The sequence below is a fragment of the Amorphoplanes friuliensis DSM 7358 genome, assembly GCF_000494755.1.
GTDB lineage: Bacteria > Actinomycetota > Actinomycetes > Mycobacteriales > Micromonosporaceae > Actinoplanes > Actinoplanes friuliensis.
Genome location: NC_022657.1, coordinates 5,338,755 through 5,454,097, shown reverse-complemented (window position 1 = coordinate 5,454,097; position 115,343 = coordinate 5,338,755). Strand labels below are relative to the sequence as shown.

Below are 115,343 nucleotides of genomic sequence, written 5' to 3'. Positions count from 1 at the left end.
CGGCATGCGCCGCGACCAGGTACGACGGGGTGCCACGGGTGCCGGCGACGAGCACGTCACGCCCGTCGCCGGGCGCAGCGCCCTTGCGGTGCAGGTACGCGCCGTCGCGGACCTCGACGAGATTGTGGCACTCGTCGACGATCGGGGCGGCGGGCTCGGCGCCCAGCGCGAGGGCGACCCGGGCGGCCATCAGCCGCCGGTTGAGCGAACCCCAGCGCACCGCCTCGTCGTGCGCGGCGAGATAGGCGCCCGGGTCGGCGGCGGGCCCCGCACCGTGCACCTCGGTGTGTGCGCGCAGGATCCGCTCGCCGAGCCCGCGTGATCCGCTGTGGACGACGAGCACCACGTCACCGGCGGCGACCCCGAGCCGGGCCGCGTGGTCCGGCTCGAGAACGGTCCCGATCCGGGCCAGCTCGACGAAGTGGTTGCCCCGCCCGACCGTGCCCAGCCCTTCGAGATGACCGGCCGGCACGTCGCCGTCCAGCACGTCCCAGGCCGGGTCGCCGGCGTCGGGCTCGACGTCGAGATCGGGGAAGCGGCCGGCCAGCTTCTCCGGGACGGCACGCTTGAGGCCGATCGGGAAGACGGCGATCCCGCACCCGATGTCGGAGCCGACCAGGAACGGGTACAGCACGGTCGACATCATCGCGGCGCCGATCGGGGCGCCCTTGCCGGGGTGCAGATCGGGCATCCCGGCGACGTGGCTCACGCCCTCGAGCGCGGCAACCTGATGGCACTGATCGACGGCGTCGGACTCGATCCAGCTGCCGTCGGACGCAAAAACAGTAACGGTGGACAAGACGCTCTCTTCCGAACGAAGCGAAGGACAGGAAGTTCTCGCGCGAAGCGCAGGGAGGTGAACCCGTCAGAACGTCATGCCCGTCAGCTTCGCGGAGAGGCGCCGCCCCGGCAACCGAGTTTTCGCCGGTGAACCCCTCAGGCGAGCACCCGGTACGTCACGTGGGTGGCCTGAGGTGTGTCCAGCGTGTCCAGGCGTTCGAGCCCGGGGCCGGGCAAGCCGTCGAAGAGGGCGGTGCCCGAGCCCAGCAGCAGCGGCGCGATGTGCAGCCGCAGCCGGTGGACCAGTCCGGCCCGCAGCGCCTGCTGGACGATCGACGCGCCGCCCATGATGTGCACCCGTTTGCCGCCGGCCGCTGTCTTCGCTGCCTCGATCGCCGCCTTGATGCCGCCGGTCTCGAAGGTGAACGTCGTCTCGCCCTTGTGCACCGGCTCGTGCTCCCGGTGGGTCACGACGATCACCGGCATCCGGAAGAAGCCGTTCTCGGCCTGCCAGCCGTCCGTCGCGTCGTACACGTTTCTGCTGGTCACGACGGCGCCCGACGCGCCGAAGATCGTGTCGAGCAGCGCCTGGCCCTCCGGGTGGCCGGTCCAGGCGTGCAGGGCCTCGCCGCCGCGGCCCAGCCCGGGAAAGTCCTCCAGCTCGGGCCCGGTCACGAACCCGTCCACCGACATCGAGATATCCGCTTCCACAACAGTCATGACCAGGCAGACGTGGTGCAGACGGAAACTCATCGGTGATCCGGGCTCAGACCTCGATGTGCGACCCCATGATGACGGTCCGGTCGCGCGGCAGGCCGAAGTACTCGGCGGCGTCGGCGGTCACGTACGAGGTGGCCACGAACAGCCGTTTGCGCCAGGCGGCCATCGTCGGCTCCCGGCCGGACCGCAGCTCGATCTTGGAGAGGAAGTACGACGCCTGCTCGATCTGCAGGGGCCCCTCGGTCACCTCGGTGCCGAGAGTCCGCAGCGTGGCCGGCACGTCCGGGGTCTCCATGTACCCGAACCGGGCGATGACGTGCACGATCCCGTCGTGGTCGTACCCGAGGTCGTCGATGATGACGCGGTCGTCCGGCGCCACCCGGGGTACCGGCTCGGTCTGCAGCGACATGATCACGACGTGGTCGTGGCGGACGTGGTTGTGCTCGACGTTGGCCCGCATGGCCAGGGGCGCGGTCAGCTTGCCGCGGTTGAGGAAAACCGCGGTGCCGGGCACCCGCGTGATCGACTCCTCGTTGTCCCGGATGTCGGCGATGAACTCCCGCAACGACCCTTCCCGCCGCTCCCGCTCGGCCGTGACGATCCGGCGGCCGCGCTGCCAGGTCGTCATCAGCGTGAACGCGGTGAGGGCGATCAGGAGCGGCAGCCAGGCGCCGTGGGCGAGCTTGGTCAGATTGGCCGCCACGAACAGCAGGTCGACCAGCAGCAGGACGGTCGCGCCGGCGGCGATCAGCCACACCGGTGCGTTCCACTTCCAGCGCGCGACGTAGAAGAACAGCAGCGTGGTGATGGTGATCGTCCCGGTCACCGCCATGCCGAACGCGTACGCCAGCGCCGCCGAACTGCGGAACGCGAAGACGAGGGTCAGCACCGAGGCCAGGAGCAGCCAGTTGATCCACGGGACGTAGATCTGCCCGATCGACGACTCCGAGGTGTGCGCGATGCGCAGCCGCGGCAGATAGCCCAACTGGGCGGCCTGCGAGGCGACCGAGAAGGCGCCCGTGATCACCGCCTGCGACGCGATGACCGTCGCCGCCGTGGCCAGCAGCACCATCGGCAGGCGGCCCCACTCCGGGACCAGCAGGAAGAACGGGCTGCTGATGTTGGCGGGGTTCTCCAGGATCAGCGCGCCCTGTCCGAGATAACTCAGCGCGCACGCCGGGAACACCAGGAGCAGCCAGCCCCGGCTGATGGCCCGCCGGCCGAAGTGACCCATGTCCGCGTAGATCGCCTCGGCGCCGGTCACCGCCAGCACGATCGCGGCCAGGGCGAAGAACGCGATGCCGAAGTGGCCGGTCAGGAAGCCGATCGCGTACGTCGGCGACAGCGCCTTGAGGATCGCGGGGTTACCGGCGATGCCGCCGATCCCGCAGGCGCCGATGACCACGAACCACAGGATCGTGACCGGGCCGAAGATCCGGCCGACCGACGCCGTCCCCTTCCGCTGCACCGAGAACAACACCACGATGATCACGGCCGTGATCGGTACGACCAGCGCGCCCAGTGACGGCTCGACGACCTTGAGACCCTCGACCGCCGACAGCACCGAGATCGCCGGAGTGATCATGCTGTCGCCGAAGAACAGCGAGGCGCCGAAGATCCCCACGGCGGCCAGCACGACCGCGGCCCGCTTGCCCTGCTGGGCGCCCCACCGGCGGAGCAGCGCGATGAGGGCCATGATGCCGCCCTCACCGTCGTTGCTGATCCGCATCGCCAGCAGCACGTACGTCACCGTCACGATGATCATCACGGACCAGAAGATCAGCGAGACCACGCCGTACACGTTCCCGGCGCTGACGGGTACGGGATGCGGGTCCTCGGGGTTGAACACCGTCTGCAGGGTGTAGATGGGGCTGGTCCCGATGTCGCCGAACACGACACCGAGCGCCCCCACCACAACCGCAAGCCTCACGGAATCGCGCGCTTGCAAGCTACCGGTGATCTTGTTCGGCTCCACGCGACCAGCATGAGGTCGCAGGGGTGGATCCGTCTGTTTCTTGACGTGTTCTTAACGCCGACGGGGAAGCCGTCCCCGCTGTCAGGTCTCGTAGTACCGGCCGCTCTGCCGGCGGTACGGGCGCCGGGAGGTCTGCATGAAGCGGCGGCAGACGAGGGCGGTCGCCGCCACGCTGGCCAGGGCGACCACGATGATCGTGAGCAGGGAGGTGCCGCCCAGCGCCAGCGGCGTACCGGAGGACTGCAGCTTCGTGGCTGTCGCCGGACCGCTCGTGGCGGCTGCCGGCGGTGGCGCGGTCGGCAATGCGGCGAAGTCGACGATGCCGCTGCTCTCCAGCAGGGTCATGTGGGTCATGACGAACTGGTTGGTGCGCTGGGCCAGCTTGCGGACGGTGTCGTTGCGGGTGGAGGCCCGGATCGTGGCGATCGCCGGGAAGATCTTGCCGTGGGCCGCCCGCAGGCGGTCGATGTAGACCCGGTCGAAGTCCTCGCCCTCGGCGTCCCGCATCTCGGCGAGCCAGGTCTGCTGGTCGGCGTTCGGCTTGCTGGGCAGCGTAATGTCGAGCTTCTTGGCGGCGTCACGGACGAGTTTGTCCAGCGTTTCGTGCTGGGCGGCGATGTCACGCCCGATCTCCTGGATCCGCGGGTCGTCCGACTTCTTCTGTGCCATCTCGCCGGCCGGGATCTCCCACAGCCCGGCCAGACGGACCTTGATCGCGAAGTCCTTGTCCGCGTCCGAGATGTTGCCCTTGCCCCGGTCGGTCAGCAACCCGTTCGGTGGCACCGGCACACCCGGCTCCGCGTGAGCGACCTGCGGGTCGAGCAGAACCAGAGCCACGGCAACCAGCACCGCACCGGACAGGCGGCGGCGGGACCGCACCAATCGATCGACGGCGAGCACGTCAACCTCCAGTCATCACCCGGGAAGGTCCCCTGGTGCCCGGCAGTACGGACCGCGGCCCGGAACGGATCAAAGATCAGCCGGTTCCGTCGAGGAACTTGACCAGCGCATTGACCGCCTCACGTCCCGCACGGTTCGCGCCGACGGTCGACTGGGACGGCCCGAAGCCGACCAGGTGCACCCGCGGCTCCCCGGCGACCTGCGTCCCGGTCATCCGGATGCCACCGTTCTCGCCCCGCAGCCCCAGCGGCTCCAGATGGCCGAGCGCGGCCCGGAACCCGGTGGCCCAGACGATGGCGTCCACCGCCGTGAACGACCCGTCCGCCTCCCGGACACCCCCGGGCTCGACAGAAACGAACATCGCCCGGCGGACGAGCGCACCCCGTTCCTTCGCGGCCAGGGCGTACGGCGTCCAGATCAGGCCGGTGTAGGAGACGACACTCCGGGCCGGCCGCCCCGCCTCGACGTCCGCGACCACCTTCGCGATGATCTCCCGCCCGGCGACCTCGGGCTCGAACTCCCCGTCCCGGAACACGGGCTCCCGCCGCGTGTACCAGAAGGTGGTCGCCACCCGCGAGATCTCCTCCAGAAGCTGCACGGCGGAGATCCCGCCACCGACGACGGCCACCCGCAGCCCGGCGAGGCGTTCGGCCGACACGTAGTCCTGCGTGTGCAACTGCAGCCCGGCGAACGTCTCCAGCCCCGGGTAGTGCGGGCGTACCGGATTGGTCCAGGTCCCGGACGCGTTGATGATCGCCCGGGTGACCCACGACCCCTGATCGGACTCGACGCTCAGACTGCCGTCCGGCTGCGACCGGACCGCGGAAACCCGCACCGGACGCAGGATCGGCAGCCCGGCCTCCCGCTCGAACGCCGCAAAATAGCGCGGCACGGCGGTCCGGCTGGGCTCTCCAGGATCGAGCGGCGGCTTCGGGAACCGCGGCAGGTCGAAGATCCCGTTGACGGTCGCCATCCGCAGCGACTCCCACCGCTCCTGCCACGCCCCACCCGCGGCGGGCGCGGCATCGAGCACAACAAAGGTCCGCTCACCGTCAGGGTCGTCCAGCGCACTGGTGAACCCGCGCCGCTTCAGGTGGTACCCGGCCGACAACCCGGACTGCCCACCCCCGACAACCACCACAGTCGCCCGCCGCACGCTCATACGAACCCCTGAACGCCGGCCACCGGCCCAACTTACCTGCCGGCCGTACCGGACTCGCCCGGTACGGCCGGCACCTGATGCCTAGCGGACACCCGCCGAACTCGTCGCCGTTCTGGTCCGGTCGAGGGACTTCTTCTGCGAGCCGGCGGCGACCGCGGCCGGCGGTCCCGGGGGCGCGGCATCGCCGCTGAGGAAGAAGGCCAGGTTCTGCGCCAGCTGGTTGGCGGTGACGGGATCCATCTCGGCGGGCTGGTTCCAGTTGATGTCCATCAGCAGCGTCAGGCGTCCGCCGCCGGAGACCTCGTCCGGGCCCCAGGCAGCAGCGATCGGCACCGCCGGAGCCTCACCGTTGTCCACCTCCGCGATCACGTTCCTGGCCGGCACCCCGGCCAGGCCGCCCGGCGCGTCGACGGTCCAGGTGTCGACGGCGAACGGCTTGCGGGTGACGCCGCCGGGCGCGTCCGCCTTCAGCGGCACCGGACCGAGCTGGGGGAACGGGTCGCCGAGGCCACCGATCTGCAGGGAATCCAGACCGGTGACCAGCTGCTTGACGATCGTGGTGTCGGCGGCGTTGATGCTCTCGCAGCAGGGACGCTCACCGGTCAGGAAGAGACCCCGGCCGCTCTTGACGAAGGCGACGAGCCGGTCGAGGTCGTCGTCCGGGAACGGGCTGGTGCTCACGGCCCAGATCTGGTCGTACCCGGAGAGGTTGTCCGGCAGGTCGTCGTCGGCGTCGATCTCGACCGTGTAGCCGGCCGCCTCCAGACGCTCCTTCAGCCAGGAGGCGCCCGTGGTGCTGCCGTAGTCCCCGGATCCGGCGATCAGGACGTCGGCCCGGCCCGGTTCCGGTTCCTCGGCGGTGACCTCCACCTCGCCGGTCGCCCTGGTCTCGGGTTTGAGGCCGTTCGCGGGGCTGGTCGCCGTGATCTCGTAGCGGCCGGCCTTGTCCGGAGCGGTGTAGACACCGTCCTGGGTGATGGTTCCCTCGCCGTCCTTGACTGACCACACCACGGTCTGGACCGGTGAGCGGGCGACCGTCGCGGTGAACGGCACCGTCCCACCGGCCGGCACGACAGCCTCCGCCGGGGTGACCGTGACACCCATGAACGGGCCGGACTGGTAGAGCGGCACCTCGAAGGAGACGAGCGGATCCCGCTCCCAGTCCGCGATCTTCTTCCCCAGCAGCGACAGCTGGAACCCGGCGCCGATCGAGCCGGAGAGTTTCAGCGTCACGAAACTGTCCGCGCTGGTGTCCGCCTTCAGGTCGATGACCCGGACGGTGATCTGGACGTACGGGCCGACCACGCCGTAGAGCATCAGGCTCATCCGGATGCGCGGCCCGGCGGTGAACTCGGCCGCAGCGAAGACAGTCGGCTGCTGGTACGCCGTACTCCGGGTGTTGATCTCACGAGCGGTGACCCGGGAGTCGCGGGTGCGGATGTCGACGCCCGACGTTGTCGTCTCGCTCACCGAGGTGACGATCCCCGCGCTGATCTTCCCCGAGGTCTCCAGCGTGAGTTCCATCCGGGGGACGATCACGACGGGCACGAAGCCGATCGAGAACCGGATCGGGGTGAAGTCGATCCGGCCCAGCGGGATGCTGCGTTTGATCTCCTTGCTGATCTCCGCCTTGGCCTCGAGCTTGCGTTCCACCGCCACGGAGGCGGTGAAGTGCGACTCGGTGTGCGTGCAGCACCGGACCGAGGCGTCGAACGACACGCTCGGCGTGATCTTCTGCGAGCCGCTCAGGGTGACCTTGCGGTTGCCCTCCTTGACCAGGTCGACGTCCAGCGAGATGGTCAAGGACGGCTGATCGAGCTTGGCCACGCCCTTCGGCGCGACCAGCCGCACACCGTCCCGGGCCGGCGCGAACTGCTCGATGTCCTCCGCGCCCAGTTCGGTGTCGACCGCGACGGCGCCGTTGCTGAGGGCCTCGTCGAGTGACGCCTCGGCGGTGACGACGCTGGTAGTGGCACCGTCCGTTGTCACGCTGACGACCTTGCGCAGCAGACCCAGCGGTGTCTCCTCACTGACGTCGGCGACCAGAACGTTGCCCGGCTTCAGACCTGTGACCTGCGTAGGAGCGTCGGTGAAGGTAAGCGTCTGCCCGTCCGACACGTCGGTCAGGGCCGCCAGGGAGTCCTTGGACAGCACGACGGTGCCCGCCAGCACCGTGACGTCGGGCCGGGTGGGTGCGGTGGTCGCGGGAGCACCGCGTCCCTTCACGTTCCGGGCGCGTACTCCGAACGTGTAAGCCGTCCCGGATCGCAATCCCTTGATGGTGGCCGAGCGGTCGTCCTTCCCCGCGCGGGCGGTGGCGCCGCCGGGCGAGGCGACGATCTCGTACCCGGTGATCGGAGAGCCGCCGTCGTCTCCCGGCTCCCAGGTGACGGTCACACCGCCCCGGCCGGCCGCGGCGGCTCCGACCGACGACGGTGCCGCCGGAGGCCCGACGGCCGGTGTCACCACACGGCTGCGGTCCGAGGAGGGACCAGCGCCGACGGCGTTGACCGCCACGACCGTGAACCGGTAACGAGTGCCGTTCGTGAGCCCGCTGACGGTGGTACTGCGGACGTCGCCGGTCACGGTGGTCTCGGTGTCGCCCGGTACGGCACGGACCCGGTAGCCGGTGATCGGGCTACCTCCGTCGCCGGCCGGGGGCTTCCAGGTGACTGTCGCGCTCTGATTGCCGGCCACCGCGGACACCGAGCGCGCCCGGCCCGGCCTGGTGGCGGCCTGCGGGACCACCGGTGCGGACGGCCTGCTCCGGGCGCCGGTGCCTGCCACGTTCACCGCGGCGACGGTGAACGTGTAGCGCCGGCCGTTGACCAGGCCGCCCACCTGCACGCTGGTCACAGCCGTCGTGGTGATCGTCGCCCCACCGGGCTGGGCGGTGACGACGTACCCACTGACGGGCGACCCACCGGTGCTTTCCGGCGGTTTCCATCTGACCAGCGCGGACCGGTCCTGAGCTGTCGCGGCCACCCTCGTGGGTGGTCCGGGTGCGCGTGCGACCGCCGCGTCGGCGCTGACGGTGACATAGGCGAACGCCGCGATCAGCACCGCGATCATCATCGCGGCGAGCGATGTCTTCTTCATGGACCAGGACCGCATCGGAGACCTTCCGGGAAAGTGATCGGGGTACATCTCCAAACCCCGGCGCCGTCCCCGTGGATACGGTCTGTATGGATGGAAGCGTCGACCGATCATCGAGCTTTCCTCGTCCCGTTCGGCCGCCGCCGACGACCCCAGGTCGGGTATGAACGACGGTGTGGAAGCCGAGGTGTTCGACGAGTTGAGCCGGCGGTATCGGTGGGAGTTGCATGTGCACTGCTATCGGATGCTCGGGTCGTTCGAGGCTGCTGAGGACCATGTGCAGGAGGTGCTGCTGCGGGCCTGGCGGGGAAGGGAGTCCTTCGAGGGGCGGTCGAGTGCGCGGACCTGGCTCTATCGGATCGCGACCAACGCCTGCCTGGACACGCTGAGGAGGACCACGCCGCCGCTGCAGCCGTACCCGGATCAGGTGCTGGACGAGCGGCCCGGGCCGGAGGCTGCGGTGGTGGAGCGGGAGACGATCTCGCTGGCTTTTCTGGCCGCGATCCAGTTGTTGCCGGCGCGGCAGCGGGCCGCGTTGATTCTGCGGGATGTGCTGGCCTGGAGTGCGCGTGAGGTGGCGGAGTTGCTCGATGCGTCCGTGCCGGCGGTCAACAGTGCCGTGCAGCGGGCGAGGGTGACGCTGCGGGAGCGGTGGCCGGGAGGGCGGGAGGAGTGGGCGCCCGCCGGGGAGCCCGGGGCGGAGCAGCGGGAGTTGTTGGAGCGGTACATCGCCGCGCACGAGCAGGCCGACCCCGAGGCGCTGGTCGGGCTGCTGCGGGAGGACGTGGTGCTGAGCATCGAGCCCGGCGTCGGGGAGTGGCACGGCGCGGCCCAGGTTGCTCCGGCCCTGCGTGAGGGCATGATGTCGCGGGGCCGGTGGCGGATGCTGCCGTGGGCGGCGAACCGTCAGCCCGCGGTCGCCGGCTACGTGCTGGCCGAGGGGGACACGGCCTACCGCCCGTTTGTGCTGGGCGTTCTGCAAGCCGAGGGTGGGCGGATCTCGGTGATGAAGGCGTTCGAGGCGCCCGAGCTCTTCGTGACGTTCGGGCTGCCGGTGGAGCTCGGGATCTAGCCGAGGATGTCGTCGAGCCAGGCGTTGCGGAAGGTGCCCGCCGGGTCGTACTCGGCGGCCAGGGCCTGGAAGTCGGCGAAGCGCTCGTAGCGGGAGCGGATCGTCGCCGGGTCCTGGGTGAAGACCTTGCCCCAGTGCGGGCGGGCCTCCAGCGGAGCGAGCTGCTCCTCCAGGGCCGCCACGACCGGCAGGACCCGGTCCGTGTCGGCGATCCAGGTGAAGTGCAGGCCCAGGCTGTCGCGGTGGTAGTTCATGCTCAGCCACAGGTCGTCGGCGGCCACCGTGCGGATCTCGTTGACCTGGAGGACAGGGGCGAGCTGCTCGCGGATGGCGGCCACGGCGTCGATGGCCTCGAGCGCGCGGTCGAGCGGCACCATCCACTCCGACTGCAGCTCGGCGCCGGTGCTCGGGCTGAACTCCATGCGGAAGTGCGGCAGGCGGGCGTGCCACGGGCCGGGGACGCCGAACTGCTCGGTGGAGTTGGTGGCGTCGACACCCGGCACCGGGTGGCGCGGGCCGTCGGCGGGCCGGGCGCCGAAGAACGGGCCGTCGGGCATCGGCTCGGTGCGCTTGAGCCAGGCGTGGTTGATGTCGGTGCTCTGCCAGTTGGTGAAGAGGCTGACGCTGTACCCCGAGGCGAGGATCTCCGGCAGGTTGTCGTCGAGCACGGACCGGGGGAGGTCGTCGTAGACGTACTGCCGGATCTCGAACGCCGGGACGACGTCCAGGGTCAGGGCGGTGACGATGCCCAGGGCGCCCAGACCGACCACGGCGCCGTCGAAGCCCTCGTCGCCGCGGCGCAGCGTGACCAGCTTGCCGTCACCGCGGATCAGCTCGAGGCCGGCGACCGACGTCGCGAGGTTGCGGTTGCGCACGCCGGAGCCGTGGGTGGCCGTGGTGACGGCACCGGCGACCGAGATGTGCGGCAGCGACGCCATGTTGTGCACGGCCAGGCCTTCGGCGTGCAGACGGTCGGCCAGTTCGCCGTACCGGATGCCGCCGTCGACGCGGACCGTGCGGCGGTCCGCGGAGATCTCCACGACGCGGGGGAGGCCGATGAGGTCGACCAGGTCCCCGGTCGTGTCGGCCATCCGGTTGAAGGAGTGGCCGCTGCCGAGGACCCGGACCTTCCCGCCGCCGGCGACAAGGTCCTGCAGCTCAGGAACCGTCAGCATCCGGTGGATCCGGCTCGCGTTGAAGGTGATGTTGCCGGCCCAGTTCTTCACCACGTCACTCACCGGTCCAGCGTAGGCGAACTTCGTTCAGGAGTTGACGGCTACGGGGGTCGGCTCTTCGGCCGGGCGCTGCCACCGGTAGGCCTTGGCCCGCTTGACCTGCTTGGGCCGGGGTGCGTCCGCCGCCAGCTTGGCCTCGCCGCGGTTGGGCAGCGAGAGCCGGAAGACCTTCGCCCAGGCCGAGCCGACCTGCCGGGGCAGGGAGCCGCTGACGTAGGTCAGCTGGTAGCGGTCGAAGATCTCGCGGATCCGGGGCGCGATCTCCTGGTAGCGGTTGCTGGGCAGGTCGGGGAAGAGGTGGTGCTCGATCTGGTACGACAAGTTGCCGGTCATGATGTGCATGACACGGTTGCCGTCGATGTTCGCCGAGCCGAGCATCTGCCGGACGTACCACTCGCCGCGGGTCTCGCCCTCGATCGACGTGCGCTCGAAGGTCTCGACGCCCTGCGGGAAGTGACCGCACATGATCACCGAGTGCGTCCAGAGGTTGCGGACCAGGTTGGCGACGGCGTTGGCCGCCAGGGTGTGCAGGAACGAGCCGGTGACGATCGACAGCGCCGGGTGGACGACGTAGTCCTTCAGCATCTGCTTGCCGATCTTGCGGCGGACCTGCTTGAGGCGCTCCTTGAACTCCGGGTTCGTGCGCCGCTTCTTCGTCTTCAGGTTCTTGCCGAGCTCGAGGTCGTACGCGGCGATGCCGTACTCGAAGAAGCACGCGTTGACGAAGTTCCAGAGCGGCTGGCCCAGGTAGATGGGGTGCCAGCGCTGCCCCTCGTCGACGCGCATGATGCCGTAGCCGAGGTCGTTGTCCTTGCCGACGACGTTCGTGTAAGTGTGGTGCAGCTCGTTGTGCGAGTGCTTCCACTGCTCCGACGGCGACGCGTTGTCCCACTCCCAGGCGGTCGAGTGGATCTTCGGGTCGCGCATCCAGTCCCACTGGCCGTGCATGATGTTGTGGCCGATCTCCATGTTCTCGAGGATCTTGGCCACCGACAGGCCCGCCGTGCCGACCAGCCAGGCCGGCGGGAAGAGCGAGAAGAGCAGGATCGCGCGGCTGCTGAGCTCCAGCTTGCGCTGCACGCTGATGACGCGGCGGATGTACTTCGCGTCGTTCTCACCCCGGCCGGCCACGATCTCGTCCCGGATCGCGTCGAGCTCGCGGCCGAGCGTCTCGATGTCCTCGGCGGTCAGGTGGTCGATCGGGCTGACGCGCTTGCGCTGGATCGTGGTCACGAAGTTCCTTCCGGAGCGGGAGCAGGAGAAGAGGTTCAGGCGTCCAGCTGGCACGGGCCGGCGGCGGCCGAGATGCACGTCTGGACGGGGATGCGGTCACCCTCGACCGCGGTGGTGATCGAGCCGTCGCGCAGGTCGCGGACCGAGCCCTCGGTCATCGGCAGCACGCAGCTGAAGCAGATGCCCATCCGGCAGCCGGACGGCATCAGCACACCGGCGTTCTCACCGGCCTCCAGGATCGGTACGCCGCCCTCGGCGTCGACCACGGTCCCGGACCTGCCGAAGGTGACCTTGCCACCCTCGCCGGCCGCGATGATCGTCGGACGGAACCGCTCGACGTGCAGCCGCTCGGCCGCACCGGCCAGGGCCCAGTGCGCGCCCAGGTCGTCGAGCATCTCGTTGGGCCCGCAGGCCCAGGTGTGCCGCTCGAACAGGTCGGGGACCAGCTCGGCCAGCTCGGTGGTGGAGATCCGTCCATCGGTACGGGTGTGCCGCTCGATCAGGCGGATCCGCCCGTCGGCGGCCAGGGTGCGCAGCTCCTCGCCGAACACGACGGCCTCGCGTTCCGGCGCCGAGTGCAGCACGACGACGTCACTCAGCTCGTGCAGGGCGCTGCGCAGCATGCCCATCACGGGTGTGATGCCGCTGCCGGCCGTCACGAAGAGCACCTTCTCCGGCCGGGGTGTCGGGAGCGTGAACTCGCCGGCCGGGTTGTCCAGGTGCACGATCATGCCGCGCTTGGCGTTGCGGATCAGGTAGTTGCTGACCACACCGTCCCGGACGGCGTTGACCGTCACCGACAGCCGGCCGGGCGCGCAGGTCACGGAGTACGCACGCCAGAGCCGGACACCGTCGACGTCGACGCCGATGCGGATGTACTGCCCGGGCTCGTGCGGCTGCCAGCCGCGGCCGGGCCGCAGCACCAGCGTCACGCTGTTGCGCGTCTCGGGCCGGACCGATTCGATCTTGGCGCGCAGGACACTGGCGTTGCGCAGGGGCGCGACCACGTCGAGGTAGTCCGCCGGCACCAGGGGTGTCGTGATCAGCTCGACGACGCGCCACGCGCCGGACCGCAGGGTCTGTGTTACCGCCATGACACAAGCCTGCGTCGTTTCCCGGGATATCGCCTGACCGGATCAACGTGAATCCGGCCGGGGTTATTGTTCGCAGGGAACAAAAGGAGGCCATCATGAGCGACGTTCAAGACTTCCAGCTGACCGCAGGGGCGGTAGCACCCCTAAAGCAGGCGTTGCCAGCGGTGGCCGCGCAGACCGTCGAGGCGATCACCGACGGGGTGCCCGCGTACGCGAAGGCGTTCTCCGGCCCGCTCGGCCCGCAGATCGAGAAGGCCGTCCGGGCGGCGCTGGGCACGTTCCTCAACCTCGTGTCCCGGCCGGCGGGCCGCGGGCAGGGTTCCCCGCTGGCGCCGGCGCTCGAGGCCGCGTACGCGCTCGGCCGGGGTGAGGCGCGCAACGGCCGCAGCCTGGACGCGCTGCTCGCGGCGTACCGGCTCGGGGCCCGGGTGGCCTGGCGGGAGCTGGCCGCGATCAGCGTGCGGGGCGGGCAGGACTCGGGGACGATCGCGCACTTCGCCGAGCAGGTGTTCGCCTACATCGACGAGTTGTCGGCGGCCAGTGTCGCCGGGCACGCCGACGAGCTGGCCACGTCCAACCGTGCCCGCCGCCGCCACCTCGAACACCTGGCCCAGGTCCTGCTGGCCGGTGAACCGGAGCACGTGGTGCTGGCGGCGGCCGAGCGTGCGGAATGGGCGTCCCCGCAGACCCTGACCGCTCTGCTGGTGCCGGAGCCCGCCACCCGCGCGGTGCTGGAGCTCCTGGACGCCCGGACGCTCCAGGCGGCCGAGGCCGGGCCCGACGAGACCTCGGTGCTGCTGGTGCCCGACGCGCAGGGTGTGTCCCGGGCGCACCTGATGCGCCTGCTGGCCGGTCGCGGCGCGATCGTCGGCCCGTCGCGGCCCTGGCTGCAGGTCCGGGAGTCGCTGGCCCGCGCGGTGCGGACCGCCCGGTTTGCGCCCAGCGCCGGGGGAGCGGTCGTGGACACCGAGGAACACCTGGTCAGCCTCGTGGTCAACGCCGACCCGCAGGCCCTCGCCGACCTGCGCGAGAAGGCGCTCGCACCGCTGGCGGGCGAACGCAGCGCGACGGCCGAGAAGCTCGCCGAGACACTGCGCGGCTGGCTGCTGCACCACGGCCGCCGGGACGAGGTCGCGGCGGCGCTCTTCGTGCACCCGCAGACCGTGCGCTACCGGATGACCCGGGTCCGGGAGCTCTACGGTGACCGCCTCCGCGACCCCCAGTGGTTGCTGCTGCTCACCGTCGCGCTGGCCTGAAGCTGTCGATTTTCATCGATCACCTTGACTCGATGGGACCGGGACGGCACCGTGCCGGGATGACGCTGACTCGCCGAACCCTGCTCGGTGCCACGGTCGCCGGCGGAGGCACCCTCGTGGCCGGTGCCACGGCCGCACCCGCCCAGGCCGCGCCGCGCCGGGCCGTGAAACCGCCGATGCTGCGGCCGGGCGACCGCGTCCGGGTGATCGCCACGGCCTACCAGCCGGACTCACGGCTCGACCGCGGCATCGAGATCCTGGAGAGCTTCGGCCTCGAGGTCGAGGTCGGCGACCACGTCGACGACGTGTACGGCTATCTCGCGGGCACCGACGACGATCGGCTGGCCGACCTCAACGCCGCGTTCTCGGACCCCGGCATCCGCGGCGTCTTCGCGGCCCGCGGCGGCTACGGCACCCAGCGGATCGTCGACCGGCTGGACCTCGAGGCGGTCCGCCGCGACCCCAGGGTCTTCGTCGGCTTCAGCGACCTCACCTCGCTCATGGGCCGCCTGTGGCAGAGCGCCCGGCTCGTGACCTTCTACGGACCGATGGTCAACTGGACCGACTCGCGGACCGGCCCGGTCGAGATCGAGTCCCTGCGCAAGGCCATCATGACCACCGAGCCGGCGGTCCTGACCCGCGACCCGGCCGAGCCCAGCTCCGCCGTGGTGGTGCCCGGCACGGCCACCGGGCGGCTGCTCGGCGGCAACCTGACCATGATCCAGACCGCCATCGGTACGCGCGACCTGCCCGACCTCGCCGGTGCGATCCTGCTGTTCGAGGACGTCGACGAGGCGGCGTACAGCTACGACCGGATGCTCACCCAGCTGCTGCGCACGGGCGCCCTCGACCGGATCGCCGGCGTGGCGATCGGGCAGTTCACGAACGCCGCGAACAACGCCACGTGGAACGCGGCGACTGCGGTGCTGGACCGGATCGGCGGTCTGGGCGTACCCGTGCTGGGCGGCCTGCGGATCGGCCACGGCAACGGCCAGCTGACCGTGCCGCTGGGCGCCAAGGCCACGATCGACACCGCCGCGGGCACCCTGACCGTCGAGTCGGGAGTCACCGCCTGACCTGAGTCGCGCCACCCGCACCCCAGGGTGGTCCGGTGGTCATTCCCAGGGTGCTGCCCGGATCCCCGGGGGTTCTGGAATCCCTAGCGTCAGGGAGTCCGCTCAGGACCCGCACGGGGAGGCGTGATCATGTCGATCGATCAGTACGGCAGCACCCGGGAGCTCGTCCGGGACGCGCAGGCGGGCGGGCCCGGCGCCGCCGACCGGCTCGTTCGTGAGTTCGACCGGCTCGTCTGGTGGACCGTGCGCTCGTTCCGGTTGCCGGCGGCCGACGCCGAGGACGCCGTGCAGAACACGTGGCTGCGGGCGTTCGAGCATCTGGGGGAGCTCCGTGACCCGGACCGGACCGCGTCCTGGCTGGCCACCATCGCCCGGCGGGAATGTCTCAAGCTGATGCGGGCGGGACGGCGGGAGGTGCCCGTCGTGGAGCTGCGGCCCGACGAGCGGGACGATCCGCAGCCGGAGCGGGCGGCCGTCGACGGGCGCATGCACGACTTGCTGTGGCAGCACGTGAACTCGTTGCCGGACCCGGCGCGCGACCTTGTCGTGACGCTCAGCGGCACCGACGCGCCCGCGTACGCCGATTTTGCCCGCCGGAAGGGTATGCCGATCGGGAGCATCGGGCCGACCCGGATGCGGTTGCTGCGCAAGCTGCGGAGCTCATTGGAGCGCAACGGCCTCGGTGTGCACGCGTGGCACTGACCGGAGAGCTAGGCGACGATGCCGGCGAGGTCGGTACGGGACCGGATGTTGGTCTTCCGGTAGATGTTGCTGAGGTGATATTCGATGGTCTTGCGGCTGAGGAACAGTGTGGCCGCCGCCTCGTGGTTGGTGGCGCCCCGGCCCACCACGAGCGCCACCTGAAGCTCCTGCGGGGTGAGGCGGGGCAGGGCGTCCGCCGACCGGCCGATCGTCGAGCCGGTGGCCCGCAACTCGCTGCGGGCGCGGTCGGCCCACGGCTCCGCGCCGAGGCGGGTGAACGTCTCCAGGGCGTCGTGCAGATGTTTACGGGCCTGGGCCCGCTGCCGGTGCCGCCGCAGCCGCTCGCCGAGACAGAGCTGGGTGCGGGCACGTTCGAAGGGCATCAGGGCGCAGCCGGGCGACTCCAGGGCGATCCGGAAGGCGTCGTCCAGCTCTTCCGGTCCCGCCAGCAGCGCGCGGCAGCGGGCCGCGGCCGCGGCGGCCCAGAGACCGCCCGTGCGGTCCTCGAGCTCGTCGAGCAACTCGCGCGCGGCGTCCGTCCGGCCGTCCCTGATGTACGCCTCCACGAGGTCGAAGACCCACGGCACCACAGCGGGGTCGTGGATGTGCGCGACGACGGGCAGCGCCCGCACCTCCTCGAGTCGCGCGATCGCCGTGCTGGTGTCACCCTCGCTCAGCGCCAGCAGGCCGAGCTCGTGACCGGTGTAGAGCGCCATGCAGTCCACACCGAGGCGACCGGCGACGCTCATGGTGCGCTCGACCCGGCGGCGGCAGTCGTCGGGGCGACCCTGGACGGCGTCGAGGCGCCCGGCGAAGAACAGGCCGTACAGGTCGGCCTGGCGGGTCTCGCTGGCCAGGCGCAGGCTCTCCGCGGCGCTCACCCTCGCGTCGTGCCAGCGGCCGGTGCGGAAGTGCAACTCGGACTCGATGCCGAGGGCCTGGGGCAGCACCCCGAGGGCCCCGGCGGCGCGGGCGGCGGTCACGACCCGGTCCAGCAACTCTCCGGCGCGGTCGTAGTCCTCCAGCCAGATCCAGGTCAGGGCGGCGTGGCAGAGGTCCTGCGCGCGTACCAGGGGATCGGCGAGGCGCAGCTCGGCGTGACCGGCGAGCAGGAGCTCGGCCGCCGCCTGCCGCTCGCCCGCCAGGGTGAGGCCGCCCGCGAGGGCGACCGCGGCGACGAGCTGCGGCGCTCCGCCCGTGCGGGAGGCCAGCTCGTGGCCGCGGCGGACCACGGCCTGGAGCTGCTCGATGTCACCGACCATGAAGTACGGGATGCACGCGTCGGAATACATCAGCGCGGCCCGGCCCGGATCGGCTTCCTCCACGGCTTCGGCGGCGGCGACGAGATACTCCAGGACGGCGTCGGGCCGCTCGCGCCACATCCGCACGTACGCGCTCATGTGCTGGACCAGGGCCCGCCGGCTCGGGTCGGTGGTGAGTGGCAGCGCCTCGTCGAGCAGCGGAAGCACCTGGTCGTTGCGCCCGGCGAGCTGCCAGCAGCGGGCCGCGCGCAGCAGCCGCCGGGCGCGGTCCGGGCCGAGGCTGAGCCGGGCGGCCTGCCCGAACGCGCGCGCCGCCGCGACGTAACCGGCGCGGCTGCTCGCCCGCAGCGCGGTCTCCTGCAGCGTGGTCGCGACGGTCTCGTCGGGGGAGAGCGTGGCGGTGGCGAGGTGCCAGGCGCGGGCGTCGGCGGCCGCGTCACCGGGGACGTTCGCGAGGGCGGTCGCGAGGGCCAGGTGCGCCGCGCAGCGCTCGTCCATCGTGGCGGCGTGATAGACGACCGAGCGCAGCAGCGGGTGCCGGAACTCGGTGCGGCGGTCGTCGATGGTGATCAGGTCCTGGGTCTCCGCCGGGGCGAAGTCGCGCAGCCCGAGACCCGTGGCCTGCGCCGCGAGCAGCAGGATCCCGGTGTCACCGCCGACCGCGGCCGCCGCCAGCACGAGCGCCCGGCGGGTGGCATCGGGCAACTCCGCCAGCCGCGCCTGCAGGGCCCGTTCGATGCGGGAGCCCGGCGGCACGTACGGCGCGGTGACGCCGTCGTCGTCGGCCGTGCCGGGGTGTTCACGGCTCAGCTCGATGACACCGAGCGGGTTGCCGGCCGTCGCGGCGTGCAGCCGGGCGGCGGCACCGGGCGGGCCGGCGGGCAGCGTGGCCCGGCACAGCTCGTCCACGTCCTCGATGGAGAGGCCGGAGAGCGGCACGTGCTGCGCGCGCAGGTCGGCGGCGTCGGCCGGGTTGCGCGTCGCGACCAGCAGCGCGATGCCGTCGGCGTGCAACCGCCGGCCGGCGAAGAGCACCGCCTCCCGGGAGGAGGCGTCCAGCCATTGCAGATCGTCCACGACGATCAGCAGGGGCGAGGTCTCGGCGGCCGCGGCCAGGATGCCGACGGTCGCGGCGCACACCGTGAAACGGTCACCGGCCACCGGCGGGCCCAGCGCGAGGGCACTGCGCAGGGCGGCGGCCTGCGGTGCGGGCAGGCCCGGCAGGCCGTCGAGCACCGGGCGCAACAGGTCGGCCAGGCCCGCGAACGGGATCTCCGACTCGTCCTCCCACCCGCGGGCGGTGAGCACCCGCAGCCCGGTGGCATTCTCGATCGCGTAGCCGATCAAGGTGGTCTTGCCGATCCCGGGCTCACCGGTGATCACCAGAGCGTCACTGCGACCGTCGCGCGCACCTGTCAGAAGACCGTCGATCAATGCACGTTCGGCGGTCCGTCCGAGCATCATCGGCCGAGTGTATTCCCGCGCGAGCAGCGCGACGGAGGGACCGCCAGCATGACCGAGACAACCCGGACACCCCCGGACCGCGACACCTATCTGTCGCGGGTGGAGGGGCGCAGCACACCGCTGACCGTGCTCACGCCGATGCCACGCCGGTGGACGCCGCTGCTGCGCGGCTTCCTCTTCCTGCGGCATCTGATGGGCGCACCGGCCGATCTGAAGAAGATGTCCTTCATCCACTTCGCCCACTGGTCGGTCATCTCCCGCTTCCCGGGTCAGAAGAGCCGTTCCCGGTACGCGTACCTGTTGTTCCGCAGCGACTTCAACGGTGCGTGGGGCAAGTACATCGACGCTTTCTCGATCGAGATCCCGCTGCGGATGGCGCTGATCTGGGGCTGGTCGTTCGGGTTCCCCGGCGCGCTGCCGCCCGGGCCGTTCCGCCACTACATCGCGGGCAACAATCTGCCGGTCCAGCACTACTTCTCCGCGTACCCGGAGTCGGGGGTGACCGAGATCGCGGCGGCACTGCGGGTGCGGGACGCGTACGAGAGGCATCTGGGGGAGACCGCGCCGGAGGAGTTCCCGGAGGCGTGGCGGCGCTTCCTCGCCGAGGTTCAGCAGGACCTCTACAGCTGGGAGAACGGATCGTGAGCGTCGGTACCCGGTCGGTGACGGTGTTCGCCCGCATCGCCGACGGTCGTGCGGAGGCGGTGCGGGAGCGGCTGCGGGCGTACGAGAAGGACAGTCCGTTCGCGCGGGTGGCCGGGACGCACTTCGCCCGGCTGGTGGTGATGGAGCATGCCGTCCCGCAGGAGCGGCCGACGGTGTGGCGCCGGCCGGCACGGCTGCTCGACCTGCTCGCGCACTTCGGGCGCGGGCCGCGGCCGGACGACCTGCCGCATCCCTACCTGATGATGACCGCGACCGTCGACGGTGAACCGGCCGACTTCTTCCGGCGGCTGCGGCACCTGGGCCCGGACGCGGACACGATCTGGGGCGACTGCACGGACTACCCGCGGCACTACGAGGAGGCGTCGTTCGTCGCCTTCTTCACCGAACGCAGCGTCCGCGCCAATTACACGTTCGCCGGGGCGCCCGACGGGTCGGTCACCGAGATCCGGGATGCGTTGCTGCTCCGCAAACAGCTGGCCGCCTTTGCCGCGACGGCCTCGGACGTCTCCGACGACGCACTGCTGCGCCGCTTCCGCACGGCGACCGAGCCGGTCGTCTCACCGGTTGCTGCACCGGGGCCGGAGATCGAGGCCAAGGACGTCCAGGGCCTGGTGCTGCGCGGGTTCGGGCACCACGGTGTGTCGGCGCACCTGTTCCTGCGGGTCACCTCGGGCGAGGACGCCCGGCGCTGGCTGAGCACGGTCGTGCCCGAGGTGACCACGGCCGCCGAGATCCCCGACCGGCCGGACCGGGCCCTGCACCTGGGCCTCAGCCACTCCGGACTGGCCCGCCTCGGTGTCGCGGACTCCTCGTTGAACGCCTTTCCCGAGGAGTTCCGCGAGGGCATGTACGCCCGTGAGGACGTCCTCTCCCCGGGCCGCGGCACCGGACCGTGGCAGGCGCCCTTCGACGGCCCCGGCGCCGTGGACGTGGTGCTGCTGCTCTCGGCGACCGACAGCACCACGCTCGACCCGTGGCTGGACCGTCTCCGCCAGGACCTCGACGGCCTGGTGCCGGCAGGCGAGCAGCGGGGTGCCCGCCTGCCGGACTTCGTCGAGCACTTCGGGTTCGCCGACGGGCTGTCACAGCCGCGCGTCGCCGGGTACGGGAAGGACGGGCACGGTGAGGTGCTCCCGGCCGGCGAGTTCGTGCTCGGTCTGCCCGATGTGGACGGTGACACGGCCGGGCGCGGACTGCCTTCCGGGCTGACCCGCAACGGCAGCTTCCTCGTCTACCGCAAGCTCGAACAGGACGTGCCCGCGTTCCGGCAGCTGACCGAGGCCGCCGCCGGACCGTTCGCCGACGGCGCCGAGGACGTCGCGGCCGGGCTGGTCGGCCGTCGCCGCGACGGTGCGATGCTCTCGCCGTGCCCCGCCGGGGCGCACGTGCGTCGCGCCAACCCGCGCGACTCGCTGCCCGGTGGCACCAAGCTCACCCGGCGGCACCTGATGCTCCGGCGGGGGATTCCGTACGGGCCGTACCTGCCGCCGGGTGCGGACGACGACGGCGCCGACCGCGGTCTGCTCTTCCTGGCGCTGGTCGGTGACCTGGGCCGGCAGTTCGAGTTCGTGCAGACCGAATGGCTGGCCGACGGCAACGTCTTCGGCCGCGGCGCCGAGGAGGACATCTTCACCACGGCCGGCGGCCCGCGGGCGCGGATCCTGCTGGAGGGCTCACCGCCGGCCTACGTCAGCGTGCCGCGGCCGCTGGTGACCTGCCGGGGTGGTGAGTACTTCCTGCTGCCGGGTCTCGACGCGCTGCGCTCACTGGCCACGACCGCTTGACTCAGGCGGCGCGGGGCCCGCTGCTCTCGCGGACGACCAGGGTGGTGGCGAGCTCGATGCGGTGGCTGTCGAGCCGCTCACCGTTGATGACCCGCAGCAGCATGCGGGCGGCGGACACGCCCATCTCGCGCAGCGGCTGGCGCACCGTCGTCAGGGCCGGCGCCATCCAGGGCGTGAAACTGAGGTCGTCGAAGCCGACGACGCTGCACTGCTCGGGGATGCGCAGGCCGCGCTCGCGGGCGGCCGAGTAGACGCCGGTCGCCTGCTGGTCGCTGCCCGCGAAGATCGCCGTCGGCGGATCCGGCAGGGCGAACATCCGCCGGGCCGCCTCGAGACCACCGTCGTGGTGGAACGGTGCGTACCGGACCAGGTCGCGGTGGGCGCCCAGACCCGCGGCCTCCAGCGCCGACCTGTACCCGGCGACACGCGCGCGGGTGCACAGCAGCGACTCCGGGCCGCCGATCGCCGCGATGCGGGTGTGGCCGAGACTGATCAGATGTTCGGTGGCGGCGTACCCGCCGGCAAAATTGGTCGTGCCGACCGACGGCACCTCGGGCGGCGGGGCGGACACACCATCGACAACAACGAAGGGAAGGGTGCGCCGGGCGAGCTCGGCACGCTGGTCCTCGTCCAGATCGGACAGGACCAGGATCGCGCCCTGCGAGGCCCTGGACAGCAAGGACTGCATCCAGCGCCGCGTCAGGCTGGCCCGGTTGTGGACCGCCGACACCGCGAGAGTGAGCCCGGCCTCCTCGGCCACCTGCTCGACGCCGGTCAGGATGGCCAGACCCCAGTTGCTGTCCAGATCGTTGATGACCAGGTCGATGAACTCACCGCGCCGGTTGCTCCGCCGGGGCGACCGCGGCCGCTGATAACCGTGCTCGGTCAGCAGCCGTTCGATGGCCGCACGCGTGTGAGCAGCAACATCACTGTGTCCGTTGAGGACCTTGGACACAGTGGGCACCGAGACGTTGGCCTCTCGGGCAATTGTCGCCAGCGTGCAGCGTGCCACCGTGGCCACCTCCTCGGCTCGCCGGAAGCCACAGTCTGATCACCCGCGCCGCCGTTTCCAAGAAGTTTCGAAACTTCTCTGCGGTTATTTCGGTGACGACGGCGGTCAGGCGGCCGACAGATACTCGAAGCGGCGCAATTCGCGCGCCTCCTTGGCGTACCGGGCGAGCAGATGGACGGTCCGCGGGCCGGCCACACCGTCCTGCCGGAGCCCGACGCGGGTCTGGAAGCGACGGACCGCCGAGTCCAGCTCGTCCTCGGTCCCGCCGACGACCAGACCCAGGTCGGCGAAGAGCTGACGCACCGAGGCGGGGTCCGCCGCCGGTGCCTGACCGTCGGTCCAGCCGATCAGGCCACCGACGGCGGTACCGACGACACCGAGCACTCCACGAGCTGACATCTTGACCTCCAGGGATGGTGGCGGGGGTACTCACCAGCATCCGGAGATCGCCTGTGAACGGCATCTGACCAGGGGCTCGACCTGCTGTGGACCGGCTGCGACTTTCGGCCGATGCCTGTCTGCAACCTGGGAGCCGGGCCGGTCAGAACTCGCCGAGACGCCTGTCCTGATCGGGGCAGACGGTGGTGATCGCCAGCTTGATCAGCCGGTGGGCGTCGGCCTCGCCGGTGCCGAACCGCTCGGTCCCGGCCACGACCGCACCGGCGTCCTTGCCCGCGACGAGGGCGCTGCAGGCCTGCTGGGCGAGGCCGGCGAGCTCCTCGTCCCGGTGGTCGACGGCGACCTCGGGCAGCTCGTCCTGCACGACGGCCACGAAGCCGGAGACCCCGCCGCTCTTCTCCGAGGCTTTCCGGGCCGCGGTGGTCCGGGGGGCCGCCGGTGCCGTTGAGGTCGCCGGTGCTGCCTGTGCGGTCGCTGTGCGGCCGGCGGCCACCGGCTCGGTCGTGGTGGTGGCAGGCACCGGCACGGTTGCCGGTTCGGCCTTCTCGTCCTCACCGCAGCCGCTCAGAACCAGCAGCAGTGCCGTCGCGATCAACCAGCGTTTCGCCATTTTCCACCCCACTCGTCCGATTTGCGCCGGGCAGACCCTAGCGGGAGTGCGCGGGTGGAGTGGCGGCGCGCCCACGGACGGCGGACGGCAATTCCCCGGGCGGGTGAAACACCGAGAGTTCCGGATCTTTACCGGTACCCGGCCAGCATTCGCGGTTCGGCGTGCTGGCCGCTTTCGATCAGATTGGTGGTCCTTTCCGCGGGCGTCCGGGTGTCCAGGCCTCGCCGGCGGGCCAGCCGGAGCACCAATGCCGCGTACGCCAGCAGCACCGGCACGTCGACCGCCACGAACTGCCACGGCATGTCCGCAGCGGTCTCGTCGACGGTGAGGTCGCCGAAAGCCGCACCGAGCAGGCCACTGAGCAGGTTGTTGAGCACGTGCAGGGCGATGGCCGCCTCCAGGCCGCCGGTGCGGACGGTCAGCCAGCCGATGACCACACCGAAGACGACCAGGTCGGCGAAGCCCCACGGCGTACCCCAGCCGTGCAGCGCCGCGAAGACGAGGGCCTGGACGGCGATCGGGATCCACGGACTGCGGCACACCGTTCCGACGGCCTGGAGCAGCCAGCCGCGGGTCAGGTACTCCTCGGCCGCGGCCTGCACCGGCACGACCAGGAGCAGCACGGCGGTCGCCACCACGAACGGCCCCCAGCCGGCGAGCGCCGTGTCGAGCCCGACGTCCTCACCGGTCGCCGCGGCGAGCGTGATCCCACCGCCGAGCAACGCCACCACAGCAACGGCCGCCACCGGCAGACAGGTGAGCAGCCACCGCAGTCGCAACCGGCCGGTCACTGACGACAGCGAACCGGCCGGACGCCGCTGCACCCACCGCGCGGCGAGCAGCGTGACCGGCAGGAACACCGCGATCATCAGGAACGCGCCAGCCAGATCGGTCAGCGGCCCGAAGGAGGACAGTCCGTCCGCGTTCCGGGGCCGCCCCGCGACGAGACCGGCGATCTCGAGCACTCCGATGAGGAGCAGCATGAGCGCGCCGCCGCCGACAACAACCAGCACGGTGCCGACCAGCGGACGCCACCAGCGGTGCGCGGCCGTCCGGGCCAGCCGATGGTACGGAGTGAGCGGAGGAGCGGGGATCAGCATGCGAGAAGTCTCGTGCCGGACACCCCTCCCGCGGATCGGGCCACAGCCGGATTCCGGCCCCCAACCTCCGATATAGAAGCGTCCCGGGATGGGAGGATCGCGGCATGCGCGAAGTGGTCGACGGAGTCTTCGAACTGGGCATCGGATACGTCAACATGCACCTGGTGGTGACCGACGACGGGGTGGTGCTGGTCGACACCGGACTCCCCGGCAAATCGGCGAAGATCGACCAGGCTCTGCACGACCTCAGCCGCAAGATCGGCGACGTGCGTACCGTCCTGCTCACCCACCACCACCCCGACCACACCGGCAACGTCGCCGACCTGCGCCGCCGCTCCGGCGCCCGGGTCATCGCCCACCAGGCCGACGTGCCGTACGTCACCGGTGACAAGCGGGCGGTCATCAAACACCCCGTGCTCAAGGTCGTCAGCCTTCTCATGGGCAAACCCGAACTGTCCCCGGTCGACGACGTCATCACCACCGACGGGTCGTCGCCGCTGCCCGGCTTCACCGCACTGCACACACCCGGCCACACCGCGGGGCACGTGTCGTACCTGCTCGATCGTGACGGGGGTGTGCTCTTCACCGGCGACGCCGCGGCCGGCAAACGCGGCGGGCAGGTCGGCAGCACCCCGAAGATGGTCTCGGACGACCTCGCCCAGCAGGCCCGCAGCGTCGCCCGCCTCGCCGACCTCGACTTCGAACACGCCGTCTTCGGCCACGGCAACGCCGTCTCGGGGCGTGCGGTCGACCGCTTCCGCGAGTACGTCGTACAGCGAACACACAGAGGGCTCACCGGTAGCTGACAACGTGCCGGGCAACAGTGGTTCCATGACCGATCTGCTCGCCCGGCCCCCGTACAGCCAGGACGCCCCGCCGCCGTTCCCGCCGCTGCCCCCGAACGCCGTCAGCCGCCGCCGCTGGCCCCGCCGCTTCGCCGGCGGCGCCGTCATCCTGGCCCTGATCGCCGGCGGCGGCACCGCGGGCGGTCTGATCGCGGACCACTACGCCGGCACCACCCCGGCCGCGTCCACCGTTGTGCAGGCAACCGGCACCCCGGTGGTGGCCCAGAACAACAGCCTCGCCGCCGTGGCCGCCAAGGTCTCACCCAGCATCGTCACCGTCGTCCTCGACAGCGCCGCCGAGTCGTCCCTCGGCTCAGGTGTCATCCTCTCCGCCGACGGCCTGATCCTCACCAACAACCACGTCGTCGCCTCCGGCGGCACCGCCAGCGTCCGCCTCTCCGACGGCCGCACGGTCCCGGCCCGCGTCGTCGCCACCGACACCACCCACGACCTCGCCCTGGTCCAGGCCACCGGCCTGTCCGGCCTCATCCCCGCCACCTTCGGTACGAACGACAGCGTCGCAGTGGGCGACACCGTCCTGGCCTTAGGCGCTCCCCTCGGCCTCGAGGGCACGGTCACGTCCGGCATCGTCTCGGCCCTCGACCGCGAAGTCAGCACCGGCCCCGAAAAGCTGACAGGCCTCCTCCAGACCGACGCCGCCATCAACGAAGGCAACTCGGGCGGCGCCCTGGTCGACACCTCCGGCAACGTCATCGGCATCAACGTCGCAATCGCCACCGCCGGCGACGACAGCACGGGGAACGTGGGGGTCGGCTTCGCCATCCCGGCCGACACCGTCACCACGGTCATCAACCAACTCGAAGCCCAAGCGTCCCGCTGACCCCTCCCGCCGGCCCGGGTGCCCACCTTTCTCTGACCGCCCCTGACCGAGCTGACCCGAACACGCCCTGCGCTGCGATTGTCGCCAGGCCGCAGTTTCCGTTGAGCCCTCGTGCAAGGAACGGGCTTGGGGTGCGGCGCGGCTGCTTGGATCCTGCGAGGGGCGACCCCGGTGAGCAAGTTCCCGCGAGGGACGAGCTTGCGGTTGGGGGCCGCGCGGCTGCTCGGGTCCTGCGAGGGACGAGCTTGCGGTTGAGGTGCGGCGGGGCTGCTTGGATTCTGTGACGGGCGATCCTGGTGGGCAGGTTCTGCGAGGGACGAGCTTGCGGTTGAGGTGCGGCGGGGCTGCTTGGATTCTGTGACGGGCGATCCTGGTGGGCAGGGTCCTGCGAGGGGCGAGCTTGCGGTTGAGGTGTTGGCCGGGTCGGTTGGTTTCGGCGAGGGACGAGCTTGCCTTTGGGCGAAGGTTTCGTCTGTCCCCGCGAGGGACGAGCCGCACCGCTCTGTGCGGCTCAGGTTCGCAGCCGCCGCATGCTGATCTCGGTCTGGCGCCTGTGCGGGAAGGCGCGGCTCGCCGCGGCTGGATAGGCGGCCCGTGCTCGTCCTGACGTAAGCCCGACTTCGTTGTAGTTGGGCCTTCACGAGTCCAGGTTTCACCCAACATCGCTGATGTTGTGTTGACCTTGGGGCGCCCGCACGATCGGCTTCACCGCGGCGGACGTCCGCTGGCGGCCACCGCTCGCGGTGGCGGCGGCTGGCCTGGGCGTTGGGTTCGGCGGGGGACGAGCTTGCTGTTTGGGTGAAGGTTCTGTCTGTCCACGCGAGGGACGCGCCGCACTGCTCTGCGGCTCAGGTTCGCAGGCTCCCCATGCTGATCTCGGCCTGATGCCTCCGTGCGAAGGCTCGGCCCGCTGCGCTTGGGTAGGCGGCCGTGCTCGTCCTGACTTAGGCCCGACTTCGTTGTAGTTGGGCCTTCGCGAGGCCGGGTTAGGACCAACATTGCTGATGTTGTGTTGACCTTTGCCGCTGGCGGCCACGGCTCGCGGCGGCAGGGCGTCCGGCCTGGGCGTTGGTTCGCGAGGGACGAGCTTGTCGTTGGGGTGAAGGTTCTTTCTGTCCTCGCGAGGGACGCGCCGCACTGCTCCGCGGTCCAGGTTCGCAGGCTCCCCATGCTGATCTCGGCCTGATGCCTCCGTGCGAAGGCTCGGCCCGCCGCGCTTGGATAGGCGGCCGTGCTCGTCCTGACGTAGGCCCGACTTCGTTGTAGTTGGGCCTTCGCGTGGCCGGGTTTCGACCAACTTCGCTGATGTTGTGTTGACCTTGCCGCCGGCGGCCACGGCTGGTGGCGGCAGGGCGTCCGGCCTGGTGCCTCTGCGGGAAGGCGCGGCTCGTCGCGCCTGGGTAGGCGGCCGTGCTCGTCCTGACGTAGGCCCGACTTCGTTGTAGTTGGGCCTTCGCGAGGCCGGGTTAGGACCAACATCGCTGATGTTGTGTTGACCTTGCCGCCGGCGGCCACGGCTGGTGGCGGCGGGGCGTTCGGCCTGGCCGTGGGTTCGGCGAGGATGCATCGGTGCGGTCGTTCGGCCGCCGGCACCACGGTGGGGCGCCGCTTCTCATGCGGAACGAATTCGACTGTCGACCGCCGGGCTCGATGGGCAAGGGCAGTCCTTCGAGCGACGGGGTCCCGGTGGCCGATCGGGCGTTCGGCATCGGGCTCGACAGCAAACCACCAGCCAAACCGAGGCGCTTGGGAGGTCGAGTCGGTCGGCTGCGCCGGGAGCGTTGAGCGCTGGGCAGGTTGGGCTGGTTTGCGCCGGGAGCGTGGGGACGCTGCGCCGGGAGCGCGGGAGCGCGGGAGGTTGCGCCGGGAGCGCGGGAGCGCGGGAGGTTGCGCCGGGAGCGCGGGAGGTTGCGCCGGGAGCGTGGCAGTGCGTCCGAGGTCGGGTCGGTCGGCTGCAGCGGGACCGTGAGAGTGCAGATCGGTGGAGTAGGGGCCGGGCGGTCGGGAATCTACCCGTCCGCCCGGCCCGGCCTCACTGCTCAGCCGGCCAGGTGGCCGTAGCGGTCCTCGAGTTCGAGCCACGTGCCCTGGGCGACCGCCCGGCCGCCGATCAGGATGACCACGCGGTCGGCGCGGGAGAGGGCCGCTCTCTTCGAGGTTGAGCCGACCACCGTCACGCCGTGGTCGCGGAGGGCTCGCCAGAGTTCGAGTTCGGTGGTGACGTCGAGGGCTGAGGAGATGTCGTCGGCGATGAGGAGTTCGGTGCGGGGGGCGAGGGCGCGGGCCAGGGCGAGGCGTTGGAGCTGGCCGCCGGAGAGGCGGGTGCCTTTGTGGCCGATGAGGAGTTGGAGGCCGCCGCCGGTGGCGGCGAGGTCGTGTTCCAGCTGGGCTGTGGTGACCGCGTCGGCGGCGTCGACCTCGTGGCCGAGCTGGATGTTGTCGGCGACGGTGCCGGACAGGACCCGGGGGAGCTGGGCCACGTAGCCGACCTGGTTGGGGCGGAGGAAGACCTCGGGCTGGTCGACCGGCCGGCCGTTCCAGGTGAGGGTGCCGGTGTGGTGGACGATGCCGGCGAGGGCGCGCAGCAGTGACGACTTGCCGGAGCCGACCGGGCCGACGACCAGGACGAGTTCGCCGCGTTCGACGGTCAGGTCGATGTCCTGGGCGCCGACCGTGCCGTTCTCGTGGACCGCGCTGAAGCCGGACAGTTCCAGCGTGCGGAGGGGGTTGCGGGGTGCGACCGGGGGCGCTTCCGCGGTGCCGGCTGCGAGGTCCACGCCCGGCACTGCCGACGAGTACGCGCCGACGCCGGCCATGGCCACCGTGCGTTTTGTCCAGACGCGGGCCGACGGGAAGTGGGACACCAGCGACGCTGTGGTCCACGCGAACCAGCGGGCCGCGCCCAGCGTCGCCACGGCGATCAGTGTTGCGGCGGCGGACAGGTTGCCGGCCAGGTAGAGGGCCCAGGCCGCGATCGGCAGCAGGCCGCTGACGATCGACGGGGTGGAGCGGGCCCACACCTGGATGGAGATCTCGCGGCGTTGCTGGTCGCTGCGGGTCGTGTCGAGTCCGGCCAGGTGGTCCAGGACGGGCCTGGTCGCGCCGGCGAGCTTCACCGTGCGGGCCGCCGACAGGGACGAGACCAGGGCGGTCGCGAACGAGGCGCGGGCCGCCACCGTACGCCGGGCTGCGCGTTCGAGGCGGGGTCCGAAGAGGGTGGCGGCGAGACCGGAGATGAGCATCGTGCCGAGGAAGAAGGCGGCCGGGACGAAGGAGCCGGACGCCAGGGTCATCGTCACGATCATGAACAGGCTGATCGTCGTGTCGATGAGGTTGTCGGCGAGCATGACGACACGTTCGGTGTCGCCGCCCTGCGCCACGACCTCCGCCGGGGTGTACTTGCTGATCCGGCGGGGACCGGTCTGGCCGTTGACCAGGCGCATGCTGATGCGCAGCATCTGCCGGACCCACCACTCGGGGAACCAGGCGCCGGTGTAGTACAGCGCCGGGATCGCGACGATCAGGGCGGCCGCGATGCCGAGCGCCGGCAGCATCGGGTCGCCGATGTTGTCGACGACCTGCGACCACAGCAGCGGCAGGATCGCGCCGTCGAGGCCGAGCAGCACCAGGACGATGAAGAAGGCGATCGCGGACAGGCCGTACCGGGGATCGTTGGTGGCGAGCCGGGCGATCTCGCGCATGGTCCGGGCGGGGGGTGCCTCGGGCAGCGGGGGCGGGTCGGCCATCGGGAGTGAGTTGCCGAGCTCGGTGACGACGGGTTCCTCCGGCTCGCGTTCGAGCAGGGCGACGCCACCCGCCGGGCGGGCCGGGGCGGGGACGCTGGAGCTGGCGAGCAGCTCCGCGAAGCGTTGCGACTCCTGCAGCGGGCCGGACTCGAGGACCTCGCCGTCGGCGAGCACGACAACCTCGTCGCAGCGCCGGACCGAGGAGAGCCGGTGGGCGACGATGACACCGATGCGGCCCTCGAGGAGCCGGTCGGTGGCGCGCTGCACCCAGACCTCGGTGACCGGGTCCAGGCGGGCGGTGGCCTCGTCGAGGATCACCACGTGCGGGTCCCGGACCAGGATCCGGGCGAACGCGACCAGCTGCTCCTGCCCGGCCGAGAGCATGTAGCCGCCCTCGCCGAGCTTCGTGTGGATGCCCTCGGGCAGGCTCCCCACCCAGGACGTCAGTCCGAGCTCCTCGACCGCGGTCGCCGCCTGCGGCAGCAGCTCGGGGTCGAACAGCGCGATGTTCTCGGCGAGAGTGCCGGCCAGGATCTCGGTACGCTGCGGGACGATCGCCGTCCAGCGCCGCAGGCCCTCCACGTCGAGGTCGACGATGTCGGTGCCGCCCAGGAAGACCGTGCCGCGCGGCACCTCGACCGCCCGGGTGAGCACCTTGGCCAGGGTCGACTTGCCCGAGCCGGTGCGCCCGATCAGCGCGTACGACCGGCCGCGCGCGAACGACAGGTTGACGTCGCGCAGTGCCGGTGCGCGCCCGGAGTCGGACTCGCCGTACCGGAAGGTCAGGCCGCGGACCGCCAGGTCGCCGTCGACGGGCGGGAGACCCTCGGTCGGCTCCTGCGGGACGTCCCGCAGCGACTGGACGCGGCTCCAGGCGCCCAGGGCGTTCTGCAGCTCGGGGACCATGCGGGTGACGTGCTCGAGCGTGCCGCCGAAGCCGAGGGCCAGCAGCCAGACGGCGGTGAGCCGGGCGCCGTCGACGTGCCCGCCGATCAGGGCCCAGGCGCCGAAGACCACGAGCGCGGCGATGAGCACCCGCGTGATCGCGCCGGCGCCCATGGTGATCTTCGACGACGTGATCCACACCTTGCGGCCGCGGGTCAGCACCTCGCGGGCGCGCCGGGCGTAGAGCCGGCGGACGTAGGGTGCCGCGAGGCTGGTGCGGACGTCGTCCTGGCCGTGGATGGACTCCTCCATCACGGCGGCCAGGTCGGACCAGGCCTCCTCCTCGCGGATGCGCAGCGGGGAGATGCGCTGGATCGGCTTGTTGAGCACCAGGACCAGCAGGATCGAGACGACCAGCATGCCGATGCCGGCGGGCCACCAGGCGAAGAACGCGGTGACGATCGACAGCATCGCGACGGCCAGGGACTGCGCGAGCCGGACGCCGCTGCCGCGCAGCTCGGAGCCGACCTGGTAGACGTCACCGTCGATGCGGTCGAGGAGCTCGCCGACCGGGGTGTTCTCCAGGGTCGGGAGGTCCTGGCCGAAGGCGACCCGGCACAGGCTGCGGCGCACCGAGGCGGCCCAGTCGGCGGTCAGGCCGGCCACGACCAGGCCGACGACGACATCGCTGAGCACCGAGACCACGAGGGCCACGGCGAGCAGCACGAAGAGGGGCATCGAACGGTTGACCAGGACGGCACCGGCGAGGCCCAGGGCCCCGGCCTGACCGGCGGCACCGAGCACGATGAGGACGGCAACGAAGGCGGTGCGACGGGGCGAGGTCGCCCATAAGTCGCGGAGCAGGCGCATCGTAAGTCCTCACGGATAGGGAAGGCGGTGACTCCATCCTGCGGTGCGCGGCGACGCAGCTCAACGCAATTACGTGGCCGGCGGGTATCACGTGTGTCACCATCTCGCGCATGCTGGACATCCCCGCCACTGTGCGTGCCAAGGCCCGGCAGGAGCCTGGGTGGCTGGAGTCCCTGCCCGGACTCGTGGACGAACTGGCCGTCGAGTGGTCGTTCACGCCCGGCCGGGCCTACCAGGACGGGACCGAGGCGTACGTCGCGGAGGCCGTGCTGGTGGACGGGACCCCTGCCGTCCTGAAGCTGCTGGTTCCGCGGGCGGGAGGCACGCACGCCGCCGCCGAGATCACCGTGTTGCGGCTCGCCGGTGGTGACGGCTGTGTGCGCCTCCTGCGGTCGGACGCCGCCCGCGGCGCGATGCTGCTCGAACGCCTCGGCCCGTCACTGGCGGACCTCGACCTGCCTCTGGACGAGCGACTCGAGATCCTCTGCGACCTGGCTCAGCGGGTCTGGCGGCCGGCGCCGGACTCGGGGCTTCCCACCGGCGCCGAGAAGGGCCGCTGGCTCGTCGAGCACATCCGGCAGCGCTGGGAGGACCTGGACCGGCCCTGCTCGGAGCGGACCGTGGCCCACGCGATCGCCTGCGCCGAACGCCGCATCGCCGCGCACGACGACGCCCGGGCGATGCTCGTGCACGGTGACGTCCACCAGTGGAACGCGCTGCGGGCCGGCGACGGTTACAAGCTCGTCGACCCTGACGGCCTGCTGGCCGAGCCCGAGTACGACCTCGGCGTCCTGATGCGGGAGGACCCGGTCGAGCTGATGCAGAGCGATCCGTGGGACCGCGCACACCTGCTCGCCGAGCGCACCCGTACCGATGCGACAGCGATCTGGGAGTGGGGCGTGACCGAGCGGGTGTCGACCGGTCTGCTGGCGGTGGACATCGGCCTTCAGCCGGTCGGCGACCAGATGCTCGCCGCCGCCGAGCTGATCAGTGTGAGTGCAGCGTGATCAGGGTGATCTCGCTCGGCGCGAAGATCCGGAACGGCGGGCCCCAGAATCCGGTACCCCGGGAGGTGTAGAGCTGCGTGCGCTCACCGTGGCGGCTCAGGCCCTGCAGCACCGGCTGGTCCAGGCGTACCAGGTAGTGGAAGGGCCACATCTGCCCGCCGTGGGTGTGGCCGGAGATCTGCAGGTCGATGCCGTGGGCGACCGCGCCGGTGATCTGCTGCGGCTGGTGGGCGAGCAGCAGGACGGGCAGCTCGGGGTCGGCGCCGGAGAGTGCGGCCTCGTGGTCCATGTGGTGGCCGGGCACGCCGGAGCCCGCGGCCGTACGGTCGTCGACGCCGGCCAGCACCAGGCTGCTGCCGTCGCGGGTGACGACCACGTGGCGGTTGTGCAGGGCCTCCCAGCCGAGTGACGCCATGTGCTCGACCCAGCGCTGCGCGCCGCTGAAGTATTCGTGGTTGCCGGTGACGTAGACGCGGGCCAGCCGGGCACGGACGTCGCCGAGCGGGGCGGCCTGCTCACGGCGTTCCGAGACCTCGCCGTCCGCGATGTCGCCGGTGTGCGCGACGACGTCCGGCTCGAGGGAGTTGACGACGTCCACGACACCGCGGGACCAGCGGGCGCGGTTGATCGGGCCGTAGTGCGTGTCGGTCAGCAGCACGACCTTGAGGCCGTCGAGCCCCGCACCCAGCCGGTCGATGATCACGTCGACGCGGCGGACGCGCGAGACACGCATCGCTTCGGCGTACCCCCAGAGGAGCAGGACGATCGAGATCAGGGTGACCACCGCCGTGACGGTCCGGGACCGGACCGGGTCGGCGACACCCGCGAGGGCGAGCACGAGCCGCAGCACGTTGCCGAGGATCGACCAGACGAAGAGCACCCAGGCGACGCCGAGCAGGACGTCGGCGACGCGGGCGGCGCCGTCGCGGTGCTGCGGGCCGTGGCCGCGGAACATCAGGACGGGGAAGCCGGCCGCGAGGATCACGAACAGCGCCGTACCGGCGGCGAACAGCGCGCCGGGCCAGCGGTTGCCGGACCAGACGAGCGTCCACCAGGGCAGGCCGAAGAGGAGCAGGACGACGGCCCCGACGATCAGGCCGAATCTCAGAGCGCGGCCGGGCCGGCGACGCGGCTCGGTCTCGACGGTTTCACCGACAGACACAGCAGAAGTCTGCCACGCCGCGGTGGCCGGTGGTCAGAGGCCGAGACGCAGCGCGGTGACACCGGCGGGGGAGAGCGGCCGGACCGTGGCCCGCACCAGGTCGGCGTGGACGCCGCCCGGGAGCTGGGTGCCGAGGGCGCACAACGCCGGGTAGAGGTCAAGCACGTCGCGGTGGCTGAGCGCGCCGACCCCGATGAGCAGGCCGTTGACCGCGGCGGGGGTCCGGGCGAGCTCGGCGCAGAGCTCCATCCGCCACACCGGGTCGTCGACGTGCGCGGAGAACTCGCGGGCGATCCGGTTGCTGGCCGAGTGGCTCTCGTCCGGCGCGGCGTGCCGGCCGGACCGGGCCATGGCCGGCGCCATCCGGACGACCACGCCGAGGTGCAGGGCGAGCTCCGGGAGCGTCAGCACCTCGAGGCCGAAGGAGTGGTTGTCGCAGAGCCGCTGGAACGTCACGGCGTTCACGACGACGGCCGGGTCCGGGCAGTCGCCGGGAGGGCCGCAGACCGTGTCCATGATGATCTCGGCGAGCCGGCCCGCCGGGTCGAAGCGGCCGATGCCGGAGAACGTGTCCGGTGTCTCTCGGTAACGGGCGAGGGCGGCGCGCTCGCTGCCGTAGCCGTCGGGGTCGATACCGATGCGGGGCACGCCGTGCTGGGCTTGGAGCTGGATGAGCCGGAACATCCTGTGCACTCCCGGGGGTCGCTGAAGACGGTGCATCCCGGGATACGCACCAGGGCGGTCCTCGGTTCAGTCCTTACGCTGGGTATAAGAAAGATTCCGGCGTGACCGCTGACCCGTCAAGAGGAAGCAGTCAAATGTCACTGCGTGTAGTGCGTAGGTCGCGGCGGTGAGCGCCAGCAGCATGCCGGCCAGCACGGCCATCAGGCTGGTGTCGAGAGCTCGCCACGCGGTGGGGAGCGCGACCAGGCCGAGCACGAGCCCGGCTTCACAGGCGGCCTCGGCGAGGCGCCGCGCACGGTCCGTTTTCATGGACATCACCCTTCCGTCACCCAGGGTGTCTCCGCTTCCCTCTCCAGCCTGATCGACGGCTATGACTTTCGGCAGAGGCGGCGGGGTTGTGCCAACCCCGAAGGTTGCCCGTCCGGCGGCCGATAAGGGTCATGTCCGTCTGGTGGGTGGGAGGAACGAGCAGTGACCGTCACGGCCATGCCGGCGCTCATGTACCACTCGGTGTCCGCCGTCGGCGGGCCGCTGAGCGACCTTGCCGTGCCCCGCGGACGCCTCGCCGAGCAGCTCGGCGCGCTCACTGCGGCCGGCTACCGCCTCGTCGGGCTCTCCGAGGCCCTCGACCTGCTCGACGCGGGCTGCACGGACAAGCTCGTCGCCGTCACTTTCGACGACGGGTACCGCGACTTCCTCACCGACGGTGTGCCCGTGCTGGCCGAGGCCGGCGCCGGTGCCACCCTCTACGCCTCCGTCGGTCACCTGGGCGAACGCGCCGGCTGGCTGGGCCGCTGGGCACCGGACTTCGGCCGCCTCCTGACCTGGGACGAGCTGGCCGACGTCGCCGCCGCCGGCATCGAGATCGGCAACCACAGCCTGCTGCACCACCCGCTCGACGTGCTGCCGGCCGACCGGCTGCGCGAGGAGACCGTCCGTAGCAAGGACGAACTCGAGCAGCGCCTGCAGCAGCGCGTCCGCAGCTTCGCCTACCCGCACGGCTACAACGGCGGCAAGGTCCGCGCCGCCGTGCTCGCCGCCGGTCACGACAACGCCACCGAGGTCGGCCGCCGCCTCCACACGCCGGGGGAGCGCCGCTTCGCCGTGCCCCGGCTCCAGCCGACACCGGGCATGACCGGCGCCGATCTGGTGGACCTCGTCGCCGGTGGTGGTTCGCCGGTCGTGCCGCAGCTCAAGCGGCTGGCCCAGCCCGGCTGGCGGGTCGTGCGCAGGGTCGCCCGCGCCGCCGGCCGGAACCTGACGTGAGCCCGTCCCACCGCGCGCCGCGGCGGCTGACCCGCCGCCACCTGCTCGGGATGGCCGGCGGGCTCGCCGCCGTACCCGTCGTCGCTGTCGCCGCGCAGCAGGTGCGCTCGGACCAGTCCGCGGCCGAGGCGACCTCCTCGCCGGGCCGTGGGGTCCCGTCCGCCGCGCCGAGCGCCGCCGCCGCGCCGAAAGTGATCACCAAGGGCGGCGGGTCCGTGCCGTTCAAACCCGGACACGCCCTGCTCGGCTCCTACCTGTCCCTCGACGGCCGGACGGCGACCCAGAGTCAGGCCCTGCGCCGGGAGCAGCTGGGCCGCGACGAGCGCATCGTGCACGTATTCTACGACTGGGCCGACTCGCTGCCCACCGCGATCGACGGCATCCCCGCCAAAGCGGTCCCGCTGGTGTCCTGGCGCGGCACGGCCTACGACGACATCACCTCGGGGCGCAGCGACGACCGGATCGCCCGGGCCGCACGCCGCCTCAAGCGGCAGGACCGCCCGGTGCTGCTGCGCTGGGGCTGGGAGATGAACGGTGACTGGTACGCGTGGGGAGCCGCCCGCAACGGCCAGGACCCGGAGGCGTACATCGCTTCGTGGCGGCGCCTGCACGACATCTTCGCCGAGGAGAAGGCCAGGAACGTGTCCTGGGTGTGGAGCCCCAACTGGAACTCCGCACCGATCGAGGACTGGAACACCTACCAGGCGCTCTACCCGGGCGACAAGTACGTCGACTGGGTCGGCGTCTCGGGGTACAACCTGCACCGCGAGACGCCCGACACCCTGTTCGGCCCGATCTACCGGGCGTTCGCGGCCCGCAAGCCGATCATGATCAGCGAGGTCGGTTCGATGGACCGCGGCGGCCGCACCAAGGCCGACTGGATCACGCTCTTCGCCGACTGGGTCGAGGCCCACCCGGCGGTGGGCGGTGTCGTCTGGTTCGACACCGACACCCACCCCGGGTACGCGGAGAAGTGGCGCATCGACACCGACGCCGCGTCACTGGCGGCGTACGTGGCGATGGCGAAGCGCCCCCGCTTCAGCGGCTAGCCTTCTCGGCTGCCTCGATCGCGTTGCGGAACAGCATGGCCACGGTCGTCGGGCCGACACCACCGACCCGCGGGGTGATCGCCCCGGCGACCTGCGCGACCTCCTCGGCCACGTCCGGCAGCAGGCGGCGGCCCTCGTAACGGACACCGGCACCGATCACGGTCGCGCCCGGCTTGACGTGCTCCGGCTGGATGATGCCCGGCACACCGGCGGCGGCGATGAGGATCTCGGCGCGCTGGGCGTACCGCTGCCAGTCCGGGACGCCGGTGTGCACGACCGTGACGGCGGCGTTGGCGGTCGGGCGCTTCTGCGCCAGCATCATCGCCAGCGGGCGGCCGATCGTCGCACCGCGGCCCAGGATGACCACCTCACGACCGGCGACCGGGATGTTGTGGTGGGCGAGCAGCGCCTCGATGCCGGCGGGTGTGCACGGTCGCGGCCCGGGCAGCCCGACGGAGAGCCGGCCCAGGTTGAGCGGGTGCATGCCGTCGACGTCCTTGTCCGGGTCGACGGTCATCAGCGCGGCGTCGTAATCGATGTGCGCCGGCGGCGGGTACTGGATCAGCAGCGCGTGCACGGACGGGTCGGCGTTCAGGCGGTCGATGGCCCGGTGCAGGTCGTCCTGCGTCGCGTCGGCGCCCAGGTGCTCGTGCGGGGAGACAAAACCGAGCTCGGCGGCCTGCCGCTGCTTGATCCGGATGTACCCGGCGCTGGCGTCGTCGTCACCGACCAGGATCGTCGCGAGCGACGGCTGGACGCCACCCTCGCGGAGCTTCGCCGCGCGCTGCGCCACGTCGGCCAGGACCTCGTCGGCCACGGGCTTACCGGGCAGCAGTCGTGCTTCATGGGTCTCGGACATGCGCCACTCCGGCGTGGGCACCCAGGCGGACGGCCCCCACGGCAAGCTCCCCGATGGTGGTCCCCATCCTCGATGCCGCCAGTCGCGTGTCCGGGTCAGTCTACGGCGCTGATGAACAGCGTCCGGTAGGCGGTGGTGTCACCCGCGCGGTAGAGATTCACGGTCAGCCGCTGCGCGCCGGGCAGGGTCAGACGCTCGGTCCAGGTGCCGTCGCCGGTCACCGCCACGGTCCGCTCCAGCGCCGTGCGCCCCGAGCTCCCCGAGACCCGCACCGTGTACGGGCCGTCGCCCGCGATCAGCCCGCTTGCCGACACCTGCACCGTACGGGTGCCGCCGCTGGTGACCGGCCCGGACGGCGCGGCGGACAGTGCGGTGACGGTGGTGTTGTGCGTCGTGCGCGATGTGGCGAAGGAGATCCAGCTCGCGCCACCGAGGATCAGCGCCACGACGACCAGCGGCAGCAGTTGCTTGACCAGGCGTCCGCGCTGCTGGGGCGCTGGGCTCTGCGGATCCGCGGCCACCGGGGCGACCGACATCAGCACGGTGTCCCCGGCGTCGGCCGATCGTGTCGGCAGCCGGACCGTGTGCTCGCCGACGTCGATCCGCACCTGCTTCTCACCGACCGGCCGAGGCGCATTGTCCTCACCGGCCGTGTCGTCGCCGGCGAACAGTGCGTCCAGCGAGTCGTCGGCCGGCTTCGCGACCGGGACCGTTGCGGGACGCACGGTTGTCCGGCGAGAGATCAGGAGCGCGATCAGCGTGACCGCGACCGTGGAGACCGTCCACGAGACCCGGTCGATGCGCACCTGCACGAGGTTGATCACCAGCCCGGCGACGATCAGCACGCCCATGCTCAGCGCGGGTGTCAGCACGGACCGTTCCACCGTCGTCAGCTCGCGGCGGCGGAACAGGACACCGATCAGGGCCAGTCCCGGCAGCACAAAGGCCAGCAGCAGGCCGCCGGTGACGGCGACGGGCACCGGTCCGAGCAGGACGGCGGCGCCGGAGGCCACGGTCAGCGCCGCGACGATGCGGCTGGTCAGGGAGTTCACCGGACCCCCGTTCCGTAGACACGGACGATGCCGTTGTCGTAGAGCCGGTCCACCTCCGTCAGCGAGTCGAACTTCCCCAGCTGCCCGGTGGTGAGCGGCGACGTGATCTGCCCGGACCGCGGATCCATCTCGAAGTAGGAGCCGCTCTCCGGCAACTGCGTGCCGAGCCGCCGGTCCACGACCAGGTACTGCAGGTGCAGCCGCTGCACCAGCGCGTCCTGCTCCAGCCCCCACGAGTCGGCGTAGAACAACGGCCCGACCTCGCGCACCGGGTCCTGCCGCCCGTAGGTCGAGGCGAGCGAGACCGAGGTCGCGTCACCGCCGACCCGGTGGTCCGGCCCGAGCGTGCGGCGTTGCCAGTCGGCCGCTTCCAGCCCGTACGCGTCGACGGACCGTTCGTAACCGCCGGCCAGGTACGGGCCCGGCAGGAGCGAGGCGATCGGCGGCCACCCACCGGCGCGCGCGCCGATCATCAGCAGCGTGATCATCGCCGCGCCGGCCGCGACCCGGCTGTAGAGGTTCCAGCTGCCGGGCACGACCACGTCGATCGCGGGCGCGGCGGCCCGCCAGCGATGCCCCTCCGCGTCCCGCGCCGGGATCAGCTGCACACCCCGGACCAGGCCGATCGCCGCCAGGATGGAGATCGGCACGTAGGTGAAGGTGGACAGCCGCCCGGCGATCTCCGGCCCGTTCTGCCCGAGGAACCGGACGCCGTTGCCCGCGAAGAAGATCGCGCTGCCGGCCACCGCGGCCCAGCGCCACCAGTCCCGGTCGTGCCGCTGCAGCATGTCCCGCGTCACCGCCAGGCCGAGCACGAGCAGACCCAGCAGCCCGGCACCCTGAACGGCCAACTGCCCCAGGGAGACCGGCGCGCTCTCCGAGGCCGCGTCACTCTCTCCCGAGAAAAGCTGCGACACGGTACGCACAACCTGGTCCACCGGGTCCTCGAGGTACCCGAGAACGTCCGTGGCGACGAACAGGATCCACGACGCGACCACCACGGCGGCCGCACCCGGCATGATCAGCGCGGACCAGCGCCGCGGCCGGTCGGTGATCAGCTCGGCGGCCGCGAGCAGCGTCAGCGTCGCCACCAGGGCCAGCGCCGTCACGTGGTGGCTCACCGTGGTCAGCGTCATCGACAGCACCGCGAGGACGGCGAACGACCGGCCGCCCTCGGCCCGCCACCGCCGGACGGCCCAGATCGTCAGCAGGAAGAACGGCAGCGCGGCGGTCTGGTAGAGGAACATCGAGTTGAAGAAGAGATAGTGCAGCGCGGTCGCGTAGGTCGCGCAGGCCACCCCGGCGACGGCGGGGGAGTTGCTCGCCCGCAGCACCACGGCGAAGAGCACGCCGACAAAAACCAGGTGGGCGACCCCGGCGACGATCACCCCGGCGGCTGTCACCGTCAGCCCGGTCATCTGGGCCACCGCGGCGCCGAGCTCGGCCAGCCCGGGAAAATGCTCCGCGGGAGGCAGCGCCGGATTGGGCTGGAACAGCTCACCCGACTGAACGATGATCGTCGTCGCGAGCCAGTGCTGCAGCTCGTCCGGGAACCGGAACTGATCCGGGCTGTACATCCACTTCAGCAGGTACTGGTTCAGCGCCAGTCCCATCACCAGCACGAACGACTCGGCCACCCCGGCCAGGCGCCGGCTCAGCAGCCGCACCACCACCGGGGTGAAAACCACCACCTGCCCCACCCAGTACGCGAACTGCGCATTGCCGGTGCTGACCCGCCCCCCGGCGTACGCGAGAGCAACCATGAGCACACCCAGCGCCGAGATCGTCAGCACCGCGGGGGCATGCCCGAGATCGAGAGGCGCGCGGCGGGCCCGGGCGGGCCGGGGAACCCAGGTGACAGCCTCGGCCCGGCGGCCGGGGATCACGGTCGTGACCACCCCGACCGGCGGCGTGACACTGAACGCCGGGATCACGACGGTGTCGTCGATCGCCCTTTCGACGGGTGCCGGAAGGACGGTCGTGTCGTCCAGGTCGGCAGCGTCCCGGTCCGCTAGAATCAGGACAGCGGTCTCTTCCGGGTCGATATCGGGCGTCGTCTCACCCTCGACCTGAGCTTCAGCTTTGCCTTCCTCAACCTCAGCTTCAGGGTGAGGATCGCCCTGGTCCTCTGTGGTGCTGACCTGCTCGTTGTCCGTTTCGACGGCCTCGATGACCTCGGAGGCGCCCTCGGCTTCGCCGGACGGCGCGTCTTCGGGCGTGACACCCTCGGACTCGTCTTCCGGGGCCGCATCTGCCGCTGCCGTTTCACCCGCGAGCGCTTCGGTCACGTCCGCGCCGGCAGTGCTCGCCGTCTCTGCCTCTACAGCTTCCGCGGCGTCGGCCTTTTTGGCGTCTCCGTCAGCCTCGTCGGGCTCCTGCTCCACAACCGCCGGCGGCTGCTCGACAGTCTCGGCTGCGGCCTCCGTTTCTTCCACCTCGACGACCTCGGGCGCCGGCGGCTGCTCGACGCCTTGGACAGCGGGTTCCGGGTCGGCGGTCTCAACCACCTCGGCCACCGGTTCGGCCTCGCCGGCCTCGTCGGCTTCGGACGTTGATGACTGTCCGTCGGAGTCGACGTCCTCGGCCTCGCCAACCTCGCCAACCTCGATGGCCTCGCCAACCTCGATGGCCTCGCCAACCTTGGGGGTCTCTGCGGTCTCGCCAACACCATCAACCACGCCGGTCGCGGCGGTCTCGCCAACCTCTGCGGTCTCTGCGGTCTCTGCGGTCTCGGCGGTCTCGGCAACCTTGCCGGTCTCAGCGGCCTCGCCAACCTCGGCGGGCTCCGGCTGGTGGGCGGTGGTCTTGTCGGCGTCAGGCGTCGTTGCTGGGTGGTCGGCGCTCTCGGCTTCGGCGGATGGTGCCGGCTCGTCGGTGGATACGGGCTCGGGCTCGGTCTGTGCCGGGCCCGGCACGACGGGAACCACCGGCGCCGGGGCGGCCTGCACTGAGGCGGTCGGGACCGGGGCGGCCGGGATCGCGGTCTTGGGCACGCCGGACGTGGTCTGGATGTCCGTCGCCGCCGGGCGCGACGGGTCCACGCCCTCGGGGGCCGCCGGGCGTACCCGGGCCGGGGCCGGACGGGCGTCCTCGCCGGTGCGGGCGGGTTCGGGTGAGGCCGGGCGCTGGTCCGCCATGAGCTGGGCCTCCGCGGCGTCGTCGGGGGACTCGAACTGCTGGAGGGACGTCAGCGGCGAGGCCGGGCGCAGCACCGGCCGGGCGCCGTTCGGGGGAGGGGCGCCCGGTCAGCATCCGGTGGCCGCCCCGGGTGCGGGGGCGGCGCACGGGTCACCGACCGGTCGCCACATGTACGTCCTCCTGACCGAGAATGCCCGGTCACACCTTGGCTGTCCGGTGAACGGCACGATCAGTGGCCGCGCCGGGCCGCCCGCCGGCCCTGGAGGTAGGCGCGGGGGCCCGCCAGCATGCCGCGGCGGTTCGCGGTCAGGAGTTCGCGGGGGAAGTCCTCGCGCAGCGTCGACACGCGCAGGCTGTCCTTGCTGGTGAGGTCGCGCAGGGCGCCCGGTGCCAGCTTCAGCAGCGGCCAGAGCAGACCGGGGCGCTTCAGGAGCAGGCTCGTGTACGCGGCGGTGAGCCCGGCGCCGTACCCGACCATCTGCTTGTGCAGGCCTTCGAGGTCACGCCGGTGGTAGTGGTGGGTGACCGCGGTGGGCTGGTAGACGATCGTGCCGCCGCCGACGAGGACCTGGGTGAACGCGAGGGTGTCCTCGGAGCCCATGGCCGGGGTGCCGGCGCCGAGCGCGGTGTCCCAGCCGCCGATGCGTTCGATGACACCGGCACGGAAGGTCATGTTCGCGCCGGTGCCGAACGGCGGCAGCGGGTACAGCGGGCTCTGGAGGTGGGCGGTCGCCGGGCTGAACACGTCGGGCCGGAAGCCGCGGCCCTTGCTGTGACCGCCGAACTGCTCGAACCACAGCTGGGCCTTCGTCTCCAGCTCGGCCGGGACGATGACACCGGAGACGACGTCGGCCTCCGGGTGGTCGGCGAGCGCGCGGGCGACCTCGGCGAGCCAGTTCACGTCGGCGTACTCGTCGTCGTCGATCCAGGCGAGGATCTCGCCGGGTGCGGCGGCGACGGCGGCGTTGCGGGCGAAGGAGAGGCCGCCGCGCGGCTCGACCAGGTAGTCGACGTTGCCGCGGCGGGCCGCCGAGCGGACCACCTCGGCGGTCGCGTCGGTGACGGGCGCGTTGTCGACGACGAGGATCCGGAAGTCCGGGTACGCCTGGGCGAGCAGGCTGTCGAGGCAGCGGGCGAGCGCGCCGGGCCGTTCGCGGGTGCAGATCACGACGGTGATCGGCGGTGCGGTGGCGAGCACGGCGCGGCGCCGGGCGAGGAACGCCGGCTCGACGACGGGTGTGATGCCGTCGATCGGCAGTGTGGTCAGGGCCAGGTCGGCGAGGCGGGGCGCCAGGACCGGGCCGAGCTCGGCGTCGATCGCGGCGGCCAGGTCGGCGGGTCGCAGGCCGTGGGCCGGTACGTCGGCGAGCACCGTACCGAGAGGCTCGGTGAAGAGCCGGACCAGCACCCAGGCCTGGAGGACCCGGCGGCCGTCGGGGCCGACACCGGCCACGGCCGGCAGCGGGTCGGCGAGGTCGAGGTCGAGCACGGTCGCGGGCAGCACCTCACCGCTGGGCTCGAACGCGGGCGCGGTGATCATCTCGTCGGTGCGCTGAGCCGGGATCCACACCTGGCCGTTGACGCCGTTCACGCCGGGGGTCATCGGACGGCTCCGGCCAGGCGGCGGGCGGCGACGGTCTCGACGACACCGCCGACTCCGGCGGCGGCGACACCGGCGAGGACACCGCCGGCCTTGAGGGCGTGGTGCGCGCCGCGGCCGCGGGTGGCGGCGACGAGGTTGCGGACGACCGCCCTGGGCAGCGAGCGCAGGTAGTCCTTCTCGGAGCCGAGGCTCTGCGAGCCGTCCAGCAGGCCGGCCATCGCGACCTTGCCGCGGCCCTCGGCGTAGCAGCGGCGCAGGAACCAGCCGAACGTCGACCGCGAGGCCGGGACCTCGTGGCGGATCGTCGCGGTCGGCACGTACATCCAGTGGCCGCCGGAGGCCGCGCTCATGCGCAGGCACAGCTCGGTGTCCTCGGGGCGGTTCTGGCTGCCGACCTTGCCGAAGCCGGTCCGGAAGCCGCCGACCGAGAGGAACGCGTCGCGGCGGACGACCATGCTGGCCGACCACACGTTGCGGATGCGCGCGGTGGTCGTCGGCATCCCCGCGTACGAGCCGCCGACCGCCCAGAGGAACTCCTCGGGCATCCAGCGGGGCTCGGGGCCCTCCCACTCGGGGTTGATCCCGCCGCCCGTACCGACGACCTTCGGGTCCGCGAACGGTGCGACCAGGCTGCCGAGCCACTCCGGGCCGGCGGTCGTGTCGTCGTCGAGGAACGCGATCAGCGAGGTGCTGGTGTGGAACGCGCCGGTGTTGCGGTTGCCGGACACACCCTGGGCGTAGAGGTTCTCCAGGACGGTCACGCCGCCGAGGTCCCGCCGCGCCCGGCGGAACAGCGCCGGGTTGTGGTCGACGACCACGACGATCTCGGCGGGGACGTACGTCTGCGACCGGGCGGAGGCGACGGTACGCACCAGGGCGGGCCAGCGCTGCTCGCTGTGGGTCGGTATGACGATGCTGACGGCGGGACGGGGGGTGGCTTCCACGCTGGTGCTCCTCGGGCAGGGGTGGGGGCGGGACTGCAGAGCGGGGGAGCTCAGTCCTCGCGGGAGGCGCGGGAGTGCAGCGCCTTGCTGTCGTCGGCACGGCGGGCGCCGACCTCGTCGCGGCGCGGGCCGCGGTTGAGGTGGGCGACGTGCTGACGGGAGTCGCCGGCGTCCTGGACACGACCGGTGACACCGGTGTTGAGCGCGTGCATCGGCGTGCGGCCGGCCGCTGCCGGGGCGATGCGCTGGTGCATGATGACGCCGCCGCTGGTGTGGGCGCCGCCGCGGCGCATCCGGCGCATCCGGCCGTACTCGCTGAAGATCGTGCGCAGCACCCGGAAGCCGTCGCGGAAGGTGTTCAGGTTGCTCTGGCCGTGGATGCGGGCGTGCTCGATGCTGCCGACCTCGCCGACCTTCATCCCGTCGGCCGCGGCCCGGATGTTGATCATCGTCTCGATCTCGAAGCCGTCACCCCAGAGCTTCGCGCCGTCGCTGGGCCGCGGCAGCGCCGGGTCCGGCAGGTCCAGCGTCGGGACGACCCGGCGCCAGAAGGCGTTGTAGCCGTAGCAGAGGTCGGTGAACTTCGTCCCGAAGAGGACGTTCACGACGACGTTGAGGCCGTCGTTGCCGAGCTTGCGCAGCGGGGTGATGTCGTGGCTGTGGCCGCCCTTGTCGAAGCGCGAGCCCTTGACGAAGTCGGCGCCGGCGACGAGCTCGGCGACGAAGCTCGGGATCTCGGCCGGGTCGGTCGAGCCGTCGGCGTCGATCATCACGATGATGTCGCCGGTGCAGGCCGCAAAACCGCAGGCCAGGGCATTGCCCTTACCGGTACGCGTCTGCTGCACGATCACGACGTCCGGCCGGAGCTGACGAGCGACCTCGACGGTCCGGTCCTGGGACCCGCCGTCGACCACGATCACCTCGTCGATGCCCGCGGGGAGCTTGGCGAACACATGCGGCAGATTCCGTTCCTCGTTGAGAGTCGGAATGACGACGCTTACGGTCGGTGACGACTGGCCGTTACTCGGCGTGTTTCCGGGAGGCGTGGAGAGCGGCATGGCGGTCCCTTCGGGGGCGGCAGATGCGACGGAATCAACGGTTTCCGGGGGCAGAAACCCAAGTCGCTCGCTTCTGACCACAAATGTAGCCGCACGCTACGTAGCGTCAACTAACCGAAAAGCCAGGGTGCCGGCACCCGTACGGCACCCTTCTTGGGCCAATTGAGCTGGGGATATTCACATCAGCACCAGGACTGGGCTCAAATCCCAGGAGTCACGTTCAGTAACGGACGGGAGGGTTGAGAGCGGGTCGGGAAGGGTATGCCAGGGACATCGGGGAACACTCGGTTCCGAACGCCGCTAAGTAAGACAAAGTCTAAATGTCGTATTTGCTGGATGTGGCTTATGTCACTCAGCGTGTTGTAACTCTTCGTAACCTCTGGGGTGCAGAACGGTTATATCCCCGGCGCGGCAACCGGCCGCAGCCCCGATAGTTAGGTTGTGACCGTGATGTGCGAGCCGGCTCCGCGCCAGGACCAGTGGTCGACGACACCGAGCGTGAAGCGGTGACGCCGCCGGAAGCGCTGTGTGTCTGCGGCCATCAGAAAAGCGCTCACGACCACCACCGCGCGGGGACGGAGTGCACGTTCTGCGGCCCGGAGGTCTGCCCGCGTTATCGCCGGCGACGCTGGTGGCACCGCGGGGCCTGACCTCGCGCCCAGGGGTGAAGAAAACCTACTAACTCTGTAGGCTAACTGTCACTTCAGTGGGGCGCCGCACTGCTCGGCGGCGCGTCGCAGCCGCACGAGGAGGTACCCCCATGCCGCTTCCCGACTTCCTGATCGCCGGAGTGCCGAAGGCGGGCACCACCGCGCTGCACGCGGCGCTCGTCCGCCATCCGGGGTTGTTCCTGCCCGCGGTGAAGGAGCCGAAGTTCTTCCTCTCCGACGGCCGGCCACCGGTCTCGGGCGGCCCGGGTGACGTGCAGACCTACCAGGAGCACGTCTGGCGCCGCGCCGACTACGAGGCCCTCTTCGACCCGGCGCCGGTGGGCGCGCTGCGCGGGGAGGCCACCCCCTTCTACCTGTACGACCTGGAAGCCCACGACCGCATCCGCACGCTGGTCCCGGACGCGAAGCTGATCCTGCTGCTGCGCGACCCGGTCGACCGCGCCCACTCCAACTGGACCCACCTGTGGAACGCCGGTCTCGAGCCGGAGGCGGACTTCCTCACCGCCTGCCGCGCCGAGGGGCAGCGCCGCGCCGACGGCTGGGCCGACTTCTGGCACTACGTCAGCCTCGGCCTGTACGGCCGCCAGGTGCAGCACCTCTACAAGCTGTTCCCGCGCGAGCAGGTGCTGCTGCTGCGCTACCGCGACCTCAAGGACACACCCGCAGCCACCCTCGACCGGGTCTGCGACTTCCTGGGCGTACCGGCCGGGCAGTTGAAGGAGATCCCCCGGGAGAACGTGAACCGCCACGTCGTCGAGGACAACGCCATCAACCGTGTGCTGCGCGGCCTGCTGCGCACCGGCGGGCAGTTCGGCCACCGCTTCCCCGTGCCGTTGCGGCTGGCGGCGCGCGGCCCGATCCTCACGCTGCTGCACCGCAAGCACGGCACCCGCCCGGTGACCACGCCCGAGGAGCGCGCCGCGCTGCTGCCGCTCTTCGCCGACGACATCGCGCTGCTGCAGGACGTGACGGGGGAGAGCTACGACGACTGGATGTCCGTCGACCGACACGCCAAGGCGTCCTAATCCCTATCTTCCCCATAGATGATGCAAACTACTGCGGATACTCTTCGCTGTGCCGCTGATGCCACGAAACGGAGCCGCCTTGTCCATCGGAACCCAAGCCCTGCCGTTACCTCGCTGGGAAGACGCCACGGTTGTCGTCGAGCCGCCCGGTGACGAACCGGGAGCATGGGCCGGCGCCCCCTCCTCGATCGTCGCGGACGGTGACGTCTACCTCGCGTACAGGCTGCGTCTCCCGATCGGTGAGGGCCGCGGCATCTCCAACGTCGTCGCCCGGTCCACCGACGGTCTGACCTTCACCGTCGTCGCCGAGGTCTCCAAGGACACCTTCGGCGCCGAGTCCCTGGAACGCCCGGCCCTGGTCCGCACCCCCGAGGGCCGGTGGCGCCTCTACGTCAGCGCCGCCACCCCCGGCACCAAACACTGGCGGGTCGACCTCCTCGAGGCCGCCACCCCCGAGGGCCTCGCCACGGCGACCCCCCGCACGGTCCTCGCGGGCGACGACACGATCGGCGTCAAGGACCCGGTGCTGCACCACGACGAGCACGGCTGGCACCTGTGGGCCTCGGTCCACCCGCTCGAGTCGTGGGACGACGCCGACCGCATGACCACCGAGTACGCCACCAGCCCGGACGGCATCCACTGGACCTGGCGCGGCACGGCCCTGGCCGGCCGCCCCGGCCGCTGGGACGCCCGCGGCGTCCGCATCTCCTCCGTCTCGGTCGACGGAGACACGATCGTCGCCGCCTACGACGGCCGGGCGACAGCCGGCGAGAACTGGGAGGAGCGCACGGGCACGGCCCGCGGCCTCCGCCTCCCCGACGGCAGCTTCGGCGAACTCACCGCCGAGGACGGCGAACCCGTCGGCAGCCCCCACGCCCCCAACGGCCTCCGCTACCTGAGCCTGGTCACCCACGACGACGGCCGCCGGCGCATCTACTACGAAGCCACCCGCGAGGACGGCGCCCACGACCTCCGCACCGAACTCGCCTGGTGACCCGGTTCAGCTTCGTGAGAGCCCCGTCACCAACCAGGGGCCCGCGTCACCCATGGTGATCGACTTCGCCTAGCGTCAACCCCATAACGCCCGGTCCCCGGCGCCCGCCACCATCAACGGCGGATCTGTGCAGGGACCGTCCATGGCGGAACCCGCCCCACAAGGCCGGGTTCCGCCATGTTTTTTGTGCCCCGATCAGGATCAACATCAAGGTCATGTCGTGCCTGATTGCAGGGTTCTGACCGTCGCTCACGCCGAGACCGGGCCCGGGCACCCAATCGCCTGGCGGCTCATGAACGGGCACCCGCACCCTGCCAGGTCCGTGCTGGGTCACCCACGATCGCCGGTGCGTTCGCCCTGACACGTAGGGGACTCCCTCGCACGACATCGGCGTCCGCCGGGCGGTGAGGGCGGCGTCCAGGCAGACGAAGGCCGCTGAGATCAGCGCGATGTGGGTCGGGTCGTGCGGGTCGTGCGGGTCGGCGCCGGCCAGATCGGTAAGCGGTTGTCCGCAATGATTACTCAGCGTGTGGAGGCTGAGGCTGAGTGGTGTGATGCAACCCCGCTGCACCCTGGTGGACACATAGCGTGACGGCATTTCGGGTGATGAGTGCCACCCCGACGAGTCGGACATCGGCAGATCGTCACCGTCGGCGCCGATCGTGGCAGTCCAGCCGCCGCCGGGGGGTCTGAGTCCGGCGTCCTCATGTGTGCTGGTCCGGGCGATTCCCCTGGGGCCAGGGGCGATCGGTGGGGCTGGTGATTTAGCGGCCTGGTCGTTCGGGTGGGGTAGGGGAGCTGAACGGGTTTTGTCACGGTGGTCGGGAGGGCGGTTGACCCTGCGTCACCAGCCGGTAGATTTGGTGCAGAAGCGAGCAAGGCTCGTCAAAGCTGCAAATCGCCCACCACCTCACCGTCGGTAACGGTCCTGCGTCACCGACAGTGAGCGTTGCGCACCGAAAGGCTCCCGCCGCGATGCTGGACTTCAAGGACCTCGCCCCGGCCATCCACCGGCAGCGGATGGTCGTCGAGGGCTATCCGACGTTCGTGATCACCGATGAGCACATCAAGGACTACCTGCGGAAGCTCTCGGACGTCACGGAGATGATCACGATCATCGACCCCGTCACGCACGTCAGTGATCTCTACGGCTGGGCCGGGTGGATCCACTGGGAGACCTCCGGCGCGCACTTCTACTCGTGGGAGCGCCCGATCTCGTTCTTCAGCGTGGACATCTACACGTGCAAGGCGTTCGATCCGCAGCTGGTCCTGGACTTCACCGAGGCGTACTTCCGGACCACCGAGATCGTGGCCAAGGAGTTCTGAGCATGATCACGACGACTGCCCGCTACGACCTCGGTGCCGCCGCCGCCCGCGGCATCGTCGCCGGGTTCCTGGCCGCCCACCCCGGCAAGGGGCGTTTTGTCACCGCGGTGGCCGGGCCGGACAGTGAGCTGGCCGCCGTCGGTCGTTCGCTCGAGCGCCAGATCTTCGAGGAGACGTTCGGCAACAACGCCGACGTGATGGCCGCCGAGTACGGCCCGTACGAGAGCAGCAGCCTGTTCTTCGTGGTCCTCGACCGCAAGCGTGGTGTGCCGGCCGGTGTCGCCCGGATGATCGAGAGCCGGGGTCGTGGGGCGAAGACCGTCGACGACGCGCCGCGGCACATCGGGGTCGACGTCGAGACGATCCTCGCCGTGCACGGGATGACGGGGCAGAAGGTCTGGGACTGCGCGACGCTCGCCGTGCCGCCGGAGTACCGGGGCGGGCGGTCGTCGCTGCTCGTCAGCTCGATGATCTACCGCACCTTCCTGGTGATGGGGCGCCGCGCCGGCGTACGGCACGCGGTGGGCATGCTGGACCGGGGCGCGTTCCGTAACCTGGGTATGGTCGGCATGCCGCTGGAGGCTGTCGCCGGGTCCGAGCCGTTCGCCTATCTCGGGTCGGCGGAGAACCGGGCGGTCTATGTGGAGTTCGGCCGGATCGAACCGGCGGTGCGCGAGCAGGCCGTCCGGATGCGTCGTGCGGCGCGTCCCGGAGTGGCGGCGCTCACACCGTCCGGTTTGCGCAGGCTCCTCGTCCGGCGGGTCGCGGCGCAGGTGGCCACGCGCATCGGTACAGGTAAAGATGTCGACGAGCACATCATCGTGGCCGAGTAGTTACCCCGTACGGATGATCCGCGCGTTTGTGCTGGCAAACGCGGGGGTACCGGTGGGTCAGCAACGACAGGGGGACGGCACATGCGAACGCTGGGCGGGCGGTACCAGCTCGAACAGCGCATCGGTATCGGTGGCATGTCCGAGGTGTGGCGGGGTCACGACCAGGTGCTCGACCGGCCGGTAGCGGTCAAGATCATGGCGCCCGCCGTCGAGGGCACGCTGGGTGAGACCAACGGCGTTGATCTCGTACGCACCGAGGCCCGTTCCGCGGCCCGGCTGGCACACCCGAACGTCGCCGGGGTGCACGACTTCGGCACCTCCCCGGCGCCGGGTCAGGACGTGCCCTACATCGTCATGGAGCTCGTCGACGGGCAGACGCTCAGCGAGCACCTCAACGCGGGCATGTTCGACTGGCGCATCGCCGTGCGCATCTGTGCCGAGGTCGCCGCCGCACTGGCCGCCGCGCACGGCGAGCACGTCGTGCACCGGGACATCAAGCCGGCGAACATCATGCTCACCCCGGCCGGGGCGAAGGTTCTGGACTTCGGCATCGCGGCCGCGATCGGCAGCCACGACCCCGACCCCGACGGCCCGGTCATGGGTACGCCGGCGTACGTCGCCCCGGAACGCTTCGAGGGGCTGCCCGCGACACCGGCGTCCGACATGTACTCGCTGGGTGTGCTGCTCTACCACTGCCTGTCGGGACGGCTGCCGTGGAACGCGGCGAGCCAGACCGAGCTGGTCCACTCGCAACGTTTCCAGGACCCGGAGCCGCTGCCGCACATCGAGGGCCTGGCCCCCGAGGTGCTGGACCTGTGCTCACGCTGCCTGCACAAGGACCCGGCCGAGCGGCCCACCGCGCTGGTCGCGGCCCTCCTGCTCGCCGAGGCCGTCGACGCCCGTGTCTACGTTCCGCTGGTCGACCTGGGGGCGGCGGCGATGCAGCGGCCGTCGGTGTCGGCGTGGGACACCCGTGCCGCCGAGGCGCCGACCAACGTGTCCCTGCCCGACGCCCACCTCGACGACGCGCCCACCTACGACGAGCGTCCGGGGCGTCACCGCGCGGGCTGAGCCGCCAGCCAGCGCGGATAAGTCGCCCTCGTGACGTTCACCGCGGGGTTCCGCACGACGTGCAGGGCGAAGCGGGCGCGGTCGTCGTCGATCGTCACGATCCGCTCGACCGGCGCGACCTGGTGCAGCAGGCTCGCGTACCTCCAGTCCTTGCAGCGGTAAGGGCGGTGCAGGGCGGCGACGATCAGGTCGGCGATCTCCGGCCCGAGCTCCGGCGGCACGCCCTGGCGGTGCAGGTTCCGCAGGACAACTTCCTTGGCCGTCCAGATCGACCACATCCAGGACTCGGTCAGCTCGGCGGGGTAACGCTCCTCCCACTGCAGGTAGAGCACTGCGTAGGGGGCGTACCGGGCACGGACCTGCGGATCCTCCGCGGAGCAGAAGGCGCTCACGAGCCCTTTGAGCGTCCGTTCGGTCTCGCGGACGAAGGCGTGGGCCAGCGGCACGAAGTCCGGGCGGGTCCAGACCTTGTTGTACCGCCGCAGCGCCTCGGAAGCGCCGGCGATCACCGCCTGGTTCCGCCGGCGGGCCGCCGCGCGGACGGCGTCGTCGGGGGAGATCAGGTCGAAGACCCAGGGCTGGTCGTCGGGGAGGACACGCACCGCCGCAGCATGCCAGGCGTGCGCCCGGTCCGCCGCCCGGGAGCGCTCCGGAGGGCGGACCGGGACATCGTTCAGCCGCTGCGCGGGACGACCACCACCGGCCGCCGGGCCCGCCGGACGAGCCGGGCCGAGACCCCGCCGAGCAGCACCCGCCGCGCCGGGCCGTACCCGCGTGAACCGCAGAACAGCACGTCCACCTCGTCGAGGTCGGCGAGCGACTCGAGCACGTCACCCGCGCGGACCTCCCAGTCGGCCTCGACGTCGACCGAGGCGGCGGCCCGGCTCAGCGACAGCTCGTAGGTCTCCCGGGCGGTCTCCAGGAACGCGTGCTCGGCGTCCTGCCCGACGAGGAACGGCAGTGTCGCGTCGGCCTCCGCGACAACCGTGTAGAGCCGCAGCGGGCTGCCGGTGCGCGCGGCCAGCCGGGCCGCCATGTCGAGCGCCGCCCGGCCGTCGGGCGTGTCCACGTAGGCCACGCCGATGCGGCCGACCGCGCCCGGCGGTGTCTCCATCGCGGCCGGGGCGACCGCGACCGGGCAGACGCTGCCGGCCAGCAGACGCTCGGCGGTGCTGCCCGCGAAGAGCCGGTGCCGGGGTCCCGCCCGGCCCGACCCCACCACGATGACCTCGGCCTTCAGCTCCTCGGCGAGGTCGTGCAGCCCGTGGGCCGCCGACGTCGAGGCGACAACCCGGTAGGTGACCTCACCGGTGGCGCCGGCGAGCACCGTGCGAGCGCCGTCGAGCACCGCCTCGGCCGCGCGGTGCCGGTCCGCGATCCACTCGGCGTCGACCCGGCCGGAGCCCAGCGCGGACGGCGCCGGGTGCACGACCGCGACGACCAGCGGCGCGTCGAGCGTCTGCGCCGTCCACCGGGCCAGGACCAGGGCGTCGGCACCCGACTCGCCCCCGTCGACGCCGACGATGACCGGGGCGGTCACTTCTTGTCCCCGGGCGGCACCTCGGGTGTGCTGTCCCGGGCCCAGCCGGGTGTGCCCCCGTCGTCCGCCGCCGGCTCGGTCCGCAGGCGCGAGTGCTTGTACCCGTACAGGAAGTAGATCGCGAGTCCGAGGGCGAGCCAGACCACGAACCGGATCCAGGTGCTCAGCGGGAGGTCCGCCATCAGGTAGACCGCGAACAGCACACCCAGGATCGGCAGCACCGGCGACCACGGCACCCGGTAGGGCCGGGGCATCTCGGGCCGGGTCCGGCGCAGGATGATCACACCGATGTTGACCAGCACGAACGCGAACAGCGTGCCGATGTTGACCAGTTTGACGATCTCGGACAGCGGCACCAGCGCCGCCAGGATCGAGATCAGGACGCCGAGGCCGATGGTGAGCCGCGCCGGGGTCCCGTACCGCGGGTTGACCTTCGCCAGCCGCTGCGGCAGCAGTCCGTCACGGCACATGGCGAAGAAGATGCGCGTCTGGCCGTACAGGATGACCAGGACGACGCTGGTGATCGCGACGACCGCGCCGAGCGCGAGGATCGAGGCCGCCCAGCTGATGCCCGCGCCCTGGTCCAGGGCCGCGGCCAGGGGTGCGTCGCTCGACTCGAGCTGCTCGGGGCTGGCGATGCCGAGGGCGCCGACGGCGGTCAGCACGTAGAAGATCGTGCAGATGACCAGCGAGCCGATGATCGCCAGCGGCAGGTCCTTGGCCGGGTTCTTGGCCTCCTCGCTGCCGGTCGAGACCGCGTCGAAGCCGATGTAGGCGAAGAAGATGATCGCCGTCGCCGCGGTGATCCCGTCGGTGCCGGCCGGTGCGAACGGGTGGAAGTTGCCGGTGCCGAAGTTGAACAACGCCACGACGATGAAGAACAGCAGCACCGCGAGCTTCACGCCGACCATGACCAGGTTGACCCGGGCGCTCTCGGTGACCCCCCGGACCAGCAGCAACGTGATGGCCAGGACGATGAACACGGCCGGCAGGTTGAAGATGCCGCCGTCCTCGGGGGACTTCGCGATCGCGTCCGGCAGCGCCACCCCGAACGCCGCGTCCAGGAAGGCGTTCAGGTTGCCGCCCCAGCCGACCGCGATGGCGGCGACCGACACGCCGTACTCGAGGATCAGGTCCCAGCCGATGATCCAGGCGACGATCTCGCCCAGCGTGGCGTAGGTGTAGGTGTACGCGCTGCCCGAGACCGGGATCGACGAGGCCAGCTCGGCGTACGAGAGGGCGGAGAACGTGCAGGCCACCGCGGCCAGCACGAAGGAGAGGATGACCGCCGGGCCGGCGATGCCGGCCCCCTCGCCGATCACCACGAAGATGCCTGTACCGATGATGGCGCCGACGCCCATGGCGGTCAGCTGGGTGGGGCCGACGGACTTCTTGAGCCCGTGCCCCTCCTGGGTCGTCTCGGAGACAAGTGCCCGGACGTCGCGGATCGCGAACATCCCCGGCCGTCGGCCTGAGCCTGTGACCATGCTGGTCCCACCCCTCCACGTGCCGGCGGCCGCGCTGTGTCCGCCGTGGTGGATCACGCACCCGGCCGCGCCCCGGGTGGTTGCCGGATGCGAGCGGGTGCATTGCCGGCCACCGCTGACACCGTGGTCCGGGACCTGCGGAAACCGCAAGATGATCTGCGCGATCTGGCAATCTTGGTCGCAGCGCTTGCCCATCCGTGGACGCGGTGGGTGACGTACCGATCACAGCGGAGCGCACTGACTGTCCGGCCTGGTCACCGAATCGTCGGGCAACCTGCGAGGGCGGTGGCAGGCGTTGTACCGTGAGCCAACGGGCAACCGGTTCGGAGGTCGGGTACATGGGCGAAGCCGTGATGACCACGCGGCGCCAGGCGGACGGCGCCATCGTGGTCGACGTGCGCGGCTCCCTCGACGCGGCGACCGTGGACGCCCTGCGTTCGGCGCTGCTGACCACCCTCCACGCGGAGCACCCCGTCACGATGATCGTCGATCTGACCTTCGTCACTTTCATGGACTCGATGGGCGTCGGCGCGCTGGTCTCCGGTTACAACGCCGCCCGCGAGACCGGCACCCGGTTCGTGCTGCGCAACCCGAGCGAGTTCGTGCACCGCCAGCTGCGGATCACCGGCCTGGCGGACATGTTCGGGTTGCCACCCACCTCACCGAGCAGCCAGACCTACACCTCGTAGACCCGTGGGCGGCCGGGCCGTCCGCCGGTTATGGTGCCGTCATGGAACCGGCGGTGGGGGCGTGGTGCGGGACCACCGAGGTCTGCTTCCGCCTTCTTGATCAAGAACATCGGCTGGCCTCCGTCCGCCTGCGGTCGGCGGCGGCGCGCGGCGACTTCGTGTACGACGCCGGGAGCCGCGTGTGGGAGCTGCGGTTGCCGCGGCCGCCGGTGCAGCGGATCGAATATCAGCTCGAGCTCGGGCACCCGGACGGCCGCACCGAGACGGTCGCCGACCCCGACAACCCGCTGCGCAACGGCGACGCCTCGGTGCTCCGGAGCCCCGGCTACGAGGAGCCCGGCTGGCTGCACCTGCCGCAGGCCACCGGCCGGTGGCGCGACGTCTACGTGCCGATGCCGGCCGTCCGCGGCGAGCTGGTCGCCCGGATCTGGTCGCCGGACACACCCACCGACCGCGTCCTGGTCGCCCACGACGGCCCCGACTACCACCGGTACGGCGAACTCGGCCGCTACACCGCCGCGATGATCGGGGCGGGGCGGGTGCCGCCGTACCACCTCGTGCTGCTGCCGCCGGGTGAACGCTTCGAGTGGTATTCGTGCAGTCCGGCGTACGCGCGGTCCCTGGCCCACGACGTCCTGCCCAAGATCGCCGCCGAGCTGGGCACCGACCGGCCGGTGGTCGGCGCCGGCGCCAGCCTCGGCGCCCTGGCGATGCTGCACGCCCAGCGCCGGCACCCGGCGGGCTTCGCCGGACTGCTCCTGCAGTCGGGCAGTTTTTTCCAGCCGCGCTACGACAAGCAGGAGTCCGGCTTCGGGCGCTACCTGCGCATAGTCCGCTTCACCGGCCGGGTGCGCCGGGCCACGACAGCCGCCTCGCCGGTGCCCGTGTCGATCACTTGTGGTGCGGTCGAGGAGAACCTGGCGAACAATCGCGACATGGCGGCGGTCCTGGACCGGCAGGGTTACACCGTCCGCTTCACCGAGGTTCCCGACGCGCACAACTGGACCGGCTGGCGCGACGCCCTCGACCCCGAACTGACCACGTTGTTGCAGCAAGTGTTCCTTTAGCGGGAGGCGCCCAATGGCCGACGTCGAGCACACCATCGGACTGCTGCTGGGCAACGAGGACGACTGGCCACGGGCGTACGAGGCGCTGCTGCGCCGCGTCGGCGTGATCACGGACTCGCAGGGCCGCAGTCACCGCACCCGCAGCGTGCGGGTGACCATCGAGCCGTTCAACCTGCGCGACAAGCCGAAGCACGACCTGGTCATCGACCGGCTCGCCTACTGGTACTACCACCCGCGCGAGTGGCTCAAGAAGATCGCGCTGATGGACGACGTGTACCTGCTGAACAGCCCGTTCACCTTCCAGTCGATGGAGAAGCACGCCGCCTACTGCGCGATGATGCGGCTCGGGCTCAAGGTTCCCGAGACGGTCCTGGTGCCGTTCAAGAACCCCCTGGACAACTCCCGGTACGCGTACACGTCGCAGCGCTACAACCAGTCGTTCGACCTCGAGGCGCTGGCGGAGTCCGTCGGCTACCCGATGTACATGAAGCCGTACGACGGCGGCGCCTGGGTCGGCGTCTCCAAGATCCGCAACGTCGACGAGCTGCACGCCGCGTACGACGCGTCGGGGGAGCGGCTCATGCACCTGCAGGCGGCGGTCGAGGACTACGACGTCTTCGCCCGGTCCCTCACCATCGGCCCCGAGACGATGGTGATGAAGTTCCGCCCCGAACTGCCCATGCACGAGCGGTACGCCGTCGACCACAACTTCCTCAGCCCCGAGGCCGGCGACGAGGTGGTGACGATCTCGCGCCTGGTCAACGCCTTCTTCCGCTGGGAGTTCAACAGCTGCGAGTCGCTCGTCCGCGGCACCGAGGTCCACCCCATCGACTACGCCAACGCCTGCCCCGACGTGGCGGTGACGTCCCTGCACTACTACTTCCCATGGGCGATGTCGGCGCTGCTGCGCTGGACGATCTACTGCGTCGTCACCGGGCGCAAGCCCCGCCTCGACACCGACACGGCCGCGTACTTCGCCATCGGCGACGACCCGTCACTGTCGTACCAGGAGAAGCTGGCCGGATATCGCAAGCTCGCCGACGACTACTTCGAGATCGAACAGTACGAGGAGTTCTGCGCGAAGCACCTCGGCCACGTCGACGAGATGGTCGCGGACTGGGTCGGATCCGAGGAGTTCCGCTCCCTGCTGCGCGAGACGGTCCGGGCGATGTACCCGCCGCACGAGCACGAGCGGTTCCTCGGCCACTTCAACGGCCTGATCGACGCCTGGCTGCGCGACCACGGCTGACTCACGAAGGCCCGACATCCTTGATGTCGGGCCTTCGCCGGCGGCTCGAAGGCTGACTTCACGGCTCACACGGGCAGCTCCTCCGGGATCTCGGCTGTCACGGCCGTGCGGGGCGCCGGGATGAGCAGTGTCGCCAGCACGCCCAGCACCAGGAAACCGGCGGCGACGTACGAGCCGAGCTCGACGCCGTGCGTCATGGCGTCCCGGGCTGCCCGGGCGACCACCGCCGTGACCGGGTCGCCGGCCAGCGGCGCAATGACCGCTCCCGCGCTGTCCGTGACGGCCGCGGCGAAGCGGTCGATCTGGTCGCCCGGAAGGTCCTCGGCCCGCAGGTTGGTCCGCACGCCGTTGTCCAGCGCCGAGAAGAAGATCGTCGTGATCGCCGCGATGCCCAGCGCCGAGCCGAGCTGCCGGAAGGTCGACTGGATGCCCGACCCCTGGCCGCCCTGGTCGTCCGGCACGTCGGCGAGGACCACGTTGGTGACCTGCGCCGTGGCAAAACCCACCCCGATCCCGTACCCGAACAGCACGAGCGCCACCGACCACCACGGCGCGCTGGTGGTGGCCGCGACAACACCGAGTGCGGCCAGCGTGACCGCTTCCAGGACCAGACCGATCCGGACGAGCGCGAGCGCGGACAGTTTCAGGCCGAAGCTCAAACCGCTGGCCAGGAAGCTGCCCAGCGCGAGCGGCACCAGCGCGAACCCGGCCTCCAGCGAGGTGTAGCCGAGCGTGAACTGCAGCCACAGCGGGATCACCGCGATGATGCCGAACTCGCCGAGGCCGATGATCAGCGTGGCGATGTTGCCGTTGCGGAACGACGAGATCCGGAACAGCCGGGTGTTCATCAAGGGCTCGCCGCCGGAGCCGTTCCTGCTCAGGCTCACCTGCCGCCGGACGAACAACGCGAGCAGCGCGGCGGCGATCACGAGAGCCACGAACACCGGTGACAGCCCGCCGTCCCAGGTCTGCCCGAGGACGGTGAAGGGACTCCTGCTGGTCACCCAGCCGTATACGCGGCCCTCGATCAGGCCGAAGGCCAGGGCGGCCAGACCGGCGAACGACAGGAGTGCACCCGGGACGTCGACCCGCCCGGCGGTCCGCTTCGACATCGGGATGAACACCAGGGACAGCGCGACGATGACAACAACCAGCGGAATGTTGATTCCGAACGCCCAGCGCCAGCTCGCGTGTTCCGAGAGCCACCCGCCGAGCACCGGCCCGAGAGCCGTCGCGGCGCCGATCGTCGAGCCCCAGACCGCGTACGCCTGGCCGCGGGCCTTGCCGGTGAAGGTCTGATTGAGCAGGGACAGTGAGGTCGGCAGCAGCATCGCGCCGGCCGCACCCTGGAGGAAGCGCGCCAGGATGAGCACGTTCCCGCTCGACGCGATCCCCGCGAGCAGGCTCGTGACACCGAAGACCACCGCGCCCAGGACGAACACCCGGCGTGCGCCGACGAGGTCCGCGACACGGCCGAAGAGCAGCAGCAGCGCCGCGAACATGATCGCGTACGACTCCTGGACCCACTGCGCCTGCGACGAGCTGATCCCCAGGTCGTCGATGACCGAGGGCGTGATCACGTTCACGATCGTGGTGTCCACCACGATCATCGACACTCCGAGCGCGATCGCGACCAATCCCCACCACTGGCGGGGTCCTACTGACGATGCGGGCATGATGCCCTCCCAACTAGTTAGACCGTGACACTATTACACGATCAAAACTTTTGATCCTGGTAAGGTCTGTGATCTACCCGGCAATCGAGCGGAGGCAGCACCCGGTGGCAGACACGGCGAGAGAACCGAATGCCCAGCGCGACCGGCTGCTCGAAGCACTCCGCGCCCACGGGATGGCCTTCGCCGAGCTCGGCCGGCACTTCGGCGACCGGATGGGACTTCACACCACCGACGCCAACGCCCTGGTGGAGATCCTCTCGGCCCAGGACACCGGCCACCCGCTCACTCAGGCCGGGCTCAGCCAGCGCATCGGCCTGACCCCCGGCGCGACCTCGTCACTGCTCAACCGGCTCGAGGAGGCCGGCCACGTGACCCGCGCCCGCGACAGCGCGGATCGCCGCGTGGTGACCCTCCGCGCGACCGACCACGTCGAGGGCATGCTGGACCGGTTCTTCGACCCCCTCGTCGACCGGGCCACCACGATGATGAGCGACTACTCGCCGCAGACCCTGGCCGAGATCGAGCGCTTCCTCACCGGCTTCGTCGCCATGATGGACGCCTACCGCACCGAGGGCTGACCGCGTACGTCAGGGAGTCGGTGCGGGGCGCAGGCGTTGCAGGGCTTCGTGGAGGAGCCGGTCGTCGGGGCTGCCGGTCCAGGCCACGACCTCGATGCCCGTGCTGTTCCGGGCCGCGAGGAAGGCGTCGATCGCGGGGCGGCTCAGCGCGGTGACGACCAGGATTCCGCCGATCGTGGTGTGACCCGCTGCGACGTCCCGCTGGAGACGGTCGACGGCCTGCAAGAGGGTGAGTGTGGGGATCGGCTCCCGGGCGTACCGGATCTGGACGAGGACTTCGCGGCCCCGCCAGGAAACCGCGACGGTGGCGTTCTGGCCGGAGACGTCCGCGCCGAGGGCGGCGGCCTCGCGCTCGACGGCCGTCCTGGCACTCTCGAGGTAGCGCAGCTGTTCCGCGCGTTCCCGCAGCTCCTCGTCGTTGCTCAACGTCGTCCGCAGGTCGTCGAGGAGCGCGGCCGCGGCCGGGTCCGAGACCTCGATGGTTCCCTGCTGCGGCGCGGTTCCGTCGTCGGTGGCTTCGAACATCGCCAGGATCGACTTGATCGAGCTCTGCTGCAGGCGGTCCGCCGGCGGTTGCTGGGCGCGTTCGGCCAGCTGTGTCAGCATCGCGAACGTCACGTGGTGCGGCAGGGCGACCCGCTTGTCCTTCTCGACCACCGCGCGGTCGTAGACCCAGGTCAGGGTGGTCCACCAGCGCTCGTTCGCCTGCTGGGACTTCGTGTGCCGCAGCTGCTGGGTCGCGATGCGGGCGGCGATCAGGGCCGCGGTCAGCGCCATCAGGCCGCCGAAGCCCGCCGAGGTGAGGAAGCGCTGCCAGAACGGTTCGGCGGCCAGGACAGACGTCAACGGCTGGTCCGATCTGGGGGACGGCGTCGTCCGAGCGTACCGGCTCGGGGGTCGACAGTGGACCGGTGAGCGGTAAGGTACGGACGGTGACCGCTGTGCTGCCACCGCGCCACGTCCACGCCAACGTCCCGATCGTTTCGGCCGCCGATCTGCAGCTGGTGGAGTCACCGCTGGTCGGCGACGCCTGTGAGCCGCCGTTCGGCAGTCTCCCGGATGTCGTCCGCGGGCGTGAGGCCCAGATCGGCGAGCTGCGGGTGCTCGCCGCCGCGGGTGGGGTGGCCGTGCTGTCCGGTGAGATCGGCTGCGGGAAGACCACCATCGTGCTGGCCGCCGCCCGGGCCCTGGCCGGCGACCACACCGTCTTCTGGGTTCCGGCCCATCAGCGGGCTTCCTTCGTCGACGCGATGGCCGCGGTAGCGTCGCGGCTCCGGGTGAGCGGTGCCGAGATCACTCGCGCCCGCGAGGAGGGGTCGGCCGATCTGGCCTGGCGACTGCTGACAGCACCACCGGACGCCGCGACCGGTTCCGCGCGGAACATCCTGGTGATCGACAACGCGGACGACCCCGGTCTCGCCGCCGACGTCATCCGCCGGGCACGGGGACTCGACCCGGAACGGTGGCTGACGATCGTCACGACCCGGATCGTCACCGGCCTCGCCGGGTCCGGACCGGCCACCACGCTGACGATCGACCGGCTCTCGGACGAGGACTGTGCTCACCTGCTGCTGGACCGCATCCGGGAGCTGGACGACCACCGCCGCTTCAGGGCCCTGCCGGCAGCGCTGGAGGCGGTGGGGCTGCTCGGCCGCGTTCCCCTCGCCGTGCACCTGGCCGGGTCGGCCCAGGGGAGTTCCGTCGCCCGGCACACGCTGTCCGGGTACGTCGGTGAGCTGAGCCGCGCACCCGTGGGCCGGCCCGGTCTCCGCGCCGACGAGCCCGCCTATCACCTGCTGCGGGCCCTGAGACCGGCCCTCGACGCTTTCGGCGCCGAGGAGAAGGACACCGCGCTGCGGCTGCTGGCGGTGCTCGCCGGGAGTGCGCCGGGACGGCCGTTCCCGCTCGGTGCGCTGGTCGTCGCGACAGGGCCCGCCGAGACGCCGCTGGCGTACCGCAGTGTCCGGCTCCTGGCGCAGTCCGGGATCGTCACCATCGGCACCGACGACAACCTGCACGTCGCCACGATCCATCCGCTGGTCGCCCGGGCGGCCGCACACCTCGACGGCGGGCCGGCGACCGCGGCGCAGAGTGTGCGCGGTGCCGCAGCCGGGGCGCTCGACGCGATGACCCGGCCGGGCGGCTCCACCCGTCCCGGCGACGACGAGTGGCAACTGTGGCGGCTGCTGATCCCGCACGTCCGCCATGTGCTGACCAGCCCCGGATCCGACGGTGACGTCGTGGTGCTGCGGGTCGCCCACCGGGCCGTCCGGCAGCTGACGAGCCACGGGATGCACCGTGCCGCCGCCCAGCTGGCCGAGGACGCTCTCGGGCGTACAGGGAGCTTGCCCGCAGGGCAGGAAGGCGCGCACCGGACCGCCCTGCTGGACCGCGGTCTCACCCTCCAGGCCTGCGGCGACGACCTGAAGGGCGCGTTCCGCCACCTCAGCGACGTCGCGCTCAGGACGCGCCGCGACTGCCCGCCCGACGATCCCGAGGCGATGCACGCCGGTCACTGCCTCGCCGCTGTCCTGCACGAGCTGGGTGACCTGACGGAGGCCGAGCAGCTGTTCCGGCCGGTCCTCGACGCCCGCCGGGACGTCCTCGGCGCCGGCCACCCGGACACGCTCACGACCATGCAGTGCCTGGCGGCGGTCCTGCAGGCGGCCGGACGCGCCGGCGAGGCCGAGGAGATGCTCCAGCAGGTCCACTCCGGGCGGGTGCGTCAGCTCGGCCCGGATCACCCCGACACCCTCACCACCCGGCACAGCATCGCGTACGCCCGGCAGGCCGCCGGCGGGCCCGGCGCGGAACGCGACTTCGCGCAGGTGCTCGCCGACCGCCGGCGTGTGCTCGGCGAGACCCACCCGAACACCCTGATCACCCGGCACAACCTCGCCTGGATCGAGCAGGCCGGGGGCAACTACGCGGCGGCGGAGGACCAGTTCCGCGCGGTCCTGCAGCTGCAGATCCCGCGGCTGGGGCGAGCCCACCCGCACACGGTCGCCACGGCGGCCAACCTGGCCTGGGACCTGCTCCAGCAGAGGCAGTTCACCACCGCACGGCTGCTCTTCACCCAGGTGCTCAAGATCCGTACCGGCCGGCTCGGCAGTCTCCACCCGGACACCCAGACCACCCGGGGCAACCTCGGCTGGCTCACGTACGAGGAGGGTGACTTCGTCCGCGCGGAACGCCGCTTCCGCAAACTCCTCGGTGACCGCACCCGGCTCCTGGGCGACCACCACCCGCGTACGCTGACCACCCGCCACAACCTGGCCCTCAGCCTGCGGTCCCAGCGCCGGCTCCCCGAGGCCCGCGACGAGTTCATCTCGGTCCTCGGTGACCAGGAACGCGTGATCGGCGGCTCCCACGACTCGACCCTGGCCACCCGTTACAACCTGGCCGTCACTCTGCGCATGCTCAACGACGACATGTGGCTCACCGAGGCCATGTCCCTGCTCGACTCGGTCCTGGCGACGCTCCGCGGCCGGCCGAACCCGCTCCTGCGCCAGACCAAACGCGAGCTGGTGACCCTGCTGGCGATCAGAAGCGGCCGCGCCGACGTCCACGAGCTCCTCGACGACGCCACCTTCGAAGCACCACCGACCACCACGGCCGACGACCCGCTGGTGCGCCGCTTCGTCGACGACGACATCGACGACTTCGTCGACCCCGACCTCACCGACTGAGCCTCCTCACCCGTCAGGGCGCGAGCCGGGGCAGGTGAGGGAACTGCTCGACGGACCCTCCACCGATGCCGAGACTCCGGCGGGCAGCAAGATAAAAACCGTCCCGGGCCTCGTTCATGAGATCCACACGCTGTTGCCACTCCGCCGGGTCCGGCACCTCCGCGCGGGCCTGGCGTTCGAAGGCCCTGGTGGCGTCGCGCCACTCCCGCGCGGCAGCGACGGTGAGCTCGTCGCCCAGCAGAAGCAGCGACTCCCAATCCTTCGTCTTCCGGACGTTGGCGGCCGCCAGCTCCTGCAGACCGAGCTCACGCTCGATCGGTATCGAGTGGGAATCGGCCCGATCTGCCGCACTCAGCCGGAAGCCGAGACCGGTGATCTCCTTGAGCGTGGCCGCGAACGTCGTGTACGCCTCGAGCCGCCTCTGGTCCCAGCGGACGTTCTGGTCGCGCCGCCACCGCAACCGATCGGTCAGCAGGCTGGACGTCATCGCACCGGCGGCGCCGAGCGCAACACCGACCAGAGCGGGCAAGGATTCTGAGAACGTCGGCATCGGCCGAGCGTGACGCAACCGCGCAAACCACACCACCGGACGACGGTCGTGGGCTGGGCGCGCTTCGAGTGTCGGGGGGTCGGCCTAGAGTTCAGGGGGTGCACATCCGGATCGAGGGAAGCGACCTGCCCGGCCGTCGTGGCGGCGTGGAGGCCGACACCCTGCGCCTGGGGAACGTGCAGGTCGGTGTCCAGCGCAAGACCGAGGTGGTCGACCGGGTCCCGGCCGATGCGGATGCTGCCACCTGGGCGTTCGAGGTGACCAGCCGCGAGGTCGACGGTCTGCTCGATGTCGGCGGGCCCTACGTGCACGGCCGCCCGGGTGCCCGGTTTCTTTATCTGAGCTGGGGTTCGGCCGACGGCGACAGTTTCGCGATGTTCCGCCGCGCCAAGTTGCTCTTCGGGGACATACCGACCGCGATGCTGCGCGCGGCGCACGACGACGGCGGGGTGCTGACCGGGGAGCTCGGCCTCACCGACGCAGATGGTGGCCCACGCTGCGCCCGCGTGCGGCCGCCGGACATCGTCTGGCACTTGACGTGACGGTGGTGGCGCACGGTTTCATCGCCCGCGACGGCACCCTCTGCCTCTGGACCGAGACCGACACCGGCGAGCGGGGATCGGCCCGGGCCCACCCGTTCGCGGTGGCGCCGGCCGGGGCGGATCGGACGGCGACGTTGCTGCTGCCTTCCACGTCCACCGGGCCGTTGCCGTCGCCGCAGCTCGGGTTGCCGGCGCGGCGGGGGCAGCCGCGGTTACGGCCGTGGCAGGTGCCGGCGGTCGCCGTCCCGTTTGTCACCGACGACCTTGCGGACGAGTTCGGGGCACGGGCCGCGCCGTCGCTGAGCTATCTCGCCGAGGTCTGCACCTTCGCGGCGGACCTGGTCGCGCGCGGGCGGGTACTGCCCGGTGTGCTGACCGACGGGCCGCGGCCCCGGGCCCTGTGGCGGCCGGTGCTGACCGGCACCGACGCCGCACGGCACGCTGACCTGCTGCGCCGCATGCCACCGGCCTGCCGCGCCGAGCGGGCCCGTCCCGGCGACGTCGACGGGCTCCCCGCCGCCGACACCCTGCACGCCGCGCTGCACCGCCTGGTCGACGGTCTGGTTCGCACGCGACTTGCCGAGGCCGGCGTGGACCTGTCCGGTCCCGCCTGGCTCACGGCACTCAGCGCCGATCCCGAGTTAGAGGACGCCGGGCAGCTCGACGCTGTTGCCGACGCACTGGACAAGTGGCACGGCGAGGCGAGCAGCGGTGCGGTGGTGCGGGTCTGTTTCCGGTTGAGCTTCCTGCCCGAGCTGGAGCCCGAGGAGCCCGACGCCACCGGCGCGCCCGAGGCGAGCGGCGCCGAGGATGCGTGGTTGCTCGAGTTCCTGTTGCAGCCGCTCGACGAGCCCAGCCTGCTCGTCACCGCCGCCGACGTGTGGCGGGACAGGAGTGCCCCGCTGCGGCGGTGGACGCATCATCCGCACGAGCGGCTCATCGCCGGCTTGGGGCGGGCCGCGAGGCTCTTCGAGGACCTGGATCCCGCGCTGCGGGTGGCGCGGCCGGTCGAGCTGGTGCTGGACACCGCGGGGGCATACAGGTTCCTCAGCCACGCCGCGCTGCTGGAGCAGGCCGGGTACGGCGTGCTGCTGCCGGCCTGGTGGCGGGAGCCGCAGAGCCTCGGGCTGGCGCTGGAGGTCCGGGCGCGGGACGAGGTCGCCCCGGTGCTGCGGGACGAGGCTGCCGACCTGAGGTCGATGGTCGGCTACAACTGGGGGCTGGCGCTGGGCGGACGCACGCTGACCGAGGACGAGCTGGCCGAGCTGGCGCGCGTCAAGGTGCCGTTGGTGCGGTTGCGGGGGCGGTGGGTCTACCTCGACGCGGAGCGGTTGCGGGCGGGGCTCGAGTTCCTGCGGCGCGGCGGGGGCACGATGACCGCCGGGGATGCGCTGCGGATGATCCGGCTGCTGCCGCCCGAGGAGCTGCCGCTGCCCGTCACGGCGGTCGACGGCAAGGGCTGGCTGGCCGACCTGCTCGCCGGGCGGCTGGGGGAGCGGCTCGAGCTGCTCGACGCGCCCGCGGGCCTGGTGGGGACACTGCGGCCGTACCAGCTGAGGGGTTTTTCCTGGCTGGCTTTCCTCGACGGGCTGGGGGTCGGCGCCTGCCTGGCCGACGACATGGGGCTCGGCAAGACCGTGCAGTTGCTGGCGTTGCTGCTGCATCGCGGGGGCGGGCCGACGCTGCTGATCTGTCCGCTGTCGGTCCTCGGCAACTGGGTGCGGGAGGCGGAACGGTTCGCCCCGGGGCTGCGGGTCAAGGTGTTGCACGGCGCTGACCGGCCCGACCCGGTGCATCTGCTCGACGGGACGGACGTGCTGCTGACGACGTACGCGACCGCCACCCGCGACGCCGACGCCCTCGCCGCCGTGCCGTGGGACCGGGTGGTGCTCGACGAGGCGCAGCACGTCAAGAACAGCGCGAGTGGCACCGCGAAGGCCGTGCGCCGGTTCGACGCGCGGCACCGCATCGCCCTGACCGGCACACCGGTCGAAAATCGTCTGGCCGAGCTCTGGTCCATTCTCGACTTCCTCAACCCGGGGCTGCTCGGCAGCGCCCACTCGTTCCGGGCGCGGTTCGCCGTGCCGATCGAGCGGTACGCGGACGAGGACGCCGCCGCGCGCCTGCGCCGGGCGACACGACCGTTCATGCTGCGGCGGGTCAAGGCGGACCCGTCGGTGATCGACGACCTGCCCGACAAACGGCACACGCGGCACCTGTGCGGGCTCACCACCGAGCAGGCGACGCTCTACCAGGCCGTTCTCACCGAGATGACCGGCCGGCTGACCGACGAGACGGAGATCCGCCGCAAGGGCATCGTGCTGTCCGCGATGACCAAGCTCAAGCAGGTCTGCAACCACCCGGCGCAGCTGCTCGGTGACGGCTCCCCGCTGCCCGGCCGCTCCGGCAAGCTCGAGCGCCTGGAGGAGATCCTCGACGCCGTCCTCGCCGACGGCGAAAGTGTTCTCTGCTTCACGCAGTTCGCCCGGTTCGGCGCGATGCTGGTCCCGCACCTCGCGGCCCGTTTCGACGTCCCGGTCCGTTACCTGTACGGCGGGACGACACGCCGGGCCCGCGATCAGATGGTCGCGGAGTTCCAGGCCGACAAGCGGCCCGGCATCTTCGTGCTGTCGCTGAAGGCCGGTGGCACCGGCCTCAACCTCACCGCGGCCAATCATGTCGTCCACGTGGACCGCTGGTGGAACCCGGCCACCGAGACGCAGGCGACCGACCGTGCCTTCCGCATCGGCCAGAACCGTGACGTGCAGGTGCACACCCTCGTCTGCCTGGGCACCCTCGAGGAGCGCATCGACCGGCTGATCACCGACAAGGGTGTGCTGGCCGAGCGGGTGGTCGGCAACGGCGAGGGCTGGCTGAGCGGTCTGAGCACCGACGAGCTGCGTGACCTGCTCGCCCTGTCACCGGAGGCCGTTGTTGACTGACCGATACTCCGGGCCGTTCATCGCGATGTTCGAGTCCCTGCGGATGGCGCCGACGTTCTCCCGCGGCCGGCGGGACGCGCGCGCCGGGCACGTCCGGCACCTGACGATCTCCGGCAGTCTGGTGACGGCCCAGGTCCGGGGCCCGGACGACACCGCGGCGTTCCGGTCGCGGATCGCGGTGCGCGCGTTCGGTGCGGCCGAGTGGTCACGCGTGGAGGACGACCTGGCCGCTGAGGCCCGCTTTGCCGCCGACCTGCTGGCCGGTCGCATGCCCGACGACATCGACACCGTGTTCACGAAAGCGGGGCTGACCCTGCTGCCGTTGTCGCTGAACGAGGTGGCGATGGACTGCAGCTGCGAACGCTGGCCCATGCCCTGCATCCACCTCGCCGCGACCTGTTACGCCCTGGCCCGGTCGTTCGAGGAGGACCCGTTCGGGGTTTTCGCCTGGCGCGGGCGGTCCCGGGACGAGCTGCTCACCCGGCTCAACCAACTGCGCGGAGTCGCGGCCCCGGCGACGCCGGCGGAAGAGACGCCGGACGGCGACCTGGGCGACCTCACCGATTTCTGGAACGGCGCCGAAGCCGCGCCGGCGACCGCGGTGGGCGACGCGGGCCGGCCGGATCTTCTGCTCGACCAGCTCGACCCGCCCCCGCTGCACGTGGGCGGAGTCCCGCTCGTCGAGGTTCTCCGCCCGGCCTACCACGCGCTCCCGCCGCGGACCTGACGTCAGCAGCTGGTGAAGCTGCCCTTGTTCGTCCACGAGCAGGTGTCCATGACCTTGCCCGCCGCGTCCTTCAGCGTGGCCTTGTCGCCGGTGTTGTTCCAGATGTAGGCGCCGCTGCCCCAGAAAAGCGTGTAGGGCGTGTTGGTGCCTTTACCGGTACGCACCCAGACGCTTTCGTGGCCTTTCACTTTCACACTCCCGAACGTGTACACATGGGAGCTGTTGTCGCGCAGCGTGTAACCCTTGAGGTCGACCGTCCGGCCGAACTTGCTGGTGATCTTGACGTATTCGGCGTTCAGGCTGGCATTGCTGCGGGTGTCGCTGCCGGGGGAGTTGTAATAGACGCCGGTGATCTGGAACGGCAGGGTAGCCGCGTCGGCGGGCAGGGCGATCATCGTCACTCCACCGACGGCAACTGCCGCGGTGGCGGCCATGGCGATCCTGGCTTTTCTCATCGTCGCGCCTCTTCCGGACCGGGGTTGATTCCTTTGTGGTCGGCCCAGGCTAGAAGCGCGCCGGATCGCGCGACATCGGCGGAGTGTTTCTCAGGAGTTGCCGACCGGTGTCACATCATGACCACTCCGGTGACCGCAAACTGATGAATGGGCGGCCGCGGGGATCAGGCGCGCTGCCAATCGCTCCAGCCGGTGCACTGGTACGGGCTCTTGGTGGAGGACTCGTAGGTGCACGCCTTGAACCGGATCCGGCTGCCCTCCTGATAGTTCTTGTTGCAGGTGCCTTCGGCGGCGGCCGAATGCCCGCATCATTCCTCCGAAGTAGACACTTTGGCCGGACGCTGGCAGCGTCGCGCAGCCCGGCCGGGTTTTTCGCTAGAGTGCCCCGATGGCTGTCAATTTCGGGGCATTCGTCACCGGCCACTCGGTACCGCTCGACGATCTCGAACCTCTTGCCGACCTCTTCCGTGGTGCGCGGGTGGTGGCGATCGGCGAGAACGCGCACATGATCAGCGAGTTCTACCTGTTCCGGCACCGGCTGCTGCGCTTCCTGACCGAACGGTGCGGTTTCACGGTGTTCGCGATGGAGTCCGGGTTCAGCGAGGGACTGGCGGTGGACGCCTGGGTGCGGGGCGGGCCGGGTGACGTGCGTGCGGTTGCCGACGACCACATCACGTACAGGATGGGCCGGTGCCCGGAGATGCGTGAGCAGCTGGAATGGATGCGGGAGGCGAAGCCGCCCGTGCGCTTCGCCGGGCTGGACGTGCCGGGGAACACCGCGTCGCCGCTGCCCGCGATCGAGCACGTCGCCGGGTTCCTCGGCCGCACCGACCCCGACGCTCTTCCGCTGGTCGACGCGCTGTCCGCGCGGATGCAGAAGTACGCGGGAGAGCACTCGATGCCCGCCTACCGGGCGTACGCCGAGCTGGACCCCGCGGACCGGGACGCGATGACCGCCGCCCTGGCCGAGCTGGCCGCGCGTTTCGACGCGCTCGAGACCGAGTACACCCGCGCGGACGGCGCGGCGACCTACCGGACGGTGCGGCACGAGCTGCGGCTCGCGTGCTGGCTGGACCAGGCCCTGCGCAGCTACGCGGCTCGCGCCGGCGGCGACACCAGTCATCCGAAGGTGAGCGCGCGGGACCGCGGGATGGCCGAGACGGTGTTCTGGCTGCTCGACGAGCTGGGCCCGGACGCGCGCATCGTCATCGGCGCGCACAACAACCACATCCAGCGCACGCCGGTGACCACACCGCAGTTCGCGCTGTCGGGGATGGGCCATCACCTGGCCACCCGGCTCGGCGAGGACTACCTGACCGTTGCGGTCACCGCCACCGCCGGCCGCACCGTGACACATCGCCTCGATCCCGCCGCCCCCGGCGGCGTCGCGACCGTCGGAGCTGAGCTGCCACCGCCGCAACCGGGCAGCGTCGAGGCCGCCTTCACCGGTACGGACACAGCGCGCCTGATCGACCTCCGCCGTGCCCGGGGCCTCGTGCCCGGCCCGGACAGCATCCGGTTGCTGGACGGCTTCCAGGCGACACCGGTCCTGGACGCGTACGACCTGCTGGCCTGTCTGCCTACGATCAACCCGAGCGAACAAGCCGGAGGAGCGTGACATGGACTGGGCCGCCTGGCATGACGACTACGACGATCCGGAGTCAGCACTGTCCCGGCGCCTGGCCGAGGTGCAGGGTGTCGTCCGGGCCGCGCTGGACCGGGCGCCGGACGGGCCGCTCACCGCGCTCAGCATGTGCGCCGGGCAGGGCCGCGACCTGATCGGTGTCCTCGCCACGCACCCGCGCGGCCACGACGTGCGGGCCCGCCTGGTCGAGCTCGACCCCCGCAGCACGGCGGTCGCCGAGGCGAACGCCCGCGCCGCCGGACTCGACGGTGTCGAGATCGTCCAGGCCGATGCGGGCCTGATGCGGCACTACCGCGACCTGGCACCGGCCGACCTGGTGCTGGCCTGCGGGGTCTTCGGCAACGTGACCGACGCGGACGTGCTCCGGACGGTCGAGGCCTGCGCCCAGCTCTGCCGTGAAGGCGGAACCGTCGTCTGGACCCGGCACCGGCGCCCGCCGGACCTCGTACCGGTCATCCGCGACTGGTTCTCGGCCCGCGGCTTCGAACTTGTCCACGGCGGCGAGTCCGGGGTGGGCGCCCACCGCCTAGTCCATCCGCCGAAGCCGCTGACGAGCGCCGACCGGATCTTCAGCTTTGTCGCGGAGAAGCAGCTCAGGGTGTCCTGAAGGCCGCCACGTTCCGGGCCGCCCAGGCCACGAACGGGTACGGGTCGCGGCCCAGCAGCGTCGCCACGTCCGGGCTCACCGTGCGCTCGGCGGCGGTGGGTGAGCCGAGGATGTCGAGGGTGCCTTCGACCACCTCCGGGGGCATGAACGCGCCCAGGTGGGTGGCCGCCTCCTCGCGGGTCAGTTCCACGAACGTCACCTGCTCACCGAGTGCCGTGGCGAGGTCGGAAGCCTGCTCCCGCGGGGAGATGGGGACTGGGCCCGTCAGCTCGTACACGTGGGTGTGGTGGCCTCCGCGGAGGGTGACCGCCGCGCAGGCCGCGAGGTCCGCCGGGTCCACGACCGGCAGGGCGACGTCGGCGAACGGTGCCGCGACCAGGCGCTGTTCGCGCACGGACGGCGCCCAGGCGTAGGCGTTGCTGGCAAAACCGGCCGGGCGCAGAACCGTCCACTCCAGACCGGAGTTGCGCACGGCGGCTTCGAACCGGCCCAGATGGGCGTGCGACTGCGCTTCCGGGCGGGTGCGTACGCCTTGGGACGAGAGCAGGACCACCCGCTTCACACCGGCCGCCTCGGCGACGTCGAGCACGGCGGCCGGGTCGATCCCGCGGCCGTCGCCCGGCACCATGAGGAAAAGCGCCTCCGCGCCCTCCAGCGCCGGACGCAGTGAGCCCGGATCGGTCAGGTCGGCGCCCGTGCTCCGCGAGAGGGCGCGGACGTCCTCGCCGGCCAGTTCCTTCATCAGATGGCTGCCGACATTGCCGGTCGCCCCGGTCACCACGATCATGTTGCTTCCCTCCGTTGTGGTCCGGGGAAGCTAGCATCGCGCGGATAGTAGGTACCTAGAGGAAAGCGACTATCCATGACGCCGAGTACGCGTGACGATCCCACGGTCGCCTGCCCCATCGCACCCGTCGTCGACATCGTCTTCAGCCGGTGGACCACGCCGATCCTGTGGTCGCTGCACGCGTTCGGGCGGCAGCGGTTCGTCGAGCTGCAACGACGGATCACCGGCATCACACCGAAAGTCCTCACGCAGCGGCTGCGGCAACTCGAACGCGACGGGCTGATCACCCGGACGTACCACCCCGAGGTGCCACCCCGCGTCGAGTACGAGATCAGCGACCTCGGGCTCAGCCTCGCCCCGCTCTTCGCCTCGCTCGCCACCTGGGCGGACGGCCACCTCGACCGTGTCGAACAGGCCCGCGCCGCCTACGACGGCTGACCGGTCACCAGGCGATCGGGGCGTAGTCCTTCAGGAAAATGCCGTACAGGTCCTCGCCCTGCTCGCCGCGGACGATCGGGTCGTAGACGCGCGCCGCGCCGTCGACCAGGTCGAGCGGGGCGTGGAAGCCCTCCTCGGCCAGGCGCATCTTTGTCGGGTGCGGGCGCTCGTCGGTGATCCAGCCGGTGTCGACGCTGGTCATGAGGATGCCGTCGGTGAACATGTCCTCGGCGCTGGTCCGCGTCAGCATGTTCAGCGCGGCCTTCGCCATGTTCGTGTGCGGGTGCCCCGCGCCCTTGTAACCGCGCGCGAACACCCCCTCCATCGCGGACACGTTCACCACGTACCGGCGGGGGAACGGCGACGCCGTCATCGCCGCACGCAGCTTGCTGACCAGGATGAACGGCGCCGTCATGTTGCACAGCTGCACCTCGAGCAACTCCAGCGCGTCGACCTCGTGGACCTTGTCGCTCCAGCTGTTCGTCGGCGCCAGATCCGGCACCAGACCACCTGCGTCGATCGCCGTCAACGCCGCGATCCGCTCCGGCGTCGCCGAACCACCGGTCAGCGCCAGCGCCGTCAACGCGTGCGGGCTGAACGACGACCCGTCCGTCAGAGCCGCCGGATGCGCCGGGGAGGAATGCCCGCCGAGATACTCCAGCTCCGGCAGCGGCCCGTCCGGCAGCGGCGCGGACTCCGCCGCCACCAGCGCCGAGTACGAGCCGGGCGAACGGCGTACCGTCTGGGCCGCGTTGTTGATCAGAATGTCCAGCGGACCGTGGGCCGCGACCGAATCGGCGAGAGCGACCACCTGGGCGGGATCCCGCAGGTCGATGCCGACGACCCGCAACCGGTGCAGCCAGTCGGCGCTGTCCGGCATGGCGGCAAAACGCCGCACCGCATCGTTCGGGAACCGCGTGGTGATCGTGGTGTGCGCGCCGTCCCGCAGCAACCGCAGAGCGATGTACATGCCGATCTTGGCCCGGCCGCCGGTCAGCAGCGCCCGCCGCCCGGTCAGATCGGTCCGCGCATCACGGTGACCATGATTCTTCACCGCGCACGACGGGCAGAGCTGGTGATAGAACGCGTCGACCTGCACGTAACGCTGCTTGCAGATGTAACACCCGCGCGGCTGCCGGAGAACGCCGGCGGTCGGCGCCTTCGTCGCGGTCTCCAGCAGAATGCCCGCGGTCTCGTCGTCGATCCGGCTCGGCGCACCCGTCGCCGTCGCGGCGGTCACCGCACGATCGTTCGCGAGGATCGCGTCACGACGGTCCTTGCGGCGCCGCAGCTTCACTTCCTTGAAAAGCCCGGCAGTGGCCCTCCGTACGGACACAGCATCGGGATGCTCGGGGTCGAGCTCCGCAGCCTCGGCGATGACGGCGAGACAGAGCGCCAGCCGTTCGGGATCGATCGCCCGGTCGGTGCCCGGAGCCGCGGTCTCGGCGTAACCGCCCGGCGCGGCGGACTCGTCAACTGTCGCGGTCATGCTCATCCCGTCCCGGTAGAACCCCAACTCTCCCGGGGCACTGTACTGACAACACCGGCCGCACGACGGATCCGTGCCACCCGGCGGGCCACAATAGCCGCAACATGGCCATAACGGCCAGTGGCGGTGGTCTCAGGCCTGCTGATCGCGGCGATCGGCCAGATCAACGGTCGGCCGCAGCTCGAGCACGGCGGTGGTCTCCGGGCCGGGCTCCTCATCGGTTTTGCCGGCGGCGGCGCTGTCGGCCGGAGGGTCGCCGGGCCGGCCCTGGGCGCCGCTCCCGGTGAGGTGGTCGGCCAGGTTGGCGGTCGGACGCGTGTCCATCGGATCAACAACCGACCGGGAGTCCCCCGGGTCGGCGCCCGGGCTGTTGCCTGTCGGGCCGGCTTGCGAGCGCTCGCCGGTGTCGGTCGCGTCCGGCCAGCCGGTGAGGGTGGGCGGGTCGTCCGAGGCGCTACCGGGAGTCGCCGGCCATCCCGGTGCGCTCGCGGTCACCGCGGAATTCTCACTGTCGGCGGCGCCGCGCACGCCCGTGCCCGGGGTGCCCGGGCCAGTGGACGCAGCCGTGGGGGACGGGCCTGTTGCCCTGGTGGCGACGCCGGTCGGCGGCCACATCGACGGCGCGACGGAGGAACCGCCCGGTGAACCGGCGGCAGGCCCGGCGGCCTGACGATCGCGCGCCGAAGGAGATCCAGCCGGGGTGCCGCTGCCGGGACGGTCATGCGGTCGGCTCGGAGAAGCAGATCCGGTTGGGTAGCCGGCGGGGGAACGACCACCTGAGGAATCAGACCCCGCGGGCGACGTGCCGGAAGTCCGGTCCGCGGACTCCGGCGCGGTGAAGGGGCCTGCATCCGGTGCGCCTGCGGCCGGCGTTGTCGGCGGCTCACCGGACGGCCGGTTCGTCGTGCGGCCGGCGGCGGCCTCGGAAGAACCAGCGAAGGCGTCCGACGAACTGGCGCCACCGGACGCGTGACCGGTGACGAACGGCGGCCCGGAAGACTGCGCCGCGGAACCGGCCTCGTCGGCGGGTGTCTCGTCGGACCTGGAAGCCGACGAGGTCGGCCAGCCGCCCGAGGTGGATGCCGGTGATTCGTCCAGGGTGATTTTGGAGGGCGCCGGATGGGGACGGGAGCCGGCGACGGGCAACCCGTGCCCACGCCCCGCGATCGGTCCCGGTCCGTAAGCCGAACCTGAGACCGGCGCGGAACCAGTTGCGGACGGCGACACCGGCGCGGACCCGGTTGCAGACCGCGACACCGGCGAGGAGCCTGCCCCGGACCCGAACCCCGCCGCGGCCGGTGACACCGGTGCGGAGCCGGTCGCCGACGGCGATACCGGCGTAACCCCGCCAAAGGCCGAGGTGTCCGGGGCGTCATGGCCCTCCGCAGCCGATCCCGTCCCGGTGACCGTTTCGGAAGGATTGTCCCCGGCCCACTCGGCCGCTGTGCCCGACCTGGTCTCGTCCGGCGACGCCCCGGCGAACGGCTGATCGGGTGAGCCCGAACCGCGCTCCGAGAGCGGGACGGTCGTGTCGGGGGCGTCCTCGGAGAATGACGGCGAGCTTCCGGCGAACGACACCGGGCCGGTCGAGTCCGGGTCGTCCCCGGCGAACGGCGAGGCCGCGGCGCCGAACGACTCACCCGCGTAGGCCGCGCTCGGCGGAGGCGCCGGCAGCGCCCCCGGGCCCGTTTCGGCGCGGGAGGCGTGTCGCGGGGCGCTGGCTGAAGAGGTCCGCGCCGGCGCGGCGGCCGACTCCGGGGCTGCGTGGCGGCCCACGGAGACCGTGGGGAAGAGTTCTTCGTCTTCGTATTCGGCCAGGCCGGCCTTCTGCTGGAGGCGCCGGAGGGGCCCGGGGGACCACCAGGCGGCCTCGCCCATCAGTTTGAGGACGGCGGGGACCAGCAGCATGCGGACGACCGTGGCGTCGAGGAAGAGCGCGATGATCATGCCGACGCCGACGAAGCGCATCGTGGTCACCGAGGACAGGGCGAAGGCGCCTGTCACCACGATGAGGAGGACGGCTGCCGCGCTGATCACGCGGCCTGTGCGGGCGAGGCCGGTGGTCACGGCTTCTGCTGTCGATGCGCCGCGGGTGCGGGCTTCGACCATGCGGGACAGGAGGAAGACCTCGTAGTCGGTGGAGAGGCCGAAGACGACGGCCGCCATGAGGACCACGATGCCGACTTCGAGCGGGGCCGGGGTCACCTGCAACAGGTCTGCGCCGTGGCCGTCCTGGAAGATCCAGACGAGGATGCCGAAGGTGGCGCTGAGGCTCAGGGCGCTCATCACCACGGCCTTGATCGGCAGCAGGACCGAGCCGAAGGCCAGGAACATCAGGATCAAGGTGGCGCCGACCAGCAGGGACACCATCAGGGGCAGGCGGTCGGCGGTGGCGGTGAGGCTGTCGACGTTGCGGGCGGTGGCCCCGCCGACCAGGACTTCCGTGTCGCCGGTGACGGGCAGGGCGCGCAGGGCGTCGACCGCGTCGCGGGCGACCGGGCTGAACGGGTCCTTGCCGGCCAGGGTCGCGGTCAGCACAACAGCGTCGCCGCCGGTGCCGGCCGGGGTCACCGCTGCGATGCCGGGCACCTTCTTGGCCGCGTCCGTGAAAGCCTTGCCGACCGCGGCCGGGGGCGGCTCGCCCTTGGTCCCGCGCAGCACGACCTGGATGCCGGCGCTGCTCAGGGCGGGGAAGTCGGACTTGAGGGCCTCGATCGCCATCCGGGCGGAGTCGCCGGCGGGCAGGATGCGCTCGTCGTTCTCGCCGAACTCGACACCGCGGATCGGCGCCGCGAGGACCAGCAGACCGGCCAGGATCGGCAGCGCGACGAGGACCGGGCGGCGCAGCACCGCCCCGGCGAGGCGGGACCAGCCGGTGCCCGGCGCGGCGGCGTTCTTGCGGCGCGGAAGGCGTACCGGGAGCTTGTCGACGCGGGGGCCGAGGACCGCGAGCAGGGCCGGGAGCAGGGTGAGGGACAGGATCGCGGCCAGGGCGACGGCGGCCAGGCCGCCGTAGGCCAGGGACTTCAGGAAGCCCTGGGGGAACAGCAGCAGGCCGGCGAGCGCGATCATGAGCAGGGTCGCGGAGAAGACCACGGTGCGCCCGGCGGTCGCGACGGTCCGGGTCACCGCCTGCGCGGGCGTACGCCCGAAGCCCTGCTCCTCGCGGAACCGCCCCACCATGAAGAGCCCGTAGTCGATCGCCATGCCGAGCCCGAGCAGACTGGCGACGTTGACCGCGAACGAGTTGACGTCGTGGGTGTACGCCACCGCGTGCAGCACTCCGAGCGAGCCGAGCACGGCACAGCCGCCGACCAGCACGGGCAGGGACGCGGCGACCAGCGAGCCGAAGATGAAGAGCAGCAGCACCAGCACGATCGGCAGTGAGATGGCCTCGGCGAACGCCAGGTCCTGGGTCGAGCGGGTCGCCGACGCGTCACCGAGGGGCGCACCGCCGGCCGCCTGGACCGTGGCTCCCTCGACCGCCAGTTTGTCGTCGATCTCGCGGTAGGACTCGAGCTTCTCGCCGTCGTCCTCGCCTGCGAGCGTCAGGACTGCGACGGCACTCGACCCGTCGGCGGACTTGTATTGCGCGACCTTGTCCGGCCAGTACGACGCGACGGCCGTGACCGCGCTGCCGGGCAGGGCGCCGAGTGTGTTCTCGATGCGCTGGCCGAGGACAGCGTCGTCGATGCCGCCGGAGGTGGGCGTGTAGATGACGACGACGTCGCCGCCCTGGGCGCCGAGCTCGTCGCGGACGACGTTCGCGGCGCGGGTCGACTCGCTGCCCGGGTCGTTGTAACCGCCCTCGGACAGCTGGCCGAAGACGCCCAGTCCCCAGACTCCGGCCGCGGCGACCGCGGCGACGGTGAGCACCAGCACCGGCCAGCGGAACCGGGCCACCCATGATCCCCAGGCGGCGAACACAACGATCTCCTCCAGAAACGCGTTCCGCACCCCACGGAACGCCGAGCCGGCTCAGCGCAGCGTGGCTGCCTCGAGCGCGACGCCGCCGCAATCATCGTCGAAGGCGGCGTCGGTGATCCAGCTCAGGTTGATCTTGCCGTTCTTCGGCGCGCGGTACGTGATGACAAAGACCGCCGTGTCCAGGTTGTTGCTGCGTTCCTCGAAGGTGCCGGTGGCCGACGCGCTGCCGGTCGACAGCTTCGCGGTGAGTTTGCCGCGGCCCGCGAGGGCGCCCACGTAGAGCTTCAGTGTCCTGTTCGACGTCGTGGCCGGCGCCGAGATGGTGAAGCCGTTGCCCTTGCCGCAGGTGCGGATGCCGGTCGGTGTGCCGTCGGAGCTGCCCACCGGCGAGCCGCCGTTCCAGCTGAACCGTTCCGGGCTGAAGCCGTGCCGGAAGCGCGGCGCGGTCGGCGCCCCCTCGAGGATGGCGAAGTCACCGTCGGAGCGGCGTTCGAGGGAGAACGTGCTCTGCTCACCCCAGTGCACCCAGTCGCGGGAACCCTCGCCGGAGAGGTCGACGCGGTTCGGCACACCCGCCCGGACGACCTTCACCGAGCCCTGATCGGGCGGTGCCTTGGTGGGCTTCGTCGGCGGCTTGCTGGTGCGCGTGGGCGTCGGTGCGGGCTTGGTCGTCGTCGTGGGTGTGTCGGAGGCGCTGGGCAGCGGGATCGGGAACTGGTTGTCCGGGTTGAGCGGCACGTCGCCCAGCGCGGGCGGCTGCACCGGCGGGATCGCCCGGGTGTCGTCGTCGCGGACGGCGCGGCTGATGATGAAGCCGAAGGCGACCACGATGAGGACACCGGCGAGGATCACCGCGGCGGGCATCAGGAACTCGCTGAACCGGCGCTGCCGGTCCTCCAGCAACTGGGGTGGCACCACCGCGCCGCGGCGGCCCGCGGTGCGGTAGCCATAACCGGAGCGCGGGGACGCGGCCGGGTAGGGACGTTGCGGCCCCGCACCGGGTGAGCGTCCCTCGGACCCTGGCTGGCGACCTGTCGTACGGTCGTCGTCCGGCAAGCGACCCTCCCCGGTCGTTCGCGGGCGCGCGCCGACCGCCGGTGGCGGCCGGGCGGGTTGTCCCGAGTGCTGTTGTTGCTGCGTGTGCGCCTGTACCAGCGGTGAGCAGGACCGCCGTGGTGCCGTGGGGAGGTACACCGTCTCACCTTCAGTGAGTGACGGAGAAGAGCGAAATGAGTAACCAGCCACTCGGTTGATCACCTGGGTCGGCGGTTCGGTGGAGGTTAGGCCCGGGCCGGACAGTCACGGCGAGTACGGTGTCCGGAGTCTTCCGTGAGCCCGTTACGACAGGAGAGTCCAGATCAGATGAGCGTCCAGGACAAGACCGGTACCAGCCGCCGGGGTCAGGCCCTGACCGGCGCCTTCGCGGGCGTGGCCGTGATCGCCGTACTGGTCGCCGTCTATATCGGCATCCAGGTTTCGGACGACGACGAGACCACACCGGCGGCGGCGCCCGCGGCCAGTGCGCCCGCTCAGCCCCCGGCCGAAGCGCCCGCCGAGCCCGCCCCGAGCCAGCCCGCACCCGCCGCGCCGGCGCAGGTCGACCCGGCGCTGCAGAAGCCCCCGGTCATCAAGGCCGGCAAGGGCGCGGTCAAGGAACTGCTGGTCACTCCGGTGGTGGCGGGCAAGGGCCCGAAGGTCCAGGCCGGCCAGACCATCACCGCCAACTACGTGGGCGTCACCTACAAGGACGGCAAGGAGTTCGACTCGTCCTGGAAGACCGGCCAGCCGGTGCAGTTCCCGGTCGGCGCCGGTCAGCTCATCGAGGGCTGGGACAAGGGCCTGGTCGGTGTGCCGGTCGGCAGCCGGGTCCAGCTCGACATCCCCGCCGCGATGGCCTACGGCGAGCAGGCCCAGGGTGGCCGCCCGAGCGGCGACCTGCGCTTCGTCGTCGACGTCCTGGCCGCTCAGTAGGGCTGCTCAGAGCTCCCGCACGATGACGTCCACCTGACGGGGGCGGCCCGCCGCGACGGGCCGCTCCTCGACGGTGTATTTCAGGTCCCTCAGCACGTCCAGGAGGTCGTCCACCGAGGCAGGTGCCGCGCCGGCCTCGGCCAGCGACCGCACCAGGCGTCCCTTGGTCGCCTTGTTGAAGTGACTCACCACCGAGCGCCGCGGCTCACCGCCGACGATCCGCTCGTGCAGGACCCGCAGGGCCGCGGTGCGCCCGGCCAGTCCGCCCGAGGGCGTCCACATCGCCGCGTACGCGCCCGAGCGCAGATCGAGCACCGGGCCGTCGGCGGCCGCCCGGTCCAGGACCGGGGTCAGGGCCTTCTTCCAGTACGCCGTGAGCCCACCGATCACGGGCAGCGTGACACCCACCGAGCACCGGTACGCCGGGATCCGGTCGGTCAGCCGCAGCACACCCCACAGTCCCGAGAAGACGACGGCCCGCTCGTCCACCCAGGCCCGCGCCCCCGGAGCCAGCCCGGCCGGGCCGAGCGCCTCGTAGAGCACCCCGGTGTAGACCTCGGCCGCGGGAGCCGCCGGTGCCGTGAGCAGTGCGGCGTTGCGCGCGATCTCACCCTGCTGTCCCGCGCTGAGCCCGAGGATCGCCAGCGAGTCCGCGACACCACGGGCGCTGGTCCGCTTGGTGACCGAGGTGAGTTTGGCGAGGACCCGGCGCCGGGCGGGCGCCAGCCGGGGGAGCCAGAGGTCCGCGGGATCGGCCGGTTCCCCGGCGGCGGGTGCGGTCTTTCCCTCGGACGGCGGCAGCAGGATGAGCACGTCGCGAGGTTACAAGTCCCGGTCGGTCGCGAGCGCGTCGGCCACGCTGGGGTAGATCGCCAGGCGGGGTGTGAGCCCGACCGTGGCGAGCAGTCCCAGCAGCCACTCGCCGGGCGCGGCGAGCCGGAGCCACCCGCCGGCGGCCCGCGCGCGGTTGTGGCCGAGGACGAACGAGCTCAGCCCGGTGGAGTCGCAGAACGCGACACCGGACAGGTCGACGACGATCCGCGGGGACGGGCGGTCGAGAACCTGGTCGAGGGTGGTGCCGAGCACCGTGGCCGAGTCCAGGTCCAGGTCGCCGCGGATGGTGATGACCACGCTGTCGTCGGGGTTCCCGATCACGGACACGTGCACGGCGGCGGCCTCCTCGGGCAAAGGGAGACCTCTCTCTGCCCACTCAGGGCGACGACGGAACCTGCGGCACCTTGATCGTCGTCTTGACCGTCGCCTGGTCGATCTCGCTCACCCGTACGGTGAAGGTCAGCTCGTAGGTGCCGGGCAGCGGGAAGGTGAGCGAGCCGACCGCGTCGTTGCGCGGGGCGAGCGGCAGCATCGGTCCCGACACCGGCTCGAGGTCCTGGTCGGTCAGCCTGTTGGTGACCGTCACCTCCTCGGCGACGATCGGCTTGCCTTCGGGCGAGTAGACGAAGCCGTGCACGGTGTTGTTCTCGCCGAGCTCGACGGGATAGACCGAGAACTGCAGCGTGTAGAGGTCCGAGGTCAGCGTCTGGGAGACGCCGCGCCCGGTGGTCGCAGCCTGGTCCGTCCGGGCTGTACGCCCGGGCGTCACCTGCACCAGCACCGAGCTCAGTCCCAGGATGACCACGGTGGCGGCCACCTCGATCCCGACCGTGCGGCGCAGCCGTCCCGGACCGTCGGTGGTGACCTGCGACCGCCGCACGAAGCGCCGGGCGAACGCCGCCACGGCCAGCACCGCCGCCAGGATGACCACCTTGGCCAGCACCAGGCGGCCGTACGCCGTGCCCCAGAGCGCGCCGACCGAGCCGACCTGGACCACGGCCTGCACCAGGCCGGCGCCGACGAGCCAGACGACGGCCAGTGCGGCCCAGCGCGACCAGGCGGGCAGGATCACACCGAGCACGCGCGGGTGGGTGCGGCGCAGCAGGAAGATGCTCAGCGTGACGAGCCCGCCGAGCCAGACCGCCATCGCGGCCATGTGCACCACGTCGGCGGCCACGATCGCGCCCCGGAGCGGCGACTCGGCGGCGTGCCCCGTCAGCGGCCAGGTCGTCAGGCCGGCCGTGCCCAGGCCGACGAGCGCGAGTCCCCGCCATTTCTCCGCGGTGCCGCGCAGGAGCGGCGGGATCAGGACGGCAACCGCGGCCAGCACGACGAGCCGGCCGAGCAGCGCCAGGCCGTACGGGCTGGCCAGCACGTCGGCGAGCTCCATGACCGACACGTCCCACAGGGGTGCGCCGCTGGTGTTCGGCGCCTGCGTCCAGAGGGCGGCCAGGGTCGCCGCGGCGGTGCCGATCAGGCCCGCGCGGACCAGCAGGACCGGCCCTCGGCGGGAGACGCGGCGGGGCCACAGCAGCGCCAGGAGCAGGGCCGGGCCGATGATCAGCGTGAGTCCGGCGTACCCGAGGAACTTGATGATGGGGACCGCGGCGGCGACCGATCCGTGGATCTTGTCGGGGTCGCTCTCCGGCGGGCGGGCCGAGGGCGCGCCGACCGAGAAGGTCATCGCGCCGCCGACCGGATGGCTGTCCGCGGAGATGATCCGGTAGCTGACCAGGTAGGTGCCGAGCGGCTGGTCGGCCCGCCGGACCTGGATGCGCATCGTGGGGCCGTTCGTGGTGACCTCGGCGGTGATCCGCTTGCCGTCCGGGGCGAGCACCTGCGTCCGCTCGGCCACCGGCGTGATGCCCTCGGTGAAGCGCAGGGTGATCTCGGCCGGCGCGGCGCCGACGACACTGCCGGGCTCGGGTGACGCGCTCAGCAGGGCCGCGTGTGCGGACGCCGGGGCGGCCGGGACGAGCAGGACACCGAGGCCGATCACCAGCATGATCAGCACACGAACGATCCGCGGCCCCCCGGCCGCTGCAGCCCCTGTCACGGTCAGTAGTTCGGATGCGGAACCGGAAAGGTTCAATCCGTGGGCGGCGGCTTACCGATCCGCTGTGCCGGGTACGCCACGACGATACGATCCCGGGCAGGTCCACGCCCTCAAGGAGGCCCTTCGATGTCCGTGCATCCCCGCGCCGGCACACCCGCCGACTCCCGCGACAAGATCGACGTGCCCCGGGTGGTCCTCAGCTATTACACCGAGCACCCCGATCCCGAGGTGGTCGCGCAGCGTGTCGCCTTCGGCACCTCCGGGCACCGCGGTTCCAGCCTGAGGTCCGCCTTCAACGAGGACCACATCGTCGCCACCAGCCAGGCCATCGTCGAGTACCGCAAGGCGCAGGGCACCGACGGGCCGCTGTTCCTGGGCCGCGACACCCACGCGCTGAGCGAGCCCGCGATGATCTCTGCTCTCGAGGTCTTCGCCGCCAACGACGTGACGGTGCTGATCGACAGCCGCGACGGGTACACCCCGACGCCCGCGCTGTCGCACGCGATCCTCACCTACAACAAGGGCCGCACCTCCGGGCTCGCCGACGGTGTTGTCGTCACGCCCTCGCACAACCCGCCGGACGACGGCGGCTTCAAGTACAACCCGCCGAACGGCGGCCCCGCGGACACCGACGCCACCAAGTGGATCCAGGACCGGGCCAACACGCTGATCGCCGGCGGGCTCAAGGAGGTGCGGCGGGTGCCGGCCTCGAGGGCCCGGACCTCACCGCTGGTCTCCGGGTACGACTACCTCGCCACGTACGTCGACGACCTCAGCTCGGTCATCGACATGGAGGCGATCCGGTCGGCCGGCATCCGCATCGGTGCCGACCCGCTCGGCGGCGCCAGCGTCGCCTACTGGGGTGAGATCGGCTCCCGGTACGGCCTCGACCTGACCGTGGTCAACCCGGAGGTCGACCCGACGTTCGGCTTCATGACGCTGGACTGGGACGGCAAGATCCGCATGGACTGCTCCTCGCCGTACGCGATGGCGTCCCTGATCTCGCAGAAGGACAAGTTCCAGCTGGCCACCGGCAACGACGCGGACGCCGACCGGCACGGCATCGTCACACCCGACGGCGGCCTGATGAACCCCAACCACTACCTGGCCGTCGCGATCTCCTACCTCTACCGCGTACGCACCGACTGGCCGTCGGACGCCGCGATCGGCAAGACGCTGGTCTCGTCGTCGATGATCGACCGCGTCGCGGCGGACCTGGGCCGCAAGCTCGACGAGGTCCCGGTCGGCTTCAAGTGGTTCGTCCCGGGCCTGCTCGACGGCTCCATCGGCTTCGGCGGCGAGGAGAGCGCCGGCGCGTCGTTCCTCCGCCGCGACGGCAGCCCGTGGAGCACCGACAAGGACGGCATCCTGCTCGACCTGCTCGCCTCGGAGATCCTGGCCACGACCGGCCGCACCCCGAGCGAGCACTACGCCGACCTGACCGCCAAGTTCGGCGACCCCGCGTACGCCCGGATCGACGCGCCGGCGACCCGCGAGGAGAAGGCGATCCTGGCCAAGCTGTCACCGTCGCAGGTCAGCGCCAAGGAGCTCGACGGCGAGCCGATCACGAACGTGCTGACCAGCGCGCCGGGCAACAACGCGCCCATCGGCGGGCTCAAGGTGACGACCGAGTCGGGCTGGTTCGCCGCCCGCCCGTCCGGCACCGAGGACGTCTACAAGATCTACGCCGAGTCCTTCAAGGGCCCCGACCACCTGGCCCAGATCCAGGAAGAAGCCCGCGCGGTCGTCTCCGACGCCCTCAAGGGTTAGGTCGCACCAGACCGAGGTCGTAGGCGGCGATCGTCGCCTGCACCCGGTCGCGGACGCCGAGCTTGGCGAGCAGCGCGTTGACGTGCACCTTGACCGTGCCCGTCGTGATGCCGAGGGCCTCGCCGATCTCGGCGTTGGACCGGCCCGACGCGATGCTGGCCAGCACCTGACGTTCCCGCGGGGTGAGCCCGGCGAGCCGCTCGCCGGGCTCGGCCGGGCCCGCGAGGCCGCCGGAGGCGAAGGCGTCGATGAGCCGGCGGGTGACGGCGGGGCTGAGCATGGCCTCGCCGTCGGCGACCACCCGGATCGCGGCGAGCAGGTCGGCGGGCAGCACGTCCTTGAGCACAAAGCCGGAGGCGCCGGCCTTGAGCGCCTCGTAGACGTAACGGTCCTGGTGGAACGTGGTCAGGACCAGCACCTTGGTCGCCGGCGCGGCCGCGGTCAGCAGCGCGGTGGCGGTCAGGCCGTCCATGCCCGGCATCCGGATGTCCATCAGCACCACGTCGGGGCGGACCTGGGCGGCCAGGTCGAGGGCGGCCTGCCCGTCGGCGGCCTCACCGACGACCTCCAGGCCCTCCTCGGCGCCGACGATCGCGGCGATCCCCGCACGCACCATCAACTGGTCGTCGACGACCATCACGCGGACGGCGATGACGCCACCTCCTCGTCAGCTGTTGCTTCAACCGGGCGGGTCCCGTCCGGATGCGGCGCGGGCAACAGGATCTCCGGCTGACCGTCCGCGGCGGTGCCCATCGAACCACCGACCGCGGCCAGCCGGGCACGCAACCCCGCGGACACCTCGCCGCCCTCGTCCGGCGGCATCGGGCGTACGGCGAGGCGCAGCGGGTCACCGGTGAGGTCGGCCCACACGGCCACCGGCCCGGTGTCACCCGCGAGCAGCAACTCCAGCACCCGGAACGCGGACAGGTCGACGTCGGCGGGCAGCTTGCGCCCCGCGCCGCGGATGTCGAGGTGCACCTGACGGCCGCCGCCGCGCCAGCGGTCGGCGAGTCCGGGCAGGGCTGCGGTGGTCGGTTGCGGGTCGCGGCCCTGCGCGTCGCGGTTCGCGTCGGGTTCCTCGCGCAGGCCGTTGAGCAGGCCCCGCATCGCGTCGAGGGCGGCCCGCGCCGACTCCAGCACCTGGTCCAGATCACCGTCCGCCGCGGCGGTCGCGACCCGCTCGGTGTCGCGCAGGACGGCCTCCCGCAGCCCGGCGGCCACCCGTGCGCGCTCGGCGCCTGCGGCGGCGATCGCGTGGAAGGTGGAGGCGGCCACCGCGTCGTACTCCTGGGTCAGAACGCGGGTGTGCCGCCGCCGCGCCAGATAACCCGCCAGCCACGCCGCGGTGACCGTCAGGCCGAACGGGATGCCGGTCACGATCGCCATGATCACGATGACGGCGGCCAGCGGGACGCCGGCGTCGTCCGGGCCCGGGTCGAGAGCCAGGGTCGCCCCCGTGGCCAGAGCCATCGGCACCAGCGCCGCCGGGATCGACAGCCCGGACAGGCCGGGGCGGCGGCCGTACCGGGCCACGGCGTAGACCGCGGCGGTCTCGGCCGAGAGGCCGGTCAGCATCACCCAGCCCAGCGACGGGGCCACCAGATCGGCCACGATCAGCGCCGGCCACGCCCAGGAGGTCGCCGCCACCACGGCGAGCACACCCCAGGGCCGGCGGCGGCGCCAGACCAGCGGTGCCGCGTGCGCGAGGACCAGGAGCAGCAGCAGGGGCAGCGAGGCCTGGTCCACGTCGGGATCGTCGTCGACCAGGAGCGAGCCGACCGGCAGGAGCAGCACCAGCCCCAGCACGAAGAAGTCGATGACGTGCTCGGCGCCGGGACGCCACCGGCGGCGGACAGCGGCGACGGCGCCCGCCTGCGGCAGCAGCGCCCGGACCCGCCAGCCGCCGCCGGCGCGCGGACCGGCCGTCAGGGTGCCGCCCAGGGCGGTGGCGCGCTCGCGCATGCCGGCGACACCGCGGCCCGAGCCCAGATCGGCGACACCCTCGGCCCGCGCACCGTCGTCGTCCACGATCAGTTCGGTGCCGCCCGGCACAGCCGTCAGCTCGATGCGCACCGCGCTGCCGGGGGCGTACCGGAGGGTGTTGGTCAGGGCCTCGCGGGTGATGCCGACGGCCGCCTCGGTGGCCGGGGACGGCAGCTCCCCGGGATCCGTCCGCACCGTGACCTGCTGGCCGAGCAGCCGGAAGCCCTCGGCCAGCTCGGCCAGGCGCAGCGCGGCCGGTCCGGGGCGCTCGTCGGGCAGACGCAGCAGCGCCACCAGCCGGTGCAGGGCGTCGAGGGTCTCGCGCCCGGTGCGCGCCGCGAAGTCCCGCGCCTCGGCGACCAGGTCGGGCCGGGTGTCACCGAGGCGCTGAGCCGCCGAAGCGATGACCACGATCGAGGTCAGGTGGTGGGCGGTGACGTCGTGCAGCTCGCGGGCGAGCCGGTGCCGCTCGGTGTCGGCGGCCTGCGCCCGCCGGTCCTCCGCCTCGGCCAGCCGGACAGCCGCCTCGGCGCGTTCCCGGTGCCAGCGCCGCCGGGCCCGCCCGAACGCCACCACGGTGGCGTAGACGACAACGACCATGGCGATCTCGAACGGGTACTCGGGGTCGGTGTCCGCGGTGGCGACCACGATCAGGACGCTCTGCCAGGCGATCACCCCGGCCGTGACGCCGAAGGTGAGCCGGGCCGGGCGCAGCACCGCTACACCGAACAGCACGATCAGGTCGGCCAGCGAGATCGTCAGGAGCGCGTCCTGCGGAACGCCGAAGGTGCCCACGGTGATCGCGACAACGACGATCGCCAGCACGGTCAGGGGCGAGGACCGCCGCCACAGCAGCGCGCCGGCCACCACCAGGGTCAGGGTGACGCCGGTCGCCACGGCCAGCCCCGAGAGCCGGTCGTCGAGGAGCAGAGGCACGCCGGGCCAGACCGCGAGCTGCACGACGGCGAGGGCGAGCGGCAGGAGCCAGACCGGGATGCGCTTCATGACGCACCGACCCTAGAGGGGCGCGTCACGCGGCACATCGGCCCGGCGACCGACGGTGTCTATATCCAAGGGAATGGGCACGGGCACCGGCCCGGAGGCGGAATACTCAGCTTCGACTCCCCACGGCCGACTGGTACTGCGCCAGAACTTGAGACAGACCAGGGAGCCGAGCGCAGCGATGAGTGCAGCCAACACGCGGGTGGGCCGCCGGCGCGCGCAGAAGCGTGCCCGGCCCGGCATCCTGCCTGTCGCGGCCGCGCTGCTCGCGGTGGCGGCGGTGGTCGTGTGGCTCCTGGTGCGTCAGGACGGTTCCGTGATGCCCGGGTACGCCGGAGGCCCGGTGGCCATGCTCGCGGCGTTCGTCGCCTGCCGCCGGATCGGCTCGATGATCGTCGTCGCGCGGCCGATCCGGGGCTTCTGGCGCCTCTTCTCGCAGTCGGCGATCTGTGTCGGGATCGGCTCGGTCGGCTCGTTCGTCTTCGCCAACAACGACCCGGGGCTGTCGCCGTACATGGCCGTCCCGACGCTGGTCGGCGTGGTCATGTCGGTCCTGGCCTTCTTCCAGCTGCCCGTCGAGCGCCGCTCCGGACTGCGCTGGACCCAGCTGATCCTCGACGGCGCGACGGTCGCCGTGGCCGGTGCGCTCATCTACTGGTACGTCGTGCTCGACATGGCCGACCCGTCGATCTCCCCGGTCACCCAGACCGGAGCCGCCGTCGTGGGTGTCGGCGCCCTGATCTCGCTCGTGGTCATCGGCCGGGCGGCGATGAGCCCGGCCAGCACCGTCGACTCGGTGTCCCTGCGCATCCTGGCCGTGGCGCCGCTGGTCGCCGTGGCCACCACCGTGCTGCTGATCGGTGGCGGTGAGACCGGACGACTGATCATCTCGGTGCTGGGCGTACCCGTGGTGGGCGCGGCGATGGCGCTGGCCGCGTACCGGCAGCAGGTGGTCCTGGGCCGCCCGGCCGCCGCACCCGCGGCGCCGAAGGCCCGCAGCATCTACAACGCCCTGCCGCTGGTCGCGGTGATCGCGACCGCGGCCCTGGTCATCACGGTCTCGGCCCGGCAGCTCGGCTGGCACCAGCGCGTCGTGATCATCGGCGCCGTGCTGATCGCGGCCTTCGTGGTCGCCCGCCAGCTGCTCGGTCTGCGCGCCAACGACAAGCTCCTGGTCGGGATCCGCCGCCAGCAGGCCGAGCTCGAGCACCTGGCGATGCACGACCCCCTGACCGGCCTGGCGAACCGCGCCCGCTTCGGTGCCGTGCTCGACGAGCGTCTCGACGCGCACCGGCCCGCCGCCGTCCTGCTCGTCGACATCGACGACTTCAAGATGGTCAACGACACGATGGGCCACGCCATCGGCGACCAGCTGCTCTACGAGGTCGCGCTGCGGCTGCGCAACCACAGCACGGTCAACCACCTGCCGTCGCGGCTCGGCGGCGACGAGTTCGCCGTCCTGCTCGACACCGACGAGGCCGGGCCGGCCGAGGACGCCGCCGGCCGCATCCTGGCCGCGCTCGCGGTGCCGTTCAAGGTGGGGGAGCACCAGCTGCTCGCGAACGCCAGCATCGGTGTCGCCCTGGCCGGCCCCGGCGACGGCGGCGACGAGGTGCTGCGCAACGCCGACATCGCCATGTACGCGGCGAAGGCCGCCGGCAAGGCCGCCTGGGCCCGCTTCGAGCCCCGGATGCGCAACGAGGTCGTCAACCACGCCCGCCTCGGCAGCGAACTGCACAACGCGATCATCCGGCACGAACTGTTCCTCGCGTACCAGCCGGTCTTCGACATCGTCACCGGTGCGATGTCCGGCGCGGAGGCGCTCGTCCGCTGGAAGCACCCGGTCCGCGGCAACGTCCCGCCGGGCGACTTCATCCCGGTCGCGGAGCGTTCCGGCCTGATCGTGCCCCTGGGCTCCTGGGTGCTGCGCGAGGCCTGCGAGCAGCTCGCGAAGTGGCACGCCGAGTACGGCTCCGCCGCGATCCGCTCGATCAACGTGAACGTCGCGGCCCGCCAGCTGCGCGAGGCCGGCTTCGTCGACGAGGTGGCCGCGGTACTCAGCGACACAGGCCTGATCCCGGCGAACCTGGTCCTCGAGGTCACCGAGTCCTCGGTCATCGACGGCCGGCAGGTCCGCGAGACCCTCGAGGCCCTGCACGAGCTGGGCGTCCGGCTGGCCCTGGACGACTTCGGCACCGGGCAGTCGAGCCTCAGCCTGCTGCGCGCGTTCCCCGTGGACGTCCTCAAGCTGGACAAGTCCTTCGTCGACGGCATCTGCGACGGCGAGGACCGTGGTCGGCTCGCGGTCGCTGCGGCTGTCGCCCAGCTCGCCGAATACCTCGACCTGTACGCCGTGGCCGAAGGCATCGAGACGGCCGCCCAGCTGGACCGGCTCCGCGCGATGGGCTACCGGCTCGGCCAGGGTTACTACCTGGCCAAGCCCCTGCCCCCGGACGAGATGGCCGCCCTCATGACACAGACCGCCCGCACCGTCGCGGCCGCGTGACGGGCCGGCCCACCGCGGGGGTGGGCCGGCCCGGCAGCACTACGCGGTGACCTCGTTGCGGTCCGCGCCCCACATGGTGTGGAACGAACCGTCCTTGTCGACGCGGCGGTACGTGTGCGCGCCGAAGAAGTCGCGCTGCCCCTGGATCAGTGCGGCGGGCAGGCGCTTCGCGCGCAGGCCGTCGTAGTAGGCCAGGGCCGACGCGAAGCCCGGAGCCGGGATGCCCTGCTGAGCAGCCGTGGCGACCACTCGCCGCCAGGCCTCCTGGGCGCCGCTGACGGCGTCGAGGAAGTAGTCGTCGACGAGCAGCGACGGCAGGTCCGGCGTCTTGTCGAAGGCCTGCTTGATGAAGTCCAGGAACTTGGCCCGGATGATGCAGCCGTCGCGCCAGATCTTCGCCATCGCGCCCGGGTCGATGTCCCAGCCGTACTCGGCGCTGGCCGCCTGGATCTGCTGGAAGCCCTGCGCGTACGCGACGATCTTGGACGCGAACAGCGCCTGCTCGACGTCCGCCTGCAGGTTGTCGCCGCCGGCGCCGGCCGTGGCCGACGGGCCGGGCAGGTTCGCCGCCGCGGCACGGACCTTGGGGTCACCGGAGAGCGCCCGGGCGAACACCGACTCGGCGATGCCGGACACCGGCACACCGAGGTCGAGGGCGGCCTGGACCGTCCAGCGGCCGGTGCCCTTCTGCTCGGCCTGGTCGACGACGATGTCGACGAACGGCTTGCCCGTCTCGGCGTCGGTCTGCTTGAGCACCTCCGCGGTGATCTCGATCAGGTACGAGCCGAGCCGGCCCTCGTTCCACCCCTTGAAGATCTCCGCGATCTCGGCCGGCGAGTGCCCGCCGACGGACCGCAGCAGGTCGTACGCCTCGGCGATGAGCTGCATGTCGGCGTACTCGATGCCGTTGTGCACCATCTTGACGAAGTGCCCGGCGCCGTCGGGGCCGACGTGCACGCAGCACGGCTCCCCGTCGACCTTCGCCGAGATGTCCTCGAGCAGCGGGCCGAGCGACTCGTAGGACTCCTTCGAGCCGCCGGGCATGATGCTCGGGCCGTGCAGGGCACCCTCCTCGCCGCCGGACACACCGGTGCCGACGAAGTGCAGGCCCATCTCCTTGAGCGCGGCCTCACGGCGCCGGGTGTCCGCGAAGTGCGCGTTACCGGCGTCGATGAGCATGTCGCCCTTCTCGAGCAGGGGCGCGAACTCGTCGATGACCGCGTCGGTGGCCTTGCCGGCCTTGACCATGATCACCACGCGGCGCGGGCGCTCCAGGCTCGCGACGAAGTCCTCGGCGCTCTCCGACGGGATGAACGAGCCCTCGTGGCCGTACTCCTCGACAAGTTCCTTGGTACGCCCGTAGCTGCGGTTGTGCAGCGCAACCGTGTGGCCGTGGCGGGCGAAGTTCCGGGCCAGGTTGCGCCCCATCACCGCCAGACCGGTTACGCCGATCTGTGCCTTTTCCGTCATGAACGTCCTTCCTCCACGCGAAGTGCCGGGGTCGGGAACACCCCGGCGGTCGCAAGCCGTCGCGCTCATTGTTACGTGTTTACAACGCCGGGGGTTCACGGGAACGCTCACCCCGCCTCCGGCCCGGCCGAATGGTGAGAAGTGAAGAAGGCCCGCCGCTGGTATCTGGGCGTCACCGGGCTCATGACGGTGGCGCACCCGGTGCTTCCTCTCGACGTCCGCTCGGTCACCTACCTGCTGGTCTCCGCCTGCACCGTCGTGCCGCTCGTGGCGACGGCCCGCAGCGAGGGACGCGGACCCTCGCGGGTGTGGTGGATCCTGGCGTTCGCGATGAGCGTGCTGACCGCCGGCAACACGCTGACCACGTTCGGCGGGCCGGCCTGGCGCATGCCCTCCGAGCTGCTCATCACGGCCGGCCACGCCTCGCTGCTGGTCGCGGCGATCCTCCTGGTGCTCCGCCGGGGGCGCAACGACATCGGTGGCCTGCTCGACGTCTCCGTCACCGCCATCGGCCTGGGCGGGCTCGTCTGGACCGCCCTGATCTTCCCCCGCCTGGAGTCCCTCGGTACGGACACCGGCGAGGAGGCCGCGCTCCTGATCAGCGTCCTCGTCCTCGTCGGGGTCCTCGGCGCGCTCATCCGGGTCTGGAAAGTGGCCGAGGTGGCGCTGCCGGCCCTGGTGATGCTCATCTGGGCGCTGCTGCTGGCCCTGACCGGCAACGTGATCCTGGCGCTGTCCACCGGCACGATGACCAGCGGACGACCCGGCTGGACCGAGATGTTCTTCCTGGTCGCGTACCTGCTGCTGGGTCTGGCGGCGCTGGACTCCTCGGCCGGTGAGCTCGCCCGTGAAGGACCGGCTCCGGTCGACCGCCTGTCGTCCGGGCGGCTGGTCTTCCTCGGCGCCGCCCTGGCCGCCAGCCCGCTCGTCGCCGGTCTGCGGCAGATCCTCCACCTGCCGGCCGACGGGCTGCTGCTCGCCTTCGGGACCGTGCTGATCGTGCCCCTCGTGATGATCCGCGTGGGCCGCCTCGCCGCCGAACGCCGTGGCGCGGAGGCAGCGCTGCGGCACCAGGCCACCCACGACCCGCTCACCGGGCTCCCGAACCGCGCCGAGCTGATCACCCGCCTCGACGCGGCGCTGGCCCGTGAGCGGCTGCTCGGCCGCCCCGCGGTCGTGCTGCTGTTCTGCGACCTCAACGGCTTCAAGGACGTCAACGACCGGCTCGGCCACACCGCCGGCGACGAACTGCTCACCGGCATCGGTGTGCGGATCCGTGCCGGGCTGCGGGCGGGGGAGACCATCGCCCGGTACGGCGGCGACGAGTTCCTCGTGCTCTGCGAGGAGGAGGCCCAGGCGCAGGCCGCGCACCGGCTCACCACCCACATCGAGCACGCCCTGGCCGAGCCGTTCACCCTGGCCGGGCGGCCCGTCCACGCCAGCGCGAGCGTCGGCGCGGTGATCTCCGACGGCGGTTCCGGCGCCGAGGAGCTGATCAGCCGCGCCGACCAGGCGATGTACCGGGCCAAACAGCGCCACCACGCGGCCGCCTGACGCGCCGCTCGCCGAAGATCGGCACGACGGTACGCTCGGCGCGTGAAGCGCGGCGAGATCTGGACCATCGGCAGCCGCACCGACCTGCGTTACCGGGTCCTCGTGCTCTCCTCCGACAGCTACAACGAACGCAACAACGCGTCCCCGTACTGCGCCCCGATCGTCCGCCAGCGCGGCGCGACCGAACTCCCGCCGTACGCGGTGGCCCTCACCGAGCAGGACCCGATCACCGGCGTGGTGGTCGTCAACCGCATGCGCCGCCTCCCGGCCTCGGTCGGCGCCGAACGCATCGGCATGGTCACCGGCTCCAGCATGGCCCGCCTGGCCGAGGCGATGCGCGAACTCTTCGAGATCTGATCACAGGCTTAGTCCGAATCGGGGGAGCAGTTCCGCTTCGAAACGGGTGAACGCTGAGATCCGGTCCCCGGCCAGCGTGAGCACGAAGAGCCCGCTCCCGGATCCGGCCAGGTAGGCACCGAACGCCGGCTGGCCGTTCGCGCGCACCGGCATGAGCTCGACCCGCCGCCCCGACTCGAAGATCATGGTGAAGAGCCTGGTCAGCGCCTCGTGTCCCTGATATTCGAGCGGGATCGGCGGCATCGACACCACGGCGTCGTCGGTGAACAGTTCGATGAGCGCGGCCACGTCGCCGGAGGTGTAGGCGCGAACGAACCGCGCCACCAGCGCCTCTTCGGACGGTCCGGGGACAGCCACGCCGGGAACGTTCTGCCGGCGCAGTGCGGCCCGGGCCCGCTTGAGGGCGCTGTTGGCCGCGTCGACCGTCATGCCGAGCATCTCCGCGACCTCGGCCGCGGAGAAGTCGAGCACGTCACGCAGCACCAGCACCGCCACCTGCCGCGACGGCAGGACCTGCAGCGCGGTGACGAAGGCCAGCGACATGGTCTCCGTCTGCTCGTACCGGGCCTCGGGGTCGTGCAGTTCGTCGGGCCAGGGCTCCAGCCAGGTGATCTCCCCGAGCCGCGTCGGCTCGGGCATCTCGGCCCCGGGCATGTCCCAGACCTTCACCGGCCGCCGGCTCGCCGCCCGGCGCACGTTGAGACACCGGTTGGTCGCGATCCGGTAGAGCCACGTCCGCACCGACGCGCGGCCCTCGAACGCCCCCAGCCCCTGCCACGCGGCCAGCAGGGTGTCCTGCAGCGCGTCCTCCGCATCCTGCAGCGACCCCAGCATCCGGTAGCAGTGCACATGCAGCTCCCGCTGATGCGGCGCGGTCAAGGCCCGGAACGCCTCACCGTCCCCGGCGCGCGCCCGCGAGACCAGATCGGTTGTCACCAGCTCCACTCTCCACCCCCTTCCCCGGTACGGACACCGGCGACCCGCCGAACTGGGCGGTGACCAGTTCCCGGGCCGGCCGGTGTCTGCACCGTCGACGAAAGGAACACCATGTTGCTGAAGGACCAGGTAGCAGTGATCTACGGAGCCGGCGGCGCGATCGGCGGAGCCGTCACCCAGGCGTTCGCCGACGCGGGCGCCCACGTCTTCCCCGCCGGCCGCCGCCCGTCCGCCGTCGCCGGCCTCAAATCCGAGGAGGTCGACGCCCTCGACGAGCGCGCGGTCGACGACCACCTCCAGACCGTGATCGACCGGGCCGGCCGCCTCGACATCTCGTTCAACGCGGTCGGCTTCCACGACGCACCCGTCCTGGGCGTACCCCTGGCCGACCTGGACGCCGCGAAGTTCACACTGCCACTCACCAACTACGCGAACTCGTACTTCCTGACCGCCCGCCTCGCGGCCCGCCGCATGATCCCCCAGCGATCGGGCGTGATCATGACGGTCACCGCCCTCCACTCCCGCATCGGCCTGCCCCTGATCGGCGGCTACGGCCCGGCCATGGCCGCCAAGGAATCCCTCACCCGCAGCTTGTCCGCCGAACTCGCCCCGCAAGGCATCCGCGTGGTCGGCCTCCGCCCGCAAGCCCTGCCCGACAGCCCCACCATCCGCAACGCCTACGAACCCCGCGCCGCAGCCACCGGCATGACCTGGGACCAGTGGCAACAACTCCTGGCCAGCCGCACCCACCCCCGCCGCCTCATGACCCTCGACGAACTGGCGAGCTCGGCGGTCTTCCTGGCCTCGCCCGGAGCGAGCGGCTTCACCGGAACCACCGTCAACCTGACGATGGGCAGCCTCGACGACTAACTCCCGAGAAGCCGGACACCCAGGTCGCGGCGCGCTCTGTCGGTCAGGACGGCGTCGCGGCCCAGGGTGATCGCGATCAGCCCGGACGGCCCACCGGCCACGATGGTGTCCCCACCGACAACAGCGAGCGACCAGACCGGGGAACCGAGCTCGATGACCTCCCCGACCCGCCCGTCGAGATCCCAGATCGCGATCGCACCCGCATAACCCCCGGTAACCACCACGTCCCGGCCGTGCAATGGTGCAACGACGGCGTCGCTCAGGGCCATCCGGTGTCCGTCATCGATGATTGTGTCCACCAGCAAGGTGCCTTTCGTGGCGTCCCAGACGTGCACGTGGGAGCTGGCCCCGATGCCGACAGCGACGCCGCGGCCGGTGATCTTGCCGGTCACGATGCGGTAGATACTGCTGCTGAGCGGGCAGCCGGCCGCGAGCCGCTCGGCTGACGGCTGCCCGGTGTCGAGAACGACAGCTGCGATGGTGTCCCTGCCGGGCGCCAGCGCGATCCCGTTGATGGCGACCATGTTCCACACCCCCGGGCCGACCTCGACCGTCCGGATCGGTCGTGGCCGGGCCGGGTCCCAGATCTGGAGCATGCCGGTCCTGGTCACCACGAGGACCCGGCCCGGTGCCGTCGCGAGTGCAGCGATGTCGTCCGGACCGGCAGCGGTGAACCGGCGGCGGGTCTTGAGTGTGGCCGCGTCGATCAGGTGCACAGTGCCGTCGGCCATTGTTATCGCGACGTTGCCCGGGCCTGGACCGAGGTACCTGCCCAGAGTGTCGCGACCCCGGTTCGGCGCCGGACGTGTCGCGATCGTGCGTCCGTCCCCCGGATCGAGAAGCAGCAGGTCATCGCCGGTCGTGGCCAGGAGCCTCTCCTTGCCGCCGACCCGCATCCTCAGCAGCTGGCCGGTGGAGAGATCGTCCTTCGTCCGAGCGGCGGAGTCGCGGGGCCACCAGACCCTGGTGGCCCCGTCGCGCCCGCCTGTGACAACCACGGTCTCGCGGTTCAGTTCCAGCACTGCGACGCTGTCGATCCCGCCCTCGTGTGCGGCGACGTCGTGGCCGATCGGTTCTCCGGCAGGCCAGGACCAGAGCTTGAGCCGGCCGTCGGCGCCCCCGGCACCGAGCAGGCCGTACCCCACTGCAAGGGACATCGTCGCTATGCCCGGTGAGGCCAGGTCGCCACCGAGACGACCTCCGGTGTCGAGGTCGTACCGGACGATCGGCCGGTCCCCTCTGCCCGCGACAACGGCAACGACATGGCCGTCAGCCTCGCCCAATGCCCCCGACCACACCGGACCGTCCAGATCGGCGATCGTGTCGTCGAAGGCGAGGAAGGACTCGCCGTAGGGGTCACCCGCGGCCAGATCGAACGCCCGCACCCGGCCGGCCAGGTCGGTCAGCACCAGCGGACGCCCGGTGCACGTCGCGGCGTCGAGCAGGGACGAGCCGGGCGGCAGCTGCATCAGCGGCCCGGCAGGCTTGTCATCGACGGGATCCCAGAGCCGTACATGGCTGGCGCCGCCTAGGACCAGCAGGTCGCGGCCCTGAAAAGTGATCGGCGCGCAGTAGTCCAGCTGGTCCACGCCGACCTTGGGCGTCCACGGCTGCACCTCACCGGAGACGACGTCGTGGCGGAGCAGGCTGCCATCAGTGTGGACGGTGATCACCGCACCGGGGACGGGTGCCGCCGACAGCAAGCCTCGCAGCCGCTCGGGCAGCAGCACCGGATGGATTCCCTCGGCGGTCAGCCGCCACACACCCAGGCTGTTGTCGGAGCAGGCCACGATCAGCTGTGCTCCGACGCTGAGGCGCCGCACATATTCGTTCTGCGAACCGATGAGTCCGGCACCGGCCGTGATGGTCCGCCACCGTGCCCACGGCACCGACCAGGGCAGGGCCAGCGGGAGTGCGGCGAGTCTGCCCGCCAGCTCCTCCGCGCCGAGTTTCCGGGCCGCCATCTGCAGGTAGGCCGCCCGCTCGGCGTCGTTCCGGACGAAGAGGGTGCGGCCCGCCCGCAGCACCACATCGATGACGTCCTGGAGCTCCGGGGAGGGCCGGCCCTCCGCGCGCTCGTTGATGGGCAGCACCCCGATCACCTCGTCGGGGTCGGTGGCGATCAGGAAGAGCGGGTCAAGCAGCAGCTCGGTGACCTGGCCCGCCGCAGACGCGTGGGCGGCCAGGTGCAGACGGACGTACTTCCCGGCGGCGAGCCAGTCCGGGCCGGGTGGCACGTGATCGATCAGGGTGCGGGTGATCAGGCGATGAGCGGCGCGGACGCCGGTTCGCTCGGCCACTGCGGCGCGGAGGTGCTCACCGAGGGCCTCGTGGAAGAGCCGGGAAGCATCGTCGGCCCTGGTCAGCAGATGCACGGCCCGGCGCTCACCGAGCAGCCACGCCACGTCCTGCTCGGTGTACCGGGCAGTGCCCAGGGCGGTTGCCAGCGCCGCCCATACGACCGGGTCGCTGAGACCGGCACCCTGGGCGAAGGCGAGAGGAACCAGCAGGTCACGAGCCGTTCTCCGCTCGGCGCCGAACGCCGCGAGGTAGCGTTCCATCGCGGCGCCGACGGAGTCGGGGAACTGCTCGGGGGAGGCGTCCGTGGCCTCCGGCAGAGCTGCGAGGGTCACGCACGTGAGCTGCACGATCAGGAAGTTCGTGCCGGCGCGCTGAGCGACCGCAGCGGCGACCCGCGCGGCCAGCTCGGGCCGCTTTCGGTACGGCGACGACACCCCCGGCTCACCCTCGGCCAGCAGGCAGCGCCGGGCGTACTCGGACAGGTCCGCCCGGTCGAAGTACCCGGGGTCGTCCAGCGGTACCTCCAGAAGGTACGGACCGAAGCGGCGCAGCAAGCTCCGGTCGGCACCGGTCCGGAGGCCCAGCAGCAGCCGGATCCGCCAGGCCGCAGCGCCCGCGGCCAGGGGCTCGAGGAGTTCGGTGATCAGGTGCTCGGGATCCTGGGCCTCGTCGACGCCGTCGATCACGATCCCGCGGACCGGCCGTCCCGCGTCGCGGTGGGGCACGGCCAGGAGTTCGAGGGCGGTGCCGACCGGGCGACCCACGTTGCGGCCGATGTCGGCGGCCACCTGATCCGCCGTCCGCCCGCGGGCGTGCACGACACAGTGCACACTCCCCGGTGGCGGCACGAGACCGGCGTCCGCCGGGGTCTGTCCGGCCGGCACCTCACGACGCAGCGCCGGAAACCCGAAGGTGACCACCCGGCCCAGCACCGCCGACTTCCCGGCGCCGGGTCCGCCGGTCACCACCCGGGTGCGGTGGTCGCCGGGCAGCTCACCGGCGAGCCAGGCCGACAGCTCGCGGAGCGCCCGTTCCCGCCCGGTGAAGTACCACTGCCGGCGAAAGGATGACGGCGTGACGCCGCGGCCGCGGGTCAGGAAGTGGCGCCGGAGCTCACCGACGGCCTCAGCGCCGTGCCGCCGCCGATCCTGCCGTGACCTGGTCAGCAGCACGGTGACGGGCAGGGCGAACGCGAGCACGGCCACGGTGAGCCAGAGGACGACGGTGATCGGGCGCGGGTCGTCGGTGCCGGACAGTTCGGCCATCGCGGCGACCGCACCGCCCACACCCGGGATCAGAGCAAGCCACAACCATCCCCGTACGCGATGGGCGGGTGACGGTGTCGACACTCTCCGATGCTAGAGGCAAACGGCTAATCGACGGCGGTGACGGTGACGTTGCGGGTGCCGGTGAGGGTGCCGCCGGGGGCGCCGACGTAGGTGCCGGAGGTGGGGGCGACGTCGGCGTAGTCGCGGCCGACCGCCACCGTCAGGTAGCCGTTTCCCGCGCGGCGGCCGTGGCATGGGTCGAAGGCCAGGGCCACGGCGCGGTCGCCGCGGGGGACCAGGATCTCGACCCAGGCGTGGGTGCCGCCCTGGCCGATCAGGTGGCCGGAGACGTAGCGGGACGGTACGCCCAGCAGGCGGCACATCGCGAGCATGACGTGGGCCGAGTCCTGGCAGACGCCCTGGCCGGCCGCCAGCGCCTGGGCTGCGGTCGTGCTGACGGTCGTGACGCCGTACCGGTAGGTCAAAGCAGCGTGGGCGGCCGCGCAGACCTGGGACGCGGTGTCCTCGGCGTCCGTACCTGTGCAGGGAGCGGCCAGGTCACGGAGTGCCTCGTCGGGGGCTGTGAGGCGGGTCGGGCGGAGGAGGCGGGGGTCGCGCAGGGCGGCGAAGGGTAGTTCCGGCGGGCCGTCGCCGGCGACGCGGTCGAGGTCGGCGGTGAGGCGGAACTCGACGGCGTGCTCGACGCGGGCGGCGACGACGCGGACGACGGTGTTGCCGGCGGAGTCCAGGCGGGCGCGGCGGGCGTGGGCGGCGCCGGTGACCTCGAGGCGGTGGTGGCGGCGGTACAGGTCGCCGTGGCGGCGCCGGGGGACGACGACGAGGCGCTGTGCGAGGGCGGTCACCGGGGCCTCGTAGGCGTACCGGAAGGTCTGCTCGACGCGGTAGCTGATCCGCCGTGCCCCGTCGAGGTCCATCCACCCATGATCGGTCATGGCTGTTTCCGGCGCATGACCGCACCGCCCATCACCGGCCCGGCCTGCTCGTACGTTCGGCCGCGCGGGCTGTCCGGACGGCCACCGGGCGCTGGTCGCCCTTCCGGGTGACCTGGCCGGCGCTGCGCCGCAGGTGGGACGGAGGGGGAGGTGAACGGGGGATGACGGTGCGCGGCGCGGTGGCGTAAGCAGGAGTCGGATCGGTCAATCTCAGCAGGCGGGAGCGGAATGGGCGGCGGCCAGCAGGCTTATCTCGAGGCGATGGAGAGCTTGCGTTCCGCGGCGCGCCGGCCTTCCACCGAGGCCGGGTGGGCCACTGTCGACCGTGCCGTCGGACTGCTCGCGGGACGGACGCACTGCCGGTTGTCGGAGGCGCACCGGCACCTGCTGAAGATGGCGGCGGATCAGAACCGTGAGGTCGTCGACGTCGCCGCCGGCGTGATCAGCATGTTGGACGTTCCGGAGCCGGGCGAGGACCATGGGCTGCCGGAGCTGCGGCCGGCGGTGCTGCCCGCGCTCGGCGGCTCCCCGGTCCGGGTGGTCGAGCCCTGGCTCGCCGTGGTGCAGGCCGTGCTCGATCTGCTGCCCGGTCAGGCCGCCCTGCTGACGCCGTTGCGGGACCGGTCGGGCGGTCTCGCCGATTTTGTGTACGCCGCGACCAGCCCGGAAGCGGTCGCACCGGACGGGCGCCGTGGCCGTCAGCTCGTCGGCACCCGGCTGGGCGAGCAGTTCCCGGAGACGGTGATCAGCGACCGCTGGGAGGCGTACCGGCGGGTCCTCGAGACCGGTGAGCCGACGGTGGTCGGACCGGTCCCGTTCGGCGAGGCCGTCTACACCGTGCGGTGCCACCGGCTGGGCTCAAGCCTGTTCCTGACGTGGGTCCAGCACGGCCGTGAGCAGGGTGACAACGACCGGATCGCGGTCACCGAGCGGCTGGGCAACCTCGGCTGGGGCGAGTGGGACCTGGTCCGCGGCGAGGTGCACTGGTCGGCGCAGCTCTACCGGATCTACGAGCGGGACCCGGCGCTGGGCCCGCTGCGCCGGGAGGAGTCGGAGGCTCTGGAGGTGGCCGAGGACCTGCCGCTGCGTCTCGCGGCGGCGGAGGCCTTCGAGCGCGGCGAACAGGTTGATGTCACGGCCCGGATCAAGGTCAACGGCCGGATCAAGTACCTGCGTACGGTGGCCGATGCCGTTCGTGACGGTGCCGGGCGTCCACTGCGGATCTTCGGCATCGTGCAGGACGTGACCGCCCGGGAGACCAGCGTGCGCCGGCTGGCCGAGGTGGAGGAGCAGCTCGACGAGCACCGGCGGAGCCTGCACGCCGAGCACGAGCTGGCGGCCCGGCTGCAGCAGATCATCCTGCCGATCCCGGAGGGGCCGATCGAGCTGCCCGGCGTCAAGGTCGCGGTGCGGTACCTGCCCGCCGGCCAGGAGAGCCTCGTCGGCGGTGACTGGTACCACGCGGCTGCGCTGCGTGACGGTTCGGTGCTGTTCGCGATCGGGGACGTCGCCGGGCACGGCACACAGGCAGCGACGACGATGGCCCAGCTGCGTTACTCCCTGCGAGCGCTCGCCGTGACCACGAGTGACCCGGCGAACCTGCTCGGCCACCTGAACCGGCTCACCTGCGACCTGGACCAGGAGCGCCCCGAGACGGCCGCGACCGCGATCGTCGCCCGTTACGAGCCGGCGCAGCGCCGGCTGACCTGGGCGCAGGCGGGGCACCTGCCGCCGCTGCTGAGCCGGGCCGGCCGGACCGAGCCGCTGGCCCGTCCGAGCGGGCCGATGCTCGGTGTGGTCGAGGACGCGCGGTACGAGTGCGCAACCCTGCGTATGGAGCTCGGTGACGTGCTGATGCTCTACACGGACGGCCTGGTCGAGCACCGCCGGCGCACCCTGGACGAGGGCCTCGACGCGGTGATCCGCACGGTGGACGAGGCCGTGGCGGCGTCCCCGCGTCAGCCGCTGGCCGAGCTGCTCAGCCGCTTGCGTCAGGCCAATCCGGACGACGACACCTGCATCCTGGCGTTCCGGCCGGTGACGGGGGAGACCCAGGACCTGCGCCGCTACCTGCGGCCGGGCTGATCAAGGCCCGACTTCAAGGAAGTTGGGCCTTCGCCCAGATCTGAGGCCCGACTTCAAGGAAGTTGGGCCTTCGCCCGGATCTGAGGCCCCAATTTCAAGGAAGTTGGGCCTTCGCCCGGATCTGAGGCCCCAATTTCAAGGAAGTTGGGCCTTCGCCCGGATCTGAGGCCCCGACTTCAAGGAAGTTGGGCCTTCGCCCGGATCTGAGGCCCCGACTTCAAGGAAGTTGGGCCTTCGCCCGGATCTAAGGCCCCAACTTCAAGGAAGTCGGGCCTTCGCCCAGATCTCCAGCGCCCGGGCGACCAGCTCGGCGTTGCCGGTCGCGGGCGAGCCGTCGTCGAGGTCGAGAGTGTCCTCCAGCCCGATCCGCGTCGGCAGCCCGAGCCGCCCGGCGTGCCGGATCAGCGGCCAGCAGGCCTCCTCCTCGCCGTGCAGCAGCCGAGGCCCGGACACACCGAGCCGGTCGAGCCGCTCCAGGATCGTGTCGGCCGAGGCCACCGCGTCCGCCGCCGGCGTGTGCAACACCTCGATCAAGATCCGATCCACCGGTACGCCCAGCAGCGTCCCGACCTCACCCGCGGACCACACGCCCGCCTCGACGGCGATGCCCGAGCCGCGCAGGACACGGGCCAGGTCGGCGAACCCGTCCTCGCTCACGTTCACCGACGCGAAGTCCGGGCGCCTGTCCACGGGCAGCCCGGCCCACCCGCCGACGGCCGCCATCCGCCGCGCCACGTCACCGCCCGTGATCCACAGTCCGGTGGAGACGCCGACGGGCGTACCCGGGCAGGCGCCCCGCACGGCCGCAACCGCCGCACCGATGTCCGCCGCCGCCAGGAACTCGGCGCCGTGGTCGTCACGGGGATGCACATGGATCGCCTCGGCCCCGGCCGCCACGGCCTCGGCAGCGGCCCGCGCCACCTCGGCCGCCGTCACCGGCACACCCTGGGCCCGGTCACCGTTGAGGCAGGCCTTGATCCGCCTGATCATCAGCTGAAGTGGGTGACGGGCCGGTCCAGCGGCACCCCGTCGAGCACGATGTCCACCTTCTCGTTGTAGAAGCTGATCAGCCCGGCGATCGGCTGCAGCTCCCGCGTCGGGAAGTCGTACGACCAGGCCAGATCGGCGTGGGTCGTCCCGCCGGCCTCGACCGACCAGTACCCGGTGGTCCGGCCCTTGTACGGGCAGGCGGTGACCGTCGCGCTGGACCGCAGGTGGGTGAAGTCGACCGCGGTGCGGCTCAGGTAGTACCGCGTCGGCAGCCCGGTCTCGAAGACCAGCACGGGGGACGCCGACTCGGCCAGCACCAGACCGTCGAGCTCGACGTGCACGTGCCGCGTGGACCGGATCGCGTCGACCCGTGTGTACGGGTTCCGCGGGTGCACGAAGATCTCCTCGTCCTCCTCGAACCAGGCGTCGAGGGCGTCCCAGTCCAGCCGGGCCAGGCCGGTCCCGGTGTAGACCCGGCCGGCCGCCGGACGATCGACGCCACCGGCTCGCAGGCCGATCCGGCGGGCTGCGCCGCGGCGCAGGTGCTCGACGTGGTCCTCGTCTACGAGGACGTCCGGGTCGATGTCGACGGCCGGGATGTAGAAGTGCGGGTACGGCGGGAACTCCCACACGTAGACCGCCCGGGTGGTGTCCAGCACGACGCGGCCGCCGAGCATCGCGCGGATCCGGCGCGGGACCGGCTCCTGGTGGTCGACGGGCGTGATGAGCTGCGGGTAGTCGGGCATGGTGCGATTCTCACCCCTGCGCGGGAGGGCCGGCGGGAATCGTTCCCGCCGGCCCTCTTCGGTGCTTCCTGATCAGGTCAGCGGGCAGGAGTTGCGGTAGTCGGAGATCGACGAGCTGCTCGGTCCGGGGCAGATGAACTGGTCGTAGCGGGTGTCGTTGTCGACGAAGCGCTTGAGCCAGGCCACCGCCTGCCGCCCGGTCGGTGTGTTGGTGCTCTGCGGGAAGAAGTGGCTGGCGTTGTTCAGCTCCAGGTAGGCCTTCTCCGCCGACGAGGGGATGCTGTTGTAGAACGGGATCGAGTGCGACGACACCGGCGCGACCGTGTCGCTCTCGCCGCCGATGATCAGGGTCGGCACCTGCAGGCCCGACCAGGTCTTGGTGGTGTTCCACGGCGCGAGGGGCACCGCGGCCTGCAGCGACGGCCGGTCCTTGGCGGCCTCCAGGCTGCCACCGCCACCCATCGAGTGCCCGGCCACCGCGAGCCGGGAGGCGTCGACCCGCGTCCGCACCGAGCTGCGTGTCGTCAGGTAGTCCAGGGCCGCGAGCAGCTGGTTGCCGCGGGAGGAGGGCTGGTCGAAGACCGAGTTGGTCTCGATGCCGATCACCACGAACCCGTGCGAGGCGATTCGCGGGCCGAGCCAGCTGATGCTCGACCACGAGGCGGTGTAGCCGGGCGAGATCGCGATGCCCCCGAAGGTGCCCGCGCTGGTGCTGGTCGGGTAGTAGATGACGCCGCCACCGAAGCCGGAGACGCTCAGCGACGACACCGACTGCTGGGAGGTGGCGAACGGGCCGCGGCTCGCGTCGAGGACGGCGGACGTGGGGGCCGGGCCGCGCTCGTACGGGTTCTCGGCGGCCTGCGCGGCTGTCGCGCCGGTCAGGGATCCGGCGACCAGGGTGAGGGTGGCGGCCGCGGTGACGAACAACCGGCGGGCCCGGAGACGGGCGGGGATGGTCGGTGACTGCACGTCGGACTCTCCTCGGGTGGATGGAATCGACGAGCGCCAGTCTTCGGCGGGGTGCCGCCCCGACACATCGGTGAAATCACCGGCCTTGACAGCGGCGGGCCCGCGTCCTTGAGTGTTACCGGGAGGTAACACAGTGGACCTCAAGCGGACATCGATCCTGCTCGTCCCGGCGCTGCTGCTCGGCCTGGTGACGGCGCCGGCCGCCGCCGCGCCGGTCGTGTGCGCCGCGCCCGTGCCGAGCGCGACGCAGCCCGGATACACCGTCGCCGATCCCGCGTGTGACCTGAACGGCACGCCGTTCACGGCCTCCGCGAGCTCGCGGGTGTACACCGGGATCCGCGACGGCGCCGCGTACAGGATCGAGGTCCCGGAGGCGTGGAACGGGCAGCTTGTCGTCTTCGCGCACGGTTATCGCGGGACGGGCAAGGTCGTGTCGGTCGACAGCCCGGACCTGCGCGCGCACTACGTCGCCGAGGGCTTCGCCTGGGCGGCGTCGAGCTATCAGACCAACGGGTACGACGTGGGTCAGGGCGTGCGGGACTCGTACGCCCTGATCGACCGGTTCCGGCAGGTCACGGGCCGGTCCGCGCGGTCGGTGGTGATGACCGGCAAGTCCATGGGCGGCCACATCACGGCGGTCGCGATCGAGGAGCACCCGAGGGCGTTCACCGGTGCGATGCCGTACTGCGGTGTGCTGGGTGACACCGAGTTGTTCGACTACTTCCTCGACGCCGGGGTCACCGCCGCCGCGCTGGCCGGCGTCGAGCCGTCCTTCCCCGTCGAGCCGGGCCCGTGGCAGGCGGAGGTCGACCGGATCGTGCCCGCGCTCGGGCTGAAGGGCACGCTGACCGGGGCCGGGCGCACCTGGTCGTCCGTCGTCGAGCGGCGCAGCGGTGGGGTGCGGCCGGGCTTCGCCGGGGCGTTCTCCTACTGGAACGCCGCGCCGGCCTCCGACCCGGCGCTGAAGATGCCGTTCCTGTTCGGGGTCTACCCGGGTCTGACCGGTGGAACGGCCGGCATCGCCGACGGCAACGTCACCGACAACCGCTTCGCCTTCTACCGCAGCACGGACGGCTGGCCCACGGCCGCCGAGTGGCAGCTCAACGCCCGGGTGAAGCGCGTCCGGGCCACCGACCGGGCGAGCGCCGGGCTGGACGGGATCCCGCGGGTCGACGGGCGGCCGCGCGTACCGGTGCTGTCACTGCACGACCTCGGCGACCTGTTCGTACCGTTCTCGATGGAGCAGATCTACGCCCAGCGGGCGGCGCGCAACGGCCGGGCGCAGCTCTTCGTGTCGCGGGCGATCCGCGGTGTCGGGCACTGCGACTTCACCCAGCCCGAGCTGCAGCAGGGCTTCGACGACCTGATGACCTGGGTACGCACGGGCCGTCGCCCCGGCGGCGACGCGATCCTGGACCGGCGTGCCGTGGCGGCGCCCGGCTTCGGCTGCCGGTGGACGGTGGGAACCCGCGCGGCGTTCGGCCCCGCGTGCGGTTGACAGCGCCCGCCGACATTGATTGTCTTCAATGATGCGGCGTACCCCCTTTCTGTGGCTTTCGCGCTCGGTGCTCGTGATCGCGCTGGTGGCGGGGGTGGCCGCGCCGTTGCCGGCCTCGGCGCAACCAGCGGCTCCGGCGGACGTCTACCGCTACCTGGACGATCCGCAACTCACCGGTGAGGGGCAGGAGGAGCCGCACGCGGACCTGCGCCCGTACGCGAGCGCCCAGGCCGCCGCCGCGGACGTCACCAGCCACTCCGCGAAGGACCCGAACGTCCGCTCGCTCAACGGTCGCTGGCAGCTCAAGATGTTCGACCGGCCCGACGACGTGCCGGCCGCGTTCCACGACGCCGGTTTCGACGCCTCGTCGTGGCCGTCGGCGACCGTGCCGCACACCTGGCAGTCGGACTTCATCGACCACCCGATGTTCCGCAACATCCCCTCGGAGATCGTCCCGGACGACCCGCCGCGGGTCCCGCGCGACGTCAACCCGACCGGCGCCTACTTGCGGACGATCGACCTGCCCGCGGACTGGGCCGGTGACCGGGTCTTCCTGCGCTTCGAGGGCGTGACCAGCAACTACCTGGTCTGGGTCAACGGCGCCTACGTCGGGTACGACCAGGGCGGCTACACCCCGGCCGAGTTCGACATCACCTCGCGGCTGCACACCGGCAAGAACACCGTGGCCGTGCAGGTGCACCGCTGGGGCAGCGGGGCGTACCTCGAGGACGTCGACCAGTGGCGCTACAGCGGCATCTTCCGTGACGTCTGGATGTACCGCACGGAGCAGACGCGGCTGCGGGACGCGTACATCACGACCGACCTGGACGCGGCGTACCGGGACGCGACGCTGAGCGCGCGGCTCGACGTCGCCGGGGCCGCCGGGGCCTTCACCGTGCGGGGCAGCCTGCAGGACGCGCACGGCCGGACCGTCACGACGGTGAGTTCCCCCGCCGGGGTCGGCCGGGTCACGCTCACCGTGCCGGTCTCGAACCCGGCGAAGTGGAGCGCCGAGGAGCCGAACCTCTACACGCTGGTGCTGCAACTGCTGGGTTCGGACGGCCGGGCGCTGCACACCACCGCGCAGGCGGTCGGCTTCCGCGAGATCGAGGTGCGCGACCGGCAGATCCTGGTCAACGGCAAACGGATCCTGATCAAGGGTGTCAACCGCGCCGAGACCGATCCGGACACCGGCCGTCACGTCACCCGGGAGGCCCAGCGCCGCGACGTCTTCCTGATGAAGAAGCTGCACGTCAACGCCGTACGCACGTCGCACTACCCGTCGGACCCCTACCTGTACGACCTGGCCGACAAGCACGGGTTGTGGGTCGACGACGAGGTCGACATCGAGACGCACAACCACGAGACGTGCCCGTCGAACTGCCTCGCGGACCGGCCGGAGTGGCAGGCCGCCTTCGCCGACCGGTTCCGCGCGATGGTCGAACGCGACAAGAACCACCCGAGCGTCATCTTCTGGGACACCGGGAACGAGGCCGGTCTGGGCGCCGCGCACCATGCGATGGCCGCCTGGGCCGACGCGAACGAGCCGACGCGGCTGCTCTACCACCAGTCCAACAACCCGGACGGTGACGCGCCCTTCGCGGACGTCGACGGCCCGCGCTACCCGACGCCGGCCCGGCTGGAGGCGCGCACGCTGAGCAGCGCCAAACCGATCGTGATGGGCGAGTACGCCCACGCCATGGGCAACGGCCTCGGCAACTTCGACCAGTTCTGGGCCCTCGCCCGCAAGTACCCGTCGATGCAGGGCGGCTTCATCTGGGACTGGGCCGAGCAGAACCTCCGCCAGCCGCTCGTCCTCACCCCGGACTCGGCCGGCGGCATCCAGACGTTCCTGGTCGGCAAACCCGCCGCCGTGCCCGGCCGCCGCGGTCAGGCGGTCGAGCTGTCCAGCCTGGACGACTACGTCGACGTCTTCCGCGACCCGCGCCTCGACCTGACCGGTCCGCTCACCCTCGACGCGTGGGTCAAGCCGGGCGACTGGGCCGGCAGCTTCCCGATCCTCACCAAGGGCCAGGGGTACGCACTGCAGATGCGCGACCGCGACACGCTCGAGTTCGGTGTCGGCCCCGGCTGGACCACCGTCGCCGCGGACGTGCCCGCGAACTGGTACGGCGCCTGGCACCGCGTCACCGGCGTCTACGACGGCACGGCCCTGCGCCTGCTGATCGACGGCGCCGAGGCGGCCACGACGGCCCGCAGCGGCCCGGTCGACCCGGGCCTGTTCGAGGTCAACCTCGGCCACAACGCCGAGACGCAGCAGGACAACGACCTGTGGAGCGCCCGCACCGGCCGGGGACTCCTCGACGACGTCCGCATCTACTCCTCCGCCTTGACGCCCGCGCAGCTCGCCGCTGATCCGGCCTCGCAGGCCGTGCTGGCGCTGAACTTCGACACCTTCCAGCGGCGCGGGGACTTCCTCAGCCTGGGCATCAGCCTCTCGGGCACCGACGGGCTGGTCGGCTCCGACCGCTACGTCCAGCCGGAGACCGCGGAGATGGCGTGGGCGCAGGCGCCGGTGCGCTTTGCGCGTACCGGGGAGGGTGTGGTCCGGGCGCTGAACGAGCAGCAGGCCGGAGCCTTCGACGTGACCCTGCGCTGGAAGGTGATCGAGCAGGACCGGACGCTGCGCAGCGGTAGCAAGCGGGTGCGGCTGGGCCCCGGCCAGAGCTACGACCTCGATCCGGGTGCACTGCCGGCGAACCCGGACGACCGCGAGCGCTTCCTGACCGTGTCGGCGGCGCAGGGGGAGTGGATCGTGGGGCACGACCAATTCGCGGTCGGCGGCCGTGCGGTGCCGGGCATCCTGCCGTTGCCGGTCTCCGGCGCTCCCGCCCTGCGGACCAGCGGCGACACGGTCAAGGTCACCGGCAAGGGCTTCGCATACCGCTTCGACGGCGGTGCTCTCGCCTCGATGCGGGCGGACGGCCGGGAACTCCTGCACGGCCCGCCGCAGCTCGACGTCTACCGCCCGCCGACCAGCAACGAGACCTACGACTGGGGGACCGACGACCGGCGGATCTGGCACGAGACGGGCCTCGACCGGCTCCGGACAACCGTGACCGGAGTGAAGACGCGCACCGAGGGCGACGCGGTCGTCGTGGAGGTGCAGAGCATCGCGGCCGGGCCCGGCACCGAGGCGCTGCTGTCGTTCGACCAGACCATGACGTACAGGATCGACCGGAACGGCACGGTGAAGCTGCAGCACGACGTGGTGCCGAAGGGCTCGAGGGCGGGCTCGCTGCCGTACCTGCCGCGGGTCGGGATCTCGCTGCAGGTACCGGACAGGATGCAGCAGTTCGCCTACTACGGGCGCGGTCCCGCCGAGTCCTACAACGACCGCCGCAGCGGCTCCCCGATGGGCGTCTACCGCAGCACGGTCGCCCGGGAGTACGTCCGCTACTCCCGCCCGCAGGCCAACGGCAACCACACCGACACCCGCTGGGCGACGCTGCACGACGGCCGCTCGGGGCTGCTCGTCGGCGGCACCAAGGACGTCAGCGTCACCGCCTACGACAACCTCGACCGCGCCGAGTACGACCACCAGCTGCCCCTGGTCCGCAACCGTGGCTGGGTCACGCTGCACGCGGAAGCCGGCGAGACCGGCATGGGCGAGACCCCGAACTCGGTGCTGGCGCCGTACCGCCTCTCGCCGACCACGCCGTACAGCCACGAACTGGTGCTGCGCCCGCTGACCGGCGCCGAGGTCCGCGCGGACGGCGTGCCGCGCTCCGACGTCGCGGCGCCCTGCCCGCCCGAGGTGACCACCACGACGGACGGCCGCATCGACCCGGGGACGCCCGAACCCGTGCAGGTCCAGGTCGCGGCCCGCTGCACGGCCGGTCTCCGCGACGCGACGGTACGCCTCGCAGCGCCGCAGGGCTGGACGGTCTCGCCCGCGTCGGTGGATCTGGGCGCCATCGCCGACCTGGAGACGGCCACGTTCACCGTCACGGCCCCGCCGGGCACCGACATCGGCACCCACCGGCTGACGGCGACGGTCTCGACGACCACTCCGGCAGGCTTCCGTTCCACCACAACCAGCACGGCAACCACCCAGACTCCACTCCCACCCGGGTACGCGTGGCTCAGCGACCGCCCCTTCACCGCCCCGGTCAACGGCTGGGGACCGGTCGAGAAGGACCGCAGCAACGGCGAACAGGGCGCCACCGACGGCAACCCGCTCACCATCGGCGGCGTCACCTACACGAAGGGCCTCGGCACCCACGCGGCGTCGACGGTCCAGGTCCCGCTCGACGGCGCCTGCACCCGCTTCCGGGCCGACGCGGGCGTCGACGACGAGACGGGCAGCGGCGGCTCGGTCACCTTCGAGGTCTGGCTCGACGGCACCCGCCGCGCGCAGACCGGCGTCCTGACCGGATCGGCCGCCGCCCAGCCGTTCGACGTCGACCTCACCGGCGCGCAGACGATGGAGTTGCGGGTGACCGACGCCGGCGACGGCAACGGCAACGACCACGCCGACTGGGCCGCCGCCCGCCTCGCCTGCGCCTGACCGGGGTGACCCACCATGCCATGATCAGCGCGTGACCCCCACCGAGTACCGCTGGTCAAGCCGGCGCTATCTGGCGGTGGCGGCCACGATCGGCCTCCTCGGCGCTCTGATCGGCTCAGTGGTGCTGACGCTGGTGACCTCCGCACGGCTGGGTGAGTGGCGTGCGCCGAACTTCTGGGGCGTCCTGAACTTCGTTGTGCTCTACACCGTCGTCTTCGGTCTGGCTTCGCTGGTGCTCAGCCGGCTCCACCCGCCGATGCTGCGGGTCACCGAGGACGGGGTGGAGTTCGCCGAAGTGCGCCGCGACGGCACGTTCGTGCCGTGGGCGGCGGACGCGGAGTTCCGGACACGGTGGCCCTGGCCCATGACAACGCTGGTCGTGCACGTCCCGATCGAGAACGCGTCGATGCTGCGGACCCTGCACCGCACGGGACGCCGGCCGGTCGTGCGCCGCCGCAACGGCCGGCTGCGCCTCACGGTCACCGCGAACGCCCTGACCACGTCGGGGCCCGACTTCCTCGCGGCCTCGCGGGCACGCGTCGGGCAGAATGATTCGTCGTGACGACAGAACCGCGCGTTTCCTGCGTTTTCATCTGCCACGACGGCGACGGCAACCTGCTGCTGGCGCGACGGTCCGCCGGGGCCCGCGACGAGCCCGGCACCTGGGACACCGGCGCCGGTGCGCTCGAGTTCGGGGAGACCTTCGACGCCGCCGTCACCCGCGAGGTCACCGAGGAATATTCGGCCACCCCGCTCGAGATCACCATGCTGGGCGTCCGGAACGTCGTCCGCGCCGAGCCGCCGTCGCACTGGGTGGCCGTGGTCTTCTCCGTCCGCGTGGACCCGGCCGCCGTCAAGATCGGGGAGCCGCACAAGTTCGACGAGCTGGGGTGGTTCCGGCCCGGCGCACTGCCCGCGCCGCTGCACTCGCAGCTGGAGCCGACGCTCGCCCTGCTCTGAACGGCCGATTTGTTCAAGACGGCGGCCGGTGGTCTGCCTACGGTGGTGCTCATGGACACCATTCGTCATCTCACCGTGCACATCGAGCGACCCGCCCAGGACGTGTACGAGTACGCCGCCGACCCGGCGAATCTGCCCGAGTGGGCGGCAGGGCTCGGCGGTTCGATCGAGCACACGGGCGGCAAGTGGCTGGCCGACTCGCCGATGGGCAAGGTCGAGGTCGCCTTCGTAGCGGCGAACACCTTCGGCGTGCTCGACCACGACGTCACCCTGCCGTCGGGCGACGTCGTCACCAATCCGGTCCGCGTGCTGGCCGACGGCGACGCGTGCGATGTGGTCTTCACCCTGCGCCGCCTGGGTCACAGCGACGAAGCTTTCCAGGCCGACGCGGACGCGATCACGGCGGACCTGGCGACGCTGAAGCGCGTCCTCGAGGCGTAGTTCTCGAAAAGACTGGATTTGCCGAGGTCGATGTCACATGCTGCTTGGGAGCGCTCCCACGCTCGTCGTCCCCCACCGGAGGAACAACGCATGTTCTCGACCCGAAACAAACGGCGGCTCGCCGCGGTGGCCGCGGCGGTCCTCGCCGCGCCACTGCTGTGGCTCGCCACGTCCGGCACCTCGCAAGCAGCCCAGGCCGCCGTCCCGGCCAAGGACTGGCTGCACGTTCAGGGCAACCAGATCGTCGACGAGGCCGGCGACCCGGTCTGGCTCACCGGCACCAACTGGTTCGGCTTCAACGCCGGCGAACGTGTCTTCCACGGCCTCTGGTCGGCCAACCTCACCGAGGTCACCAAGTCGATGGCCGACCGCGGCATCAACCTCGTCCGCGTGCCGATCTCCACCCAGTTGCTGCTGGAGTGGAAGGCGGGGCAGGCCACCGTCCCGTCCGGCGTCAACACCTACGCCAATCCCGAGCTGGTCGGCAAGACCAGCCTCGAGGTCTTCGACACGTTCCTCGCCCTGTGTGAGCGGTACGGGATGAAGGTCCTCCTCGACGTCCACAGTGCCGAGGCCGACAACTCCGGCCACGTCTACCCGGTCTGGTACAAGGGCACGGTCACGCCCGAGCTGTTCTACCAGGCGTGGGAGTGGGTCGCGACGCGGTACAAGACCAACGACACGTTGGTCGCGATGGACGTCAAGAACGAGCCCCACGGCAAGCAGAGCGAGAGCCCGCGGGCCAAGTGGGACTCCTCCACCGACGTCGACAACTTCAAGAACACCTGCCAGGTCGCGGGCCGGCGCATCCTCGCCATCAACCCGAACGTGCTGATCCTGTGCGAGGGCATCGAGATCTACCCCAAGGACGGCGTCACCTGGTCGTCGACCGACGAGAAGGCCTACGACAACGTCTGGTGGGGCGGCAACCTGCGCGGCGTCCGCGACCACCCGGTCGATCTCGGCGCCAACCAGGACCAGCTCGTCTACTCCCCGCACGACTACGGCCCGCTGGTCTACGAGCAGCCGTGGTTCCAGAAGCCGTTCGACAAGGCCACGTTGACCGCCGACGTGTGGACCCCGAACTGGCTCTACGTCCACGACTCCGGCACCGCGCCCCTGCTCGTCGGCGAGTGGGGTGGCCGGCTCGGCCAGGACGCCCGCCAGGACCGCTGGATGACGGCCCTGCGTGACCTGATCGTCGAGAAGCACCTGCACCAGACCTTCTGGGTGCTCAACCCCAACTCCGGCGACACCGGCGGTCTGCTCCTCGACGACTGGAAGACCTGGGACGAGCAGAAGTACGCCCTGCTCAAGCCCGCCCTCTGGCAGTACGCCGGCAAGTTCGTCAGCCTCGACCACCAGGTCCCCCTCGGCGGCGCCGGCAGCACCACGGGCATCAGCCTGGCGGCCCGCTACGGCGGCGGTGCCGACCCGTCCACCCCGCCCGTGTCGACTCCTCCCACCTCCACCCCACCGGCGACCGGTGCCTGCTCGGCGACCTACACGCAGACCGGCACCTGGAACGGCGGCTTCCAGGGCGAAGTCACGATCAAGAACACGGGTACGACCGCGGGCCGCACGTGGACCGTGACCTGGACCTACCCCTCGGGCACCTCGGTGTCCTCCCTGTGGAACGGCGTCCTCAGCACGAGCGGATCAGCCGTCACCGTCCGCAACGCCGCCCACAATGGCTCTCTGCCGGCCGGGGCGACAGCGACGTTCGGCTTCGTCGGCTCCGGCCCGGCGTCGACACCCACGATCACCTGCTCATCGACATAACCCGTCGAAGTCCCACCGCGGCATCGGCAGACCCGCCGTGACCACGGAACCAGCCGGCGACAGGCCCATGACCTCGTCGGTCGCCCACCGCATGTAATCCCGCAGGGCGGCGCGCACCTCCGGAACCTCCGGCAGCTGCGCGCCGTCCATCGCGGACACAAAACACGCCACGAACCGGTCGCCCAGATCACCCTGCGCACCCTGCCCGGCATGCAGATGCAGCATCGCCGAATGCCCACCGAACGACGCCGAGTAGACCGGCGGCCCCCCGAAGACCTCACCCCAGTAGTCCGCGAGCCGCTGCACGTGCTCGGGGTTGCCGGTGTGCGAGAACGGATGCTCGAGCACCGGATCCGCCAGGCACCGAGCATGAAAATCGGCAGCCAGCGCCCGCATCGCCGGCGCACCACCGGCAGCCTCGTAGAGCGTCATGCCCCCACCCTGACAGACCCCCGGGGTGATGTCCCGGATGTGATCTCCGGTCCTTCGAGGCCACGCTCGAAACCATGAGAACACTGGCTCTGCTGACAGCGGCCGCAATGACCGCGGGTCTCGCCCTCGCGGCTCCGTCCCAGGCCCGTGCGACCGGCTTGGCCCTACCCGCACCCACCGGCGCGTACCGGGTGGGCGTCACCGACCTGCACCTGGTCGACCAGGACCGCGCCGACCCCTGGGTGCCCGAGCGTCGCCGCGAGCTCATGGTCTCGCTCTGGTTCCCGGCGACGGGCCGTGGCGGTGCCGCCGACCCGTACACCACCCCCGCAGAGTCCCGCCTGATCCTCGAGCAGCTCCGGGCCACGACCGTCCCCCCGGAAGCGCTGAGCACGGTACGCACCTTTGCGCGTACCGGAATCAGGGCACTGCCGGGACCGTCCCGCCCGCTCGTGGTCCTCTCACCCGGCTTCTCCTACCCCCGCACGTCCTTGACGGCACTCGCCGAGGATCTCGCGAGCCGGGGTTACGTCGTCGCCGGCATCGACCACACCTACGAAGCCGCCGCGATCACCTTCCCGGACGGCCGCATCACCACCTGCCTGGTCTGCACCCTGAGCAAACCGAACCCGGTGCTGTCGGCCCAGATCACCAGCGGCCGGGCCGCGGACACGTCCTTCGTCCTCGACGAGCTGACCCGCCACCGCCTGCCGTCCGGCATCCGCGTCGACGCCACCCGCATCGCCATGGCCGGCCACTCCATCGGCGGCACCAGCGCGGCCGAAACCATGCTCCGCGACCGCCGTATCGACGCCGGCATCAACATGGACGGGACCTTCGCCCCGCCACTGGCCCGCCCCCTGCACCGCCCGTTCCTCATGCTCGGCGCCGAGGTCCACGGCCGGCCCGGCGCGGACCCCACGTGGGACACCACCTGGCAGCACCTGACCGGCTGGCGCCGCTGGCTCACCGTCACCGGCACCACCCACGCCTCCTTCACGGACTACGCCACCATCGGTGAACAGGCCGGCCTCCCGGTCCAGCCCCTGAGCGGCGACCGCTGCGCCGACCTCACCCGCACGTACGTGGCGGCCTTCATGGACCGCCACCTCCGCCACCGCGGCACCCTCCTCGCCGGCCCGTCCCCCGAGAACCCCGAGGTCGTCTTCCAGGCCTGACCCTGGTCATGGGTTCGCGTGAGCGTGGCATTCTGTCCGGGTGCGGACCCTTTCGGAGACGACGCTGGCCGCGATCGGGCGGATGACCGTTGCGGCCACGGACCTCGAGTTCCTGCTCGCCCACATCGGTGCGGGCCCAGCTGCTGCTTTCGGCCGGCCGGGTGATGCGCTCGCTGCTGCGCGCGCGGCTGTGGACGGTCACGACGGGCTCACCGCGTCGGTCGAGGCGGCTGCGACGCAGCTGGCGATCGCTCAGTCGATGCTGCGCGGGCTCTGGCGTGACGACCTG

91 protein-coding genes and 1 riboswitch (2 of these 92 cut by a window edge) are annotated in these 115,343 nt (G+C 71.5%); of the genes, 42 read left to right on the top strand and 49 right to left on the bottom strand.

Annotated elements, in window-relative coordinates:
- The 6 genes from AFR_RS25315 to AFR_RS25290 all read right to left on the bottom strand — a co-directional run.
- On the bottom strand, positions 1-799 hold the 5' portion of the coding sequence (locus tag AFR_RS25315; RefSeq protein ID WP_023363890.1) for an RNA ligase RtcB family protein. Its footprint begins 332 nt before the window's first position; 799 of the gene's 1,131 nt are visible here — the first part of the coding sequence; it begins with the start codon at positions 797-799; the stop codon falls past the left edge of the window.
- 137 nt (positions 800-936) lie between these two features.
- Positions 937-1,533 carry a dihydrofolate reductase family protein gene (locus AFR_RS25310; protein WP_023363889.1) on the bottom strand — a complete coding sequence of 199 codons (597 nt, stop codon included), beginning with the start codon at positions 1,531-1,533 and terminating at the stop codon, positions 937-939.
- A 13-nt stretch (positions 1,534-1,546) separates the two neighbouring features.
- Entirely contained in the window at positions 1,547-3,430 is a 1,884-nt protein-coding gene (locus tag AFR_RS25305; protein ID WP_238547131.1) for a potassium transporter Kup, read from the bottom strand.
- A 126-nt stretch (positions 3,431-3,556) separates the two neighbouring features.
- Positions 3,557-4,375 carry a DUF4142 domain-containing protein gene (locus AFR_RS25300; RefSeq protein ID WP_023363887.1) on the bottom strand — a complete coding sequence of 273 codons (819 nt, stop codon included), beginning with the start codon at positions 4,373-4,375 and terminating at the stop codon, positions 3,557-3,559.
- A 76-nt stretch (positions 4,376-4,451) separates the two neighbouring features.
- Complete coding sequence (locus AFR_RS25295) at positions 4,452-5,537, bottom strand: NAD(P)-binding domain-containing protein (protein WP_041841115.1); 1,086 nt, start codon at positions 5,535-5,537, stop codon at positions 4,452-4,454.
- 81 nt (positions 5,538-5,618) lie between these two features.
- Positions 5,619-8,636 (bottom strand): fibronectin type III domain-containing protein, encoded by a 3,018-nt coding sequence (locus AFR_RS25290; RefSeq protein ID WP_158510569.1) that lies wholly within the window; start codon positions 8,634-8,636, stop codon positions 5,619-5,621.
- A gap of 160 nt (positions 8,637-8,796) precedes the next feature.
- Between AFR_RS25290 and AFR_RS25285 the strand changes: the two genes are divergently transcribed.
- On the top strand, positions 8,797-9,705 hold the full coding sequence (locus tag AFR_RS25285) for a sigma-70 family RNA polymerase sigma factor (protein ID WP_041841114.1): 909 nt from the start codon (positions 8,797-8,799) through the stop codon (positions 9,703-9,705).
- Here AFR_RS25285 and AFR_RS25280 read toward each other — a convergent pair.
- Genes AFR_RS25280 through AFR_RS25270 form a run of 3 tightly spaced genes read right to left on the bottom strand, consistent with a single transcriptional unit; the run spans position 9,702 to position 13,267 of the window.
- The gene (locus AFR_RS25280; protein ID WP_023363883.1) at positions 9,702-10,943 is read right to left on the bottom strand and encodes a D-arabinono-1,4-lactone oxidase; all 1,242 of its coding nucleotides are present in this window, start codon (positions 10,941-10,943) and stop codon (positions 9,702-9,704) included. The genes AFR_RS25285 and AFR_RS25280 overlap by 4 nt on opposite strands.
- Positions 10,944-10,967: 24 nt before the next feature.
- Positions 10,968-12,173 carry a fatty acid desaturase family protein gene (locus AFR_RS25275; RefSeq protein WP_023363882.1) on the bottom strand — a complete coding sequence of 402 codons (1,206 nt, stop codon included), beginning with the start codon at positions 12,171-12,173 and terminating at the stop codon, positions 10,968-10,970.
- A gap of 35 nt (positions 12,174-12,208) precedes the next feature.
- A complete protein-coding gene (locus AFR_RS25270) occupies positions 12,209-13,267 on the bottom strand; it encodes a ferredoxin reductase (RefSeq protein ID WP_023363881.1) in 1,059 nt (352 codons plus the stop codon).
- Between the two features lie 95 nt (positions 13,268-13,362).
- Here AFR_RS25270 and AFR_RS25265 point away from each other — a divergent pair, with 95 nt between their 5' ends.
- The 3 genes from AFR_RS25265 to AFR_RS25255 all read left to right on the top strand — a co-directional run bounded on the left by AFR_RS25265 (position 13,363) and on the right by AFR_RS25255 (position 16,301).
- Complete coding sequence (locus AFR_RS25265) at positions 13,363-14,523, top strand: PucR family transcriptional regulator (protein WP_041841113.1); 1,161 nt, start codon at positions 13,363-13,365, stop codon at positions 14,521-14,523.
- Between the two features lie 176 nt (positions 14,524-14,699).
- The gene (locus tag AFR_RS25260; RefSeq protein ID WP_041842689.1) at positions 14,700-15,599 is read left to right on the top strand and encodes a S66 peptidase family protein; all 900 of its coding nucleotides are present in this window, start codon (positions 14,700-14,702) and stop codon (positions 15,597-15,599) included.
- 129 nt (positions 15,600-15,728) lie between these two features.
- A complete protein-coding gene (locus AFR_RS25255) occupies positions 15,729-16,301 on the top strand; it encodes an RNA polymerase sigma factor (RefSeq protein WP_023363878.1) in 573 nt (190 codons plus the stop codon).
- An 8-nt stretch (positions 16,302-16,309) separates the two neighbouring features.
- Here AFR_RS25255 and AFR_RS25250 read toward each other — a convergent pair whose 3' ends face one another.
- A complete protein-coding gene (locus tag AFR_RS25250) occupies positions 16,310-19,027 on the bottom strand; it encodes an AAA family ATPase (protein ID WP_023363877.1) in 2,718 nt (905 codons plus the stop codon).
- A gap of 48 nt (positions 19,028-19,075) precedes the next feature.
- Here AFR_RS25250 and AFR_RS46845 point away from each other — a divergent pair, with 48 nt between their 5' ends.
- Together AFR_RS46845 and AFR_RS43900 are read left to right on the top strand one after the other, a co-directional pair.
- Complete coding sequence (locus AFR_RS46845) at positions 19,076-19,672, top strand: hypothetical protein (protein ID WP_023363876.1); 597 nt, start codon at positions 19,076-19,078, stop codon at positions 19,670-19,672.
- Entirely contained in the window at positions 19,669-21,477 is a 1,809-nt protein-coding gene (locus tag AFR_RS43900; protein ID WP_023363875.1) for a Dyp-type peroxidase, read from the top strand. The genes AFR_RS46845 and AFR_RS43900 overlap by 4 nt, the downstream gene beginning before the upstream one ends.
- A gap of 1 nt (position 21,478) precedes the next feature.
- Here the strand turns inward: AFR_RS43900 and AFR_RS25235 are convergent, their stop codons facing one another.
- The 4 genes from AFR_RS25235 to AFR_RS25220 form a co-directional block, all read right to left on the bottom strand.
- Positions 21,479-22,489, bottom strand: coding sequence for a LacI family DNA-binding transcriptional regulator (locus AFR_RS25235; protein WP_023363874.1), 1,011 nt, complete (start codon positions 22,487-22,489; stop codon positions 21,479-21,481).
- A 105-nt stretch (positions 22,490-22,594) separates the two neighbouring features.
- Entirely contained in the window at positions 22,595-22,888 is a 294-nt protein-coding gene (locus AFR_RS25230; protein ID WP_041841110.1) for a peptidoglycan-binding protein, read from the bottom strand.
- Between the two features lie 142 nt (positions 22,889-23,030).
- Positions 23,031-23,498, bottom strand: a complete 468-nt coding sequence (locus AFR_RS25225; protein WP_023363872.1) for a DUF732 domain-containing protein — start codon at positions 23,496-23,498, stop codon at positions 23,031-23,033.
- 128 nt (positions 23,499-23,626) lie between these two features.
- Positions 23,627-24,598: a CPBP family intramembrane glutamic endopeptidase gene (locus tag AFR_RS25220; protein ID WP_023363871.1), complete on the bottom strand. Its 972-nt coding sequence runs from the start codon at positions 24,596-24,598 to the stop codon at positions 23,627-23,629.
- A gap of 104 nt (positions 24,599-24,702) precedes the next feature.
- Here AFR_RS25220 and AFR_RS25215 point away from each other — a divergent pair, with 104 nt between their 5' ends.
- Both AFR_RS25215 and AFR_RS25210 read left to right on the top strand, forming a co-directional pair.
- Positions 24,703-25,404 (top strand): MBL fold metallo-hydrolase, encoded by a 702-nt coding sequence (locus tag AFR_RS25215; RefSeq protein ID WP_023363870.1) that lies wholly within the window; start codon positions 24,703-24,705, stop codon positions 25,402-25,404.
- Between the two features lie 25 nt (positions 25,405-25,429).
- Positions 25,430-26,284, top strand: a complete 855-nt coding sequence (locus AFR_RS25210; RefSeq protein WP_023363869.1) for a S1C family serine protease — start codon at positions 25,430-25,432, stop codon at positions 26,282-26,284.
- A gap of 2,039 nt (positions 26,285-28,323) precedes the next feature.
- Here AFR_RS25210 and AFR_RS25205 read toward each other — a convergent pair.
- Complete coding sequence (locus tag AFR_RS25205) at positions 28,324-31,785, bottom strand: ATP-binding cassette domain-containing protein (RefSeq protein WP_023363868.1); 3,462 nt, start codon at positions 31,783-31,785, stop codon at positions 28,324-28,326.
- A 110-nt stretch (positions 31,786-31,895) separates the two neighbouring features.
- On the opposite strand from AFR_RS25205, the gene AFR_RS25200 reads away from it, so the two are divergent.
- Positions 31,896-32,792, top strand: a complete 897-nt coding sequence (locus tag AFR_RS25200; RefSeq protein ID WP_023363867.1) for an aminoglycoside phosphotransferase family protein — start codon at positions 31,896-31,898, stop codon at positions 32,790-32,792.
- On the opposite strand, the gene AFR_RS25195 is transcribed toward AFR_RS25200, so the two are convergent.
- The 3 genes from AFR_RS25195 to AFR_RS25185 form a co-directional block, all read right to left on the bottom strand.
- Positions 32,773-33,954, bottom strand: coding sequence for a metallophosphoesterase (locus tag AFR_RS25195; RefSeq protein ID WP_023363866.1), 1,182 nt, complete (start codon positions 33,952-33,954; stop codon positions 32,773-32,775). The genes AFR_RS25200 and AFR_RS25195 overlap by 20 nt on opposite strands.
- Positions 33,955-33,987: 33 nt before the next feature.
- Positions 33,988-34,638, bottom strand: a complete 651-nt coding sequence (locus AFR_RS25190) for a hypothetical protein (RefSeq protein ID WP_023363865.1) — start codon at positions 34,636-34,638, stop codon at positions 33,988-33,990.
- A 66-nt stretch (positions 34,639-34,704) separates the two neighbouring features.
- Positions 34,705-34,947: a hypothetical protein gene (locus AFR_RS25185; RefSeq protein WP_148308052.1), complete on the bottom strand. Its 243-nt coding sequence runs from the start codon at positions 34,945-34,947 to the stop codon at positions 34,705-34,707.
- A gap of 177 nt (positions 34,948-35,124) precedes the next feature.
- Between AFR_RS25185 and AFR_RS25180 the strand changes: the two genes are divergently transcribed.
- Positions 35,125-35,904: a polysaccharide deacetylase family protein gene (locus tag AFR_RS25180; RefSeq protein WP_052359814.1), complete on the top strand. Its 780-nt coding sequence runs from the start codon at positions 35,125-35,127 to the stop codon at positions 35,902-35,904.
- Positions 35,901-36,953, top strand: a complete 1,053-nt coding sequence (locus AFR_RS43895) for a glycoside hydrolase family 26 protein (protein ID WP_023363862.1) — start codon at positions 35,901-35,903, stop codon at positions 36,951-36,953. The genes AFR_RS25180 and AFR_RS43895 overlap by 4 nt, the downstream gene beginning before the upstream one ends.
- Here AFR_RS43895 and AFR_RS25170 read toward each other — a convergent pair.
- From AFR_RS25170 to AFR_RS48470, 7 genes are all read right to left on the bottom strand, one after another.
- A complete protein-coding gene (locus AFR_RS25170) occupies positions 36,943-37,812 on the bottom strand; it encodes a bifunctional 5,10-methylenetetrahydrofolate dehydrogenase/5,10-methenyltetrahydrofolate cyclohydrolase (protein ID WP_023363861.1) in 870 nt (289 codons plus the stop codon). The two genes, AFR_RS43895 and AFR_RS25170, sit on opposite strands and share 11 nt — an antisense overlap.
- Positions 37,813-37,824: 12 nt before the next feature.
- Positions 37,825-37,908, bottom strand: a riboswitch (ZMP/ZTP riboswitch).
- Positions 37,908-38,864 (bottom strand): DUF1616 domain-containing protein, encoded by a 957-nt coding sequence (locus AFR_RS25165; RefSeq protein WP_023363860.1) that lies wholly within the window; start codon positions 38,862-38,864, stop codon positions 37,908-37,910. It overlaps the preceding riboswitch by 1 nt.
- Positions 38,861-42,076 (bottom strand): hypothetical protein, encoded by a 3,216-nt coding sequence (locus AFR_RS46840; RefSeq protein WP_023363859.1) that lies wholly within the window; start codon positions 42,074-42,076, stop codon positions 38,861-38,863. The genes AFR_RS25165 and AFR_RS46840 overlap by 4 nt, the downstream gene beginning before the upstream one ends.
- 155 nt (positions 42,077-42,231) lie before the next feature.
- The gene (locus tag AFR_RS25155) at positions 42,232-43,605 is read right to left on the bottom strand and encodes a glycosyltransferase family 2 protein (RefSeq protein WP_023363858.1); all 1,374 of its coding nucleotides are present in this window, start codon (positions 43,603-43,605) and stop codon (positions 42,232-42,234) included.
- Positions 43,602-44,549 (bottom strand): glycosyltransferase family 2 protein, encoded by a 948-nt coding sequence (locus AFR_RS25150; protein ID WP_023363857.1) that lies wholly within the window; start codon positions 44,547-44,549, stop codon positions 43,602-43,604. The genes AFR_RS25155 and AFR_RS25150 overlap by 4 nt, the downstream gene beginning before the upstream one ends.
- Before the next feature lie 50 nt (positions 44,550-44,599).
- A complete protein-coding gene (locus AFR_RS25145) occupies positions 44,600-45,502 on the bottom strand; it encodes a glycosyltransferase family 2 protein (RefSeq protein WP_023363856.1) in 903 nt (300 codons plus the stop codon).
- A gap of 539 nt (positions 45,503-46,041) precedes the next feature.
- Complete coding sequence (locus tag AFR_RS48470; RefSeq protein ID WP_274519430.1) at positions 46,042-46,164, bottom strand: hypothetical protein; 123 nt, start codon at positions 46,162-46,164, stop codon at positions 46,042-46,044.
- A 203-nt stretch (positions 46,165-46,367) separates the two neighbouring features.
- On the opposite strand from AFR_RS48470, the gene AFR_RS25140 reads away from it, so the two are divergent.
- The 5 genes from AFR_RS25140 (at position 46,368) to AFR_RS25120 (ending at position 51,527) form a co-directional block, all read left to right on the top strand.
- On the top strand, positions 46,368-47,303 hold the full coding sequence (locus AFR_RS25140; protein WP_023363855.1) for a sulfotransferase domain-containing protein: 936 nt from the start codon (positions 46,368-46,370) through the stop codon (positions 47,301-47,303).
- A 79-nt stretch (positions 47,304-47,382) separates the two neighbouring features.
- Positions 47,383-48,297, top strand: coding sequence for a glycoside hydrolase family protein (locus AFR_RS25135; RefSeq protein ID WP_023363854.1), 915 nt, complete (start codon positions 47,383-47,385; stop codon positions 48,295-48,297).
- A 975-nt stretch (positions 48,298-49,272) separates the two neighbouring features.
- A complete protein-coding gene (locus tag AFR_RS25130; RefSeq protein ID WP_023363853.1) occupies positions 49,273-49,623 on the top strand; it encodes an S-adenosylmethionine decarboxylase in 351 nt (116 codons plus the stop codon).
- A gap of 2 nt (positions 49,624-49,625) precedes the next feature.
- On the top strand, positions 49,626-50,456 hold the full coding sequence (locus AFR_RS25125) for a hypothetical protein (protein WP_023363852.1): 831 nt from the start codon (positions 49,626-49,628) through the stop codon (positions 50,454-50,456).
- A gap of 81 nt (positions 50,457-50,537) precedes the next feature.
- A complete protein-coding gene (locus AFR_RS25120; RefSeq protein ID WP_023363851.1) occupies positions 50,538-51,527 on the top strand; it encodes a serine/threonine-protein kinase in 990 nt (329 codons plus the stop codon).
- Here the strand turns inward: AFR_RS25120 and AFR_RS25115 are convergent.
- The 3 genes from AFR_RS25115 to AFR_RS25105 all read right to left on the bottom strand — a co-directional run bounded on the left by AFR_RS25115 (position 51,512) and on the right by AFR_RS25105 (position 54,554).
- Complete coding sequence (locus AFR_RS25115) at positions 51,512-52,129, bottom strand: hypothetical protein (protein ID WP_023363850.1); 618 nt, start codon at positions 52,127-52,129, stop codon at positions 51,512-51,514. The genes AFR_RS25120 and AFR_RS25115 overlap by 16 nt on opposite strands.
- A gap of 71 nt (positions 52,130-52,200) precedes the next feature.
- Entirely contained in the window at positions 52,201-53,067 is an 867-nt protein-coding gene (locus AFR_RS25110; protein ID WP_023363849.1) for a universal stress protein, read from the bottom strand.
- Positions 53,064-54,554, bottom strand: a complete 1,491-nt coding sequence (locus tag AFR_RS25105) for an amino acid permease (RefSeq protein WP_052359812.1) — start codon at positions 54,552-54,554, stop codon at positions 53,064-53,066. Before AFR_RS25105 ends, AFR_RS25110 begins: the two co-directional genes overlap by 4 nt.
- Positions 54,555-54,892: 338 nt before the next feature.
- On the opposite strand from AFR_RS25105, the gene AFR_RS25100 reads away from it, so the two are divergent.
- Genes AFR_RS25100 through AFR_RS25090 form a run of 3 tightly spaced genes read left to right on the top strand, consistent with a single transcriptional unit; the run spans position 54,893 to position 57,559 of the window.
- The gene (locus AFR_RS25100; RefSeq protein ID WP_023363847.1) at positions 54,893-55,243 is read left to right on the top strand and encodes an STAS domain-containing protein; all 351 of its coding nucleotides are present in this window, start codon (positions 54,893-54,895) and stop codon (positions 55,241-55,243) included.
- A 41-nt stretch (positions 55,244-55,284) separates the two neighbouring features.
- Complete coding sequence (locus tag AFR_RS25095) at positions 55,285-56,310, top strand: alpha/beta hydrolase (RefSeq protein WP_023363846.1); 1,026 nt, start codon at positions 55,285-55,287, stop codon at positions 56,308-56,310.
- 13 nt (positions 56,311-56,323) lie between these two features.
- Positions 56,324-57,559, top strand: a complete 1,236-nt coding sequence (locus AFR_RS25090) for an ATP-grasp domain-containing protein (RefSeq protein ID WP_023363845.1) — start codon at positions 56,324-56,326, stop codon at positions 57,557-57,559.
- Between the two features lie 65 nt (positions 57,560-57,624).
- On the opposite strand, the gene AFR_RS25085 is transcribed toward AFR_RS25090, so the two are convergent.
- Positions 57,625-59,235: a DHA2 family efflux MFS transporter permease subunit gene (locus AFR_RS25085; protein WP_041841109.1), complete on the bottom strand. Its 1,611-nt coding sequence runs from the start codon at positions 59,233-59,235 to the stop codon at positions 57,625-57,627.
- A gap of 104 nt (positions 59,236-59,339) precedes the next feature.
- Between AFR_RS25085 and AFR_RS25080 the strand changes: the two genes are divergently transcribed.
- Entirely contained in the window at positions 59,340-59,813 is a 474-nt protein-coding gene (locus AFR_RS25080; RefSeq protein ID WP_041842678.1) for a MarR family winged helix-turn-helix transcriptional regulator, read from the top strand.
- 9 nt (positions 59,814-59,822) lie between these two features.
- Here AFR_RS25080 and AFR_RS25075 read toward each other — a convergent pair whose 3' ends face one another.
- On the bottom strand, positions 59,823-60,659 hold the full coding sequence (locus AFR_RS25075) for a hypothetical protein (RefSeq protein ID WP_023363842.1): 837 nt from the start codon (positions 60,657-60,659) through the stop codon (positions 59,823-59,825).
- 65 nt (positions 60,660-60,724) lie between these two features.
- On the opposite strand from AFR_RS25075, the gene AFR_RS25070 reads away from it, so the two are divergent.
- Complete coding sequence (locus AFR_RS25070; protein ID WP_148308051.1) at positions 60,725-63,502, top strand: tetratricopeptide repeat protein; 2,778 nt, start codon at positions 60,725-60,727, stop codon at positions 63,500-63,502.
- Positions 63,503-63,515: 13 nt separating this feature from the next.
- On the opposite strand, the gene AFR_RS25065 is transcribed toward AFR_RS25070, so the two are convergent.
- The gene (locus AFR_RS25065; protein ID WP_023363840.1) at positions 63,516-64,052 is read right to left on the bottom strand and encodes a hypothetical protein; all 537 of its coding nucleotides are present in this window, start codon (positions 64,050-64,052) and stop codon (positions 63,516-63,518) included.
- Positions 64,053-64,150: 98 nt separating this feature from the next.
- On the opposite strand from AFR_RS25065, the gene AFR_RS25060 reads away from it, so the two are divergent.
- The 3 genes from AFR_RS25060 to AFR_RS25050 are packed head-to-tail and all read left to right on the top strand — an operon-like array spanning position 64,151 to position 68,263.
- On the top strand, positions 64,151-64,594 hold the full coding sequence (locus AFR_RS25060) for a DUF5990 family protein (RefSeq protein ID WP_023363839.1): 444 nt from the start codon (positions 64,151-64,153) through the stop codon (positions 64,592-64,594).
- On the top strand, positions 64,591-67,536 hold the full coding sequence (locus tag AFR_RS25055) for a DEAD/DEAH box helicase (RefSeq protein ID WP_023363838.1): 2,946 nt from the start codon (positions 64,591-64,593) through the stop codon (positions 67,534-67,536). Before AFR_RS25060 ends, AFR_RS25055 begins: the two co-directional genes overlap by 4 nt.
- Positions 67,529-68,263, top strand: a complete 735-nt coding sequence (locus AFR_RS25050) for an SWIM zinc finger family protein (RefSeq protein WP_023363837.1) — start codon at positions 67,529-67,531, stop codon at positions 68,261-68,263. The genes AFR_RS25055 and AFR_RS25050 overlap by 8 nt, the downstream gene beginning before the upstream one ends.
- Positions 68,264-68,265: 2 nt before the next feature.
- Here the strand turns inward: AFR_RS25050 and AFR_RS25045 are convergent, their stop codons facing one another.
- Positions 68,266-68,697, bottom strand: a complete 432-nt coding sequence (locus tag AFR_RS25045; RefSeq protein ID WP_023363836.1) for a lamin tail domain-containing protein — start codon at positions 68,695-68,697, stop codon at positions 68,266-68,268.
- A gap of 409 nt (positions 68,698-69,106) precedes the next feature.
- Between AFR_RS25045 and AFR_RS25040 the strand changes: the two genes are divergently transcribed.
- A complete protein-coding gene (locus AFR_RS25040; RefSeq protein ID WP_023363835.1) occupies positions 69,107-70,336 on the top strand; it encodes an erythromycin esterase family protein in 1,230 nt (409 codons plus the stop codon).
- Position 70,337: 1 nt separating this feature from the next.
- Positions 70,338-70,970, top strand: coding sequence for a methyltransferase domain-containing protein (locus AFR_RS25035; protein WP_023363834.1), 633 nt, complete (start codon positions 70,338-70,340; stop codon positions 70,968-70,970).
- On the opposite strand, the gene AFR_RS25030 is transcribed toward AFR_RS25035, so the two are convergent.
- A complete protein-coding gene (locus AFR_RS25030; RefSeq protein ID WP_023363833.1) occupies positions 70,957-71,757 on the bottom strand; it encodes an SDR family oxidoreductase in 801 nt (266 codons plus the stop codon). The genes AFR_RS25035 and AFR_RS25030 overlap by 14 nt on opposite strands.
- 75 nt (positions 71,758-71,832) lie before the next feature.
- Between AFR_RS25030 and AFR_RS25025 the strand changes: the two genes are divergently transcribed.
- Complete coding sequence (locus AFR_RS25025; protein WP_023363832.1) at positions 71,833-72,195, top strand: winged helix-turn-helix transcriptional regulator; 363 nt, start codon at positions 71,833-71,835, stop codon at positions 72,193-72,195.
- Between the two features lie 4 nt (positions 72,196-72,199).
- Here AFR_RS25025 and AFR_RS25020 read toward each other — a convergent pair whose 3' ends face one another.
- The 3 genes from AFR_RS25020 to AFR_RS25010 form a co-directional block, all read right to left on the bottom strand.
- On the bottom strand, positions 72,200-73,684 hold the full coding sequence (locus AFR_RS25020) for an SDR family oxidoreductase (RefSeq protein ID WP_023363831.1): 1,485 nt from the start codon (positions 73,682-73,684) through the stop codon (positions 72,200-72,202).
- Positions 73,685-73,816: 132 nt separating this feature from the next.
- The gene (locus tag AFR_RS47470) at positions 73,817-77,611 is read right to left on the bottom strand and encodes an MMPL family transporter (protein ID WP_084298430.1); all 3,795 of its coding nucleotides are present in this window, start codon (positions 77,609-77,611) and stop codon (positions 73,817-73,819) included.
- Positions 77,612-77,662: 51 nt separating this feature from the next.
- Positions 77,663-78,667: a hypothetical protein gene (locus tag AFR_RS25010; RefSeq protein ID WP_052359455.1), complete on the bottom strand. Its 1,005-nt coding sequence runs from the start codon at positions 78,665-78,667 to the stop codon at positions 77,663-77,665.
- A gap of 306 nt (positions 78,668-78,973) precedes the next feature.
- Here AFR_RS25010 and AFR_RS25005 point away from each other — a divergent pair, with 306 nt between their 5' ends.
- Positions 78,974-79,582 carry an FKBP-type peptidyl-prolyl cis-trans isomerase gene (locus tag AFR_RS25005; protein WP_023363828.1) on the top strand — a complete coding sequence of 203 codons (609 nt, stop codon included), beginning with the start codon at positions 78,974-78,976 and terminating at the stop codon, positions 79,580-79,582.
- Positions 79,583-79,588: 6 nt separating this feature from the next.
- Here AFR_RS25005 and yaaA read toward each other — a convergent pair whose 3' ends face one another.
- From yaaA to AFR_RS24990, 3 genes are read right to left on the bottom strand one after another with little or no spacing between them, the layout of a single operon-like run.
- Positions 79,589-80,395 carry a peroxide stress protein YaaA gene (gene yaaA / locus AFR_RS25000; RefSeq protein ID WP_023363827.1) on the bottom strand — a complete coding sequence of 269 codons (807 nt, stop codon included), beginning with the start codon at positions 80,393-80,395 and terminating at the stop codon, positions 79,589-79,591.
- A 9-nt stretch (positions 80,396-80,404) separates the two neighbouring features.
- On the bottom strand, positions 80,405-80,770 hold the full coding sequence (locus AFR_RS24995) for an STAS domain-containing protein (protein ID WP_023363826.1): 366 nt from the start codon (positions 80,768-80,770) through the stop codon (positions 80,405-80,407).
- 22 nt (positions 80,771-80,792) lie between these two features.
- A complete protein-coding gene (locus AFR_RS24990; protein ID WP_052359810.1) occupies positions 80,793-82,421 on the bottom strand; it encodes a copper resistance CopC/CopD family protein in 1,629 nt (542 codons plus the stop codon).
- Between the two features lie 177 nt (positions 82,422-82,598).
- Here AFR_RS24990 and pgm point away from each other — a divergent pair, with 177 nt between their 5' ends.
- Complete coding sequence (pgm, locus tag AFR_RS24985) at positions 82,599-84,242, top strand: phosphoglucomutase (alpha-D-glucose-1,6-bisphosphate-dependent) (protein WP_023363824.1); 1,644 nt, start codon at positions 82,599-82,601, stop codon at positions 84,240-84,242.
- Here pgm and AFR_RS24980 read toward each other — a convergent pair.
- A complete protein-coding gene (locus tag AFR_RS24980) occupies positions 84,232-84,879 on the bottom strand; it encodes a response regulator (protein ID WP_202963949.1) in 648 nt (215 codons plus the stop codon). The genes pgm and AFR_RS24980 overlap by 11 nt on opposite strands.
- Positions 84,879-87,230 carry a histidine kinase gene (locus AFR_RS24975; RefSeq protein ID WP_023363822.1) on the bottom strand — a complete coding sequence of 784 codons (2,352 nt, stop codon included), beginning with the start codon at positions 87,228-87,230 and terminating at the stop codon, positions 84,879-84,881. Before AFR_RS24975 ends, AFR_RS24980 begins: the two co-directional genes overlap by 1 nt.
- 178 nt (positions 87,231-87,408) lie before the next feature.
- Here AFR_RS24975 and AFR_RS24970 point away from each other — a divergent pair, with 178 nt between their 5' ends.
- Positions 87,409-89,733 carry a putative bifunctional diguanylate cyclase/phosphodiesterase gene (locus tag AFR_RS24970; protein WP_041841103.1) on the top strand — a complete coding sequence of 775 codons (2,325 nt, stop codon included), beginning with the start codon at positions 87,409-87,411 and terminating at the stop codon, positions 89,731-89,733.
- 39 nt (positions 89,734-89,772) lie between these two features.
- Here AFR_RS24970 and gnd read toward each other — a convergent pair whose 3' ends face one another.
- A complete protein-coding gene (gene gnd / locus AFR_RS24965) occupies positions 89,773-91,203 on the bottom strand; it encodes an NADP-dependent phosphogluconate dehydrogenase (RefSeq protein ID WP_023363820.1) in 1,431 nt (476 codons plus the stop codon).
- Positions 91,204-91,344: 141 nt separating this feature from the next.
- On the opposite strand from gnd, the gene AFR_RS43890 reads away from it, so the two are divergent.
- Positions 91,345-92,757 carry a GGDEF domain-containing protein gene (locus AFR_RS43890; protein ID WP_023363819.1) on the top strand — a complete coding sequence of 471 codons (1,413 nt, stop codon included), beginning with the start codon at positions 91,345-91,347 and terminating at the stop codon, positions 92,755-92,757.
- 42 nt (positions 92,758-92,799) lie between these two features.
- Complete coding sequence (locus AFR_RS24955) at positions 92,800-93,114, top strand: type II toxin-antitoxin system PemK/MazF family toxin (RefSeq protein ID WP_023363818.1); 315 nt, start codon at positions 92,800-92,802, stop codon at positions 93,112-93,114.
- Here AFR_RS24955 and AFR_RS24950 read toward each other — a convergent pair whose 3' ends face one another.
- Positions 93,115-94,050, bottom strand: a complete 936-nt coding sequence (locus tag AFR_RS24950; RefSeq protein ID WP_202963948.1) for an RNA polymerase subunit sigma-70 — start codon at positions 94,048-94,050, stop codon at positions 93,115-93,117.
- A gap of 111 nt (positions 94,051-94,161) precedes the next feature.
- Here AFR_RS24950 and AFR_RS24945 point away from each other — a divergent pair, with 111 nt between their 5' ends.
- Entirely contained in the window at positions 94,162-94,920 is a 759-nt protein-coding gene (locus AFR_RS24945; protein ID WP_023363816.1) for an SDR family NAD(P)-dependent oxidoreductase, read from the top strand.
- Here the strand turns inward: AFR_RS24945 and AFR_RS24940 are convergent.
- Together AFR_RS24940 and AFR_RS24935 are read right to left on the bottom strand one after the other, a co-directional pair.
- Positions 94,917-98,570 (bottom strand): WD40 repeat domain-containing protein, encoded by a 3,654-nt coding sequence (locus AFR_RS24940; RefSeq protein WP_148308050.1) that lies wholly within the window; start codon positions 98,568-98,570, stop codon positions 94,917-94,919. The two genes, AFR_RS24945 and AFR_RS24940, sit on opposite strands and share 4 nt — an antisense overlap.
- Positions 98,571-98,593: 23 nt before the next feature.
- Positions 98,594-99,424 carry a transglutaminase family protein gene (locus AFR_RS24935; RefSeq protein WP_023363814.1) on the bottom strand — a complete coding sequence of 277 codons (831 nt, stop codon included), beginning with the start codon at positions 99,422-99,424 and terminating at the stop codon, positions 98,594-98,596.
- A gap of 279 nt (positions 99,425-99,703) precedes the next feature.
- On the opposite strand from AFR_RS24935, the gene AFR_RS24930 reads away from it, so the two are divergent.
- A complete protein-coding gene (locus tag AFR_RS24930) occupies positions 99,704-101,527 on the top strand; it encodes a SpoIIE family protein phosphatase (protein ID WP_148308049.1) in 1,824 nt (607 codons plus the stop codon).
- Positions 101,528-101,785: 258 nt separating this feature from the next.
- Here AFR_RS24930 and AFR_RS24925 read toward each other — a convergent pair whose 3' ends face one another.
- The 3 genes from AFR_RS24925 to AFR_RS24915 form a co-directional block, all read right to left on the bottom strand.
- Entirely contained in the window at positions 101,786-102,517 is a 732-nt protein-coding gene (locus tag AFR_RS24925; protein WP_023363812.1) for a 3-keto-5-aminohexanoate cleavage protein, read from the bottom strand.
- The gene (locus AFR_RS24920) at positions 102,517-103,263 is read right to left on the bottom strand and encodes a DUF427 domain-containing protein (protein ID WP_023363811.1); all 747 of its coding nucleotides are present in this window, start codon (positions 103,261-103,263) and stop codon (positions 102,517-102,519) included. The genes AFR_RS24925 and AFR_RS24920 overlap by 1 nt, the downstream gene beginning before the upstream one ends.
- A 72-nt stretch (positions 103,264-103,335) precedes the next feature.
- Positions 103,336-104,232 (bottom strand): alpha/beta hydrolase family protein, encoded by an 897-nt coding sequence (locus AFR_RS24915; RefSeq protein ID WP_023363810.1) that lies wholly within the window; start codon positions 104,230-104,232, stop codon positions 103,336-103,338.
- 133 nt (positions 104,233-104,365) lie between these two features.
- Between AFR_RS24915 and AFR_RS24910 the strand changes: the two genes are divergently transcribed.
- The 6 genes from AFR_RS24910 to AFR_RS24885 all read left to right on the top strand — a co-directional run bounded on the left by AFR_RS24910 (position 104,366) and on the right by AFR_RS24885 (position 113,444).
- A complete protein-coding gene (locus AFR_RS24910; protein ID WP_023363809.1) occupies positions 104,366-105,730 on the top strand; it encodes an alpha/beta hydrolase family protein in 1,365 nt (454 codons plus the stop codon).
- Positions 105,731-105,761: 31 nt separating this feature from the next.
- Entirely contained in the window at positions 105,762-110,261 is a 4,500-nt protein-coding gene (locus tag AFR_RS24905; protein ID WP_148308048.1) for a glycoside hydrolase family 2 TIM barrel-domain containing protein, read from the top strand.
- 31 nt (positions 110,262-110,292) lie between these two features.
- Entirely contained in the window at positions 110,293-110,823 is a 531-nt protein-coding gene (locus AFR_RS24900) for a hypothetical protein (protein ID WP_023363807.1), read from the top strand.
- On the top strand, positions 110,820-111,221 hold the full coding sequence (locus AFR_RS24895) for an NUDIX domain-containing protein (RefSeq protein ID WP_023363806.1): 402 nt from the start codon (positions 110,820-110,822) through the stop codon (positions 111,219-111,221). The genes AFR_RS24900 and AFR_RS24895 overlap by 4 nt, the downstream gene beginning before the upstream one ends.
- 51 nt (positions 111,222-111,272) lie before the next feature.
- The gene (locus tag AFR_RS24890; RefSeq protein WP_041842668.1) at positions 111,273-111,662 is read left to right on the top strand and encodes an SRPBCC family protein; all 390 of its coding nucleotides are present in this window, start codon (positions 111,273-111,275) and stop codon (positions 111,660-111,662) included.
- A 90-nt stretch (positions 111,663-111,752) separates the two neighbouring features.
- Positions 111,753-113,444 carry a cellulase family glycosylhydrolase gene (locus AFR_RS24885; RefSeq protein ID WP_023363804.1) on the top strand — a complete coding sequence of 564 codons (1,692 nt, stop codon included), beginning with the start codon at positions 111,753-111,755 and terminating at the stop codon, positions 113,442-113,444.
- Here AFR_RS24885 and AFR_RS24880 read toward each other — a convergent pair.
- Positions 113,433-113,876, bottom strand: a complete 444-nt coding sequence (locus AFR_RS24880; RefSeq protein WP_023363803.1) for a group II truncated hemoglobin — start codon at positions 113,874-113,876, stop codon at positions 113,433-113,435. The two genes, AFR_RS24885 and AFR_RS24880, sit on opposite strands and share 12 nt — an antisense overlap.
- Before the next feature lie 74 nt (positions 113,877-113,950).
- Here AFR_RS24880 and AFR_RS24875 point away from each other — a divergent pair, with 74 nt between their 5' ends.
- Complete coding sequence (locus tag AFR_RS24875; RefSeq protein WP_041841101.1) at positions 113,951-115,054, top strand: alpha/beta hydrolase family protein; 1,104 nt, start codon at positions 113,951-113,953, stop codon at positions 115,052-115,054.
- 40 nt (positions 115,055-115,094) lie between these two features.
- On the top strand, positions 115,095-115,343 hold the 5' portion of the coding sequence (locus AFR_RS24870; RefSeq protein WP_023363801.1) for a hypothetical protein. It continues 96 nt past the right edge of the window; the window shows 249 of its 345 coding nt (coding positions 1-249); it begins with the start codon at positions 115,095-115,097; its stop codon lies off the right edge, out of view.

Bases quoted from the DNA above. Each gene is read 5' to 3' on its own strand.
- AFR_RS25310 (WP_023363889.1), bottom strand. From the start codon at position 1,533: ATGAGTTTCCGTCTGCACCACGTCTGCCTGGTCATGACTGTTGTGGAA.
- AFR_RS25295 (WP_041841115.1), bottom strand. From the start codon at position 5,537: ATGAGCGTGCGGCGGGCGACTGTGGTGGTTGTCGGGGGTGGGCAGTCC.
- AFR_RS25290 (WP_158510569.1), bottom strand. From the start codon at position 8,636: ATGAAGAAGACATCGCTCGCCGCGATGATGATCGCGGTGCTGATCGCG.
- AFR_RS25285 (WP_041841114.1), top strand. From the start codon at position 8,797: ATGAACGACGGTGTGGAAGCCGAGGTGTTCGACGAGTTGAGCCGGCGG.
- AFR_RS25270 (WP_023363881.1), bottom strand. From the start codon at position 13,267: ATGGCGGTAACACAGACCCTGCGGTCCGGCGCGTGGCGCGTCGTCGAG.
- AFR_RS25265 (WP_041841113.1), top strand. From the start codon at position 13,363: ATGAGCGACGTTCAAGACTTCCAGCTGACCGCAGGGGCGGTAGCACCC.
- AFR_RS25260 (WP_041842689.1), top strand. From the start codon at position 14,700: ATGCTGCGGCCGGGCGACCGCGTCCGGGTGATCGCCACGGCCTACCAG.
- AFR_RS25255 (WP_023363878.1), top strand. From the start codon at position 15,729: ATGTCGATCGATCAGTACGGCAGCACCCGGGAGCTCGTCCGGGACGCG.
- AFR_RS25250 (WP_023363877.1), bottom strand. From the start codon at position 19,027: ATGATGCTCGGACGGACCGCCGAACGTGCATTGATCGACGGTCTTCTG.
- AFR_RS46845 (WP_023363876.1), top strand. From the start codon at position 19,076: ATGACCGAGACAACCCGGACACCCCCGGACCGCGACACCTATCTGTCG.
- AFR_RS25230 (WP_041841110.1), bottom strand. From the start codon at position 22,888: ATGTCAGCTCGTGGAGTGCTCGGTGTCGTCGGTACCGCCGTCGGTGGC.
- AFR_RS25225 (WP_023363872.1), bottom strand. From the start codon at position 23,498: ATGGCGAAACGCTGGTTGATCGCGACGGCACTGCTGCTGGTTCTGAGC.
- AFR_RS25220 (WP_023363871.1), bottom strand. From the start codon at position 24,598: ATGCTGATCCCCGCTCCTCCGCTCACTCCGTACCATCGGCTGGCCCGG.
- AFR_RS25215 (WP_023363870.1), top strand. From the start codon at position 24,703: ATGCGCGAAGTGGTCGACGGAGTCTTCGAACTGGGCATCGGATACGTC.
- AFR_RS25210 (WP_023363869.1), top strand. From the start codon at position 25,430: ATGACCGATCTGCTCGCCCGGCCCCCGTACAGCCAGGACGCCCCGCCG.
- AFR_RS25205 (WP_023363868.1), bottom strand. From the start codon at position 31,785: ATGCGCCTGCTCCGCGACTTATGGGCGACCTCGCCCCGTCGCACCGCC.
- AFR_RS25200 (WP_023363867.1), top strand. From the start codon at position 31,896: ATGCTGGACATCCCCGCCACTGTGCGTGCCAAGGCCCGGCAGGAGCCT.
- AFR_RS25190 (WP_023363865.1), bottom strand. From the start codon at position 34,638: ATGTTCCGGCTCATCCAGCTCCAAGCCCAGCACGGCGTGCCCCGCATC.
- AFR_RS25185 (WP_148308052.1), bottom strand. From the start codon at position 34,947: ATGAAAACGGACCGTGCGCGGCGCCTCGCCGAGGCCGCCTGTGAAGCC.
- AFR_RS25180 (WP_052359814.1), top strand. From the start codon at position 35,125: ATGCCGGCGCTCATGTACCACTCGGTGTCCGCCGTCGGCGGGCCGCTG.
- AFR_RS25170 (WP_023363861.1), bottom strand. From the start codon at position 37,812: ATGTCCGAGACCCATGAAGCACGACTGCTGCCCGGTAAGCCCGTGGCC.
- AFR_RS25155 (WP_023363858.1), bottom strand. From the start codon at position 43,605: ATGACCCCCGGCGTGAACGGCGTCAACGGCCAGGTGTGGATCCCGGCT.
- AFR_RS25140 (WP_023363855.1), top strand. From the start codon at position 46,368: ATGCCGCTTCCCGACTTCCTGATCGCCGGAGTGCCGAAGGCGGGCACC.
- AFR_RS25130 (WP_023363853.1), top strand. From the start codon at position 49,273: ATGCTGGACTTCAAGGACCTCGCCCCGGCCATCCACCGGCAGCGGATG.
- AFR_RS25125 (WP_023363852.1), top strand. From the start codon at position 49,626: ATGATCACGACGACTGCCCGCTACGACCTCGGTGCCGCCGCCGCCCGC.
- AFR_RS25120 (WP_023363851.1), top strand. From the start codon at position 50,538: ATGCGAACGCTGGGCGGGCGGTACCAGCTCGAACAGCGCATCGGTATC.
- AFR_RS25105 (WP_052359812.1), bottom strand. From the start codon at position 54,554: ATGGTCACAGGCTCAGGCCGACGGCCGGGGATGTTCGCGATCCGCGAC.
- AFR_RS25100 (WP_023363847.1), top strand. From the start codon at position 54,893: ATGGGCGAAGCCGTGATGACCACGCGGCGCCAGGCGGACGGCGCCATC.
- AFR_RS25095 (WP_023363846.1), top strand. From the start codon at position 55,285: ATGGAACCGGCGGTGGGGGCGTGGTGCGGGACCACCGAGGTCTGCTTC.
- AFR_RS25090 (WP_023363845.1), top strand. From the start codon at position 56,324: ATGGCCGACGTCGAGCACACCATCGGACTGCTGCTGGGCAACGAGGAC.
- AFR_RS25085 (WP_041841109.1), bottom strand. From the start codon at position 59,235: ATGCCCGCATCGTCAGTAGGACCCCGCCAGTGGTGGGGATTGGTCGCG.
- AFR_RS25065 (WP_023363840.1), bottom strand. From the start codon at position 64,052: ATGCCGACGTTCTCAGAATCCTTGCCCGCTCTGGTCGGTGTTGCGCTC.
- AFR_RS25045 (WP_023363836.1), bottom strand. From the start codon at position 68,697: ATGGCCGCCACCGCGGCAGTTGCCGTCGGTGGAGTGACGATGATCGCC.
- AFR_RS25040 (WP_023363835.1), top strand. From the start codon at position 69,107: ATGGCTGTCAATTTCGGGGCATTCGTCACCGGCCACTCGGTACCGCTC.
- AFR_RS25035 (WP_023363834.1), top strand. From the start codon at position 70,338: ATGGACTGGGCCGCCTGGCATGACGACTACGACGATCCGGAGTCAGCA.
- AFR_RS25030 (WP_023363833.1), bottom strand. From the start codon at position 71,757: ATGATCGTGGTGACCGGGGCGACCGGCAATGTCGGCAGCCATCTGATG.
- AFR_RS25025 (WP_023363832.1), top strand. From the start codon at position 71,833: ATGACGCCGAGTACGCGTGACGATCCCACGGTCGCCTGCCCCATCGCA.
- AFR_RS25020 (WP_023363831.1), bottom strand. From the start codon at position 73,684: ATGACCGCGACAGTTGACGAGTCCGCCGCGCCGGGCGGTTACGCCGAG.
- AFR_RS25005 (WP_023363828.1), top strand. From the start codon at position 78,974: ATGAGCGTCCAGGACAAGACCGGTACCAGCCGCCGGGGTCAGGCCCTG.
- AFR_RS24990 (WP_052359810.1), bottom strand. From the start codon at position 82,421: ATGCTGGTGATCGGCCTCGGTGTCCTGCTCGTCCCGGCCGCCCCGGCG.
- pgm (WP_023363824.1), top strand. From the start codon at position 82,599: ATGTCCGTGCATCCCCGCGCCGGCACACCCGCCGACTCCCGCGACAAG.
- AFR_RS24980 (WP_202963949.1), bottom strand. From the start codon at position 84,879: ATGGTCGTCGACGACCAGTTGATGGTGCGTGCGGGGATCGCCGCGATC.
- AFR_RS24975 (WP_023363822.1), bottom strand. From the start codon at position 87,230: ATGAAGCGCATCCCGGTCTGGCTCCTGCCGCTCGCCCTCGCCGTCGTG.
- AFR_RS24970 (WP_041841103.1), top strand. From the start codon at position 87,409: ATGAGTGCAGCCAACACGCGGGTGGGCCGCCGGCGCGCGCAGAAGCGT.
- gnd (WP_023363820.1), bottom strand. From the start codon at position 91,203: ATGACGGAAAAGGCACAGATCGGCGTAACCGGTCTGGCGGTGATGGGG.
- AFR_RS24945 (WP_023363816.1), top strand. From the start codon at position 94,162: ATGTTGCTGAAGGACCAGGTAGCAGTGATCTACGGAGCCGGCGGCGCG.
- AFR_RS24935 (WP_023363814.1), bottom strand. From the start codon at position 99,424: ATGGACCTCGACGGGGCACGGCGGATCAGCTACCGCGTCGAGCAGACC.
- AFR_RS24930 (WP_148308049.1), top strand. From the start codon at position 99,704: ATGGAGAGCTTGCGTTCCGCGGCGCGCCGGCCTTCCACCGAGGCCGGG.
- AFR_RS24925 (WP_023363812.1), bottom strand. From the start codon at position 102,517: ATGATCAGGCGGATCAAGGCCTGCCTCAACGGTGACCGGGCCCAGGGT.
- AFR_RS24920 (WP_023363811.1), bottom strand. From the start codon at position 103,263: ATGCCCGACTACCCGCAGCTCATCACGCCCGTCGACCACCAGGAGCCG.
- AFR_RS24905 (WP_148308048.1), top strand. From the start codon at position 105,762: ATGCGGCGTACCCCCTTTCTGTGGCTTTCGCGCTCGGTGCTCGTGATC.
- AFR_RS24890 (WP_041842668.1), top strand. From the start codon at position 111,273: ATGGACACCATTCGTCATCTCACCGTGCACATCGAGCGACCCGCCCAG.
- AFR_RS24885 (WP_023363804.1), top strand. From the start codon at position 111,753: ATGTTCTCGACCCGAAACAAACGGCGGCTCGCCGCGGTGGCCGCGGCG.
- AFR_RS24880 (WP_023363803.1), bottom strand. From the start codon at position 113,876: ATGACGCTCTACGAGGCTGCCGGTGGTGCGCCGGCGATGCGGGCGCTG.
- AFR_RS24875 (WP_041841101.1), top strand. From the start codon at position 113,951: ATGAGAACACTGGCTCTGCTGACAGCGGCCGCAATGACCGCGGGTCTC.